This window comes from Heyndrickxia ginsengihumi, from assembly GCF_011008565.1.
Taxonomy (GTDB): Bacteria; Bacillota; Bacilli; order Bacillales; family Bacillaceae_C; genus Weizmannia; species Weizmannia ginsengihumi.
The window spans coordinates 115,344-212,848 of sequence record NZ_JAAIWK010000003.1; the positions used below are offsets into that span (position 1 = coordinate 115,344).

Here is a 97,505-nt window from a genome sequence, read left to right on the forward strand (position 1 = left end):
TTAGCCTAGTTCAAAAACTTAAGGGGAAAAATGATCTTTTGAATCTATGGGTCTATACGGGCTATCGCTATGAGGAGATTGAAAATGAACCCGCCTTACTGTACGTTGACACTCTTATCGATGGGAAGTTTGAGATTCATAATCGTCGTATTAAAAAGAAATTCAGGGGCTCAGCTAATCAACGGATGATTCACTTACATAATGGAAGGCCGATATTTATTGAATAAAGAGGAGTGGTAAAAATGATAAAGGAAAAGCATGATGTTAATCTTTCAGAACAACAGACCCTTTATAATCAAATTAAGCAAATTTCAATGAAGACGGATCGTGAAAATGCCAATGTTGGCAATAGTCCTTCTGCAAAAATGCTGCAGATCGCAGAAGCAGCAAGTGTAGCATACGCCAATCAGCATTTGCTTACCCCGGAAGCTGCACAAGCTCATCAAAAGACGATCTATATCCATGATTGGTCATGGGGAACAACTGGAACGCTAACTTGTTGCTTTATTCCATTTGGAAAATTATTAAAAGAGGGATTTGAAACGGAAAAGGGGTTTATTAGATCACCAAAAAGAATTGGAACCGCAGCTGATTTAGTAGCTATTATCTTCCAGTCGAATCAAAACAATCAACATGGCGGACAAGCGGCAGGATGGCTTGACCGGGATCTTGCTCCTTATGTGGAGTTAGAATATCAATGGCAGTGGATTGATATATTAGAAGACACATTATTAAATGAAAAAAATAAATGGCCGGCATATGTTCATCAATTATTTTTACAAATCGTAAGTAAACGCAAGCACCCATTGGAATGCCCCGACGGATTATCAGAGCAGGATCTTTACGAGCAAGTTCAAGGATGTGTTCAAGCTTTTCCACTATCGGTTCAGTTTTCCATTCAAAGTAATTTGCAGGGAATAAGTCAACGTGCATGGCAAAAAACAGAAAGAGCAACTTATCAAGCAATGGAGGGGCTTGTGTTTAATTTAAATACGATGCATTCTCGCGGCGGCGGTCAAGTACCTTTTACGTCTGTAAATATTGGAACTGACCCATCGAAAGAAGCACGGTTAATTGTTCATTGTTTACTGGAAGTTTATAAAAGAGGGCTTGGAAAAGGAGAACAACCTTTTTTCCCTAATATCATTTTCAAAGTGAAGAAAGGCATTAATTATGATGAGGAAGATTTAAAGGTAGCTATTCAACAGTATAATCGGGCACGTAATGGGGAGATTCCATTTCATGCTCCAAACTTTGATTTATTGTTAGAAGCAATAGAATGTGCAGCTTTACGCCTATTTCCTACTTTCAATTTCCAAGATTGCGAGTTGAATCGGACATTTACCGAACATTATGGAGATGTCCCGAGCATGGGCTGCAGAACAAGAGTATCGTGGGACCGCCATCTTTCTGAAAAAGAGCAAACTTGTGAAGGGCGGGGAAACTGTTCTTTTACAACTATTAATCTTCCTGGTTTGGCTCTTAAAGCAAAGCATAGTAAAGAAGATGTAGATACTATGTTCTCTACAATAGAGTCTTATTATCAAATTACTTTGCCGTTAAATGTAAAAAATGATCAAGTTATTAAAACGTTTTTCGTATTGCTGAATGAAACGGAGGATATCGCAATCCGGCAATTGCACGATCGCTTGAAATATCAAGGAAAATTTACAGTTGCGGACTTTCCTTTTTTAATGAATGGTGTGTGGAAGGATTCAGAATTACTGCAAGAAGAGGATTCTATTTTTAAGGTAATTCAGCATGGAACGTTAGCAGTAGGGTTTATCGGACTAGCTGAAGCACTTACTTGTCTTATAGGGAAACATCATGGTGAGAGTGAAGAAGCGCTAGCGTTAGGATTAACGATTATCAAATTCATGAGGCAAAAAACGGATGAGGCGAGCGAAATCTTCAACTTAAATTATAGTTTAATTGCTACCCCAGCTGAAGGATTATCAGGAAAGTTTACGAGTCATGATCGGCATATATATGGTGCCGTTCCTGGTGTGACTGATAAGGAGTGGTATACGAATTCTTGTCACGTTCCTGTTGAATATGAAATTTCCGCCTTTAAAAAAATTGAAATTGAGGGGAAATTTGTTCAGTATTGTAATGGTGGGAATATTACGTACATTGAATGCCGCGAAGCCTTAAAAGAAAATCCGCAAGCCATGCTGCAATTACTTGCATACATGGAACAGCACCAAGTAGCTTTAGGAGCATTTAATTTTCCGTGCGATCGTTGTAACGATTGCGGTGAAGCAGGATATTTTCAGGATGATCATTGCTATGTATGTGGAAGCTCAAATATTTCTAAAACACGGAGAATTACTGGATATTTAGCAAGTTTAAACCAATTTAACATTGCGAAGCATGCTGAAGAACAAGCGAGGAAGAAGCATTTTTAAATATGATGTATCACTTTACTGCAACTTTCATTGGCATATATTGATTAATTTTTAAAAAAATATAAACATTATGTTTATTTATGCTAATTAATCATATAAAATAAATAGTGTACTACTCAATATGATTAACTAGGGGTGTCCATTAGCTGGGCTGAGAGAGAAACGCGCTTGAAGTTTCTTAACCCTTTGGACCTGATCTGGTTCATACCAGCGTGGGGAAAGTTAGTTCAGTTAAGATTGAACACTGCCTTCTTAAAAGCCGGGTCCTATTTAGACTCGGCTTTTTTATGTGAAAACTTCATTTATTTCCGCGCGACATGTTCTAGATCTCGTCCTTTACAAACAAAAAGGAGAGATTGAAATGTCAAAACAAACTGCAACAGAACAAAGTATTTCTATTAAATCAATGTTACCTGGAAGTCGAAAAGTCTATGTGCAAGGGTCTGATCCTAGTATTCAAGTTCCGATGCGTAAAATCGAACTAAGCCCAACGGTGAGTACATCGGGTGAAGAACAGAATGACCCAATATGTGTATATGATACTAGCGGTCCGTATACAGATCCTAATATGCAAATTGATCTTCACAAAGGTCTTTCTCCTCTTCGAAGAAAATGGATTTTAGATCGTGAAGACGTAGAAGAATATGAAGGGAGGCAGATAAAGCCTGAAGACAATGGTTTTAAATTAGAACATGATCCGAGAATGAATAAACATATTTTCCCTAATCTTAATCGAAAGCCTTTACGAGCGAAAAAAGGAAAAAATGTGACGCAATTACATTATGCTAAAAAAGGGATTATTACACCTGAGATGGAATTTATCGCAATAAGAGAACATATGACGCCCGAGTTTGTCAGAGATGAAGTTGCAAGAGGACGAGCAATTATTCCGGCGAACATTAATCATCCGGAAACGGAACCGATGATCATCGGCCGCCATTTCCATGTGAAAATTAATGCCAATATTGGGAATTCTGCGGTGAGCTCTTCTATTGAGGAAGAAGTAGAAAAGATGACGTGGGCGACGCGCTGGGGTGCAGATACAATTATGGACCTGTCAACGGGTAAAGATATTCATACGACAAGAGAATGGATTATCCGAAACGCCGCTGTTCCGGTTGGTACTGTCCCTATTTATCAAGCATTGGAAAAGGTAAACGGAGTTGTTGAACGGTTAACATGGGAGGTTTATCGAGATACGTTAATCGAACAGGCTGAACAAGGAGTCGATTATTTTACAATTCATGCCGGCGTTCTATTGCGGTATATTCCTTTAACAGCAAAACGGGTAACAGGTATTGTTTCACGCGGTGGTTCTATTATGGCGCAATGGTGTTTGTATCATCATCAAGAAAACTTTTTGTATACCCATTTTGAAGAAATCTGTGAAATTATGAAAACATATGATATTACCTTCTCGCTCGGCGATGGACTGCGGCCGGGTTCTATAGCAGATGCTAATGATGATGCTCAATTTGCGGAACTTGAAACATTGGGAGAACTTACAAAAATCGCTTGGCAACATGATGTTCAGGTAATGGTAGAGGGACCAGGACATATTCCGATGCATTTAATTAAGGAAAATATGGATAAGCAGTTAGAGCTTTGTGATGAGGCGCCATTTTATACGCTCGGTCCATTAACTACAGATATTGCCCCTGGATATGATCATATAACGTCTGCTATTGGCGCAGCAATGATTGGCTGGTATGGAACGGCGATGCTTTGTTATGTAACACCAAAGGAGCATTTAGGGCTACCAAATAGGGATGATGTCCGTGAAGGAGTCATCACATACAAAATTGCCGCACATGCAGCCGATTTAGCAAAGGGGCATCCAGGAGCACAAATGCGTGATGATGCTCTTTCGAAAGCAAGATTTGAATTTCGCTGGAAAGATCAATTCCATTTATCATTGGATCCTGAGCGTGCTATGGAATATCACGATGAAACATTGCCAAACGAAGCAGCGAAAACAGCACATTTCTGCTCAATGTGCGGTCCGAAGTTTTGCAGTATGAGAATTTCCCATGATATACGTCAATATGCAAAAGAAAAAGGGATAGATGCACAGGCTGCGATTCAAAAAGGAATGCGAGAGAAGGCTGAGCAGTTTAGAAAAACTGGCAATAACATTTTTCAATAACATCTACTCTAGAAAGAAGCATTGTTTAATAGCATTGACACTACATTTCTGTTTTGAACAGGAATGTAGTGTTTTAATCAAGTTATATTAAATAGAAATATAGCATATTCTCTTCTATAGGCTTGTTGTAAATATGATGATTTAGAAAAATAATACTTGTCTTTTTCACACTAAACTATTATAATCTAAATCGTAATGTTTACGATTTGAATTCGGTTTATTGAGGTAAATAGGTAAAATCAAGCAGGAACTAAAGGAAAAGAACGATGATGAATGATACATAAACTGTTTCGTCATTTTTCACAAGTGTAGCATCGTTCTCATAGGTTCATACGGACATTGAGCCTGCCCTGTATGACTTCCAGAAGTTAAAAAAACAAAAGAAAGGAAGATTTTTATGCGAGTAAAAATCACATTAGCATGTACAGAGACAGGGGATCGTAATTATATCACAACGAAGAACAAGCGGACTCATCCTGAGCGGCTAGAATTAATGAAATACTGCCCAAGATTGAAACGTCGTACTTTACATCGTGAAACAAGATAATGATATTTTTTTAGAATATAAATCGTAATATTTACGATTTAATGCGAAAAGGGAGGATATTGGAAGATGAAAAAATATAAGGGAAAACGGATCATTGCGGCTTTAGGAATTTCTGCATTATTAGGCGGTGCATTGGCAGGTTGTGGCAATCATACGAATAAAACAGCATCGCCTTCTAATAAAAGCATCCAGATCGTTGCTGCGGAAGATTTTTATGGGGAAGTCGCTAAAGCAGTTCTTGGAAACCACGGAACAGTGACATCAATTATTAATAAGCCAAGTATGGACCCGCATGATTTTGAGGCGACAACTGGAACAGCTAAGACAGTTAATAAGGCAGATATTGTCATTTATAATGGCATTGGCTATGATGGCTGGATGAAAAAACTGACTCAATCTAGCAAAAATGATGATCAAAAAGTGATTGCAGTTGGAGAAGATGTAATGAACAAACAAGAGGGAGATAATGAACATCTTTGGTACAATCCAACAACTGTTCCAAAACTAGCAGATAAAATTGCTGATGAATTAAGTGCATTAGATTCTAAACATAAGAAAGATTACGAGGCAAATGCGGCAGCCTATAAGAAAGATATTCAAGCCATTCAAGATGAAATCAATAAACTTAAAAAGAATTCAAATGGTGCAAAGGTAAATGTATCTGAACCAGTTTTTGACTATGCATTGCAGGCAATGGGATATAAAGAAGGCAATGAACATTTCTCTAAGGCAGTTGAAGACGGAAATGACCCTTCACCATCAGATATTGCCCAAATGCAAGAAGACGTAAAAAAACATAGAATTGCTTTTTTTGTTGATAACATTCAAGCAACAGATTCGACTGTAAAAAATATTGTAAATCTTTGTAAAAAATATAATGTACCGGTTGTGAAAGTCACAGAGACATTGCCAACTGGAAAAGACTATAAGACATGGATGCTTGACCAATATAAACAAGTTGAAAATATCCAATCATCACAAAAGTAATGGGAAAGGGAATTTCTTATGATTAAAACATTCGAGGTTTCTCATTTACAAGTTCATTTCAATGGTGAAAAGATATTAAATGATTTATCCTTTAAAGTTACACCTGGTACATCTCTGGGGATCATCGGCCCAAATGGTGCAGGTAAATCTACTTTATTAAAGGTGATTCTTGGCCTGATAAAACCGAATAATGGAACAGTAATGATAGAACATGAACATCAACAAAAAGTAAAAATCGGTTATGTTCCCCAATCACGTACACTTGATGAAGAAACTCCGGTTCAAACGAAAGATTTTGTTGCGTTAGGATTGCATGATACATTTAGACCGTGGCTTTCTGTCCATGAGCGCCAACTTGTGAGACGTGTGATGGAATGGACGGATACATGGAGATTTGCTAAAAAATCGATTGGTAAACTATCGGGTGGAGAAAACAGCGGGCTTTTTTAGCGCAAGCTTTAGTGAAAAATCCGGATGTTTTGTTGTTAGATGAATCGACTGCAAATTTAGATCCTGGTGCACAACAGCAAGTGATGGAACTTGTAGAAAGCATTGCGCGGTCAGCAAAAATTACTGTTATCTGTGTTAGTCACGATTTAGCGATGGTTAAACAATTTACAGAACAAGTTCTTTATATGACACGCAATCATTATGAATTTGGAAACACAAAAGAGATGCTGACAGACCAAAAAATAGCTGAATATTATACTTGTCAACATGTGCCGGAGGTGGAAATGTGTGCTACAGTATAGCTTTATGCAGCATGCCTTTTTAGCCGGTACGATTGTTGCAATTATGTGTGGAGTGATTGGTGTTTTCGTAATGGCCCGCGGGCTTTCATTCATCTCCCATACATTTTCACATATTGGTTTTGCAGGTGCGGCTTTTTCCATTTTTATGGGATGGGATCCGCTAATTGGTTTGCTATTGTTTACAATTTTAAGCGGTGTAACTATTGGACAAATGGGTGTGCAAGTTTTTCGTCGCGATGCTTCTGTAAGTGTCATGCTAAGTGTATTTCTCGGATTAGGGATATTGTTCTTATCGTTATCTCTAAAGCAAGCTAATTTTGCCACATCTATATTATTTGGCAGTGTTGTCGGTATCAGCATGAATGAGGTATGGCGAATTATCATTATGACGATAATTGTTTTATTCTTTATTACGCTTGGCTACCGTTGGCTGAAATTTGATTCATTCGATCCAATTGGTTCAAAGGCCGCTGGCTTGCCAGTGCATTTTATATCCGTTTTCTTTTTAGTATTATTAGCTATTAGTGTAAGTGTCACGGTGCAAATTATTGGTGCTTTGCTTGTATTTGCATTGCTAACAGTGCCGGCATCAGCTGCCCGTTACTATACACAATCTATTTTTGGCATGATTTTATTATCCGTTTTATTTGCTATTGTTGGTGTATGGGGCGGACTTATACTAAGCTATTATACTAATTGGCCAGTAAGCTTTTTCATTACAGTCATTGAGGCGCTCCTTTATTTTATAGGACTAACAAAAAGGTGCCTGACCCTTTCTGTGCATTAAAGCACGAAAGGGGTCAGGCACCTTTTTTTAGACGAAGTTTCTTGCGTTGTTATTTCTGCTAAAACGATAGATCGCTATAAGCAGGAAGGCGGCAGCGAAGCTAAATAAGATGATAAGATTCATATATAGGCTGCTGAACGTATGACCTTCTTGAAGCTTTGTTAATGTTTCTAATACCCAGCGCTGCGGTAGAAAGTCAGCTATTTTTTGCAGTGGTTTTGGCATAATTTCTGCTGGCCAGTAGCAGCCCGCAATCATACATGTTGGAACATAAATTAAAGTTTGTAAGGAACTCGCTGATGCTCTGCTTGATGAGAAAGCAACAACCATTAAAGAAATTGCAATTGCGATTAAGGCGAATAAAAATAGGATTATTAGCGCCTCCCAAGCAGGGATATTCATTGTAATATGGAATATTTTCGTCATCATCAGCAATGTTAATAAAACTTGTATAATCATGATGATTAAGTTCACGATCGTATTAGATAGAATATACATTCTTGCATTGATTGGAGCAGAAAGCAATCTAAGGTAAGTTCGATTTTCTTTCTCGGATAGAATCATCTCAGACATGTTACCGGCAGAAATTAACATGATTAATAATAAAAATCCGATCGATTGGTAACTCATATTATTATTTTTAGAAGTGTCTGCCAATGAATGTGTATTTAACTTAAAGTTAGCATCTGTAAAGTGTTGATACATAATAGAAAATTTGTGCTGATCACCGTTTGCAACTTTGCTAAGTGATACGATATTATCAATAAATTGGTACAAGTTAGCTTTAACAAATGTGGTAACATCGGCTCCCCGGATCGAAATGATTTTGATATTGCCTGGATTCCCATTGAGCACGCTGCTTGAGAAGCCTTTATCTAATTTCACAACACAATCTAATGATCCGGAAGTAATTTTTCCATGTACTTGGGAATCGTGAATTTCAGTTACTTTGACATTTTTTGTTTGTTGCAAAAACTGAACTGTATCAGCCGCAATCTTCCCATGATCATCATTAACAATGCCGATATGAAGCACACTCTTTTGGTCTCCTCCATAGGCGAGGAATGCAATAAAAATTCCAACTAGCGGCATGATTAAAAAGAAAATAATATTTTTCTTTTTTTTAAAGAAAATGCGTAAAGTATTCTGTACTAGCCAGAGGACTTCTCTCATTATAATCCCTCCCGTCGTTGTAAAGAGATGACCGAAATCAGCAAGAATAAAATAGAAATACCGATATTAAGAGACATTGCAGAAATTGCTGATGTGTAATGATGCTCATAAATAATGTCCGTGATTGCATGATTTACCCATGTTAAAGGAGAAAGATCTGTTATGAACTTTAAAATTCCTCCAGGGTTATCAATTTTGAAGTATGCTCCGCCAAAGAATGATGATAGTTGAATAAATAGCATTGTGATCGTAGCTGGAGCAGTATTAGATTTGGACAAAAAGCTAATACCGATTCCGACGCTGACAGCGAGTAACACTTCAGTCAGTATGATAAGAAATATGAGCCCAAGGTGATCTCCCCAATTTGACTTGAAAAACAGCTTACTAAATGCAATCACAAGGGAGACGCATAATGTATTAATAATAATATTTCCAAGCACCTTGCCGATGAAAATTTCACTTTTTCTTACAGGGGAAGCGACTAATCGATCTCCTGTTTTCCGTGCTCTCTCACCTTGAACGGATTGAATGGCCGTTCTTGCCCCATATAAGGCAATCATCGTTGTCATAACAATTGCATAATAATCCATTGAACTAGGTTGTTTATGTGGAAGGAGGGATGTTTCTTGAATATAATGATCGCCTTGATTTGCGAAAACCGTCCCAATTTGCGCAGGGGCTACTTTTATAACTTCTGAAGCTAGATTGTATTTGTCTACAAATGATTTAAACATTCCTTGTAAAATACTGCCTTCAATACTATTGCTATCGTTCAGATACAGCTGAACTCCATTTTTGTTAAGCTCTACGTAGCCATCATAGTTGTTTTGCTTAACTTCTTTTTTGCCGTCCGTTGCATCTGTAGCTTTTTTAAAATCAATGCCTGATTTTTTTGCTGCCTTTATAAACTGATTAAATGGTTGGCTAAGACTACTATCAGCAGTTTGTTTGTATAATACCTTTACATTATCGATAGAATTTGTCGTTTTAAATGCATTTGTTAATGCTGAGCCAAGCACTAGCATTAGCACAAGCGGGAAAGCTAACAAAAAGATAAAGGTTTTCACATCTCGCAAGTCTTTGATGATTTCCTTTTTGGCAATATGAATAATGTTCATAAAGAAGGACCTCCTTTCTCGTTAATCTCGTAATGTTCTACCAGTTAATGTTAAGAAGACAGTTTCTAAATTTGGTGCTTTTTCTTCTAAAGATCTAATTTCTATATGCTGGTTGATAAAATGCTCAATGATCGTATTTAAATTATTGACACTTGTATCAGAATTGATTTTTACAATGTTTTCGTCTATTTGCACAGATTCTACGCCTTTAATCTCTTTAATGGCGTCAACACGAATGGGCTCCAATGATTTCACTTCAATCCAAACGTCCTTCGTATTCGTAATAATGGATTTAAGCTGCTCTTTCGTACCATCTGCTATCACCTTTCCATGATCAATAATGGCAATTCGCGAACAAATTTCTTCAACCTCTTCCATGTAATGGCTCGTATAGATAATGGTACATCCCATTTCATTTAGTTTTCGTACAGATGTAAGAATATAATTTCGAGATTGCGGATCAATCCCGACAGTTGGTTCATCCATAATAATTAGTTTTGGCTGATGAGCAATGGCACAAGCAATATTAAGCCGTCTCTTCATACCGCCTGAGAAGTTTTTTGGATAGCTTTTATGTTGATCCTGTAATCCTACGAATTCCAATGCTTCTTCAACTTTTTCTTTCAATTCAGCTCCCCGTAGCCCGTAAAGCCCAGCAAAAAAATTCACATTTTCATATGCAGTTAGATCTTCATATATTGCTAAATCTTGAGGAACCATCCCTAAATTCATCTTGGAAAAACGTTTATGCTTTGAAACGTCCTTTCCAAGAATATGAATGGATCCTTGATCAATACGCAGTAATCCTGCGATCATGTTGATTGTTGTACTTTTCCCAGCACCATTAGAACCGAGAAAACCAAAAATTTCTCCTTCTTTTACTTGCAGGGACATATTGTCTACAGCGATAAAATCTCCAAACCTTTTTGTTAAGTTATTTATTTCTAACACGTTCATCATTTTTTCACCTCTATGCCGTTTGTATGATGTAAGTATAAAAAAAAGAATGAACGAATTTAAGTGCAATCGTTCATTCATTTCATATGAAAATCTTCATGTTTTTTATATGAATTATTTCATGATTGTATTGGAAGCAATGTTGTAACGGAAAATCCATGTGTGCCATCGACAATGATTTTTCCGTGAATAGACGCTGTCCGTTCCTCCATGCCTAAAATGCCTAGACCTTTTTTTATTTTTGCAGCACCTTTGCCATTATCTTTTACTTCAACCTTAATCACTTTATTTAAAACGGTAATATCGACGTATACACGATTTGCATCTGAATACTTTCGGGCATTCGTTAACGCTTCAGTTACGTTCTCGTGGATGATTTTCCATTGTATAGGGGAGATGATGTCTATATTGTTACCATGTGTTAATGTTGTTTCTAAATCATTCTTTGTCGAGAATTCATCGATAAACAGTTTAAGTCTATGAATGCCCACTTGTTCTGTAGGAGGCTTCATGTTTTTTAATGTTAGCCGAATACTTTCTATTCCATCTTTGGAAATTTGAATGGCGTTTTCAAGTAGTTCTGTTGCTTTATTTTGATCGATATTCATAAGTCGTTTAGCCGCTTCCATTTGAATTAATGCCCCAGTCATTGAGTGACCAATTCGATCATGTATTTCTTGTGAGATACGATTCCGTTCCTCTAACTTGAAAGTGTACTCTGATTGCTTTATGTACTCATCATTTTCATTTAAACTTTTTGTTAACGTTTGTATCGACTTCCTCATCTGATCGATCTTGTTTTCGCTTTTTATCATACGTTGATTGAAAAATGTTACGATTGTAAACATGATCATACAAAGACAAGCAACAAGGCTATAGATGGGCTGAACTTCCGGTTGAATGTATATAATCGGAAGAAATGAAATGATCAGTATTGTCCATTTGTTTTCTGTTACAGTCGAAAGAATCTCAATAAGCGCCAGTGGCATAAGAACAATAAAGATTGTTTGTATGTATAGATAGGAAACGATTGATATCGCGATGGAAATGAGGAGAAGTCCTCTTTTTATCATGCTATTATGAAAAAGATATATAGAAATATTAATACAGAAGTACAACAGGATTGCAAAAACAATGAAAGAAATATGTTTGGCATCTGCTCGTATACAACTAAAAGCGATAAAAAAGATGAGTGCTAATTTGCACAAAATAACCCTGAATTCCATTTAGTTTACTTTCCCCGTTAAATAGTATATTGCGATTTGGGTACGATGCTCGAGCCCTGTTTTACCTAATATAGAAGAAATATAATTCGCTACTGTCCCGTCAGAAATAAATAGTTGCTTTGATATTTCTTTATTTGAGTATCCTTTGGCAATTAAGGCCATAATATCCCGTTCTCTTTCAGTAAACTTACTTGTATCGATTTTTGTTTTCACTTCTTCTTTTTCCTGAAGATTGCCCTTAATTTTTTCAAGAATGATATCTTGAAGAATACTATTCCCATTATAGACACTTTTAATCGCATCTCGAATACGTTCAGGATCGTTATTTTTTAATAAATAACCTTTTGCCCCATTTTTGACAGCGTCAACGATATATTCATCATCATCAAATGTCGTTAAAATAATCGGTTTCGTGTTTGTCTGTTCAGTAATGAGTTTTGTTGCCTCAACCCCATTTAAATTTGGCATACGTACATCAAGTAATGCAATATCGACATCATGATCCGTGCAATATTCAACAGCTTCTTGACCGTCATTGACAGTATCCAGAACTTCAAATTCATCATAAGAAGTTAAAATAATCTTTAGTCCCTCACGAATAAATGAATTATCATCTGCAATAATTAACTTAATACTCAAAAGTCCCACCCCGTTTTTGAGGTGCCTGACCCCTTCATTGCACTAGTGCAATGAAGGGGTCAGGCACCTTTTATAATTATTATGCATGAGTTTTATGCAAATTTACAATTAGAAGTTATATGAAATGTGGCGTATGATAAGAATAGAATAACACAATAAAGCATCCGAGGTATGAAGATGGAATGGCATCAAATTCAATATTTTCAAATGGTAGCAAAGACACAGCATATAACAAGAGCAGCAGAACAGCTATCAATTTCTCAGCCGGCCCTTAGCCGGTCAATTGCAAAGCTTGAAGAAGAATTAGGTGTTCAGCTTTTTGATCGGAAGGGGAGGAATATTTATTTAAATCGTTATGGAGAAATGTTTTTAAATAGAGTCGAACAATCAATTAAGCAAATTGAAATTGGAAAACAAGAAATACGTGATGAAATCCACCCTGATCATGGAACGATTTCATTAGCATTTCTGCCATCACTTGGCATGAGTATCGTTCCTGAAATTGTTAGCTCCTATCAAAATCAGTATTTCAATGTAAAGTTTCATTTAACCCAAGACTCTACTAAGCAAGTAATGGAACAACTAAAATCTGGAAATGTTGACCTTGCTTTAATTGCACTTCTTCACGATGATAAAGATATCGTATGGGAACCGCTTTTAACAGAGGAACTATTTTTGATTGTTTCAGTGGACCATTGGTTAGCAAGCTATGATGAAGTTGACCTGAAAATGATTGCAAAAGAGCCGTTTATATCTTTTAAAGATGGATATGGTTTACGGACCATTATTCACCATTTATGCAATGAAGCGGGTTTCTCTCCGAATATTGTATTTGAAGGGGAAGAAATAGGTACAGTTTCCGGATTCGTTGGCGCCAAATTAGGAGTATCATTAGTTCCTGATCTACAAGTGCTGGATAAAAATAAGGTGAAACTCATACATTTGAAGCATCCAAGATGTAAAAGGGATGTAGGAGTTGCATGGCTAAAGGATAGCTATTTATCACCTGTTACAAAAAGATTTATTCAGTATGTTAAACATTTATTCTAAGTAGCAAACAAAGGAGTAATAATGAGGAATGAGTTATATACAGCGCGGAACACGCACTTTTCGCATGGCAAATTTAGCTTTATTTGCAGGTGGTTTTAATACATTTGCAATTCTTTGGGGGACGCAGCCGCTACTGCCGGATATTGCAAAAGAATTTCATATATCTCCGGCTGTCTCAAGTTTAAGTTTATCATCTACTACGATCGCTTTAGCAATTAGTATGCTGATTGCTGGTTCTTTATCGGAAGTATTTGGACGTAAGCCAGTCATGACAATTTCATTAGTGGCTTCTTCGATTTTAGCCATTTTGACAGCGTACAGTCCTACTTTTCATCTATTAATTTTCTTTAGAATTTTACAAGGGGTTGTATTAGCAGGGCTTCCAGCGGTGGCGATGGCTTATTTAGGCGAGGAAATTGAACCACCAAGTTTAGGAATGGCAATGGGATTATACATTAGTGGAAATTCCATTGGAGGAATGGGCGGCAGAATCATAAGTGGTATTTTAACGGATTATTTTAACTGGCATGTTGCTCTCATAGGTATTGGAATCATTAGTTTGCTTGCAAGTTTAGTATTTTGGGCTATTTTACCGAAATCAAATCATTTCACAGCACGGAAATTTGAACTGCACTCGCTAGTAAAATCTTTGTTCAGCCAGTTTAAAGAGCCGGGTCTTATTTATTTATTTGCAATTGGCTTTTTACTAATGGGAAGTTTCGTATCATTATATAACTATATTGGTTTTCAGCTTATTGCACCACCGTATTCATTAAGCCAAACATTAGTTGGATTTATTTTTATCGTGTATATCGTTGGTACATTCAGCTCTACATGGATGGGGATGCTAGCTGATCAACATGGACGAAGAAAAATTTTGCAGGTTTCATTGTTTATTTTATTAATAGGTGCTTGTATTACTTTAAATACAAATCTATGGATTAAAATTATTGGCATTGCTATTTTCACGTATGGTTTTTTTGCTGGTCATTCAATTGCGAGCGGATGGATAGGACAATTGGCTACACATGATAAAGCGCAGGCCTCATCACTATATTTATTTTTTTATTATGTCGGTTCAAGCATCGGAGGGACGACAGGTGGAGCTTTCTACAGCGGTTATGGATGGTTCGGCGTCGTCGCAATGATTGTAGTACTTACGATCATTGGCATTTTGTTATCTATTCGTTTAGGCTTCGTTGCAAAAAAAAGAATGAAGCTCTCATCCCATAGTATTTAACGGATTAGGAGGCTGGGACAAAAAGCATGTAACGAAAGAAACCACGAATATTGCTCTAACCCAGCTCCGGAAGTATACTTCCGGAGCTGGGTTATCCAATGTTCGTCTTTAGCTAACTACTTTTGAGTTTTGTCCCAGCCTTAATTTTTTTGAAATAACTGTTGAAAGGAATTATAAAATAGCTGAAATAGCCCGTTGTCACGGGCTGCTTCCGAATGATTTTCAGTTAATAAGCATATGATAATGTCGAATAACCTCCTTTTATATATTCATTGTAACCTCTGTACATCTCCATATATTTACGTTTAGTCCAAAAGTTTGTAAGAAAATCGTATTGACAGTGAGATAGGAATGAAATAAAATTGTAAATGAAAATAATAATCATTTACAATTAGTTTCCGGCATTTTATCTGAAATTTTTAAATATATAGGAGGGGTATGTATGTCTAGGCTTTCAGCAAAAAATTTGAAAATTGCCTATGGAGAGACTGAAATTATTCGCGATTTAAGCGTAGAGATTCCAGATGGGAAAATTACGAGCATTATCGGTCCTAACGGTTGCGGAAAATCTACATTATTAAAAACATTGTCGCGCATTCTTTTTCCACATAATGGTGCGGTTTACTTAGATGGTAAAGAAATAGCAAAAGAGGCTACGAAAAAAATTGCCCAAAAGATGGCGATTTTACCACAGTCACCTGATGCCCCAGAGGGATTAACCGTTGCAGAACTTGTTTCGTATGGGAGATATCCTTATCAAAAAGGATTCGGGAAATTAAAAGCGGATGATTGGAAAGCAATTGATTGGGCATTACAAGTAACTGGTGTAGATGCATTCAGAAATAGACCAATTGATGCACTTTCAGGAGGACAAAGGCAGCGTGTATGGATTGCCATGGCATTGGCTCAAGAAACCGATATCATTTTGCTTGATGAACCAACGACTTATTTGGATTTATCCCATCAACTTGAAGTATTAGAGCTACTACAATATTTGAATCGTGTAGAGCATCGTACGATTGTTATGGTTATTCATGATTTGAATCAGGCAGCTCGTTTTGCTCATCATATTGTAGCAATGAAAGATGGGGAAATTCAGAAACAAGGCAGTGCTGACGATGTTATGACTTGTGAAGTTTTACGAAATGTATTTAATATCGATGCAGAAATTGTAACAGATCCTAGAACAAGAAAGCCGGTTTGTCTCTGTTATGACTTAGTAACCTCCTATAATAATGCAGCAGATAAAATTGCTCAGTAAATGATTTTTTACGATACTAATTGATAATGATTTTCAACAAGAGATTAAAGTGGGGGTAAAAGAATGAAAAGACAGAAATCATTCATTATAACAGTTTTATCGATATGTTGCCTGCTAGTATTGGCTGCTTGCGGAAATGATAAAGCATCTACGAAAAAGGATGCAGAGCCAAAAACAAAAGTTTATCATGCTGATAATGGAAATGTAAAAGTTCCGACTCATCCATTAAGAGTTGTTGATGTAACGTCTACCTATACAGGATGTTTGTTAAAGTTAGGAATTACACCTGTAGGGGTTACCCAATATTCGAAAAATAATTCATTTTTTGGTCATAAATTAGATAAGGCAAAAGTTGTAACATCTGATTCTCTTGATAAGATTATGGCCTTGAAACCGGATTTAATTATTGATTATACCAATGACAAAAACATTAAAAAGCTATCAAAGATTGCCCCAACAGTTGTATATACATATGAAAAGAGAGATTATCTCCAACAATTTATTGAAATTGGTAAATTGGTGGGGAAAGAAAAACAAGCAAAAAATTGGGTTGATCAATGGAATGCAAAAACAAAAGCTGAAAGTGCAAAAGTGAAAAAGGTCATCGGTAAAGATGCAACGGCTACTGTTTTGGAAAGTTATGGTAAACAAATGTATATTTTCGGCGATAACTGGGGACGCGGCTCAGAAGTTATCTATCAAGCACTTGGAATCAAGATGCCGGAAAAGGTTAAAAAAGATACAAAACCTGGATATAAAGCAATATCTACAGAGGTGATTCCAAAATATGCAGGTGATTATATGTTTGTTTCAAGCTGGGGAGACACATCAAACAATTCATTTATGAAAACAGATGTGTGGAAATCATTACCTGCATATAAAAATCATCATGTTATTACAGTGAATGCCAATGATTTCTATTTCAATGACCCGATTTCATTAGAAAATGAATTGAAAATTATTGTGAATGATTTAGTAGCAGCTAATAAATAATGAGGTCAAGGGAAGATATAGATGGCACGCATGAATACGGATGAAAAAGGATATTCGATTAAGTCACGTCCAGCAGTTGGCACAATTGTGTTAACTGCTGGAATTATAATACTTGTTGGTAGCCTAGTCTTAGCGATTTCAGTAGGTGCTGCAAATATTAAATTTTTAACAGTATGGCAAGCAGTCTTTCAATATGATCCAAGTAAAGAGACTAATAAAATTATTATGAGCTTGCGGATGCCTAGGGAGATTGGAGCTGCTGTTGTCGGAGCTGCCCTTGCTGTCAGTGGTGCTATTATGCAAGGAATGACACGGAATCCGTTAGCTGATCCTGGTTTACTTGGGCTCAATGCAGGTGCAAGTTTTGCACTAGCTTGTATTTTTGCGTTTAATCCGCACGTTTCTTTTATGATGATGATGTGTTTTTCATTTTTAGGAGCTGCACTTGGTGCGAGTATGGTGTTTGGGCTCAGTTCAATGCGAAAAGGAGGACTTTCTCCTTTACGACTTACTTTGGCAGGAGCAGCAGTCTCAGCATTGCTCACATCTTTAGGTGAGGGGATTGCCCTTTATTTTAAACTGTCCCAAGACTTAGCTTTTTGGACAGCAGGTGGAGTATCTGGAACGACATGGCTGCAGTTGGAAATTGTTATCCCAATTGTTGTTATTGGTATTTTAATTGCGATTATGATGTCAAAAGGATTAACGATTCTAAGTTTTGGTGAAGAAATAGCAAAAGGGTTAGGGCAAAGAACGTTTCTAATGAAATTAATTTTAATGCTCATTGTCCTTATTTTAGCGGGTGTTGCCGTATCGCTTGTTGGATCGATCGCATTTGTAGGGTTAATGGTGCCGCAAATAGTACGCTTTGTGGTAGGAACAGATTATCGTTGGATTATTCCTTGTTCAGCTGTTTTTGGCAGTATTTTAATGGTGTTGGCTGATACGGTTGCACGTACGATTAATGCTCCTTATGAAACACCGATTGGAGCAGTTGTTTCCTTGATTGGCGTTCCTTTCTTCCTTTATCTTGCGCGAAAAGGAGGAAAGATTAAATGAGGAATACGAATCAACAAAAAAGGTTTCGGATAACATTACTCATTTCGCTCATTGTATTAATTACTGTATTAGTTATTAGTCTCGCTACAGGATACATCTCTTTAACTCCTACCCAGTTATTGCAGATCATAATTGGACAAGGAACAAGTAATGAGAATTTAATTTTTTTCCAGTTTCGACTGCCGCGATTATTAGTTGGGATTTTTGCCGGAATGGGATTAGCAGTTTCGGGTGCTATTTTGCAAAGCATAACGCGCAATCCTCTTTCAGATCCAGGAATTTTAGGGATTAATTACGGAGCAGGACTCATGGTTGTGATTTATATTTCTTATTTTACAGCCGATTCATCTAAGTTCTTATATATATTGCCTTTATTTGCATTAATAGGGGGAATAGCAACAGCCTTTTTGATCTATCTGTTTTCTTATAAAAAGGGAGAGAGAATGGAGACAACAAGGATTGTTCTCGTTGGTGTTGGTTTGTCAGCGGCCTTTTCTGGAGCAATCATTACACTAACGTCCCATTTTAACCGTGATCAATATACTTTTATTGCGAGCTGGCTGGCCGGCACAGTTTGGGGAGATGACTGGAACTTTGTAGTGGCATTACTCCCTTGGATTGTCTTCTTAATCCCAATTGTATTATTGAAGTCAAATGTCTTAAATACTTTATATTTGCATGAAAATGTTTCTGTTGGACTAGGCGTCCATGTAGAGCGAGAAAGAATCCTTCTTATTTTGATTGCCGTTGCATTAGCTTCTGCATCTGTTTCTGTAAGTGGAGGAATTGCCTTTATTGGTTTAATGGCTCCGCATATTGCACGTTCATTAGTCGGTTCGAGCCATCAATTGTTTGTCCCAATTGCGGCGATGATTGGAGCAATATTATTGATTACTGCTGATACTATCGGGCGTGTGATTTTAGATCCGAGCGGTATCCCAGCAGGAATTATTGTGACGTTGATTGGAGCGCCATATTTTATGTACTTAATGGCAAAAAAATGATGTATAGGGAGAGAGTATAAATGGTTAAAGATTTATATGACGTAACGGTTATTGGTGGAGGTCCGATTGGCTTATTTACTACTTTTTATAGCGGCATGCGTAATTTAAAAACAAAGTTGATTGAATGTACATCTGAATTAGGCGGGAAAATTACGATGTTCTATCCAGAAAAAACATTAAGAGACATTGGTGGAATTACTGGCATTAAAGGCGGAAATTTAGTTGAACAACTCATTCAACAAGCAAAAACCTTCAATCCAACAATTTGCTTTAATCAACGTATATCTGACCTTGAGAGACTTTCAAATGGTACTTTTTTGTTAAGAAGTGAAGCAGGAGAAATTCATTATACTCGTACAGTTATTTTAACGGTCGGAGCGGGAATTTTTAAACCAATTAAATTAGATTTGCCTTATTCAGAACGTTATGAACAATATAATCTCCACTATTCAGTTGATGAACTTGAGCGTTTCCGAAATCAGCGCGTCCTTATTTCAGGCGGTGGAAATTCAGCGGTAGACTGGGCAAATGAGCTAGTATCAATTGCGAAAAGTGTGATGGTTGTTCACAGAAACAATGATTTTCGTGGCCATGAACGTCACGTCAGCGAAATGAGAGAAAAAACAGAAATACTAACTCCCTATACATTAAAACAGTTGCATGGTGATGGCGATTTTATTCAGTCTGTCACAATCGAGCATACTGAAACTGGGTTGACAAAGCATATCGAAATAGATGCTCTTGTCGTAAATCATGGTATTCAAGGCGATTATGGAAAAATGGCTCATTGGGGTCTCGAGATGCGTGAAGAGCGTTTTGTTGTCAACCATGCAATGGAAACGAATATCCCAGGTGTTTTTGCTGCTGGAGATGCGGTCACATATCCTCATAAGTTGAAATTAATAGCAGGAGGGTTTACAGAAGGGCCGATTGCATTAAATAGCGCTGTACGCTATATGAATCCAAATGCTGAGTCGATGGCCATGTACTCGACCCATCATGAAGCATTATTAGAAATGAACCATGAAACATTATATTAAAAAAAAGTCTAATTCCGATTGATGGCAGGAATTAGACTTTTTTCTTTATAGCTAAGAGTTATGCATTGTATGGAAGTGTCCTTTTAATTCAATACAATTGTTTTGCTTGCAATCTTTGTATTGTATCCAGATTTTGAAACGGTTGTTGTAATCAAATATTGTCCTTTATAAAAGTGAGAATTGGTTGTTAACTTATAAGTGATGGTACCCTTTGAATTTGTTTTGGTTGTTGTATTCTTAACAACACCTTTAATTGTCGTAATAACGATTTTAACATTCGCATCGCTTACGGGTTTTTTAGAATTAGCGTTTAACACATTTTCAGTAATCTGTACAGTATTTCCTCGTTTATAGGTTGATTGGTTTGTTTTGAGTGAAGTGGAAAAGGAACTTTTTATATACGGAGCTTGAACGAAACCATATCCGTAATAATGATCTTTTCCCTTTGCTCCAAGATCAATGGTCGACGTATATAATTTTGCAATCAATGCTTGATTACTTAAATGCGGATATTCTTGTTTTAATAAGGCTAATGCACCTGTAACAAACGGCGTGGCCATTGAAGTACCATCCATCCAAGCATATTGATTCCCGATATAAGTACTTAAAATATCAACGGCAGGGGCAGTAAATTCAATTTCTTTCCCGATGGATGAAAAAGATGCTTTCTTTAAATTTTTGCCAACACCACCGACGGCGACTGTTGAAGAAAGCCGTGCAGGATAGTCGATATTATCCGTCTTAGATGATGTTTTTGAATTGCTGTGGTTGCCGGCAGCTGCGACGACAAGAATTCCATTACGACTTGCTTTATCTACTTCCTTTTTTAGTGCCTCTGAATAGTCTAAAGTACCGAAACTCATATTGATAATATTCATGTGATGCTTAATGGACCATTCGATACCTGAAATGACATCAGATATATAACCATCTCCGTCCGACTTTAGTACTTTGACGGCATATATTTGTGCGTCTGGTGCAACTCCTACAACACCGATCTTGTTATTCTTTGCTGCAATAATACCAGCCACATGTGTGCCGTGGCCATCAGTATCATTGTAAGATTTTGATACCATAGAAACGCCGCCGGCAATGGATAAATCCGGATGCTTTGCAATGCCAGTATCTAAAACGGCAATTTTAACTCCTTTTCCTGTAAAATGGGAGCTCCAAGCTCTAGGGGCCTGAACCTTGCTGACGCCCCAATCACGAATTTGTCCGCTTACTCGCACTTTTTGATCAGGTTCTATTTTAGCAATTTGATCATTTGCTTGTAACTTTGAAATTGCAGATTGCGGTACTTCACCAGCAATGGCTGAAATGGAATGGAATGAATGTTTTACCTTTCCATCTAATTGTGTAATGGTGTTTTTCTCTATGTTGTTTTTAAAAATAATGATGACATGTTTTTTTGAAGCGCTGTTCTTTCCATAGGTGATATTCTGTGTGCATGGAACGATGAGGATGGAACAAAGAAAGATAAAAAATACTCTATACACATGTTTTCCATATTTCATCAAGTATGTCCCCCCTTCATGATTTAAACAGTTACTAGAATTATATCAGAATCACTCATAACAGAAAGGATAAATTTTATCTGATATTAAAATTTTTAAAAAATAATAAAAGGTTGGATACAGACAAGATTAACATTCCCAAAACATAAGAAAGCATGCTCTAGAGAAGAAGCTTCACTAGAGCATGCTTTTTTGAATTCTCACTGCATTTGCGCTTGATGAATGTAATCTGCATGATCGTTAATGGCAGGATTTTCAGTTTGAATGGTGGAGTGAATAATGCCATATTTACTTTTTAGCATCTGGTTAATTGTTTTAATAATGGTTAACGGTTCATCGTTCTTCTTTATAAAAACATGGGCAGTGAGCGAATATTGATCAGTAGCGATATTCCATAGATGCATTTCGTGTACATCTTCTATGCCCTCTAAATGGCGGATATCTGAACGAATCTTTTCCAGATCTAATTCCTTTGGTACTGCATCCATTAAAATTAAATAAGATTCATGAACGATTTTAGCTCCGCCAGTAAAAATAACAAAGCCGATGATCATACTAATAAGTGGGTCAAAAAAGTATAGGCCTGTAAAATAAATAATGATTGCCGATACGATGACTCCAACGGAATTTAACAGATCCCCGAAGAAATGCCATAACGCACTTTTTACATTTAAATTATGCTCTTCTTTAGTGCTTCTATAAAGTATGATTGTCAAGATAATGTTCACGATTAAACCGATTGACGCAATGATCATCATCCACTGAAAATCAATTTTTTCGGGATGAATAAATCTTTTAATTCCTTCAATAAAAATTCCAATGGAAATGATGATAAGTGTTAGTCCATTTAAAAATGATGCAATAATTTCAAATCGCAAATAACCGAATGTATAGTGTTTGTTAGGTGGTCTTGATGCTAAATAAAGAGCAATCATACTAAAGCATAGCGCAATGACATCAGAGGCCATATGGGCAGAGTCGGAAAGTAAAGCAAGTGAGTGCGAAATAAGGCCTCCAATAATTTCTACGATTGTAAAAAACAAAGTTAGGATGAGTGTCGTCCAAAGTGTTTTTTTAGATTTTTTTTGTATTTTCATATGAGGGAGATGATGGTAATCATAATTTTCCATAACATATCACACCTTCTTATTAATTTAAAATAAATTTAATTTAATACTTAATATAATACATGTATTCTAACATATTATTTGCGTTATTAATAGTATTATTCTCAATTAGATGTGAAAATTTAATTCTAATTGAGAATGCTAATCAATATCAACTTAGATAAATTCCTCTCAAATAATATGAAGTAAGTGAAGAATGTGTGTTGAAGGGGAAAAGAATAATGTGATGTTGGTGTTTTTTGTGAGATGGATAGGGGATGCAAGCTTCGCTTTGGGGTTCAGCAAGTATCCTAAAACTGCAATCAATTTGAGTAGGCGTTAGAAAGATCACTAAAAAAACATTCTAGAGCAATCCAGAATGTTTTTTAGTGTTATTCTACTGTTAAACTTTTTGCTAAGTTTCGAGGACGGTCAACATTATATCCGCGGACACAGCCAGCATAATAGGCTAATAGCTGTAAAGGAATAGCTGCCAAGATTGGCATAAGAAGAGGGTGTGCTTCAGGAATGTACATAACCTCATCAACGACACTGCTTATTGAGTCATCACCAATCGTTGTAATCCCTACAACATAGGCATCACGGGCTTTCATTTCTTTAATATTGTTAACAGTTTTCTCACGTAAATGGTGCTGTGTAGCAAGAGCAATTACTGGTATTCCTGGAGTAATCAATGCCATCGTTCCGTGCTTCATTTCACCAGCAGCATATGCATCGGCATGAATGTACGCTACTTCTTGAAGCTTAAGAGCACCTTCTAATGCAAGGACATAGTCACTTCCACGGCCAACAATAAATATTTTTTCCTGATCATTTGTAATTTGTGCAAATTGGTCAATGGCGTCTTGCGTCATAATGAGACACTTCTCCACATCCTCAGAAAGTGAATGTAGAGCATCTAAAAGAACAGGGATTTGCTCAACTCCACGCCCATTCATTTGCTTTGCTAATACAATTGCCAGTAGGACAAGGCCAGTAATTTGAGATGTATAGGCTTTTGTTGCTGCAACAGCTAATTCTTGCCCTTCATAAGTATAAATTGTGCAATCGGCTTGGCGTGAAAGTGTGCTTTTCCAATGATTTGTAATTGCAATGGTTGGGGTTCCATATTTTTTTGCCTCTTTTAGAGCAGATAATGTATCTGCTGTTTCACCAGATTGACTCACGACGATGACAAGATGCTTGTCAGTCAACGTACTATGTTCACAACTAAATTCGGAAGCAATCGCCACTTCAACTGGAATTTCAATTAATGAATCAAGTATCTTTTTCCCGATTATTCCCGAATGATAAGAGGTACCACTACCAACGATCATAATCTTTTCGAATGATTGCAAATTTCGTGAATGCAAAAAACCTTCAAGCTCGGGTATAGCAACACCATCTTCTGTTAAACGTCCTTTTAGTGTACGTTTAATTGCCTCTGGTTGTTCCATAATTTCTTTTAACATATAATGCTCGTATTGTTGTAATTCAAGCTCCTCGTGGTTCCATTGAATATGAACCCGTTTAGGAGTCACTTTGTCACCGCTCAATGTCTTCACTTCTACAGCGGTCTGTGTTAATACCGCTAATTCACCATTTTTAATTGGATATATATCCTTCGTGTATGGGAGTAGAGCTGGGATATCAGAAGATAAATATGCTTCATCTTGCCCAAAACCAATGATTAGCGGATTGTTTTGCGAAAGAGCAATCATTTGATTAGGATCATTTTTTGACAGGATTGCTAATGCAAATGTTCCTTTCAAAAGAGGGATTACTTCTCGCACAGTTTCTTCAAAATGGCCGGTATCATAGTGAGCTAAAAGATGTGGAATGACTTCAGTATCCGTATCGGTATGAAAATGATATCCCTCTTCCAGGAGGAACTTTTTTAATTGCTGATAATTTTCGATGATTCCATTATGCACGACAAAAAAGCGCTCTTCCTCATCGCATAAAGGATGTGAGTTGGAGATAGTTGGAGTACCGTGAGAGGCCCATCTTGTATGTCCAATACCAAGATTGCCATTGATAATAGGCTCTAATTGAAGAGATGCTTCTAAATCTTCAACGCGTCCTTTTTCCTTTCGAAGTTGAATTTCATGAAAATTTGAAATGGCAATTCCGGCTGAGTCATAACCCCGGTAATCCAATCTCCGCAAACAGTCAATTAGGATGGATTGTGCTGAATGCTTGCCAATATAGCCTACGATTCCACTCATTATGTTCACCTCACAAATGAAAAGCTTTCTATAAAATATATGCTATCATGAAACGAAAGGATGTTGTAGAAATAAATAAAAAACTTATAGAGATCATTCTCTACAAGTTTTTATTTTAGATAGGTAAGCTTAAAAAATGGCAAACTGGATATGGAAGAAATCGTATCCAGTTTGAACATGAGATAAAAACAGCCCCTCATTGATTTAATGGGGGCTGCACTCTGATTGTACAGAGTGAATCTATCAAAAAAGATTTTTAGAAATTGAAATTATCTGGATCCGCACCAGTTCTTTCATTTTTATTTAGACTATTAATAGTTTGAATATCTTCAGGGGACAATTCGAAATCAAAGATATTTGCATTTTCGATAATACGATGTTCTTTCGTTGATTTTGGAATGGTAATGATGTCATTTTGTACATCCCAGCGTAAAATGACTTGGGCAACAGTTTTGTTATATTTTTCGCCAATTTCTTTTAATACCGGGTTGTCTAATAGTTTACCATTGCCTAATGGAGACCAAGCTTCTACTTTAATATTTTTTGATTGGCAATATTCTCTTAAAGGCTCTTGGGAAAGAAGCGGATGTAATTCTATTTGGTTCACCATCGGAGTAATTTCAGCATCTACTAATAAATTTTCTAAATGATGTTGATGGAAATTGCTGACGCCAATCGCACGTACTTTGCCGTCTTTATAAAGCTTTTCGAATGCTCTCCATGTGTCTTTATATTTGCCAGCAACAGGCCAATGGATCAAATACAAATCTACATAATCAAGTCCTAGTTTTTCAAGACTCGTTTCAAAGGCAGCTAAGGCAGATTCATATCCTTGATCTGCATTCCAGCATTTTGTTGTAATAAACAAATCTTCGCGGGGCACACCTGCTTCTTTAATTGCTTGGCCTACACCTTCTTCATTCTTATATACTGCTGCTGTATCGATTGCTTTGTAACCAGCCTTTAAGGCATATTTTACAGAATTGACAACTTCATCACCATCTTGAACTTGCCATACGCCAAGACCAAAGCCGGGCATTTTTACTCCATTATGTAGAGTGACTATATCTTGTAAATTTTTGATCATTCATTATTCCCCCAATCCTTAGTATGGAAAAATTTTCGCAAAATTAAATGAGTTTGTAAAGTAATTTGATTTTATATGTAGTACATAAAGGATACGAAACATTAAACATAGTATGTTATTTTTGAAAAGCTTATTCACGATTAGCTTACTAGATGTTCATTTTATTTGCTTTAAAACGGTTCATTTGGAATGATAATAGGTAACAGGTAGGAAAGGGGAGAAAGTCATGAAAGTACTTGTGATTGGGGCAAACGGGCAGATTGGAAAGAAAATTGTAGGTCTGTTACGGGCAAGCAACCAGCATCAAGCGCGTGCAATGGTAAGAACAAAAGAACAGGTGGAACTGTTTCGTCATTTAGGTGTAGAAACAGTTTACGCTAATCTAGAGGGAACAGTTAATGAAATTGCTGAAGCGGCAAACGGCTGTGATGCCCTTGTGTTTACAGCAGGTTCTGGAGGAAAGACAGGCGCTGATAAAACATTGCTAGTTGACCTAGATGGAGCAGTTAAAGCAATAGAGGCTGCTGAAAAAGTCGGTATTCAACGTTTTATACTTGTAAGTGCATTACAAGCACATCATCGTGAAAATTGGAATGAGGCAATCAAGCCGTATTATGTAGCAAAGCATTATGCGGATCGTATACTTGAAGCAAGTGCTTTAAACTATACCATAATTCGCCCAGGAGGACTTACAAATGAACAAGGTACAGGGAGGGTGTCTGCAGCAGAAAACTTGAAACGCGGCACGATTCCTCGCGAGGATGTTGCCGAAGTAATAATTGCTTCGTTGACTGAAGAAAAAACATATAAACGGGCATTTGATATCATTTCAGGCGATACACCTATTAAGGAAGCATTAAGCTTATTATAAACATGCATAAGAGCGTCTTTGATTGTCTATAAAATTTGTTTAGCTTTCCTCGCAATAAGAAACTAGAATATAAAGCAACCCCGATGGAAGATAAATCTTCCTGTGAAGTGCCCCCTTGAGTTGGACTATAATCCAACTCAAGGGGGTTTTTATTCTAAAGGTGCATTTGCTTATATCAACGCTTGTTTCAGTCGATTTAGTCCATCTTTTAAAATATCTCTCGGACAAGCTATGTTCATGCGAACGAACCCTTCTCCACCAGGACCATATTTATTTCCGCTTTCAAGCCCCAGTTTTCCTCTATTAATAAGTAGCTTTCTTATCTCTGAGTCGCCTAAATGGAGTTTTCGTAAATTTAGCCACAGTAAATAGGTACCTTCCGGCTGCATGACTTCTATTGAAGGAAGGTTGTCATGGATAAAAGCTGTTGCTTCATCGACATTTCTTTGTAAATAAGCAAGCAACGCATCTAGCCAGCTACTTCCATAACGATAAGCAGCTTCCATGCCAACAATTCCAAAAGTGTTAATCGCTGAAGTGCCATTTAATGCTTGAACATCTTGGAAAGATTGCCGTAGTTTCCGATTCGAAATAATAACTGCTGAGGCTTTCAAACCAGCAAGATTAAATGTTTTTGTCGGCGCGATACATGTAATGATCATATCCTGATATTTACTTCCAAGTTTGGCAACAGGGATATGAACATGAGGAGCATAAATAAGGTCAGAGTGTATTTCATCTGATAAAAACAAACAGTTATATTGATAACAAAGATCCGCCATCTTCGTTAACTCTTCTTTTGTCCATACTCTGCCTCCCGGATTATGGGGGCTGCAGTTAATAAAAAGTTTCACGCCTTCTTTTAGTTTGGCCTCAAATTGTTCAAAATTGATTTCATAATGATTATTTACTAGTAATAACGGCGAATTGACAACAGTACGATGATTTTTCTCGATCATTTTAAAAAATGGATCGTAAACAGGAGATTGGACTAGCACTTTATCACCTGGTTCTGTAAATGCTTGGATAGCTGTACTGATTGCTGGAACAATACCAGTTGCATAAGAAATCCATGAAGTATCGATGTCCCAGTCATGCCGTTTTTTTAGCCAATGCTGAATTGATTCACCGGTGGAAGGCGGTACGAAAGTATAGCCGATAATTTCATGTTCCAATCTTTTCCGAATCGCAGCTGCTACTTCATGAGGAGGTTCGAAATCCATATCTGCAACCCACATCGGCAGCACATCTTCTGTTCCAAATACTTTTTTCAATTGTTCCCATTTAATTGAGGCTGTATTTGTACGATTGATCACTTTATCAAAATTGTATGTACTCACAGGCGTTCCTCCTAACAATCCTTTTTCAACATATTATCATAAACAGAAAAATAAATTATAAATTTAAGTTTGCAGCATATTTGTAGGGCTGTTTTTATATGCAGGCTCAAATCTATTATTTATAATGATCATGATTAAGAGTTATACGAGGATGAAGTTATTTTTTTAATATGAATTTGTATGTTAAAAAATGGGATAGATGTAAAAATGTTGTTTACAAAATAAAGAGCAATTAGCAAAATGATGATAGACATTCAAGTGAAAATTTGTGATAGTGTAAATAGGAAATTTTAATCAACGAGGAGTGAACGATCAATATGAAAGCTATTTTAACTGTTATTGGTAAGGATCGCGTGGGAATTATTGCAGGTGTTAGTAACCAGCTAGCCGAATTAGAGATTAATATTTTAGATGTAAGTCAGACGATTATGAATGGATACTTTACGATGATGATGATGCTTGACCTTTCACAAGCAACAGAAACATTTGAAAATATAAAAACAGCATTGGCTACAAAAGGTAAATCGTTGAATGTCCAAATTAAAATTCAACGTGAAGAAATTTTTAACTCAATGCACACACTTTAATAGATTAGAGGAGGGGAATCCAACGTCAACTTTTGGCGATTGCCAATTTTGACGAGGACAAGCAATGGAAACGACACAAATATTAGAAACAATTCGTATGATAGAGGAAGAAAAATTAGATATTCGTACTATTACAATGGGAATCTCTTTACTAGACTGTATTGATTCAGATGGTTCAAAAGCCCGGCAAAAAATATATGATAAAATCACCTCTTTAGCTGAAAATCTTGTTAAAGTTGGCGAAGATATTGAATCAGAGTATGGGATTCCAATTATCCATAAACGAATTTCAGTAACGCCAATTTCCTTAATTGCTGGCGCAACAGACGAAAAAAATTATGTGGAATTTGCGAAAACATTAGATGCGGCGGCTAAACAAGTCGGTGTGAATTTTATCGGTGGATTTTCAGCTCTTGTACAAAAAGGCTATCATAAAGGTGACAAAATTTTAATTGAATCCATTCCTGAAGCACTTGCGGTTACAGAAAGAGTCTGTGCATCTGTTAATATTGGTTCTACACGTTCTGGGATTAATATGGATGCTGCGAAGGATATGGGGGAAATTGTTAAGAAAACAGCAGAGTTAACAGCAGATACGAAAGGTTTAGGATGTGCTAAATTAGTTGTGTTTGCAAATGCAGTTGAGGATAATCCGTTTATGGCGGGTGCATTTCATGGTGTCGGTGAAAATGATGTTGTTATTAACGTTGGTGTAAGTGGCCCTGGTGTCGTAAAACGTGCTTTAGAAAAGGTTAAAGGCCAAAGCTTTGACGTCGTAGCAGAGACAGTTAAGAAAACTGCATTCAAAATTACAAGAATGGGGCAGTTAGTTGGACTTGAAGCGTCCAAACGCTTAAATGTTCCTTTCGGTATTGTTGATTTATCCCTTGCTCCAACACCTGCTGTCGGGGATTCAGTTGCACACATATTAGAAGAAATGGGCTTAGAAACAGTCGGTACACATGGTACAACAGCAGCACTTGCGTTATTAAACGATGCAGTAAAAAAAGGCGGAGTAATGGCTTGTGGACATGTTGGCGGTTTAAGCGGTGCTTTCATTCCTGTCTCTGAAGATGCTGGCATGATAGACGCTGTAAATAAAGGAACATTGAATTTAGAAAAGCTAGAAGCAATGACAGCTATTTGTTCGGTTGGTCTCGATATGATTGCTGTTCCGGGAGAAACTTCAGCTGAAACAATTGCGGCAATGATTGCTGATGAAGCAGCTATCGGAGTTATTAACAATAAAACAACCGCTGTGCGTATTATTCCAGCACCTAACACAAAAGTAGGAGACATGGTTGAATTTGGCGGATTACTAGGACAGGCTCCTGTAATGGCCGTTCATGATGAATCCTCAGCAGAATTTATAGCTCGAGGAGGCAGAATTCCAGCCCCTATTCACTCATTCAAAAATTAATAGTTGTATAAAGTTCGTTATTGATCTTGTTTTATTTATGTGAAGTTTAGTTTTCATATACCTTTCTGCAAATCCAAAAGTAATTTTATAATAAAAGGAGCTGGTGAAAATCAGGATAACTGATTTTTGCCAGCTCTTTTAGTAATGATCAAAAACTGTACGTTATTTTCATTTAGTTGCGGAGGCTCTTGCAGGAAAGGTGGGACAAAAATTCTGAAGAAGTCTTTATTTTTTAGATTATAAAAAGGAATTTTTCAAAATATCTCGAATGCAATTAACAAGGAAATCGTAAAGGTCGGTGATCCAGTTGATTAACAAATTTGTCATGCCTGAAGTCATATTTGGCAGAGGATCACTCAAACATGTAGGTGAAAGCTGTTTACGGCTAGGAGCGCAAAAAGTTTTAATTGTGACAGATAACGGGGTAATTGAGGCTGGATGGCTAGAACATGTAGTGGAGAGCTGCCGTGATGCTGGCTTGAATTATGCTTGTTTTTATGATGTGACGGTGAATCCTAAAGACATTGAAACAGAAAAGGGTGCGACTTTTTATAAAGAACATGAATGTGATGCAATAATCGGGGTCGGTGGCGGCAGTGTCATTGATACTGCGAAAGCGATTGCGATTTTAGTGACAAATGGCGGAAAAATCTCTGACTACGAAGGGGTTGATCGTATTGAAATCCCATTGCCTCCGCTTGTAATGGCAGCAACAACAGCGGGTTCGGGATCGGAAGTATCGCAATTTTCAGTAATTGTGGATACAACAAAAAAGAAAAAAATGACGATCATCTCTAAATCACTTGTACCAGATATTGCGATTATTGATCCGCAGACGCTTTCAACGAAAAGCGCCAGATTAACTGCCTCAACAGGACTGGATGTATTGACACATGCAATTGAATCTTATCTAAGTATTGCTGCAACACCGATGACAGATGTTTATGCTAAAAACGCGCTGAAGCTTGTGTCACAGAATTTACGACCATCTGTTGCTTCAAAATTTAATAAAGACGCGAAAGAGCAAATGGCAATGGCTAGCCTTCAGGCAGGCCTCGCTTTTTCTAATGCAATATTAGGTGCAGTTCATGCCTTATCACATGCAATTGGCGGCAGATATCCGATGCTTCATGGTGATGTAAATGCTGTCTTGCTGCCGTATGTGATGGAGTTTAATTTGTTGGCAGCACCGCAAAAATTTAAGGAAGTTGCTGAACTGCTTGGCGAGAAAGTCTCAGGACTGACGATGATTGAAGCAGGAGAAAAGGCGATTCATCATGTGAAAAAACTATCGGAGGATATTGGTGCACCCCAACGGCTGTCTGAAATGGGATTTGAAGAGGAAATGATTCATGAGATAAGTAAGCTTTCTTTGGATGATGCTTGCATGATCACTAACCCTAGAGATGTTACTTTTCTTGATGTAGAACAATTATTAAAGAAAGCATTTTAGGAGGGAGTATGGATGGAAAATAGGGGGGAAATGATCGAACTATTAACAGGGGTACAATCGTCACGGAGAACTTATTATGCCGAGTTAAAAAAGACAGTCAATGAATTACAAAAGAAAAACATTCAATTAGAGATTATCAATGATGTGATGAAGGGTTTTAACATCGAAATGACAATGGACGATATGTTGAAAAATGTAATGGAAAAATTAAAAACAATATTTCCGCTTGAAAGGATTAGTATCGCTCTCGGAAATGACAAAGAACTAACACTTTCAAATGTTTACCCTCAACATTTATTCCATATGATGCTTGGATTGCCTCTCCCTAAAGAAGAATCATTATACTGGCACGTATTTCATTCAGGAAAGCCATATGTTTTCATAACAAATTCTACACAAAATGAGCGAGTCTGGGTTGAGGAAGAATCATTTAGAAAGCTAGGACTAGTAAGTATTTTTCTATTTCCACTCACGATTAAAGGAACTGTAACAGGCATACTGACATTAGGAAGCAAAGAAATGATGGGAGATTGCGCTGCTGATCTTGCCTTTTTTCAGCAACTATCTGACCAGCTTGCAGTTTGTATAGAGAATACTCGTCTTTATAATGAAGTGCTGAAAACAAAAAAACAATGGGAGGAGACTTTTCTATCTGTATCAGACGCAATTTTTATTGCTGATTTGCACGGAAGTATTCTCCAAGCGAACGAGGCTGCAAAAAAGTATTTTCCCAAAGAAGAGAAACAAAAGCATCTTAATGTAGAACACTTGCTGTTTAAGCAGGCAATTGCCTCTTTTAAGAAAGCGTTATCAATGAGTGAAACTTCTGGAGGTGAATTGCATTTTGCGGAAAAGACATGTGAGTGGTATAGCTTTCCGATTTTAGATACTTCAAATGAACTGCATGCGACTATTTTTTATATAAAAGATGTTACGGCTAAAAGAAAAATGGAAGCGCAGCTCGTCCATTCTGGAAAATTGGCTGCAATTGGGGAAATGGCTGCTGGTGTTGCTCATGAATTAAATAATCCACTTACTGCTATTATGGGAAATGCCCAACTGTTACTGCGCAAGCAGCATTTTGACGATAAATTATTAGAAGGCATCTATGAGTGTGGAAAGCGCAGTAAAAATATCATTCGTAATCTTTTAACTTTTTCACGCCAAGAGGAATTCTTTTTTGAAAAATTTTCTGTTAACGAAGCAATTTTGCTGGCTTTAAGTCTTGTCGGAAATCAAATACAGAAGCAAGCAATTGATATTGAAACAAAGCTTGATGAATCTTTGCCGTTAATTGAAGGCAGCTGTCAGCAAATCGGACAAATTATTTTAAATTTGCTTTTAAATGCGAAAGATGCACTTGAAGATTGTGGGCGTTCTAATAAAAAAATTGTTATTCAAACGTCCATAGAGAAAATAAATGGGGCAGATGCTATTGCCGTCATGGTTCAAGATAATGGAAGTGGGATAAAGGAGGCTGTATTAACGGAAATTTTCCACCCGTTTTTTACAACGAAAAATGCTGCAACAGGAACGGGATTAGGCCTATCTGTAAGTCTTGGCATCGCAGAGGCACATGGTGGAACTTTGAAGGCGGACAGTGTATTTGGCAAAGGGAGCACCTTCAAACTCATTTTACCGGTTTAATGGATTTCCTTTATGTAGTGTCTAAACTTTATCGTTTTTTCATCAAAGATAACAGATATCATCTTGCTAAAGTTTCATAATGAAGTTGATTAGTGTGGAAGGTGCGAGACTTATGCGGAAAGCGAGCATCTTGAAACGGAAATCAACTCCTTATAAACAACAATCTACTAGAAAAGAGTCTCTAAAATGCAGGACTTTTCTCCGGTGAATTCGTTATACAAAAGGAGTGATATGATGTCTAATATTTTAATAGTTGATGATGAAATTGAGCTTTGCCATTTCCTTAACTATCTGTTATGCGATTTAGGGCATGCAGTTACAGTTTGTACAAGTGGAGAGGATTTTGATAGGGCAATTATGGAAAAAGAGTTTGAACTGGCGTTTCTCGATATTAGGCTTCCAGACAGAAATGGATTAGATATTTTACAACATTTGAAGCAGCGGCAGCCACTGTGCAAAGTCGTTGTGATGACAGGATATGGGACTATTAAAACAGCAGTTTCAGCTATTAAATTTGGGGCGGATGATTTTATTGAAAAACCATTCGATAATATTGAGGATATTGAACTTTTAACAGAACAATTATTGGTGAAGGGCAGTGCACCTGCAGATCATGAGGCGCTTGAACTTGCTAGCCGTCTGAATTGTTTTATTGGAAAAAATGAAGAGATGAATCAGCTTTATAAATTAGCATATAAGTTTGCGAAAAAGAATGTAACGGTTCTCATAGAAGGAGAAACAGGGACGGGGAAGGAAGTGCTTGCCCATTTCATTCATCATGCAAGCAAACGTGCAGGATCTCCATTTATTGGAGTAAACTGTGGAGCGATCCAAGAAAATCTCCTTGAGAGTGAATTGTTCGGGCATACAAAAGGGGCTTTTACAGGAGCTGCAAAGGAAAAAAAGGGGTATTTTGAACAAGCAGGGAAAGGGACGTTATTTCTTGACGAAATTGGTGAAGCATCACTTGCCACACAAGTAAAGCTCCTAAGAGTTCTTGAAACAGGTGAATTTATAAAAGTTGGCGGGGAGACGATCAAAAAAAATCAAGCAAGGCTGATTGCTGCGTCACATGTTAATTTAGAGGAAGCGGTAGAAAACGGGACTTTTCGAGAAGATCTATTGTACCGTATTGATGTGGTGAAACTGACAATCCCTCCTTTACGGAAACGAGTTGAGGATATTCCGCAACTTGTTGATTACTATCTTAAACAGCATGAGTTGGGACTTTCCTTTACACCAGATACGATTGAATGTCTGTGCAAGTATAATTGGCCAGGAAATATGCGAGAATTCGTTAATATGATTAAGAGAGTAGCAGCACTGGCAGAAGGAGAAACGGCAATCATTACACCTCATTATCTTCCTAGTAAGTTAATGAGCAATTCTAAGTATCTAGCAAGTGCAAATGTTCCAACAGCAGTTCATCAATCTATTCCGGCTATTGAAATGAACTTTGCGGATTATTTAAGAGAATGGTGTCAACAAATGATAGATACATGGGAAGATGACGATGTTGTTGATTTACACCATGTTCTACAAATGATTAAGTCAATGGAAGTCGAAACGTTACAAGCTATTATAAAAAAGGCTTTAAAAAGAACCGTTGGGGATCGCAAACAAGCAGCAGAACAATTGGGGATATCATTGAGAACATTAAGATATTACTTGAATGAGAAAAAATAACCAATGTTGCAAGGTACGGAAAAGGGATATTTTCTATTATAAAAAAGGTTAGTAGGGCATGCTGATTTCTTTTTATCTGTGAATCAGTCACCCAAAAAATTGAAAATTAACCTGAGCTTTTTTATACAAAAACAGGGAGCATATTGCATCATGCTCCTTGTTTTTGTATGAAAGATTAGATTAATTGTAAAGCGTTTTCAAAATAACTTATTTGTCCATTGTTAATACAATACGTCCATTGATTTTGCCGGATTCCATTTTTTCAAATACATCGTTAATAGCCTCGAGAGGAGCTGTTTCGATTTGGGCACGGACTTTTCCACGTGCAGCAAAATCGAGCGCTTCTTGCATATCCTTTCTTGTACCGACAATGGATCCTTTTATAGCGACCCCATTTAGAACAGTATCAAAAATTGGAATTGGTAATTCTTCATGTGGAAGACCGACAACAACCAATGTTCCACCACGTTTTACAGATTGATAGGCCTGTTCAAATGCCTTGCTTGTAACAGCAACACTGACCGCCGCTTGAACTCCGTCGACTTTCTCTTGAATCGCAGCGACTGGATCGACTTTCATGCTATTAATTGTAATGTCTGCTCCAAGCTGTTTTGCTAAGTCTAATTTTTCGTCATGAATATCAACACCAATGACGTTAAGCCCCATTGCTTTTGCATATTGAAGGGCGATGTGTCCAAGACCGCCGATTCCATAAATTGCCACCCATTCTCCAGGTTTTGCTTCAGATACTTTCAATGCCTTATATGTTGTAACGCCAGCACAAAGTATAGGAGCGATTTCAACAGGATCTAATCCAGCTGGTATTTTTGCTACGTAATCTGCAGGCGCTTTACAGTACTCTGCGTAGCCTCCATCTACTGAGTAGCCACCATTCAACTGGTTAGGACAAAGCGTTTCCCGACCGCTCAGACAATATTCACATTCGCCACAAGCTGAATATAGCCATGGAATTCCTACACGATCGCCAACTTTGAGAGATTTAACCCCATCGCCGATTTCTTCAATAATCCCTACCCCTTCATGTCCGGGAATTAAGGGGAGCTTTGGTTTTACTGGCCAGTCTCCATGTGCGGCATGAAGATCTGTGTGGCATACACCACAAGCCTCAATTTTAACGAGTACTTCCCCATATTCCAAAACAGGTTTTTCCACTTCTTTAATTTCCAACTGCTTTTTAAATTCATTCACAACTGCTGCCTTCATTGTTCCCATTCCCCCTTGTTCTCTTCATTCAATATTATTTAATGCAATTACTATGCCAACTTTAAAATTCTATAAAAATATGAGAATCATACAAAATGAACATGCTAACGGCCAAAATTTCGGCAATGAAGGTCAAATGTTCGGCTAAATCTGCCGAAAAACTTGCCAGCCTCCATTTGAAAGCAGCTAATACATTCTTTCCCGCCATAGCTATACACATCAAAATGAAGCGGACTTGTCCCATATGCTAGATTATTCAAAGAATGAAAAGAATGTTGGAGAATCAATCATGACAATCAATTATGCCAGCGAGTCTGAAAATAAAGAGAGAATCTCATCAAGGAATTAAATCTTTGACGAAATTCTCTCATTAAGTATTCCTTTAAAATTGAAAAGGTACATTAATATTTCATTTTTAAAGCTTTATTCGCATTTTTTACATCATTACTGAGAAGCTGGCTTAGATTATAAGCAGGATATTGACCATTTTGATACATATAATTGAACACGCGTGTATGCCAATCAATTGCCCCGTTTAGATGGCGGGTAAGTAAGGTTTTTAATGCTGGTGTAGCTGTTTCGGTAATAGCGGCTGCATAGTTTTTAATTGCTGATTTTGAAGAGCTTAGTAGTTCGCCAGCAAAATAGCCAGTGTCTACTTCTCTAATTTCCTCTACCTCATCTTCTTCAAGACGGGGAGCGGATTTATAAAAAGGCAGCAGTTCGCGAATATTATTCTCAAGAGTCTGAATAGAGAAAGTGTAAAGCTCTTTTAATTGCGCATCTTTTAAGTTCTTGAAAGATGCTTTACATTTTGTTAGACAATTCGTTTGCGATGCAACGAGTTCGTGAATTTCTAATGTTTCATGCCAGCCTAATGTTTTGGGCATACGAGTTTCCTCCTTTTATTCTTTACACTAACCCATTATTATTCTTTATTCTCTTCACGGTGCATGTTTGTTGCTTTTAAAAACTTAATGAATAAGCCTAAATATTTTCACAAATGAATCATATTTGCTATGATATGGTTGAATCTTATACGGAGGAGTGGATATAGATGTCGGAACAAAAGAGACTTGGAAAAACAGATCTTTATGTAAATCCAATTGGACTTGGTACCAATGCGGTAGGGGGACATAACATTTATCCAAACTTAAATGAAGAAACGGGAAAAGATGTTGTTCGCACTGCCTTAGATCATGGTATGAACTTTTTAGATACTGCCTTTATATATGGGCCAGAAAGATCGGAAGAATTAATTGGCGAAGTGTTAAAAGAAAAAGGCAACCGTGATAAAGTGGTACTTGCAACAAAAGGTGCTCATAAATTTGAAGGAAATAATATTGTATTCGATAACTCCCCGGCTTTTTTGAAAGATGCCGTTGAAGGCAGCTTAAGACGTTTGCAAACTGATTATATTGACTTATTTTATATTCACTTTCCCGATGAACAAACACCAAAGGATGAAGCTGTCGGTGCCTTACAACGTTTGAAGGATGAAGGGAAGATTCGCGCAATTGGTGTTTCAAATTTTTCAATTGATCAGTTAAAAGAAGCTAATAAAGATGGCTATGTGGATGTATTACAGTCTGAATATAATTTGTTTAAACGTGAAGCAGAAAAAGAATTACTACCGTATACTGCAGAACACCAAATTTCTTTTATTCCGTACTTCCCACTTGCAGCAGGTTTATTAGCAGGAAAGTATACGAAAGATACAACATTTGAAGGTGGACGGGCAAATAATCCTTTATACAAAGGAGAAACTTTCATCCGTAATCTAGAGAAGGTTGAACAACTGCGTACCATTGCAAATGCCAAAAACGCAGAGGTTGCTCATGTTGTCCTTGCCTGGTATCTTACTCGTGAATCAATTGATGCAGTTATCCCAGGTGCAAAAAAACCAGAGCAAGTTGTAAATAATCTCGAAACATTAAAAGTTCAATTAACACCAGATGAAGTCCAAAAAATCAGCGATATTTTTCAGTAAAACTCATATTATTGCATTCATAAAGTAGAAACTGTGCTTTGCCATTGAAGTACGATTTTTCATAGCATATACTTGTCTTATATGACAGATGTTAAGGAGTGGAAAAAATGGGTGTTTTAGATTTAATTAAATCTCGCAGATCTATTGGTGTTGTCGATGAAAGAGATGTGCCGGATGAAGTCATTCATACATTATTAGAGGCAGCTACTTGGGCGCCAAACCATAAAAAAACTGAGCCATGGAAGTTTCGTGTGATCAAGGGAGAAGGCCGCGCAAAGCTTGGTGAAGAAATGGGACGGATCATGAAATTAAAGACAGCGGATTTAAGTGAAGAAGAAGCTGCAAAAAAAGTCGAAAAGGCAGCAAAAGGCCCGCTAAGAGCACCGGTTATTATTGCGGTTTGTGTGAGTCCATCTGGAAAAGTGCCAGAAGTAGAGGAAGTTGTTGCAGCGGGTTGTGCTCTGCAAAATCTACTATTAACAGCTACTGAAAAAGGTTTAGCGACTATTTGTAGAACAGGGGATATCGTCTATCAGCCTGAGTTGAAGCAATACTTGCAATTAGAAGAAAATGACCAAATTATAGGGCTCGTTTATGTAGGTTATCCGAAGAAAGAATTAGACATTAAAGCACAACGTACACCAATTGAAGAAAAAACGATCTGGTATCAATAATGAGTTTGAGCCGATTCCTTTATAAGGGCGGCTTTCTTTTTTTAATGCAGAAAAAATACTAATAAATTGAAAGAATAAATACATAGAAAATTATGATATAATTTTATTGTAAGCCTTTTCTATAATATTTACATCATTTCGAATAAGGAGAGAATTTATGGTGGAACTACCGAAACAAAAAACATTGGAACGTGGACTTAAAAATCGTCATATCCAATTGATTGCGATAGGTGGAGCAATTGGAACAGGGCTTTTTCTTGGAGCTGGTAAATCCATTCATTTTGCAGGTCCTTCTATTATGCTCGTATACTTAATTATTGGACTTGCACTGTTTTTTATGATGAGGGCTCTAGGAGAATTGTTACTTTACAAACCGACAACTGGTTCTTTTACGGAGTTTGCTGATGCGTTCATTGGCCCTTGGGCTGGCTTTATTACAGGCTGGACTTATTGGTTCTGTTGGATCGCAACAGGGATTGCTGAAATTACAGCAGTAGGAATGTATGTCAAGTTTTGGATTCCGGATTGTCCTCAATGGATTCCAGCACTTATTTGTGTCGTCGTGCTATTTTTTATTAATGTTGCAACAGTTAAAGCTTTTGGTGAAATTGAATTTTGGTTTGCAATTATTAAAGTTATTACAATTATTGCCCTAATTGTTGTGGGGCTTGCTCTAGTATTTATTGGCTTTAAAAGCCATGGTGGAGGAACACATGCATCATTTGCCAATCTTTGGGACTATGGTGGCTTTTTCCCAAATGGCACTTCAGGATTCCTTCTTGCGTTTGAGATGGCTGTATTCTCTTTCGTAGGAATAGAGCTTGTTGGTGTCACTGCTGGGGAGGCAGAAAATCCAAATGAAACTTTGCCAAAGGCAATTAATAATATTCCAATTCGTATTTTAATTTTCTACATTGGTGCATTGTTTGTGATCATGTCCATTTATCCTTGGAGTCATATTGATCCTGCGGCAAGCCCGTTTGTTAAAGTATTTTCCGATATTGGAATTCCAGCTGCGGCAGGAATTATCAATTTTGTTGTATTAACATCTGCTGCCTCCTCTTGTAATAGTGGAATTTTTAGTACAAGCAGGATGTTGTATACCCTAGCAGAGGAAGGGAAGGCGCCGAAAGTATTTAGGACGTTAAATAACCGTAAAGTCCCTGCCCCTGCTTTACTTGGCTCTACGGCAGTTCTCCTCCTTGGAGTTGTATTAAACTATTTTCTTAAAGAAGAAGTGTTCACGCTTGTGACAAGTATTGCAACGATATGCTTTATTTGGATATGGGCGATTATATTGATTGCTCATTTACGTTTTCGTAAAACAATGCCGGAGGAAGCAGCAAAAAATCCATTTAAAATGCCGTTAGCACCATATATTAATTGGATTGTTCTTATTTTCTTTGCATTTATACTCGTTGTACTTGGTTTTGCAGAAGATACAAGAGTCGCTTTATTTGTAACACCAATATGGTTCATCATCTTAATCATTGCATATTTAATATTGAAAAGAAAACAATCTACGAAAAACATATGAGAGTCTAGATGAATTTATTTATATACGATGAAGAAGGCTGAGAAGAAGCTTTCAAATTGCAGACATGCCCATTGAATCTACTATTTGATGGATGTGTCTGTTTTTTGTTAAGCGGGATATCGTTTCTAGTTTGGCAAGTTCTTTAAGTTCACGGCAACAAAAGCAAGCTCAGAGAGTCACCACACCATTTACTTAGATATAAAAACAGCTGTCCCAATTAGGAACAGCTGTTTTTTTAAAATTAATGAACACCGCGCATTAATTTTTTAATCATTGGTGAAAGAGCAATTAATAGAATACCTAAAATAACAGATACGATTCCGACACCGCCAAAATAGGCAACTTCATGATGATCAAATAGTTTGATAATTTGTGCGTTAATCGTTTGTGCAGAAGCATCTGATAAATTCCATAAGCTAATCATTTGTGCAGAGAATGCAGCTGGTGCTAATTTAGTTGATACAGAAAGACCAACAGGAGATAAACATAATTCCCCGATTACCACTAAGAAATAGCTTAATACAAGCCATAACGGACTCACAAGAGTATTTGTGTCATTAATATAGGCAGGTATCATCATCACAATAAATGATAAACCAGCAAAAATAAGTCCGAATGAAAATTTAATTGGTGTTGACGGTTGTTTCTTGCCTAATTTCACCCATAACCATGCTAAGATTGGAGCAATGATGACAATAAATAATGGGTTTAACGTTTGGAACCAAGAAGGAAGTATTTTTATACCTGCATAGTGTAATTGTGTGCGTTTGTCAGCGTAAATCGCAAGCAATGTAGCTCCTTGTTCTTCAATCGCCCAGAAAACAACTGCACCAATAAATAGTGGGATATAAGCAAGTATACGTGCACGCTCTTCTGCTGATGTCTTTTTACTGAAATACATCATAATGAAATACCATAACGGAATTACGATACCTAAAACCGTAATAATCATGATAAAACGATTAAGTGTTAAAATATGCGTTGGAATTGTAATAGCTAATAGAATAATTAAAATAGCAGTGGAAATTCCAATTCTTGTGAAAACTTTTACTTTTTCATCCCCACTTAATGGATTTGGTGCGTATACGCCTGCTAAGCCGAGAGCTTTCTTTTTAGTAGCTACAAACATAACTAGTCCAAAGAACATTCCAACTGCTGCGATACTAAAACCAAGATGATAGTTATACGTTTGTCCAACTGTTCCGACAACTAATGGTGCAACAAGTGCTCCGAAGTTAACAGCCATATAATAAATACTGAAACCTGAATCACGGCGTTCATCGTTAGCGCTATATAATTCCCCAACCGTTGTTGCTGCGCTAGGTTTTAATAATGCTGTACCTGCTACGATAAGTATCATAGAGATGATTAAAGTTGTCATTCCTCCTGGAATTGCAAGTGCAATATGTCCAAGCATGATCAGGACTCCACCGTAAAATACAGTTCTAGCGGAACCAAGTATACGGTCTGAGATCCATCCGCCAATAATTCCGGACATATAAACGAGGGCTCCGTAAATCGATGCGATAGAGGCAGCGGTATCAGTATCTAATCCAAGCCCGCCATTTTTTAACTGGTCATACATGTAGTAAATTAGTAGACCTTTCATTCCGTAATATGAGAATCTCTCCCAAAATTCTGTGAAGAAAAGTGTGAATAACCCTCTAGGGTGACCAAAGAATCCCTTTTGCGGCACACTTTCTAGAATTTTCTGTCTATCAAGTGACATCTTGTTTCCTCCTCTTAATTTTTTACAAAATCATAGGTGAATCTTTTTTAAAAAAAGTATATTAGTATAATTTGGCGAATTAACAAAAAATTCACTCTAGAATATAAATAGAAACACCAATAGGTCACAGTAAAAACTATAATATCGTAAAATCGTTAAAAAATAAAGCTAAAAATTTACCAATTCTTATATTTTACGTGTATTTTCTACAAAAAACGACAAAATTTTAATTTTTTTATTTTACAGAATGTATTAAATTAAAACAAAAAAACACTTTATTTGTATAATATCTAAAAATAACGAACAATTTGAAAAAACAAAAAGCCAGACATTACACATTTGAATACGTAATGTCTGACAGTTATAAGGGATTTACTCTTTATTAAAATGACAATCTTCCAAACGGACAACTTTAGTCTTTTTAACAATTTTGTATCCTAACCAAAAGATAATAAAAATTGGTAAACCAATATAAGAAACTAAGGCACCTTTCCAGTCAATTGAATCCCCGGTAAAAGCAGAGTAGTTTTGTCCAAGTATGACAATGGCACAAAGGATAAAGGCGAAAATTGGACCGAATGGGAACCATTTTGCCCGATAAGGGAGATCTTTTAAATCCTTTCCTTGAGCAACATAAGCTTTTCTAAAGCGGTAGTGGCTAATGGCGATTCCTAGCCAAGCGATAAAACCGGACATTCCTGATGCATTTAATAGCCAATTATATACAGCACCATCACCGAACAGAGAAGCAAGAAAGGCAACCGTTCCAATGAGTGCAGTTACAATTAGGGCATTAACGGGAACACCGCGTTTATCTAATTTTCCTAAAAATTTCGGTGCTTTTCCATCACGGGCTAAATCCCAGAGCATCCTTGTTGATGCATACATTCCTGAATTTCCTGCAGATAGTACGGCTGTCAAAATAATAGCATTCATTACTGAAGCAGCAAATGCAATACCTGCGCGCTGAAATACGATTGTAAATGGACTAACCGTAATATCATCCGCTGTTAATTTGGCATCTGTAAAAGGAATCAACAAACCAATTACAAAAATTGCAAGAATATAGAATAATAGAATCCGCCAAAATACCGATTTAATTGCACGCGGAATTGTTTTTTCAGGACTTTCACTTTCCCCAGCTGCAACGCCGAGAAGTTCAGTACCTTGGAAAGAGAAACCGGCAGCCATAAAAATACCAAGTACAGCTAAAAATCCTCCATGAATAGGACCATCACTGATCATGAAATTACTGAAACCTATTGCTTTTCCACCCATAATACCAAAAATCATTAATCCACCAATAATGATAAAGGCAATCACTGTTACTACTTTAATAATGGAAAACCAATATTCACCTTCTCCAAAGCCTTTAACCGATAGATAGTTTAATAGGAACATGATAACGAGAGCAATCGCACTCCAAATAATAGAAGGTGTATGTGGGAACCAAAACTTCATAATAATGGTTGCTGCAGAAAGTTCAGCAGCAATCGTAATTGCCCAGTTGTACCAATAATTCCATCCAAGTGCAAAACCAAGGGAAGGATCAACGAATTTAGTTGCGTACGTACTGAATGTTCCTGCTACAGGCATGTATGCAGCCATTTCTGCTAAACTAGTCATCAAAAAATAAACCATGATACCAATAAGGGCATATGCGATAAGGGCTCCGCCAGGTCCAGCAGTGTGAATAGCTCCACCGCTTGCTAAGAACAAACCAGTTCCAATGGATCCTCCTAGTGAGATCATCGTTAAATGACGAGATTTTAGTTTTCTTTTGAGCTGACCGCCTTCGTTTGAAACTGAAAATGGTTGGTCATGAGTCTGATACGTGTCTTTCATATTTGTACACTCCTTTTTTATTAGGAAGGAGTAGGGAATAAACAAAAATGCCGTGGTCAAGGAGACAACGGCATAAACGTATATACCCTTCATCATACCTTCCGAAGATAGCTCAACACATTTACTTGGCGTAGTAAATGTGACAGTTCTGTCCCTATTCGGAAACAGCCCCAGCCCATTCATACGAGAATATGGAATGAACTTCGGCAACTTTTCCTTTCAAACGGAGTCAACAATATTCTCTGTATCTCGTCCGAATTACTTATAAAAGTTGCGACCTCTACCTCATCGGTTTTTGATGAGGATTTTCTTATTAAATTTTTAATAACACAAATAATTATATTAATAATATTAGTAGAATTCAATAGATAAATTATGAATGAATGGAAAAAATATCAATTTTTGTCGAATTGGAAAAATGATTACAGAAATGTCGTGTTCGTGTATAATAATTTGGATAAATAGTAAACTTATAGTTTTGTATTAGTAAACTTTCTTGCTCTTTCGTTTACTAATTCTTAACTTGTTGGAAGGTTATTCAATATGCAGATAGGGAAAAAAATTAAAAATTTACGATTAAAAAAAGGATTGACGCAAGAAGAGTTAGGTGAACGAACTAATTTAAGTAAGGGCTATATTTCACAGTTAGAAAGAGACTTAAGTTCACCGGCAATTGATACTCTTTTTGCCATTTTAGAAGTGTTAGGCTGTTCTCCAAAAGAATTTTTTGATGAGGATACACATTTGCAGAAAGTCGTTTATGGTGAAGACGATCGAACAGGTTTCTATGATGAAGAACGAGGATATAACATTCAATGGCTAGTACCTGAATCAAATGAAAAAGAGATGGAGCCGATCCTGCTGACATTCAAACAAAGAGGTGAATTTAAAACGTTTGAACCATCTTTGTCAGAGACATTTGCTTATGTATTGAAAGGTAGTGTAGCAATAAGATTAGGAAGGCATATGTATTATGCAAAAGCTGGACAATCGATTTATTATACTGCTTCAGATGAACATCAAATCGTCAATGATTTTCCAGGGGAATCAACTATTTTACTTGTTGCGACTAGGTCATATTTATAAAAAATTTTAACAAAGGAGGAAGCTATGAAAGCTAATACGATTATTCGATTTGAATATGTTACCCAAAAGTATGATGATGATCCAGCAGTTTTAGATGAAGTCAGCTTTGAAATTGAAAGAGGTAAATTTTATACGTTATTAGGACCTTCAGGCTGCGGAAAAACGACAATTTTGCGATTAATTGCAGGTTTTATTGAGCCGACTAAAGGAAATATTTACATGAATGAAAAGAAAATCAATAAAGTTCCTGCTAATCAACGGCAAGTAAATACGGTATTTCAAGACTACGCACTTTTTCCGCACCTAAATGTATATGAAAATGTAGCGTTTGGATTACGAATAAAAAAATTAAAGCAAGCCGTCATCGATAAAAAAGTGAAAGATGCTCTTCGTTTTGTTAATTTGAGCGGCTATGAAAATCGTGAAATTCGAGAAATGTCCGGCGGCCAAAGGCAGCGTGTTGCGATTGCACGGGCAATTGTTAATGAGCCAGAAATTATTTTGCTTGATGAGCCTTTATCTGCATTAGATTTAAAATTGCGTACAGAAATGCAGTATGAGCTTCGTGAATTACAACAACGGTTAGGGATCACCTTTGTTTTTGTTACACATGACCAAGAGGAAGCTCTTGCTATGAGCGATGAAATTTTTGTAATTAATAAGGGGAAAATCCAACAAAGTGGAACACCGACAGATATATATGATGAACCGATTAATCGTTTTGTCGCAGATTTTATTGGAGAGTCCAATATTATTCCAGGGACAATGATTAAGGACTTCCTTGTGGAATTTAATGGCAAGCAATTTGAGTGTGTCGATCAAGGTTTTAACAATAACGAACCAGTTGAAATTGTCATTCGACCTGAGGATTTGGAGATTACAGAACCTGAAAAAGGAAACCTCCGAGTACGTGTCGATTCACAATTATTTCGCGGCGTACATTATGAAATATGCTGCTACGATGAAGAGGGGCATGAATGGCTTGTCCATTCTACTAGAAAGGCGAATGTAGGCGATCAAATTGGGCTTTACTTTGATCCAGAGGCTATCCATGTAATGAGATTCGGGGAAACAGAAGAAGAATATGATAAGCGATTAGAATCTTATAGTGAGGATCACTATGCAAAATAAAGGACGAAATATTTACCTTATTCCTTATATTCTTTGGCTAGCCCTTTTTGTTATTGCCCCGATCATTTTAATTTTTTACTATTCCCTTTTTGATATTGAAGGGAATGTTTCCTTTGTAAACTATGAGAAGTTCTTTTCTCCTGTTTATTTAAGAATGACGGTTAGTTCTTTTTGGTATGCCTTCTTAATCACTGTTTTAACATTATTGATTTCTTATCCAACTGCGTATTTGTTAACAAAAACAAAGCATAAGCAGCTATGGTTATTGCTAATTATTTTACCAACTTGGATTAATTTATTATTAAAAGCATATGCCTTTTTAGGGATTTTTGGAACGTATGGTCCTACAAATGCTTTTCTAGATTTTATAGGTATTGGTACGAAACAAATTTTATTTACGGATTTTAGTTTTCTCTTTGTGTCCATTTATATTTTTATTCCATTTATGATTTTACCTATTTATAACGCTATTGAAGAATTAAATCCGTCTTTAATGGATGCTTCTCGAGATCTTGGGGCTTCTTCATGGACAACATTTCGCCGCGTTGTCTTTCCATTGACGTTAGATGGGGTCAAATCAGGGTGTCAAGCAGTATTTATACCAGCTCTATCCTTATTTATGATTACCCGCTTAATTGCCGGAAATCGAGTAATTACACTTGGAACAGCTATAGAAGAGCATTTTCTTGTTACTCAAGATTGGGGGATGGGCTCGACAATTGCAGTGTTCTTAATTATTGCAATGGTTCTGATTATGATTTTAACAGGAAGTCGGAAGTGAGGGATGTACAATGAAAAGAAAATGGAAATTATCTCATCTATATTTAATGATCGTGTTTGTCATCCTTTATGCACCGATTTTTTATTTGATTTACTATTCCTTTAATAAAGCTGACAATATGCATCATTTTACAGGGGTTACATGGAAATGGTACAAAGAAGTATTTCAAGATACGCGCTTAATGATCATTGTGTTAAATACACTTGTCATTGCCTTATTAGCATCAGTTATTTCAACAATTATCGGTGTGATGGGGGCACTTGCCATTCGCTATGTGAAAAGCAGATATGTCAAAAATACATTGCTGTCTTTAAACAATGTGTTAATTGTTAGTCCTGATGTTATTATTGGTGCCTCTTTTTTAATTTTATTTACAATTGTCGGCATAAAGCTCGGATTTTCATCGGTATTGATTTCTCATATTGCCTTTTGTGTCCCGATTGTGGTGATTATGGTGTTGCCAAAGTTGCAGGAAATGAGTCCAACATTATTAGACGCTGCACGAGATCTAGGAGCGAGCCAATGGGATGTATTAAGTAAAGTCATTTTACCGTACATCACGCCGGGGATTTTCGCAGGATTTTTTATGGCGTTCACGTATTCTCTTGATGATTTTGCCGTAACCTTTTTTGTAACAGGAAATGGCTTTTCAACTTTATCAGTCGAGATATACTCCCGTGCCCGTCAAGGGATCTCGCTAACTATTAACGCTTTGTCAAGTTTACTATTCTTATTCTCCATCGTCCTTGTCATTGGTTATTATGTAATCAATCTTCGGCAAAATCGGGTGAACGGAATGGGGGATAAATGATGAAACAGCTTATTCGTGTATTTATGGTTATCATCATGATCGCGCTCGCACTACAATATACAGCACACCGACTTAATTCAACAAAAGGGAGTGCATCTGGAAATACGTTAACCATTTACAACTGGGGTGATTATATTGACCCGGCACTAATCAAGAAGTTTGAAAAAGAAACCGGTATTCATGTTATTTATCAAACATTTGATTCTAATGAAGCAATGATGACAAAAATCTTTCAAGGAGGCACAACGTTTGATGTAGCAGTTCCTTCCGAATATGCAGTAGATAAAATGAAGAAAGAGCATTTACTCATCCCAATTGATCATAAAAAGCTTTCTAACTTAAAATATATTGATTCGCGTTTCATGAATTTATCTTTTGACCCTCATAACAAGTATTCTGTTCCTTACTTTTGGGGGACAGTTGGAATTGTTTATAATTCCAGTATGCTTCATGGAAAAAAGATTACTGGCTGGAATGATTTATGGGATAAAGATTTAAAAAATGAGATTTTACTTGTAGATGGTGCTCGAGAAGAGATCGGAATGAGTTTAAATAGCCTGCATTATTCATTAAATGATACAAATGAGAAGCATCTTGAACAGGCAAAGGTTAAACTTGACCGTTTAACCCCAAATGTAAAAGCAATTGTAGGCGATGAAATTAAGATGCTTCTAGCGAATGAAGAAGCGGCGATCGGGGTTGTATGGTCTGGAGATGCTGCAGAAATTATGTCTGAAAATGATAAACTCAATTATGTCGTGCCAAAGGAAGGATCAAATCTTTGGTTTGATAATATCGTTATTCCTAAGACAGCGAAAAATGTGGAGGGTGCTCATAAGTTTATTAATTTTATGCTGGATCCAAAGAATGCTGCGCAAAACGCCGAATATGTGGGATACTCGACCCCTAATAAAAAAGCATTAACTTATTTGCCAACATCGATTTCTGGAGATAAACGTTTTTATCCTGATTCATCAATGACAAAAAAATTAGAAGTCTATAAAAATTTAGGGAAGAAAAATCTTGCCCGTTATAATGAGCTATTTTTAGAGTTTAAAATGCATAAACAATAGGGTCTTACCCCACTTCAAAATGAGTGGGGGTAAGACCCTATTGTTATACCGAGAAAAGCAGCTGAAATACCTAGTATGTAGCTGACTGCTAAATACAAAATAGAGGTGCGAATTTGCTTCCTTTCTATTAATTGGACATTTTCTAGCTTATATGTCGAGAATGTTGTATAAGCCCCCATAAAACCTGTTCCAAATAAGAGCATCCATGTTTGCTGAAAATGCCCGCCGTATAAGAAACCTAATAGAAATGAACCAGTAACATTAATCAATAAAGTTGCGACTGGAAAAAGAATAGAAAACTTCCTTTTTCCAATACTTGTCATGACAAAACGTACAATTGCCCCAGCAAAGCCGCCAATTCCAACAAGCATGAAGGAAAACAAACTCATTTAGATATCCCCCTTTGTTTATCTTTTTTTCCGAGCGTATAGCCAATAGAAGCAAACGCTAGACCTAAAATACAACTAAGTGCTAGATACAGCATAGCTAACAGCCATTGAGAGGATTGAAAGAGTTGTACCGTTTCAACGCTAAATGTTGAAAATGTAGTAAAGGACCCAATGATTCCAGTCGTTATCCCTGTCATGACATAAGGGGGGAGTATGTTCCTTCTCCCAGCATATGACGTCAACCAACCAAGAATAAAACAGCCAATTAGATTAATCGTCAATGTCGGCAGTGGAAAGGCCCCATTCCATATATGCTGAAAAAGGAGACCAACTGTGTAGCGGAGGATAGCACCGATTACGCCACCAATACCAACGAACAAATAAGTTAAAGCCATCGTATCACCTCAAAGTTTTATTTATCTAGAAAAGTGTAAAAAAATAGACTCCTACCATTAAAGGTAGGAGTCATCAGCTTAAAGCAGTTAAAGGCGAACTCCATCGCCGCAATTATGAATTCAACAGACTCAGTATAACATATTGTTTCAGTTGCTGTTAAGCTCTTTTTTGCATATCGATATATAAATTTTGATATGCTTTATACTCGGCTTTTAATCCCATTTCACTGTAAATTTTTGATAACCACTTAACTGGTGTTGGATCATTTCCCTTTAGCTCCATTTCCCAGCTAAAACAATCAATAGCTTTGTCGAACTGTTTGAATTGGTAATACAATTCTCCTAACTGCGATTGTTTATCAGGGTCGTCAACCATTTGCTGCATGTTCTCTAATCTTTTGATCATTGGCGTTGTACCAAGTTCTTTTTTAAAGGGAAGTAGCCATTCTTGAATATAATGTACATCATGCTGATTCAAAAGCAGTGATATACATCTTTGTAGAAATTTTTCTGCCTGTTGCGGGTGTTCTGCAAAAAATGGAGCTAATTTATTAACTGCCTCCAGATTTAAATGATCAGATTCGATATCAATTTCATTTAGTAAGCCCTCAATTGCTTCAATTTGAGCAGATGTTAGCTGAACATGGTTATTTATAATGATCGACATTAATTTTTCCGTTTGTTTTAGTTCGATATAATATTGTACTAAGTCGTTTTGAATTTGTGGAATTTGCGTTTTTTGTTTATACATTTCCTCTAGAATACCGAGGATTTCCTTGTGAGAAAAATGAACCTTTAATAAGTGTAGAAGGGATGAATAATCTTCATTTGTCGCGGTATGTAACGCTCTTTGGATCCATAGTGCAATTTCATCGAGCCAACGAGCTTGTTGTTGAAGGAGAGAAAGTAAACATTGAAACTGTTCTTCATTGCTGCGTTCAGTATATAAACGCTTCTCAGTATAGAGGATATCTTTTTTTATCAATTCTGGAGAGATTGTTTTGTATATACGTTCATATTTAATGAAATTTAAATCATGTGACAGTTCTCTAACCCATCTTTGTTTTGGAGCAAAATCCATTAAAATGCGGAGAATTCGATAGCATGATAATAATTGGCCATTACGGCGGAATTCATAAAAAATTGTTTGAATAAATTCGAATATTTTCCTTTTCGGTACAAATGATTCAAAATATGTAGCGACAAGGGCTGTTTCTTGAGGTGTTAATGATTTTTCTGCTTTTTTGATGAATTGATCGAACGTAAGCTTTTTAAATGGTTGGTGATAGTTTTTAAGAAATATTTGAATGAGTGGATGAGGAGTATTGAGCACAATTCCGTCTCGAAAGGCGTGTGCAATATATGAGTTTTTTCTCAACTTCATTGCAGTGACTGTTGTAAGGTACTGATCTTTATAGAAAAATAGATAAAATATTTGACCCTGCGCATCAGAAGCCTCAATGATTTTACTTTGTAGATAAACGGCCATTCTTTCTACATTCATATGAATTGTTTGCTTATGGTCTAAAATGGTTAAATCGGTTATCATAAAATCCCTCCTCGGTTAGTTTTATTATATCATAAAGAAGAGACTTTACTAAAATTCAATTCATAAAAGTAAAAATTTACAAAAAGAATCCGTGAGAAAGGGGGCTAAATCACGGATTCAACAATTAGATAATTGTGTCACATAAGCGTGTATGATAATGATAATCATTTTCATTATCTATGGTTTCATTATAGTAAGTTCATATATTATAGTCAAGAAAAATTTGAAAACTTTTCACTCTTTATATGATCAGCATCACGAACATACAATAGCACAATTGTGCCGATGATCGTTAAAATGACAAGCGAGCCAAGTGCAAGACGGCTGGCTACATTTCCAAATGAAGCAAATCCCCATGTAATGCTTCCGTATAAGAGGGGGCCGAAAACAGCAGATACTTTCCCAGAGAATGCAAATAATCCAAAAAATTGACCTCGTTTTTGTTCAGGGGATAGGTCAATAATAAGACTGCGTGAAGCGACCCACATAGCCCCTAAGCTAACGCCAAAAAGACTTCCTGCTATCCACATTAAGGTTTGTGAAGTAGCAATACAGGCGCAAACTAATGCACATACCATAATCATTGCAACAAAGAGAACACTTCTTTTTCCACCTTTAGCCTTTGTAATATATCCAAAAAGGAATGAGCCAACAATACTTGAAATGGTAGAAATAAAATAAAGCAATATAAAGGTACTATTCGAAAAATGTACAATCGTTTTTGCATAAACAGCCATCATGGCAATGGCGGTTGCGATGGCATCATTTAGGAAAAAGTAAGAGATCATAAAAATAAAGATAGATTTAAACTTTTGCATTTCTTTAAATGTCAGCCAAATATCAAAATAGCCGGAAAAGAACCTTGTTTTTGTTTGATTTAAATGCGGTTTTCCATCTTTCGTGAATAAGCAAATTGGTAATGAGAAGAGAAAGAATAATACAGCGGTTGCAATAAAGGCAATACCATATTGATGATGTACGAATGGATAAATTGAAAGCCCTAGTAATGTTCCCATATATCCAGTTGCAACACCGAAACCCGATACTAATGGAACTTGTGTTTTTTCTACAATATCTGCGAGCATTGCATCGTAAAATATTAAACTAGATTGATAGAAAAACTTTGCAACGACAAAAGCTAAAATGACGAAAATAAGAGAAGTGGGCAAATGCAATAAATTACCTGGGAGTGTAAATGCTGTAAAAACCCCCATTAAAAAGGTGGCCACCACACAGATAAAGGTAAAGATGATGATCCAAATCTTTTTCTTACCTGTACGATCAATGCTAGCTCCAAAAAGTGGCGAAAAAAATACTAAGAAAATACTTGCGGCTCCATTGGCATATGAGATGAAGGTACTGGAGATTTGGTTCATTTCTTGATTTCCGCCAATTTTATCTGCCAAGAATAGCGGGAAGAAAATTGTATTGACGTTTGAAGAAAAAATCGTATTAGCGAAATCATAAAGGGCCCAAGATAACACGGGTAATGAAAGGAACAGTTTCCAATTTGACTTCATGTCTAATCTCCTTTGCAAAAAGATCTTTGAAAAAGAAAATGTTTAACAGAAGATTTAAATGCCGTTCTTAATAATGATTTTAACAATCGGTCGTTTAAGAAATGGTTGAATATTGTATAGAAAGCAATCAATCTTGAAAAATATTCTTACTTGCAGAAAGGTTCATTATTAATATTAATGCAGATAATTTGCTGAAATTGATGGTAGGAGTAAAAAAATAAGCTCTCAAAGTCTAGGAAATAGTTGTTTCCAAAACTTTGAGAGCTAGTGATTTATCGATCGTTAACAATGACATATGCCGCTTTAACAGGTCCGTGAACGCCTACAATTAGATTCATTTCAATATCTGCAGAGTTGCTAGGTCCAGTTATAAAATTGATACAAGAAGGGAGCACTTCGCCATTTTGAATTTTTTTCCGAATTTGCAGAGCTGCCTGCGTCATTCTTGGTACAATTGTACTTTTAGGGATAATGGCAATATAATGCTTTGGCAGAAAACTAACAGATCGTCCTTTGTCTTTACTGCTAAATAAAACAACAGTTCCTGACTCAGCTAAAGTAATATCGCTAAAGGTAATACCGATATTTGCCTGATTACAGCGCTCAATGTTTTCTTTTCCGAGTTCGGGATTCCAAACGTGTACATCTATTTGTTTGTTTGTCCAATCTTGTTCAAGTAAGGGGGTCAGTCCATATTCGCTAAATCTTTCATCATTCCAAAGAGAGATCGGACCGCCGCCATATTGATTTACGACTTCATTTAATTTATCTGATAATCCTTCATTTGTTGTTTCAAAAAAATCAACGTGAATCTTTTTCGATTGTGTTTTCAGCACGTCCAACAGTTCAGTTTGACTGGCGTTTTTTAGCACCTCATATTGAGGTTGGTATCTATAGATTGGTCGTGTAACGCCCGCTGTACGACGTGACCTTCCTAAGCTTGCTGCAATATTATCCAAAAATGTCTCGCGATTTTGAATCAACTCACTCATGTTTTTGAATCCTCCTATCAATTGAAAGAGGGAAGCAGTCATACATCATGACCAATTCCTTTATTATTAACATCTTTACCCGTACTTGAATATTTCTCTTCAGCATGATGGTCGAACCAATCACGAAATCTTTCCTTGCTTGGGGCTGGAAAATCACGAACGTCTGTCCACGCTTTTAAAGGACCAGGCCCACTGTGAATACGGTCTCCTTTTGTGAAAGGCTTCATTGCCTTTGAAGCAATTTTTGATCCGACACCATATAAGGCGTTAGAAGAGGCACCAACTCCAAATGCTTTCATCATCAATTTCTCTACAAACGGAGATTGTCCTTTTTGTTCTGCAATTACTTGGCGATGCTTACGTAACAAGTCATGAAGTGGAATTTTTACTGGACAAACTTCAGTACATGCTCCGCATAATGATGAAGCATATGGAAGTTCTTTATATTCCTCATACCCGCCTAAAAGCGGTGTTAACACGGCACCGATTGGGCCGGGATAGATGGAGCCGTAAGAGTGACCGCCGATATGTCTATATACAGGGCAAACATTTATACAGGCAGCGCAGCGAATACATTGCAAAACAGGCTGAAATTCTGTTCCAAGTATTTTTGAACGGCCGTTATCGACAATGACAAGATGAAATTCCTCTGGACCATCAACTGAGCCTACATCTTTTGGACCGGTCAATGTAGTAATATAACTTGTTAAACTTTGACCTACTGCACTGCGTGTAAGAAGTCCGACGAGTACTTCAAATTCTTCAAATGTCGGTACAATTCTTTCCATTCCCATAACAGTAATTTGGGTTTTTGGGAGAATTGTTACCATATCAGCATTCCCTTCATTTGTAACAAGCCCTATTGAACCGCTCTCAGCTATTGCAAAGTTGCATCCTGTTATCCCAACATCTGCTGATAAAAACTCTTTACGCAACACTTCACGAGCAAATTGGGCAAGTTCTTCAGGTTTTTCTGATTGTTCATAGCCTAATGTTTCGTGAAACACGTCCCGTATCTGGTTTTTATTTTTATGCAAAGCAGGTGCTACAATATGTGAAGGATGGTCATGATCAACTTGTAAAATAAATTCTCCTAAGTCAGATTCCACAACATTACATCCGGCTTTTTCAAGATACTCGTTTAAACCAATTTCCTCTGTCACCATTGATTTTGATTTAACAACTTTCTTTGCGTTTTTTTTAATGACAACATCACGTATGTAGCTACTTGCTTCCTCTGCTGTTTGCGCAAAAAAGACATGTCCACCTCGTTTTGCTACATTATTACTTAATTGATTGAGATAATAATCGAGGTTTTCTAATACGTGCTGGCGAATTTCCTCTCCGTGTGATCTCCAATCTTCCCAATTGCCGAGCTGATCTGCAGCATTTTGCCGATTTGTTTGTAATCGTTCTTGAGCATCACGAACAGCTCCGCGCATAAATTCATCATGAATTCCTTCGTCAACTCTTCCTTTAAATTTTTGTTCACCAATGCCTATGCCCACAATCTTACCCCTTTTCGTTAAACTAATCTCTACTATTTAATACTTCAGCAATGTGCATTACTTTAACTGATTTTCCCTGTCTTTCGATGCGACCGCCAATATTCATTAAGCAGCCACAATCACCGCCAATTAAATACTCTGCTTCTGTTTCCTCTACATGTTGAACTTTTTCATCAACCATTTGCTCTGAAATAGGTCCCATTTTTACAGCGAAAGTTCCGCCAAAGCCACAGCAAGCAGCGGCATTTGGAAGAGGAACAAATTCAAGCCCTTTAACATGTTGTAAAAGTTTCATCGGTGCATCTTTAACACCAAGCAACCGTGTCATATGACAAGATGGATGATAGGTTGCTTTTCCTCTTAGGGAAGCGCCAACATCTTCTACTTTTAGTACATCTACAAGAAATTGTGTGAATTCATACGTTTTATCCGCAAGCGCTTTCGCTTTAGGTCCCCATTCTGGATCATCTGCAAAAACAGATGGATATTCTTTAAACATAAATGCACAAGAGCCGGAAGGGGAAACTACATAGTCCGACTGTTCAAAAGCTGTAATCATTGTTTTCATAGCAGGTTTTGAGCTTTCTACATATCCGCTATTATAGCTAGGTTGACCGCAGCAGATTTGCCCTCTTGGAAAATCAACTTCACAGCCGAGTCTTTCTAAAACATCTACCATAGCTTTTCCAACGTCAGTTTTAAACATGTCCACGAGACAAGTTATAAATAAACTAACTTTCAACATCTTCACCTTCTTAATAGTTTGAAAGAGTCATCAGATGACCTGATAAAATAATTATACTCCTTCCGTCACAAAATTTTCAATAATTGATTGATATTATTATAGCTATTCCAATCTATTTACCTTATAAACAACTGTATCATGATACGGAATGGATAAAGATTTTTATTTTCACTGTTCATGCACATGTACGAAGGGATTTTGTAAAACTATTATTAAATATGGGAAAAAGATATAACGTACTAGCTTTAGAAAACATATACCTCTTTTATATTATGAAACAAGCCGAGCTTTCAGTATGGGAAAGCGTGAGTTTAGTTTTCTAATATTTCCGATGTCTTTAAAGTGCTGTCATTGGAAGGGGAGGTCTTGCATTTAATCTGAAACAAACAGATGCAGGTGTAAAAAATGAATGATAATCTAAAGCATCTTATAGCGATTAGTTTTCGTTAAATATGATGAATAATCTAGTATTGGCCACCGAAAATTGAAAGGAGGTTTATCATTCTTTACAGAAAGAGTCCGAAAAAATTGGATAACATAAAAATGGCAACTATATAATTGGATGTCACCTTTTCTAACTTATAATATCTGAATATTAAAATAATTTGTTAAGTATCTTGACAAAACTCTTTCATTAACTGAATGAGAATGTTAAATAAATTATAACAGATTATAACCAGCTTACATTGAGTCGACCTCAAAAGCGCTATTTTCATCACACAAATTACATTTAACCGAGTCAATAACAAAAATGGAGGGGAAATCAAATGCAACAGCAAAAAGTTTTAATCAACTCTGATAGATTAAAAAGGACGTTGGAAAAGTTCGCGGAATTTGGACGTACAGAAAATAATGGTGTTACACGGCTATCCCTATCGAAAGAAGATGTAGCAGCTAGAGACTATTTTGTTTCGTGCTGTGAAGAAATTGGTATGACAGTAAAAATTGATGATATGGCCAATATTTATGCAACAATGCCTGGTATTGAAGACAAACCTCCACTTGTTATCGGTTCACATTTAGATTCGGTAAAGAAAGGCGGCCGCTTTGACGGAGTCTTGGGTGTCATTGCTGGTTTAGAAGTTGCCCGTACACTTTATGATCACCATATTCAGCCGAAAATTCCACTTATGATTGTCAATTTTACAAATGAGGAAGGCGCTAGATTTGATCCTGCGATGATGTGTTCAGGGGTCATTTCTGGAAAATTTGAAAAAGCGAAAATGCTGGAAAGTAGGGACGTTGAAGGAATCACATTTGGCGAAGCGCTAACCGCCAGTGGATATGAAGGCGAAATTGAAAATCGTTTAACAGAAGCAACGGCATTTTTAGAAATGCATATTGAACAAGGACCTGTTTTAGAGAGTGAATCATTAAAGATTGGTATCGTTGAAGGAGTAGTAGGGATGGTCAATTATGAAATTGCAGTACATGGTGAATCAGATCATGCCGGTACAACTCCGATGTGGATGAGAAAGGACGCGCTTTTTACTGCAACGGATATTATGACTCAATTGCGTACTAAACTAAATGCGTTAGACCACGATTTAGTGTATACGATGGGAAGAATGAATGTCCATCCAAATATACACACTGTCATCCCGAATCAGGTTGTTTTTACATTAGAGGCAAGGCATAAGGACCCCGCAGTTATCAACCAAGTCGTACAAATTATTCACGAGGTACCAGAAACATTGGGAGGATGCTCAGTTTCAATGGAAAAACTATGGGGCAGAGATACGGTTATTTTTGATAAGAAATTATGTGATCAACTAGAAAAATCTGCTCGTTCACTCGGGTATTCCAATAAAAGAATGTACAGCGGTGCGGGACATGATGCACAGTTCATTTCTAGCTATCTCCCTACAGCGATGTTATTTGTTCCAAGTGTAAATGGAAAAAGTCATTGTGAGGAAGAACTGACTTCTTATGAAGAATGTGCTAATGGTGTAAATGTCATTTTAGATACAGTTCTTGCAATTTCGGAATATTGATACACCTTTAAAGCATTTATATGACTTTTTTCTTAACAGCATAAGGCTATGCAGACATCTTTAATAACTATAGAAAAGAATGTAATTAAAGAAATGAAACGAAGGATAATCAATTGTTGCTTTCAATGTCGCTCAACAAACGTACATCGAAAAAGATTATCGTTTTTCTAAAGAACTATGGGGGTGCTTCAATGAAGTCTTCGGTAACATTGGAAGAATTACATGTCAATTTTCATGAAGTTACAAATGACTTAAGTAATAAAGAGGCGATTGATGAAGCGAACCGTTGTCTGTATTGCTATGATGCTCCATGTACAAAGGCATGTCCTACAGGAATCGATATCCCTTCATTTATTAAAAAGATTGTTACTGGTAATTTAAAAGGATCTGCTCATGTAATCTTCGATGCAAATCCAATGGGTGCAACGTGTGCGAGAGTATGTCCGACAGAGGAGCTATGTGAAGGTGCTTGTGTATTAAATGATGTATCAATACCCGTTAAGATTGGCGACTTGCAAAGACATGCAACAAACTGGGCAATGAATCATGACCAACTGCTTTTTACTAAAGGAGCCTCTAATGGCAGAAAAATCGCCGTTATAGGAGGTGGCCCCGCAGGATTATCAGGAGCTAGAGAGCTTGCTAGATTAGGATATGAAGTGACTGTTTTTGAGGCAAAGGAAAAAGCTGGAGGGTTAGATACATATGGTATCGTTCCTTTTCGTTTGCCGCAGGAAATTTCATTATGGGAAGTCGAACAAGTGAAGCAACTAGGAGTAAATATTGTAACGAATACAATTGTTGGAAAAGATATTGCAGTTCATACTCTTTATGAAAACTATGATGCCATATTGCTTGCAATTGGTATGGGAAACGTTCCGATGCTTGGTATTCCAGGTGAGGAGCTCCAAGGTGTCTATGATGCTATTAAGCTAATAGAGGAAATAAAAGACGGTGGCATTACTAGCCGCTTTGTTGGTAAGCGTGCTGCTGTAATTGGGGCGGGTAATACAGCGATTGATGCGGCGACATGCTTAAAGCGAATGGGCGCATCTGATGTAAAAATCGTATATCGCAGAAGTGAATCAGAGATGAGTGCATATGCAAGTGAATATGAGTTTGCCAAACAGGAAGGTATTGAATTTCGCTGGTTAACTCAGCCGCAAGCGCTTATAGATGATGGTAGAGGAAACGTAGTAAAAATGATATGTAAAAAAATGAAGTTAGGAAAAGCTGATGATACGGGGAGATACAGCTCGGAGGAGATAGAAGACTCAGACTTTTTAATGGATGTTGATATCGTAGTTAAGGCAATTGGTCAAACCCGTTATATAGATTTAATTGAAGCATTTGATGTGGAACACTATCAAGGGATCGTCAGAATTGACAAAGAAACATATCAAACATCAAAGCAACATCTGTTTGCAGCAGGTGATGTTATTTTCGGGAAGGGGCAAGGTGATGCAATGGTTGTCAGTGCTGTTGAACAAGGGAAGAGAGCAGCCTATGCTATTCACCAGCAATTATAAAGGGGGCGAAACGAATGGCTGATTTGCGCATTAATTTTGCTGGAATCCAATCTATTAATCCTTTTTGGCTAGCATCTGCACCACCGACAAATTCAGGTTATCAAGTGCAAAGAGCATTTGAAGCAGGTTGGGGAGGAGCTGTCTGGAAAACACTTGGTGATCCGATATTGAATGTATCGTCTCGATTTGCCTCCTTACAGCACAATGGGCAAAAAATGGCGGGCTTTAATAATATTGAATTAATTACAGATAGGCCATTAGAAATAAATCTAGAGGAAATCTATGAGACTAAAAAGAAATACCCTGAACACGTGATCATTGCTTCTTTAATGGTAGAACCAAATCAAGAAAAATGGCATGAAATCGTTAAAAAGGTTGAAGATGTTGGAGTTGATGGCTTGGAATTAAACTTTGGTTGTCCGCATGGAATGGCCGAACGCGGGATGGGGGCAGCCTCAGGGCAAGTGCCAGAACTAGTCAAAAAACAAACATATTGGGTGAAAGAAGTAGCACAAACCCCTGTCATCGTAAAGTTAACGCCGAATATAACAGATATTACGGCAACTGCTTATGCAGCTGTGCAAGGCGGAGCTGATGCTGTCAGTATGATTAATACGATTAATAGTTTAATGGGGGTTGACCTGGATACATGGAATACAATCCCGAATGTAGCAGGAAAAGGAACGCATGGAGGCTATTGCGGGCCTGCAGTTAAACCGATTGCCTTAAATATGGTTGCTGAATGTGCACGCCAATCCGATGTGACTGTACCAATTTCGGGAATAGGAGGTATATCCGATTGGAAAGATGTAGCCGAATTTATGCTAGTAGGAGCAACAAGTGTTCAAGTATGTACAGCAGCAATGCACCATGGATTCAGAATTGTGGAAGACATGATTGATGGGCTGAACAGCTATCTAGATGATAAAAGAATACATTCAGTCATGGATCTTATTGGTCGATCAGTTCCAAAGTATACAGATTGGGGAGATTTAGATCTCAACTATAAGGTTGTGGCCCATATAAATGATGATTCATGCATTCACTGTAATAAATGCTATATTGCGTGCGAAGATACATCACATCAATGCATTGATATGATAACAGCCGAAAATGGTAAGAGTGTCTTAAAAGTACGAGAAGAGGATTGTGTCGGCTGTAATCTTTGTTCGATTGTTTGTCCGGTAGACGGTGCGATTGACATGATTGAAACCCACAGTGAAGCGCCTTTAACGTGGAATAATCGCCAAAAATTAATTAATAGTGTTTCAGCAAGTCAAATTATGATTGGCTAATCGATATGGGAGGGGAAAATATGAAAAAGGTTATTAAAAATGGGACTATTGTGACGGCGGTTGATACGTATCAAGCAGATATTTTAATTGATGGAGAAAAAATTGTGCAAATTGGCGCTGAATTATTAACAAATGGTGCAGAGATTATTGATGCTGAAGGAAAATATGTTTTTCCAGGAGGAGTTGATCCCCATACGCATTTAGACATGCCATTTAATAGTACTGTTACTGATGATGATTGGGAATCTGGAACGATGGCAGCAGCTTTTGGTGGTACTACTACAATTCTTGATTTTTGCCTTACAACTGGAGACGATACATTGAAAAAAGCAGTACAAAGATGGCATGGAAAGGCTGAGGGAAAGGCTGTCATTGACTATGGATTTCATTTAATGTTAGCAAATGTCGATGAACAAGTCATGAGCGAGCTCCCTACAGTGTTAAATGAAGAGGGAATCACTTCTATAAAAATCTTTATGGCATATGCGAGGGAATTCCAAGCAGACGATCGGACATTATTCCGGACATTTAAACTGGCAAAAGATGAAGGAGCATTAGTAATGGTCCACTGTGAAAATGGCTCGGTTATTGATGAACTTGTAACCCAAGCTTTGGCTAAAGGTCAAACAGAACCGATTTACCATGCTTTAACGAGACCGCCTGAAGTAGAAGGGGAAGCTACTCATCGAGCAATTGAATTAGCTAATGTTGCTGGCTCGCAATTGTATGTAGTACATGTCACCTGCGCAGAAGCTGTCCAAGAAATTACGGAGGCACGTGCAAAAGGATACAAAGTATGGGGAGAAACATGTCCACAATATTTAGTTCTTGACCAATCCTATTTAGAAAAACCGGATTTTGAGGGGGCAAAATATGTTTGGTCACCGCCACTTCGGGAAAAATCGCACCAAGATGTTCTCTGGAATGCTTTAAAATCAGGAGCATTGCAAACTTTAGGCTCTGATCAATGTTCTTTTAATTTTAATGGAAAGAAGCAACTTGGCCGTGATGATTTTTCTAAAATACCGAATGGCGGTCCATTTATTGAAGATAGATTTAGTATTTTGTTTTCAGAAGGTGTTGCAAAAGGCAAGTTAACAGTAAATCAATTTGTAGATATTGTCTCGACGCAGCCTGCTAAATTGTTTGGCATGTTCCCATATAAAGGAACAATTGCAGTTGGAAGTGACGCAGATATTGTTATTTTTGATCCAAATGTAACACGTACATTGTCAGCACAAACTCACCATATGAATGTTGATTACAGTGCGTTTGAAGGAATGGAAATATCAGGAGAACCAGTTTCTGTACTTTGCCGAGGAAATTTCGTCATTAAAGATAAGCAATTTGTCGGCGTGCCTGGAAGTGGAAAGTATTTAAAACGGCAAAAATTTAATCATGATGTCATCCAGACAGCATCTGTTGCAAAGATATAAATGTTTATCTTGTATGTAATGTTCACCCAATATTTAAATGGGGGGCTGAAAAATGCTTGAATCAAAATTATTTATGAATGAAAAAAGAGAGATTGATACATTGCTGGCACAAGGTTATACAATTAGTGCTGTAACAGAAAATTTGAGCGGGGCATTTGTTGATTTCTGCATGGAAAACACTAATCAACAAGATCAGATAGTTAAAACATTGCATATTGTGACGCCTAACGGTAGAAAATATTATACTACTAGAATGCTGATGAATAAAAATTAACAGTAGAAACGCGCAGTCCTTGATTCCCTTAAGTAGATAATGGATTTATTAAAATCCGTTATTACTAGGGAATTTTTTAGTTATTATTACTTTAAAAGAATTTATTTGGTTATGACTTGGCTTAAAATGAAGTGAAATTGCTCTATCCCCTAAAATGTTTTATCTATTTAGAAATAGAGCATAGACATCTGATGCTGATATCTTATATGTGGGCTTTCAATGAAAATCAGTTTCGTTCAAATAATTCATGAGTTCATTTTCAATATGCTCTAAATGTTTGAGCATCTTTTCTCTCGCCATTTCCGGATTTTGTTGTACAATTGCTTCTAATATATTTGCATGCTGGTCATAGAGTGTTTCGAGTGTAGAATGGTTTGAAAATAACAAAATTCTTCGCGTCTCTTTCATTGCCTCAATCATTAAGTCTGAAACATGATTCATAAGACGTATTAAAAGTGGATTAAAGGAAGCATCAGCGATTGCAAGATGAAAATCTAAATCAGCTTTTTCACCTAATTCCTCATTTCCTGTTGCTTTTTTCATTTCCTCTAATGCTTTCTCCATTTTTTGTATATTTTCTTCTGTACGTTTTGCTGCTGCAACAGTTACAACGCCCGTTTCTAATATTTTGCGTACTTCTAATAAATGAATGATGTCTTCTTTATTCATAAGCATTGCTTGAGAGAGAGGATAAGAAATATCTGACGGTTCAAATTCACGGACAAAAGTTCCTTCGCCTTGTTTTAATTCAATTAGCCCCATTGCTCTTAATGATGTAAGTGCTTCGCGGATTGCAGATCTACCGACAGAGAAATTCTCTGCAAGTTGCTGAACAGAATCAAGACGGTCTCCGGGTTTTAATGTTCCATTCCGAATCATATCAATTAACTCGCTGGCCACTTGCTCATATATTTTTTTTGATTGTATTTTCTTATATTCCATATCGTTCGCTCCTAAAGGATAGTCATTACTATTTCTAATTTAAACTTGGAATAGGAAAATATGCAAATAGTATTTTTTAAAAGAAAAAGCATACTAAGTTGTATTTTTTGTATATAATTGATACGTACAACTTTCTAGATCGTAAATATTCAATTATTTAAAGGATGATTCAACCAACATGAAAAAAGAGCCCAAATATATTATGATTAAGAATCAAATTATGAGCTGGATTTTGGAAGGAAGGATTGTTCCAGGTGAAAAAATAAATTCGGAGAATGAGTTAGTAAAAATCTTTAGTGCCAGTCGCTATACGGTTAGGCAAGCAATAGGGGAACTTGTGCATGAAGGATGGCTTTATCGTGAACAAGGTTCTGGTACTTATTGTGCGCATAGGAAAAATAACGAAAGTGCTCCTAAAAATAAAAAAACAATTGGAGTGATTACTACTTATTTATCCGATTATATTTTTCCATCTATTATCCGCGGAATCGAATCTTACTTAACAGAAAAGGGTTATGCACTCGTTTTAGCAAGTACAAACAACGATACAAATTTAGAAGAAAAATGTTTGCAAAATATGATTGATAGAAAAGTTGATGGCTTGATCGTTGAACCAACGAAAAGCAGCAATTCCAATCCGAACATTCATTACTATTTAAATTTAGAGAAAATCGGGATTCCATATTTAATGATCAACCAATTTTACTCGGAAATAACCCCGCCAAGAATGTTATTAGATGATGAATTAGGGGAGTTTTTAGCAACTGAGCATCTAATTAAATTGCATCATAAAAAGATCATGGGGATTTTCAAAAATGATGATTATCAAGGGATTAATCGAATGAAAGGGTTTTTAAAAGCATTTAGAACTTATGAACTTCCTTTTCTTCCTGAATTTCTCCTTACCTATACGACAGAGACTGCTGACGCCATGATGAAAGACAAAGTTATACAGATTTTACGGAGTCCGAATAGACCGACAGCGATTGTATGTTATAACGATGAAATAGCAATGAAAATATTGGACATTACTCGCCAACTCAATTTGCATGTTCCAAATGATTTATCCATTGTTGGATTCGATGATTCTCATTTAGCTGAGACATCTGACGTAAAACTTACTTCCATCAAACATCCAAAAATGCAAATGGGTATTGACGCTGCCAAATGGATTATAGCTCGTGTTGAGCATAAGAAAGGAAGGGAAACAGAAGATATTAAAGTCTACAAGCCGGAACTTATTGTTAGAACTTCGACAAAGTCGCTAAATAAAGAAGATTAAAAGGGTAGTCATCACTCTTCATAGGATTATGGATGAGTTGGTGACCTCTTTTTTTGTGGCAATTTTTAATAAAAAATAATTCGTACTTTTGTCATAGTATTAAAATTTATACGTATAACTGATAAAGAAAAAAACTGAAGGACAGAGAATAAATCGACAACTTTATCTCCATATTTCTAGCAGGATTATTCGTTCTACTTCTGTTCCGCCCTTATAAAAACTAGATTGCATAGGTGAGAGCAGCCTCATTCCTATGCATAGCAAGCTTATTTCTGCTGTTTATAGGAATGAGGCTTAAACAAAGCCTTTAAAAGAGTAAGGAGGGGGAAAGGGGATTGTAAGTTGTAAAAACAATATTGTAAGCGTTTTAGAAACTTATCGAGACAGAGGGGGAAATTTTGTGAAAAAAAAGTGGATGATTGTTTTAAGTGTATGTATTTTAGTGTTGTCCTTAGCTGCTTGTGGAAAGGGAGGAACTAAAAATAAAGGTTATGTTGGAATTGCAATGCCAACAAAATCCTCCGAAAGATGGATAGCAGATGGAAATAATATGAAGAAACAATTTGAAAAGCTTGGCTATAAAGTTGATCTTCAATATGGGGAAGATGATGTTCAAAATCAAGTATCACAAATTGAGAATATGATTACAAAAGGTGTCAATATATTAGTCATTGCTTCTATTGATGGAGAAGCATTGACAGATGTATTAAAAAAGGCACATGAGCAAAATATTAAAGTCATTGCTTATGACCGCTTAATTCGCAATTCAAAATACGTAGATTATTATGCTACCTTTGATAACTATAAAGTTGGTGTATTACAAGGGCAATATATTGTTGACAAACTTGGACTGAAAGAGGGGAAAGGTCCATTCAATATTGAGCTATTTGGTGGTTCTCCAGATGATAATAACTCTCAGTTTTTCTTTAAAGGGGCAATGTCGGTTTTAAATCCTTATATAGATACTGGCAAACTTAAAGTGTTAAGCGGACAGACAAAATTCAGTCAAATTGCAACGCTTCGTTGGGATGGGGCAACTGCACAATCACGTATGGATAACATTTTAAGCGCACATTATACAAAGGATAAAGTAGACGCAGTTCTTTCTCCTTATGATGGAATTAGCATCGGGGTCATTTCTTCATTAAAAAGTGTTGGATATGGCTCGGCTAAAAAGCCTATGCCGATCATTACTGGCCAGGATGCCGAACTTGCTTCTGTAAAATCGATTCTTGCTGGTGAACAAACGCAGACGGTTTTTAAGGATACGAGAAAGTTAGCAAAACAAGCAGTACAAATGGCAGATGATGTGCTACACAAGAAAAAAGTAACAGTGAACGATACAAAATCTTATGATAACGGTGTTAAAGTTGTTCCTTCCTATTTGCTGAATCCAGTTTCAGTCGATAAGTCGAACTATAAAAAAGTTTTAGTGGATAGTGGCTACTACAAAGAAAGTCAATTAAAATAGCATTTTTCATTGAATGAAGCTGTCTTATATATGTTCTATGGTATAGGGCAGCTTCTCCTTCACTTTTGTAAGGGGGGAGCAAAATGTCCAAGTATATTTTAGAGATGGATAGTATTACAAAAGAATTCCCAGGGGTTAAGGCGCTCGAACAAGTTCAATTACGAGTAAAAAAAGGGGAAATACATGCTCTATGTGGTGAAAATGGTGCTGGTAAATCAACTTTAATGAAAATATTGAGTGGAGTTTATCCGTACAGTTCTTACTCTGGAGAGATTTACTTTGATGGGGAGCTTTGTAAATTTAAGGATATTAAACAAAGTGAGAAAATGGGGATCGTTATTATTCATCAGGAGTTAGCACTCATCCCTGATTTATCAATTGCAGAAAATATATTTTTAGGAAATGAACGTTCAAAGAAAGGGGTTATTAATTGGATTGAAACTTTCATTCAAACAAACGAACTATTACAAAAGGTTGGGCTAAATGAATCTCCCGAAACATTAATTAGAAGTATCGGGGTGGGCAAACAGCAACTTGTGGAAATTGCTAAAGCACTTTCAAAGGAAGTGAAACTACTAATCTTAGATGAACCGACCTCTGCTTTAAATGAAACTGAAAGTGATAATTTATTATCTTTAATTCTAGAATTTAAAAAGCAAGGGATTACCTCTATTATTATTTCTCATAAATTGAACGAAATCGCAAAAATCGCAGATTCCCTCACGATTTTACGGGATGGAAAAACGATTGAAACGATGAATATGAAAGAGGATCAGGTTACTGAGGAGCGAATTATCCGCGGAATGGTTGGACGAGATTTAACGAATCGTTTTCCAGATCGAATAGCCAACATAGGGGATACGATACTTGAAATAAAGGATTGGACTGTTTATCATCCTGCCAATACTGATCAAAAAATTGTGGATAGCGTTAATCTTTCTGTCAAAAAGGGTGAGATTGTTGGAATCGCAGGTCTTATGGGAGCAGGGAGAACTGAAATGGCAATGAGCTTATTTGGCAGATCGTATGGTAAGAAAATTACAGGACAAATCCTTAAAGATGCACAACCAATTCAGATTAAGTCTGTCGCAGATGCGATCCGATATGGTTTCGCATATGTAACAGAGGACCGTAAAAATCTTGGACTGAATTTAATTCAATCGATAAAAGAAAATATGACATTAGCAAACTTAAAAAGAATTTCTAAAAAAACAGTCATTAATGAACGCAAGGAAATAAAAGAAGTAGAACGATTAAGGGAAAAGCTAAAAATTAAATCGTCAAGCATTTTACAAATGTCCGGAAATTTAAGCGGAGGAAATCAACAAAAAGTCTTATTAAGCAAATGGATGTTTGCTGAGCCTGATATTTTAATATTAGATGAGCCGACAAGAGGAATAGATGTTGGAGCGAAGTATGAGATTTATACAATTATTCATCAACTGGCAAATCAAGGGAAAGGGATTATCTTTATTTCTTCTGAGCTTCCAGAGATTTTAGGGATGGCTGATCGAATTTACGTAATGAATAAAGGGAAAATCACCGGCGAAGTAATGAAAGAAGATGCGACACAAGAATTGATGATGAAATATATGACGAAGGAGGGTGTATAATATGGGCGCGATTGTTCAAATCATGAAAAATAATATGAGGCAATACGGAATGTTCATTGCGCTAGTTTTAATTGCAATTTTGTTTCAAATTTTAACCGATGGTATTTTATTACGTCCTTTAAATATTACAAATATTATTTTACAAAATAGTTATGTACTCATTTTGGCTATTGGGATGGTTTTGATTATTATTACAGGACATATTGATTTATCGGTAGGGTCTGTTGCAGCGTTTGTCGGAGCGGTTTCTGCGATTATGACAATTAATATGCACCTTCCAACATACCTTGTCCTGATCTTTTCGTTAATCATCGGTGCTTTCATTGGGGCTTGGCAAGGTTTCTGGGTTGCGTATGTTAAAATTCCTGCCTTTATCGTCACGTTAGCAGGTATGCTTATTTTTCGCGGCTTAACTATGCTCGTATTGCAAGGGGAATCTTTGGCCCCTTTTCCTAACAGCTATCAAGAAATAAGCTCTGGTTTTATTCCCGATATTGTTCATGGAAAAGATATAAATATATTGGCGATTGTACTCGGTATTATTGTCACTGTCATTTATATTGTGAATGAGTTGAGAAATCGAAATCAGCAGAAAAAATATCAATTGCCGATTTTGTCTAGTAAGTTATTTTTCGCGAAAATTATTATTATAGCGATCATTGTAAATCTCTTTACCTATATTCTTGCAACATACGAGGGAATACCAAATATACTTGTAATCCTCTTTGTATTAATTTTAGTCTATTCGTTTATGATGAAAAGAACTGTTGTTGGAAGACAAGTGTATGCGATTGGCGGGAATGAGAAAGCAGCAAGTTTATCTGGGGTAAAAACAAAAAGGGTTACATTTTGGGTATTTGTTAATATGGGAATATTAGCTGCATTATCAGGATTAGCTTTTGCGGCGCGTCTAAATGCAGCTACGCCAAAAGCTGGTACCAACTTTGAACTGGACGCAATTGCAGCATGTTTTATTGGCGGGGCATCAGCGTATGGAGGAATTGGAACGGTTGGAGGAGCAATTGTTGGCGGTTTGGTTATGGGGGTAATGAACAATGGGATGTCTATTTTAGGACTGGGAATTGATTGGCAGCAGACGATTAAAGGATTAGTGTTACTACTGGCAGTTGCGTTCGATGTTTATAATAAAAATAAAGCATTATAAAGCGAAAAGGCCCTCTAAATACATTATTGGAGGGTCTTTTCTATTGTACACTGCCCATTATGATGCCCGAGTTTTACTAATGTAGAAGGATGATGCAAATGATCGTTTTGTTGTGAATATAACGATTTCCCCTATGCCCTTAATATTAGAAAATAGGGAAAGGACGTAAAAATTACCAATTAAAATTTTAGTATATTAGCTATTTACTACTTTACTAAACTAAAGGGTTATTATACAATATGTCCATCCGATAATTTAATGAGAATACAGCTAGAAGGGTGAAAATATAATGGAAGCAAAAAAATGGGGTTTATGGACATTAACAACTTTTGTTGTTGGAAATATGGTTGGGGGCGGTATTTTTATGTTGCCTGCCAATCTTGCAAATGTATCTGGTCCACTTGGATCTACATTGGCGTGGATTTTAACAGGATTGGGTGTATTCATGATCGCTTTAGTTTTTGGTAGTTTAGCTATTCGTAAACCAGAACTAAAAGCAGGTCCGCAAAGTTATGCGCAAGCCCTTTTCAAATCAAAAAGGGCAGGTAAAGTTGCTGGATACAGTATGGCATGGGGATATTGGGCAGCAAACTGGGCAGCTACAGCATCGGTTATTATTTCTTTTGCTGGCTATTTGACAACATTTTTTCCGATTATGCAAAGTACAAAAGTCATTGCATCAATCGGCTCTTTTCAATTAGAAATAGGGAAGTTTTTAACTTTTGCTGTTTGTACCGTTATGTTGTGGGGAATTCAATGGATTCTTGCGCGCAATATCAATAGCGGTGGTAAAGTAAACTTAGTTGCGACAATTACAAAAGTACTCGGGTTCATGATGTTTATTTTATTAACAGTGTTTGCATTTGATGCTGCAAATTTCGGGAATGCTAAAGAGTTCATTGATGCTAAAGGTAATTCAATCTCATTAGGTGGACAAATTAATGGAGCAGCCATTTCAACATTATGGGCATTTGTTGGAATTGAGTCAGCAGTTATGCTTTCAAACCGGGCGGAATCTCAACGAGACGTCAAAAAGGCAACACTTTTAGGTTTGCTTATTTCCGTTTTAATTTATGTAGGTATTACACTGCTAACAATGGGAGCTTTATCACAAGCAGAATTAAAGACATCACAAAAACCACTTGTTGATGCACTTGGGGAAGTTCTTGGAAGCAACGGACAATATATTTTAGCTGTGTTAGCTTTAATATCACTTCTTGGCTCAACGGTTGGATGGATTATTGTTAGCTCGGAAGTTCCGTATCAAGCGGCAAAAGTTGGACTATTTCCTAATGTGTTTAGTAAAATCAATAAAAATGGAAGCCCGATATTTTCATTGACGTTAACAAATATTATGACACAGTTTTTCCTATTTGCGACGATTTCAGGTACAATTTCTAAAGCCTATAATTTTACGATTGTAGTAGCAACACTTGCTTATTTAATACCTTATCTCGTTTCAACTATTTATCAATTAAAATTGGTGATAACAGGAGAAACGTATGTAAAAACAACATCACGCTACGCTGACGGTATTATTACATTTATCGCATTAGTATACTCGGTGTGGGTAATTGTAACAGGAACGGCGGATTTAAAAACATTCGCATTAGGAATTGGCTTATTTATAGTTGGTCTAATCTTATATCCATTTATTATGAAACGTAAGACAGTCGTAACGAAAGTCGTTGAAGAGTCTTAAAGAATACTTCTTGTTGGCTTAGCGTGTAGACACCCCCCATTGAATTTATTATTCGCTGGGGGGTGTACTTTTTTTATTTTAAGTCTATGGGCTCGGTCCGCGGAAAGCTTCGGGAACTATCCTCTTCCGTAATAAAAAAAACAGCCGACAAGAAAACTTCTTGTCGGCCTAGAGTTTTGATTTGGCTTAAATATTATAAACTCATTTTTAAAATTTCATACACGTCTTCTTCGGAAAGCTTTTTGAAGTTTCCGATTGGCCCGAATGGCAGAGCTTTTTTAGCCATTACTTTTAATTGATCGTCACCAATATTATAATCAGCTAAGCGGCTAGGAGCACCGATTTCGTTAAAGAAATTCCTTACTGCTTCAATACCAGCTAAAGCAATTTCTTCATCAGATTTACCTTCTGGCGAAACATCCCACACTTCTATTGCAAATCGTTTGAAACGGGAAACATCCTCTTTGTATACGTATTTCATCCAGTTAGGGAATATAATGGCAAGACCGCCGCCATGCGGAATATCATAAACAGCACTCACAGCGTGTTCTATAGAATGGGTCGCCCAGTCTGTTTCAACACCCATTGCAAGTAACCCGTTTAATGCAAGGGTAGAACTTAACATTAAATTTGCCCTCGCATCATAATCTTCAGGATTATCAAGAGCCTTCTTGGCATTTCCAATTACTGTTTTCATAATTGTTTCTGCTAATCCTGTCTGTAATGGAATTTCAGGTGTATGTGAAAAGTATTGCTCGAACGTATGGGAGAGAGTATCAGAAATCCCATAAACAGTTTGGTTTTTTGGAACTGTGAAGGTATTCTCTGGATCTAATATAGAGAAGGTTGGGAAAGTTGTACCAGCGCCATGTTTTTGCTTTGTTTCCCAATTTGTAACGACAGAACCACGGTTCATTTCAGAGCCTGTCGCAGATAATGTTAAGATTGTTCCTAGAGGCAATGCATCCTTAGCAACAGCTTTTCTTTCATAAAAATCCCAAACATCTCCATCATAAAGCGCTCCGACAGCCATAGCTTTAGAGGCATCGATGACGCTCCCGCCGCCTACTGCTAATATCCAATTAAGTTTATGTTCACGAATGAATTCAATCCCTTTATGGACAGTAGAAAGGCGTGGATTAGGTTCTACTCCTGCTAGTTCCACAATTTCGCAGTTTTTTTTCTGGAAAATTGTTTGTAATTTATCGTATAAACCAGATTTTTTAATGCTCCCGCCACCATATACGAGAAGTATCTTGCTTCCTAATTGATCAATTTTGTTTTCCAATTGGCTGAGTTGGCCTTTTCCAAAAATCAACTCAGTCGGGTTATGAAAAGTGAATGAATTCATGCCAGACCCTTCTTTCCATTCTTATTTGTTACGTTGAGATTGTATCATATTTTAGAATGCACTAAGAAATGATTAAGCTTGCACATTTTTTTATTACATTTTTTTAATTTCTCTCCTTTCTTTAATGTTTTTTTAATTGACTAGGATTAAGATAGGCTTATCTAAAAAGTTGTTCTTGCTATGTCTCTGGTTGCAGATTCAACAAGCTGTTTGGGTTTGTGGCTATGATCATCGGCATGAACAACGACCAAAAGATTAATAGACTTTTTGTTTACATATATGAACTTCCATAAGTCGTTTAGATTTATGGGAGTTTTTTTATGATAAATTCATTTGAAAGCGATGACAAATTAGTTGTGTAAGAAAACCTAACAGCATTTTTTAGAAATTTCTAAAAAAATGGTCCTATAGTATTGAAATCTTTGTTAGATTTTCGTATGATAAGTTTAATAACAAATAAATGTTAAAAAAACTAACATTATTAAAAGGGGAGAGACAAATGCAACCTGCAGATTCAGTATTTATGTTTGTGGCGACAGCATTGGTATGGATCATGACACCGGCTATTGCGCTTTTTTACGGAGGTATGGTAAAAAGTAAAAATGTTTTAAGTACAGCGATGTATAGTTTTGGTTCTTTAGCAGTTGTTTCGGTTTTATGGGTTTTAGTTGGCTATTCACTTGCTTTTTCTCCTAGTGGGAACGCTATTATTGGGGGATTAAACTGGTCTGGATTACATGGCGTAACATTTAAACCTAATGCAGACTATAGTGCGACAATTCCTCATAATTTATTCATGTTATTTCAAATGACTTTTGCAATTATAACAGTTGCTATTATATCTGGTGGTTTTGTTGGCCGAATGAAATTTTCAGCATACCTTATCTTCATTACTGCTTGGTGTCTGCTTGTCTATTCACCTGTTGCTCACTGGGTTTGGGGTGTTGGTGGATGGTTACGTAATTTAGGTACTTTAGATTTTGCCGGCGGTAACGTTGTTCATATTTCCTCTGGGGTAGCTGGCTTAGTTCTTGCTATTGTACTTGGGAAAAGAAAACACTCTGAAGCAGAGGCAAAACACAATCTAATGCTTGTGCTTATTGGTGGAAGTTTCTTATGGCTCGGATGGTTTGGATTTAATGTAGGTAGTGCGCTGACACTCAATAATGTTGCAATGACTGCCTTTGTTAATACAAATACCGCTGCTGCATGTGGAATGATTGGGTGGACTGCGGTGGAATGGATTACAAATAAAAAGCCTTCTTTATCTGGTGCAATTTCCGGCGGAGTTGCAGGACTTGTAGCAATTACACCTGCTTGTGGATTTGTTGAAACTTATGCATCAATTATTATCGGTATAGTTGGTGGAATTGTTTGTTTCTGGGCTGTCACTTATTTGAAAACTAAACTTGGTTACGATGACACTTTAGATGCTTTTGGAATTCACGGTATTGGTGGAACATGGGGCGGTATCGCAACAGGTTTATTTGCAACAAAAGCAGTAAATGATGCTGGTGCAAATGGAGTATTTTATGGGGATCCAAGTTTAATCCTTAAACAGCTTACAGCTATTGTTGCAACATATATCTTTGTTGCGGTTGTATCTTATGTGATTATAAAAGTGATCCAATTATTTATGCCAATTCGTGTTGACGAAGAAGCGGAAATTAAAGGTCTTGATATTACAATGCATGGTGAGCAGGCATATATTGACTAAGGAAAATATTCATTAATCTTTAAAAAGGGGATCTAATCTTTAGATCCCCTCTTTTTGGTGTTTTACCTGAAAAACCCAAAGTCGGCTTCCGATAAAGTTAACTGCAATTCCAGCAACGGTAGCACCTAGTTTAGCGATCATTAGCGGCATGTGCATTTGTTGGTGGAATATAAACAGCAGTAATGACGTTATACCATAAACGATTACGTTGATTACAATAAAACGGATCATTTCTTGAAAGCTTGCTTTTTTTCTAACTTGAAAGGTCCATGATCTGTTTAGTATGTAACTATTTACCATTCCCGCTGAGTAAGAACATGCTTGGGCGACGAGATATTCTATATGGAAGGTTGTAAGTATGAAAAAAACAATACAATCTATAAGAGTATTTGCTATTCCGACTATACCAAACTTACATAATTGGCGAAGCTTATCAAACATAATCGAATGGTCTCCCTCCTAATTTAAAGCATACGTATAATAACGAAAATGCCGTTACATATCGTTTAGTAATTCGTATATTCTACAATAGTATTCTTAATATTTCATAAAGAAAAGTAGGAGCTGAAGAAATCTTCTTTAGCCCCTACCATGATTGCCGGAATGGATAAGCCTTTTTTTCTTATCCCTTTTTGAATATAAATTTGTTTCAATTGAAAATCGTGGTCGTCTTTTAACTTCTTTGAAAATCTTTCCTATATATTCACCGACAAGTCCGATTGCAATTAATTCTATCCCTCCAAGAAACCAAATAGACAAAATGAGTGATGTCCACCCTGTGCTTGTATGGCCCATTTGTTTTTGGATGAACGCATAAATGCCGACGAGAATACTTAATAAGACTGAAATAAATCCTAAAGAGGTAACAAAGCGAATAGGCGCAATACTAAAAGAAGTAATGCCATCAAATGCAAAGGCAAGCATTTTCTTTAATGGATACTTTGATTCTCCGGCTAATCGCTTTTTACGGTCATACATTACTTTTGTGGAAGGGAAACCGAGTAATGGGATAATACCGCGTAAAAATAAGTTTGTTTCTTTATATTTAAGAAGTTCATCTAGAGCCCTTTTGCTCATTAGTCGAAAATCAGCATGGTTTGGGATAAGTTGGATGCCCAGCTTTCGCATTACCCAGTAAAACCCTTCAGCAGTTGTCCGTTTGAAAAAAGTATCTGTTTCACGGCTGTCCCGTACACCGTACACGATGTCGTAGCCTTCGTGATATTTTTCAACAAAGGTACGAATAGCATTAATATCGTCCTGTAAATCTGCATCAATAGAAATGACACATGATGAATGCTCGCTTGCAACAGTTAAACCGGCTAGTAAAGCATTTTGGTGGCCAGCATTATGAGCCAGTTTTAAACCTTTTACAAATGGATTGACCAATGATTCCGACTCTATTAGGTCCCAAGTGCGATCATGACTGCCATCGTCTACAAATAGAAGACTGCTGTCATAGGAAATTAAGTTATCATCCATCAGTACATGGAGCATATCAGTTAATTGTTTTGCTGTATCTTGGAATACTTCCTCTTCGTTATAACAAGGAATTACAATGGTCAAAACAGGTTTATTGTTCATGATTCATACACCTCAATCATTATTTTGCTTCGTATAAATAAATAGTCCATGCAGATTCTTTATTATGGAAAACCTTTAACAAGTGTAAATGATCTTGTTCAGCATTTAAGATTGGAACTGCGGAAAAAATATAACGGCCGCCCATTTTTTTAAACTGTTTAATATTTAAATCTAAATGATGTATTTTTTTCTTGCTTGTTTTTTGAAAGGCATAATGTTTTCCTAACTCAGCCACAAAAATATAGCATCTGTTTCCCCAATGATCATAGTAATCCCTTAACTCTGGACTCTTATCTAACTCTTTAGCAATGATTTTACGAAATTGATGTTTGTATGATAATGGATAGTAGTTATTATACGTATCTAAAGTGTAAAAACCGTTGTATTGAGCAATAGCTGGATGAATCCCGATGCTTGCAACACGATAGGATGATTTCGGTTTTCCAATATAGTGATCTATTTGCTTAAATTGCTGCACCGCATAAAATTGATTAAAAGATGGTGTATGACACACGCGATAATAAATTTCTGGATTTGCCGCAAATAAAACAAGAATTTGTAATATTAAACAAACCTTCACGAATACTTTCCATTTATTATTTATTTTCCAGAGAATTAAACATCCTACTGCAAACATGACGTAAATAATGAGCGGACGCAAAAAATGGAAACGGGCAAAGTTAAAAGTGTTTAGTAGGCTAATCTTTTCTTTCAAAGGTTGCCACATTTCATTGAACCAAAAGGCATACCAAACAGAGAGAACGAAATTTAAAATAAAGAGCTGCATATAGCGCTTATCTTCATGCCAAGTTTTCCTTTTCAAAATAATCCATAAAACAATAAATGACAAAGGAACGATGACAAATGTATGGAGCGTCATGACATGAGTATGTCCTAAAAAATAGTTTTTGAATACAAGTCTAATGGTGTGCCAGAAATGTAATTTCGAACTTACAAATTCATTTCTACTTGTAGGTTCTTTCGGGAATACTAAAGAATAGACAAGACGATACTCAATCGCTAAATAGAGACTTGTCATAAAAGCGATACTTGCTAAAAACTTAATATTCCAATCTTTTTTAACGATTACGTCACGTAACCATAATAATACCATGGCCGTTAAGAAAAAGAAGAATCCTAAAATAAAGCTTGAGTAGAAAGGCAGCAATGTAAGTGTCAGCCATTCTCTCCAAGTTCCTTTTCTGGCACGAATGTTTAAAAATGCCCAAAGTGCAAGAGGCTGTCCTAATGTACTAAGCATTCCAGAAGGCCAAAAAGGTGTAATGGCAAATGCTAAAGAAACCCATACTCTAATAGGATATGCATCGTCGTTTTTTATGAAGTGTTTCTTTAATAGTAAGTACATCCCTAAAAAAGCAAAAATTCTTGTGATCGTTTGACTCCAAGTATATGCAACGACAGGGGAAAACAATTGATATAACCATTGAATACCACTAAACTCTGTTCCGTAAGCATCTCGCGGTAAGCCATTAATAATTTGCGGGATGGTCGAATTTAAAGGACTGAATAGTTCTCCGCTATCATGTAAGACTTTGTACCAGGCAATATTAGAATCCAAATTATCATGTACTCGAATGTGCATATTGCCGCCGAGTATGAACATTGGTGCAAGATAAATGGCAAGAAGAAATATTGCAACCAATAGTGATTTTTTTTCTCCATTTAAGTTTTTGGCTAAATGGAATTTCATATATATGTACACCGCCCTACTAATCTAGTTGTGATTGTTTCGGCAAGAGAGTGAGTTCAATCACATAAAGGTTTTGCCTTATTCACATACAAAAAGACGAAGTGTATTTAAGAAAAGTTCATCTAAAATCATATTATAAGAAAAACTATATTAATTATAACCAACTTACGGAAAATTAATCTTTTTTTCATATATGCTTAAAGGAGCTATTCTTTATTCCTTTTCATTATGGAAGAAAAAACAGTTCTTTTTTGCTTTATTAATAAAGTGCATGTTGCCGACAAATCGTACATCATTTGTTACACATGATGTTGGAATTGTTTTCTAACGAAGTGAATTCATGTAAAATAAAAAGTAAATGAATCGTTGGTGGGAGGATGTAAACGATGAGTGTTCAAAAAGCGTTAATCAATATTGATTATACTTATGACTTTGTTGCGGATGAAGGTCGGCTGACATGCGGAAAACCTGGTCAAGTAATTGAGAAGAATATTGTGAATTTGACCCGTACATTTATTGAAAGAAATGATTATGTCGTTTTTGCAGTAGATTGTCATGAAGAACAAGATTCATATCATCCTGAAACAATATTATTCCCACCTCATAATATTGTTGACACACAAGGGCGAAATTTATATGGTTCCTTGCAGAAACTGTACGAACAACATAAAAATAGGAAAAATGTATATTATATGGATAAAACACGTTACAGTGCATTTGCGGGAACAAACTTGGAATTAAAATTAAGAGAAAGATCTATTAAGGAAGTTTATTTATGTGGTGTATGCACGGATATATGTGTGCTGCATACAGCAATTGATGCTTATAATAAAGGCTTTAAACTGTTCATCTATCAAGATGCAGTAGCAAGTTTTAATCCAAAGGGACACGAATGGGCATTGGACCATTTTCGGCACTCTCTTGGTGCGGAACTTCTTTAATAGATCATTAGGAGTGAAAAATCATGCGTTACAAAGATGATAGTTTAGCGCTTCATACCGATTTGTACCAAATCAATATGGTGAAAGCGTATTGGGAAGACGGCATCCATAATCGAAAAGTTGTGTTTGAGGCGTTTTTTAGAAAAATTCCATTTGATAATGGTTTTGCCATTTTTGCTGGATTAGAAAGAATTATTGAGTATCTAAAAAATTTCAGCTTTTCCGATGATGACATTGCATACTTGCGTGAAGAAGTGGGGTACGAAGAGGCATTTTTGCAGTATTTAAAGAGTATGCGGTTTACAGGTACATTCCGTTCTGTTCGTGAAGGAGAATTGGTATTCGATAAAGAACCGCTTATTCAGGTAGAAACGACACTGGCAGAAGCGCAAATCATTGAAACGGCAATCCTAAATATTATTAATTACCAGACTTTAATTGCAACTAAGGCAGCTAGAATTAAGCTCGTTGCGAAAGATGAATTAGTTTTAGAATTTGGTACGAGACGTGCCCATGAATTAGACGCGGCAATATGGGGTACGCGTGCAGCTTATATTGGCGGTTTTGATGCAACTAGCAATGTCAGGGCTGGAAAAATGTTTGGCATCCCAGTTAGCGGGACACATGCCCATGCGATGGTACAAGCTTATCGGGATGACTATACTGCATTTAAGAAGTACGCTGAGACATTTAAAGATTGTGTTTTTCTTGTTGATACATATGATACTTTAGGCTCAGGAGTCCCGAATGCAATAAAAGTAGCCAAAGAATTTGGTGACCGTATTAATTTTATTGGCATCCGTTTAGATAGCGGCGATATGGCCTTTTTATCAAAAAAAGCACGAGAGATGTTGGATCAAGCTGGATTTCCTAATGCAAAAATTGTTGCCTCTGGAGATTTAGATGAATATACAATGCTGCATTTAAAAGCTCAAGGGGCGAAGATTGATACATGGGGGGTCGGCACAAAATTAATTACGGCATACGATCAGCCGGCTTTGGGCGCCGTCTATAAAATGGTCTCCATTGAAGATGAAAATGGAGTTATGCAAGATACGATTAAAATTTCAAGTAATGCTGAAAAGGTAACTACACCAGGGCTGAAAAAGGTATACCGGATTTTAAATAAACGAACTAACAAACTAGAAGGGGATTATATAACACTTAAAGATGAAAACCCGCAAGCAGAAAAAAGACTAAAGATGTTCCACCCTGTTCATACTTTTATTAGTAAATATGTTACTAATTTCGAAGCGATTAATATTCATCAAAATATTTTTGTGGATGGAAAATTAATTTATGAACTTCCAGAGTTAAAGGAAATTCAACAATACGCACTCGAAAATCTTAACTATTTATGGGATGAATACAAGCGTTCTTTAAATCCAGAAGAATATCCGGTTGATTTGAGCCAAAAATGTTGGGATAACAAGATGCGTAATATTGCGGAAGTAAGAGAAAAGGTTGCGCGGTTTAAAGAAGATGAATGATTTAAGTGAATTGATGTAAAATGATAGAAGATAGACTTAGTGCTAAATAGTGTATACTATTTTAATGTTGTAGAAGGAGGGAAATATAATGGATGCCTTACAAAAGAGAATTGTAGAAGAAATGAAGGTTCAGCCAGTTATTGATCCAAAAGAGGAAATTCGTAAAAGCGTTAATTTTCTAAAAAGTTATCTTAAAAAATATACGTTTATGAAAGGATTTGTCCTTGGGATTTCAGGAGGGCAAGATTCGTGCTTAACAGGGAAACTAGCGCAAATTGCTATTAATGAAATGAAAGAAGAGACAGGGGACGAAGACTATAAATTTATCGCAGTACGTCTTCCTTACGGTGTACAAAAGGACGCAGACGACGTAGAATTATCCATCCAATTTATTCAGCCGGATAAAGATATAACCGTAAATATTAAACCTGCTGTTGATGCAAGTGAAGCCTCTCTAAAAGAAGCGGGCATTATTTTATCTGATTTTGCAAAAGGTAATGAAAAAGCAAGAGAACGTATGAAAGTTCAGTACAGTATCGCAGCAATGGAAAATTGTGCTGTTTTAGGAACGGATCACTCGGCAGAAAATGTTACTGGTTTTTATACAAAATATGGTGATGGTGGTGCGGATCTTGTTCCTATTTTCCGTTTAAATAAACGTCAAGGAAAAATGCTTCTTAAGGAACTCGGGGCACCAGAACGTTTATATTTAAAAACACCTACAGCGGATTTAGAAGATGACCGTCCACAATTAGCGGATGAAGTTGCGCTTGGTGTTACATATAATGAAATTGATGATTATTTAGAAGGAAAAGAAGTTTCACCTGAAGCAAAAGAAAAAATTGAATCATGGTATTTAAAGGCTCAGCATAAACGCCATATGCCGATTACGATATTTGATGATTTTTGGAAATAATTGGTCACCCATTTAACTGAAAGGGCCTTATACCAAGCCTTGAATGTGCAGGTGTAAGACCCTTTTTGATATTATTTATTAATCGTTAATAGCGGATCTTCTCCTGCTTTAACTTCGTTTGCTGCCTGTAATATAATCGATTCCATTTCGTTGGAATTTGTAATAACAATAGGAGTTACAGAACTGTTCGCATTTGCTTTGATAAAGTTTAAGTTAAACGTGACAAGAAGATCGCCTTGTTTTACTTTTTCACCTTCAGATACATATATGTTAAATCCTTCTCCGTTAAGTGAAACTGTTTCTAATCCAATATGAATTAATAATTCTACTCCATTTTTTGCTTGAATTCCTATTGCGTGCTTTGTTGGAAAAATTTGTACGATTCTTCCTTCGACAGGGGATAGAATCTTTCCTTCAACAGGATCAATTGCAATGCCATCACCCATCATTTTTTCTGAGAAGACTGGATCAGGAACATCCTCTAATTTAGTCACCTTACCAGAGATTGGTGCAATAACTGTCAATGTATCTTTTGAATCGTTGTTCCTACCAAACCATTTTCTAAACAAACAGTTGACCTCCTTTGAAATTGGTAAAGCCTAGTTTGGAAAGCGAATACAATATTATTATACTATTTCATTATATAAGAAAGTAAAGAAATCCTGTATTTGAAAAAAGTGTTCATAAAATGGAAACGAATTTGCTAGAAAATTAAATTAACTATGTAGGTGGTTGACCAACTTATGATTCAAGAGGTAAAATGAGGACAAATTCAATCCCAATAAACTCTTACTTCATATAATTTCGATAATAAGGTTCGAAAGTCTCTACCTAATCACCGTAAATGATTGGACTATGAAGGCAGTTAGTATTATACATACTAGAATTCTGCCTTCATGTCTTTTTTAGGTGGAAATTCTAGTTTTTTTATTTTTGGCTTTTTTGCTTGAAGCTGATTTTCTGCATTATGGAAATTAAATAAAAACAGGATCTTTCATAATAGAGAGTATAAGCCAAATAAACAGAATGATGCAATATAGCCTATTGCTTGCTATGTTACGTGAGTAGAGATTTTTAGTATGATTGTGTTAAAACTGGGATAATGCTACATTTATGATAACGAAAATAAAAATATGTTAAAAATTTTTACTATTGGAGGATTTTTAGTATGTCAAAAGCGATGGATCTAGCCCATCAAGAAAAAATTATTGTATTGGATTTCGGCAGTCAATATAATCAGCTTATTACCCGCAGAATTCGTGAATTCGGGGTTTATAGCGAATTACATCCACATACGATCACTGCAGAAGAAATTAAGGCGATGAATCCAAAGGGAATTATTTTTTCAGGTGGACCAAACAGTGTGTATGACGAGAATGCATTCCATTGTGATGAAGAAATATTTGAACTTGATGTACCAATTTTAGGTATTTGCTACGGTATGCAGCTAATGACAAAATTCTTTGGCGGAAAAGTAGAAAAGGCGAATCATCGCGAGTATGGAAAAGCTGAAATCCATATTGAGCATGCAACGAAATTATTTGGCGACTTACCGTCAGATCAAGTTGTATGGATGAGCCACGGAGATCTTGTTACAGAGACACCAGAAGGATTTACAATCGTTGCAAGCAATCCAACTTGCCCAATTGCAGCAATGAGTGATGAATCTCGTCGTCTATACGCTGTACAATTCCATCCTGAAGTTAGACATTCTGTGCATGGAAATGAGTTGTTGAGAAATTTTGCTTTTGACATTTGCGATTGTCAAGGTACTTGGTCAATGGAGAATTTTATTGAAATGGAAATGGAAAAAATTCGCCAGACTGTCGGAGATAAGAAAGTGCTTTGTGCTTTAAGCGGAGGGGTAGATTCTTCTGTTGTTGCTGTTCTTATTCATAAAGCAATTGGAGATCAATTAACATGTATTTTTGTTGATCATGGTTTGCTTAGAAAAGGAGAAGCGGAAAGCGTCATGAAAACATTCACAGAAGGTTTCAACATGAATGTCATTAAAGTTGATGCAAAAGATCGCTTCTTGAATAAGTTAGAAGGGGTATCTGACCCAGAGAAAAAACGTAAAATCATTGGTAACGAATTTATTTACGTATTTGACGATGAGGCTTCAAAATTAAAAGGAATTGATTTTCTAGCGCAAGGAACACTTTATACAGATATTATTGAAAGCGGAACTGCTACGGCACAAACGATTAAATCCCACCATAATGTTGGCGGATTACCGGAAGATATGAAATTTAAACTAATAGAGCCATTAAATACTTTATTTAAAGATGAAGTACGCGCAGTTGGGACAGAATTAGGGATTCCTGATGAAATCGTATGGAGACAACCTTTCCCAGGTCCGGGTTTAGGTATTCGTGTACTTGGTGAAATTACAGAAGAAAAACTTGAAATGGTTCGTGAATCTGATTATATTTTACGCGAGGAAATTAAAAATGCCGGATTAGAACGCGATATTTGGCAGTATTTTACTGTATTGCCGAATATTCGTAGTGTTGGTGTAATGGGTGATGCTAGGACATATGATTATACAATTGGAATTCGAGCTGTAACTTCCATTGATGGTATGACATCAGACTGGGCCCGCATCCCTTGGGAAGTTCTTGAAGTAATTTCTCGTAGAATTGTCAATGAAGTCCCACATGTAAACCGAGTCGTTTACGATATTACAAGTAAACCACCTGCAACGATTGAGTGGGAATAATAAGATTTCCCCTAGGAAAGCTGCTATAGAGTTTTCCTAGGGCTTTTTTGTTTATTTTTGGAACTTTCGCTGCTTTATTTTTCTCCTGAATAAATTGGCATCAGCACTTCATCCACTAATTTTATTAAATACTCTTCGGATACATTTCCGCCGCGTATTAAGTTTTCGAAACGTAATAAATCAAAAGGCAAACTCATTTGCATCGGTGTAAATTCGTGGTTTATTTCGCCGTTTTGTTTGGCAAAATGTTGTATCTTCTTCATCATTATAAAATTACTCTCACGCGCTCTCTCTCCAAATTGTTGGAATAGTTCTTTTTTCTGGCTCAATTCGAATACCATTGCACTCAATATTTCAGGGCCGACCGCCTCGAAGAACTGTTGATAAAGTTGTACAACCGTTAATAGATTCCCCCGCAAACTTCCCTTATCTTGTAATAAATCAATCATATTTCCACCGAGCGCTCGTTTTGATTTATATCGTATCAACGCATGTAATAAATTGACTTTCGTTTCGTAACGGCGGTAGAGTACAGTTCGACTTGTTTGTGCTCGTTTTGCAACGTTTTGAAATGTCATGTTTTCGTATCCAGATGTTTGAAGAATTTCAAATGCAGCTTCTAAAATTGCAACTTCCAATTCACTTCCGCGTTTGCGTTCATTTGCCATGTCTGTACCCCCTGGTTCAATTTAACATTATTTTATCATAATTTTAAAGTACATATTGTACTTTAAATGTTTTAGGTGTATACTGAATTCGTATTTAAGGTACAAAATGTTTCTAATATAAGAAAGAGAGTGATAAACATGACGGGGAAGAGTGAGGGAAAATTACCAAAAGAACTGGTAAGTGTCGCACTTGTATTAGTGCTTGGGGCAATTGCGCCGATGCTGGATTCAACGATGGTGAACATTGCTATAAATAATTTTAGTAAGGATTTCCATACTTCCATTGATACGATTCAATGGGTAATAACAGGTTATGTTTTAGCAACAGGAATTGCGGTTCCTTTTTCAGGGTGGTTCATCAATCGCTTTGACGGAAAAAATATTTATTTAGTAGCACAAGCACTGTTTTTGATTAGTTCCATCCTTTCGGGGACTGCTTGGAACATTGATAGCTTAATTGTTTTCCGTCTTGTTCAAGGTTTTAGCGCAGGACTTATCATTCCGTTGTTAACGACATTATTAGTGCAGGCCGCGGGACAAGAAAATATGGGGAAATTAATGTCTATTGTTGGGATGCCGATCATTCTAGGACCGATCATTGGTCCGATCATCGGAGGAGTTATTGTGCAGTATCTATCATGGCGCTGGATCTTCTTTGTAAATATTCCAATTGGGTTGATTGCGTTATACTTCATTTACAAAAAGCTCCCAAGCTTCGCTGCCACCAATAAACAGGCAACATTTGATTGGTTCGGTATATTATTGTTAGGCGGGCTTTCAGCAAGCTTTATTTATGGGATTACAAAAGCATCGACAGGCTCCGGTTTCAATAATTCTAAGACAATTGAATTTGTCGGACTAGGCATTGTATTAACGATTATATATATTATTTATGCGTTCAAACGAACTGAAAAAGCGGTACTCCCATTAAACTTATTTAAATTCAAAAGTTTTAGCGCGTCCATTTTCGCCTTGTTTTTAGCGGGAATCGGCACTAATGGACCAATGCTGCTTTTACCGCTATATTTTCAAAATATTAGAGAGGATACTGTTATTTTTGCAGCTTTATCGCTCATACCACAAGGATTAGGTATGTTTCTTGCGAGACCGTTAATTGGAAAAATGATTGACAAAGTAGGAGCAAAATTTGTTGTTATATTTGCTATTGTCATAACCTTTATTGGAACATTACCTTTTTTATGGTTCTCCCAAAACACAAACTATTGGGTCATCGCCATTGTATTGTTTATTCGCGGTATTGGTGTAGGAGGTATTACGATTCCGGTCATGACGGATGCATATACAGGTCTATCTAAAAAACAAATACCACAGGCTAGTATTGCAACGCGTATTATTCAAAATATCGGTGGTGCATTTGGGTCGGCAGTGCTAGCGACAGTTGTTGCTAATCAGATGAGTCATGTTGTTCCAAGCATATCTCATTTAACATCTGCTTACCATGCAGGCTTTTTTATCGCAACTGTATTAACTGTTGTAATGTTCATTCCAGCTTTATTCTTAACAAATAAAGTAAAAACCAAAATGCAGTAAGGAATCCATTGTAAGGTTATTAAATTTGTCATTTAGTAGATATCGTTTTTTGCCATAATCTCAGAAAAGGGGATTATGGCTTTTTTAATGGTTATTAATTATTCTCTTTTTTTAATCTCTCTTTTTTATAAAGCTTGCCTCTATACTAGAGACTTATATTTTGTGGAAAATACTCGAAAAATGTAGCCCTTTTTCTTCTTTTTTTAAATTTTTAGACATATGAACTTCAAATATTCGAGGATTTTGAATAAACCGTTAATGTATACGATTTTAAAATCGTTGAGTCAGTACTGTCTCAATTAATAAAAATTACAAGAATAGGAGAGTGCTTAAATTGCCTGAAATGAAGCTTATTCCTTATAAGGTAGAAGAAGTAGCTGCCCAATCTCAACAGCAAACACCAGAAGGAATAAACATTATTCAAGCGCCAAAAGTTTGGGATGATAGTAATCGAGGAAAAGGAGTAGTTGTCGCAGTTATTGATACAGGTGTTCAGACTAAACATCCAGATTTAGCTGGCCGAATTATTGGCGGACGGAATTTTACTAGTGACTATAATGGCGATGTTAATAACTATGAAGATAATAACGGACACGGAACACATGTGGCGGGCACAATTGCAGCGGCAGCAAACAATATCGGTGTTGTTGGTGTAGCACCAGAAGCGAGTATTCTTGCACTAAAAGTTTTAGATAAAAATGGTAGTGGACAATATGATTGGATTATTAAAGGAATTCAATATGCCATTAATTGGAGAGGGCCAAATAACGAGAAAGTACGAGTAATTTCAATGTCACTTGGTGGCCCAGAGGATGTCCCAGAATTACACAACGTTATCAAACAAGCAGTAGCAGCAGATATAGCTGTTGTAGTCGCAGCAGGGAATAGCGGGGATGGAAGAGCGGATACGATTGAAAAAGACTATCCGGGTAACTACAACGAAGTGATAACAGTTGGTGCCGTCGATAATCAGTTGAAAATTGCTGATTTTAGTGATTCAAATTTTGAGATTGACCTTGTAGCACCAGGTGTTCAAGTGCTTTCAACTTATTTAAACAGTCAATATGCGGTCCTATCAGGTACTTCTATGGCAACTCCGCATGTTTCAGGGGCAATTGCTTTGCTTATAAATTTAACGGAAAAACAATTTGGCAGACATTTAATTGAACCAGAAATTTATTCGCAATTAATAAAACGGACAGTCACACTTGGCAATAGTAAAAAAGAAGAAGGAAACGGTCTTGTTATGCTCGATTTAGCTGAGAAAGTTCGTGACATTATTAGTATGACCAATTTTGAATATCATGCAAAACAATAAACATAACAGGTGTGCCTTTGCAGGTGCACCTGTTCATATCATGATATTGTATTTTTTTTAAAAAGAATAACTGTACATATTCAATTTACTAGACTTAGTGTGCGCTTATAGGTTTTCTAGTTTTATATCGGTATCGTGTAGTAATTTGAACTAAAATATGGGATCCATCGCTTTCAAGGATGAATGTCCTAGGCTCGGTTACGGCCCTGCATTTCCATTTATGATGATGAGTAGCTTTGTTTTTTATGTGTATAGGTGAGAGTCAATGAAAAAAGCAGTATGAAATACGAAGATCAAAATAGCTGTGAAATCATTTTCCAAACTAAATACGAAAGTTTGTAAAAAAATAACAAAAATTGTTCGTGTTTTTGTATTGACTTCAAGATAAATTAAAGATACAATCTATCTGTACTTAATTAAATACTTTGTACTTTCGTATAAATTCAGGAATATGGCCTGAACGTTTCTACCGAGCTACCGTAAATGGCTTGACTACGAGGTGAGTGCATAATAAAAAGAATCGCGAATTCTTTTATTACATACACGTGCCTTTTGTCAACGCTCCGGTAGATATCGGAGTGTTTTTTCGTTTTAGATAAAATATTTAGGGGGAAATAAAAAATGCAAAAATATTTTCAGTTCAAGGAACTGGGAACAAGTTACCGTCAAGAATTCATGGGTGGATTAACTACCTTTTTAGCAATGGCTTATATTTTGGTTGTGAATCCACTTACGTTATCGCTTGCGAGCATTAAAGGTCTTCCAGATGCGATGAGAATGGATCATGGTGCTGTATTTGTAGCAACAGCCATTGCTTCTGCAATAGGATCTATTGTAATGGGGCTTTTAGGAAAATATCCACTTGCCTTGGCACCAGGAATGGGTTTAAATGCATTCTTTGCTTATACAGTCGTTTTAGGGGATAAAATTCCATGGCAGCATGCCCTTGGTGCAGTTTTAATCTCAGGTGTGTTCTTCTTTCTTTTAACACTTACAGGGTTACGGGAAAAAATTATTAACGCCATTCCTGTTCAATTAAAACACGCAGTTGGCGCTGGTATTGGTTTATTCATTACTTTTATCGGTTTTCAAGATGCGGGAATTATTGTGAAGGATGATGCGACACTTGTTGCATTAGGTGACTTGTCCAAAGGTCCTACACTTCTTGCTATTTTTGGTCTTGTTATAACAGTTATCTTAATGACAAGAGGCTTTAAAGGCGCTGTATTTTATGGAATGATCATTACTGCGATTGTCGGAATGATTTTTGGGTTAATTTCTGTTCCACATAAAGTAGTTGATGCAGTTCCAAGTATAAAACCAACATTTGGCGAAGTTTTTAGTTCATTTGGTGATCATTCATTCTGGTCTACACAGATGATTGGCATTGTCTTAACGTTCTTGTTTGTTGATTTCTTTGATAATGCAGGTACACTTGTAGCGGTTGCCAATCAAGCAGGTTTAATGAAAGATAATAAGCTTCCTAATGCAGGAAGAGCACTCGTTTCAGATTCAATTGCAACGATGGTTGGAGCTGTTTTAGGAACTTCAACTACAACTTCTTATGTTGAGTCATCTTCGGGAGTTGCAGCAGGTGCAAAAACGGGCTTTGCTTCATTAGTAACAGCTGGATTTTTTATTCTATCATTATTTTTCTTCCCGTTACTATCTGTTATTACATCACCTGTAACGGCACCAGCACTTATCATTGTTGGGGTATTAATGGTTTCTTCATTAAGACATATTGAATGGAATAAGTTTGAAATTGCTGTTCCGGCTTTCTTAACAATGATTACAATGCCTTTAACTTATAGTATTGCAACAGGTATTGCGATTGGATTCATCTTTTACCCAATTACAATGATTGTAAAAGGTAGAATAAAAGATATTCACCCAATCATGTACTTCTTCTTTGTTATCTTTTTACTCTATTTTATTTTCTTAAAATAGTACTTTGAAGAATCATATATATATTCAGCTTGTAGGTAAATCTAACTTTATCTACAGGCTTTTTTTATAATGATCGATAATGCTGATTGGACGGAAAGAAACTCTGTGGAATAAGCGGGCCAGAGACTTTGCAGGTGCATGTCGAGGAGGCTTCCAGATTGCCCGCTGAAGCCAAAAGCAATAACTTTTTATGTTTTTATTTAAATATAAAAACTAATCTACAAAATGAATATCGTGATATAATAATTTGTACAATTTAAAAGCACATACGATTTTCGATAGACTATAGTTAGTGTGTTCGTTTCATTCAGGGGGAATGTTATGGAAGCGTTTAGAGTAAAAAAGGTGTTAAATAACAATGTATTGATTGCCTCTCATCCCCAATATGAGGAGTCTGTGTTAATTGGGAAAGGAATAGGATTCAATAGAAAAAAAGATGAAATAATTTCTGAAGAATCAGCTGAAAAAATGTTTGTACTCAAGAATGAAAAAGAGCAAGAGCAGTATAAGAAAATTTTGCCGTTTATCGATAACGACACACTTGAAGTCATTATTTCAGCAACTGAAATGATTCGGAGTAAAATGGAGTCACACTTAAATGAACATATCCATGTTGCCTTGACAGACCATATCGTCTTTGCGATTAATCGTATACGAAAAGGTCTTGCTGTAAAAAATCCTTTTGTATCAGAAACGAAAATATTATATCCGCGTGAGTACGAAATTGCTCGTGAGGTTGTTGATTATATTAATGAAAGTACAGATGTATATTTGCCAGAAGGAGAAGTAGGGTTTATTGCTCTGCATATCCACAGTGCTGTAACAGATAAACAGCTATCTGAAATTAATCAGCATTCGCAACTAATCGCTAAATTAATTGAAACTGTTGAACGTGAATTTGATATTCATTTAAACAAAGATAGCACTAATTATATGCGGCTTGTTAGACATCTTCGCTATACAATTGACCGGGTGTTAACTGGTGAAAAAGTAAATGAACCAGAAAAATTAGCTTTTTTCTTAAAACAGGAATTTCCATTATGCTATAACCTAGCTTGGAAGTTAATTAAAATTATGCAGCAATCGTTGCGAAAACCTGTATATGACGCTGAAGTTGTTTATTTAACAATGCACTTACAGCGTATTCAAAATAAAATATTGTAACCACTTGCATTTTGTCTGTTTTGTGTTATTATAAGGGTAATTAATTGAATAGTTGACGTGTTACTGATTCGATCAGGCATGAGTAAAACGATGATGAATTTATGTTATATGGGAACACTACTCACATAACAATTTTCACCAGTTTGCTCATGCCTTTTTTTGTGTCGAATTTTGTAAGCGTATAAGCTATCGCTTTCATTCTAATGATTATGTTCTTATATTATAAGGAGGTACAACTATGTTTAAACAGATTTTTGGGGTTCTACAAAAAGTTGGTAAAGCCCTTATGCTGCCAGTGGCTATTTTGCCAGCAGCTGGAATTTTATTAGCAGTTGGTACAGCATTAACTAACCCAACTTTGACTGAACATGCTCCATTTTTAGAAGCCCATTGGGTTGTTCATGTTTCTAATATCATGTCACAAGCAGGTAACATTATTTTCAGTAATCTAGCTTTACTGTTTGCAGTAGGGGTAGCCATCGGTCTTGCTGGTGGTGATGGTGTTGCAGGTCTTGCAGCAATTGTTGGATTTTTAATTATGAATGTTACAATGGGCGTTGCTCTTGGAATTGACGCGAAAGATGTGGCAAAAGATCCAGCCTATGCATCTGTATTAGGTATTAATACATTACAAACAGGTGTATTTGGCGGTATTATTGTTGGGATTATCGCTGCAACTATGTACAATAAGTTTTTTAAAATTGAATTACCATCTTATTTAGGATTCTTTGCTGGTAAACGTTTCGTACCGATTGTTACAGCTGGTTCTGCAGTTGTCCTTGGTTTAATTATGATTTTGATTTGGCCGCCAATTCAAACAGGCTTAAATGAATTTTCAAACTTTATGTTGAACAAGCAGCCAACATTAGCAGCGTTTATTTTTGGGCTTGTTGAACGCTCATTAATTCCGTTTGGATTACATCATATTTGGTATGCCCCTTTCTGGTATGAGTTTGGTTCATATACACCACATGGTTCTACTACACCTGTTCATGGTGACCAAGCGATCTTTATGGCACAAATTAAAGATGGTGTCCAACATTTAACAGCTGGTACATTTATGGCTGGTAAATATCCATTCATGATGTTTGGATTACCGGCGGCTGCGCTGGCGATTTATCATGAAGCTCGTCCAGAAAAGAAAAAATTTGTAGCTGGTATTATGGGTTCAGCAGCATTAACATCGTTTTTAACTGGTATTACAGAACCACTTGAATTCTCATTCTTATTCGTAGCACCAGTACTATTTGCAATTCATGCAGTGTTTGCGGGCTTGTCCTTCATGGTTATGCAGCTATTAAATGTTAAAATCGGGATGACATTCTCCGGTGGATTAATTGATTTCTTACTCTTTGGGGTATTAAATAAACAAACGCACTGGTGGTGGGTAATTCCAGTCGGTTTAGTATTTGCAGTTATTTATTACTTCGGCTTCCGTTTCGCCATCCGTACTTTCAATTTGAAAACTCCGGGTCGTGAAGATGAAGCAGAGGATACAAGTGCAGCAAACAAAGGTTCAGTAACTGAATTACCATATAATATTTTAGAAGCTATGGGTGGACAAACGAATATCACAAATCTTGATGCTTGTATTACCCGTTTACGTGTGCAAGTTGCAGATCCGAAAAATGTTGATAAAGAGCGCTTAAAACAACTTGGTGCTGCAGGTGTACTTGAAGTTGGTAATAATATCCAAGCAATTTTTGGTCCAAGATCTGATACGTTAAAATCACAAATGCAAGATATTATTTCTGGTAGAGCACCTAAAACGGCATCTGTAAATCCAGAGCGTGAAGTTCAGGAACAAATCGAAGATGTTCAACCAGATGCACTTCAGTCAGCAATTCAAGAAAATGAAACTTTTGTAGCCCCGTTAAAAGGTGAAATCAAACCGATTACAGAAGTACCTGACCAAGTATTTTCAGGTAAAATGATGGGAGATGGTTTTGCAATTCTTCCAAGTGAAGGTACAATTGTTTCACCAGTAAATGGTAAAATCGTAAATGTATTTCCAACTAAGCATGCGTTAGGCATTCAATCTGATGGTGGACGCGAGATTTTGATCCATGTTGGTATTGATACGGTTAACCTAAAAGGTGAAGGATTTGAGACATTAGTAAATGAAGGAGATCTAGTTGAAGCAGGACAACCATTATTAAAAGTTGATCTTGATTTTTTGAAAGAAAAAGTTCCTTCCACAATGACACCTGTTGTATTTACAAACTTACAACCTGGACAAGAAGTTGTGCTTGAAAAACAAGGTCCAGTTGACTTAAAAGAAGAAAACATTATTACGATCAAATAATATAGAAGAAATGATCCATGTTGGGTCTATCTTAAGAGAATGGGACAAAACTCAAAAGTGGTTAGCCAAAGATGAACATTGCACAGCGCCAGAAATATACGTAGATTCCTGCGGGAGGATAGTCATCGGTGGACCCCGCAGTGCACTAGTGCGAGGAGACTCAGCATCCGCCCGCGGAAAGCGATGTATATTTCCGAAGCGAGGTTGGAACGCAATATTCGGGTTTTCTTTAGTCCATACTTTACTTCTGTCCCGTTCTCTTTTTCTATATGTAGGGCCTGTTGGAATTAAAAAAAATCATTAAATATAATAATTTAATTTCATTGTCATATACTTTTACAAACGATCTTGAAGCTAGAGTACGGATTCAAGTCCAGAATTTGTTAAACTATGCTAAAGATCTTGTTTTTTGACCTAATCAGACTGTTCATTCTGTTTGCTTTTTTCTTTCCTGAAAAAGCTCCAACAGAAAGAAGCCAGTAATTTTTATCCCGTATTTATGGGTGGAAATTGCTGGCTTTATTTTTTGAAAGGGGGGGAGATGTTTGTCAAAGGCGCTAAAAGGCATTAAGGTTCTTGATTTAACAAGGGTATTAGCGGGGCCGTATTGTACGATGATTCTTGGTGATCTAGGGGCTGAAGTAATTAAAGTAGAGGCTCCGGGCGGTAGTGATGAAACTCGTGGTTGGGGTCCGCCTTTCCAAAATGGAGTAAGCGCTTATTATATATGTGCAAACAGAAATAAAAAGAGTATTACTGTTGATTTGAAAAGCAATGAAGGAATTGAGATTATTCACCGCTTAGTGAGAGAGAGTGATGTCATTATCAATAATTTCAAAACGGGAACAATGGATCGCCTAGGTATCGGTTATAAAACACTTGCTAAGATTAACCCTGAGTTGGTCTTCTGCTCTATAACTGGATTTGGCGAAACAGGTCCCTATAAAAATATTCCGGGATACGATTTTATTATTCAGGCGATGAGTGGATTGATGAGTATAACAGGTGAGGAACATGGTTCTCCGCAAAAAGTGGGCGTTGCAATTACAGATGTTTTAACTGGTTTGTATGCTTGTATTGGCATTCATGCTGCGCTAATTGAAAGAGGGCATTCAGGAGAAGGACAGAAAATTGATATTTCTTTATATGATTCAGCAGTCAGTGCGCTTGTTAATATTGCCAGCAATTATTTAATGTCTGGAAAGGTTCCGCAACTGATGGGAAACCTTCATCCGAATATTGTTCCTTATCAAACTTTCAAGACCCAAGATGGAGAAATAGCTATTGCGGTTGGAAACGATCAACAATTTACCCGCTTTTGTAAAATTCTTGGCGTTCAGAATTTAGCAATAGACAAACGATTCACAACCAATTCGAAGCGGGTGGAAAATCGGGACGTACTTATTCCTCTTCTACAACACGCTTTGCAACAGAAGTCGACAAAATTTTGGCAAGAGGCCTGTAGGGAAAATAAAATTCCATGCGGTCCAATTCAGACGTTGCAATCTATCGTAACAGATCCACAACTTGCTGCAAGAGAAATGTTCATCTCAATTCCTCATCCTATAGCAGGAAACGTTAAGCTTGTTGGGAGTCCGTTGAAATTATCAAAAACACCTATTAGTATTGAACAATATCCACCAATGCCCGGAGAACATACTGTAGAAATACTGAAACAACTGGGGTATTCTCAGGAACATATAGAAGAGTATAGAAAAAAGCAAATTATATAGGAGTGAAGAAAAATGAATTTTGATTTAACTGAAGAACAGGATTTGTTAAGAAGAACAGTTAGAAGCTTTGTAGATAAGGAAATTATGCCATATATCGGGGAGTGGGATGCTAATCATCATTTTGAAACAAGTATTTTAAAAAGTTTAGCGAATCTTGGACTTATGGGAGTCTGTATTCCAGAAAAGTATAGAGGAAGTGGAATGGATTATAATTCATTAGCCATTGTATGTGAAGAGCTGGAACGGGGTGATACAGCATTTAGAACTGCTGTAAGTGTTCATACCGGTTTAAATAGTCTAACTCTTTTGCAGTGGGGGACAGAAAATCAAAAAAGAAAATATCTTGTTCCTCAGGCGAAAGGTGAAAAAATAGGGGCGTTTGGTTTAACAGAGCCTGGGGCTGGTTCAGATGTTGCATCCCTTGGTACGACAGCTATAAAAGAAGGAGATCATTATATTTTAAGTGGTCAAAAAACATGGATATCCCTCTGTGATGTTGCTGATCACTTTATTGTATTCGCTTACACGGATAAAACTAAGAAACATCATGGAATATCTGCTTTTATTGTGGAAAGAACAATGGATGGCTTTTCATCTAAGGCGATAAAAGGAAAACTTGGCATTCGTGCAGGAAATACAGGTGAATTATTTTTTGACAATGTTAAAGTTCCGGAAGAAAACCTACTTGGTAAAGAGGGGGAAGGATTCAAGATTGCTATGTCAGCTCTAGATAATGGCAGGTTCACTGTTGCCGCAGGGGCATGTGGTCAAATTATGGCTTGTTTAGAAGCAAGTGTTAAATATTGTCATGAACGAAAAACGTTTGGAAAGGAAATTGGAAAGCACCAGCTAGTGCAACAGATGATTGCTAAAATGGAGGCTGGCTATCAAATGAGCCGTCTGCTTGTATTTCGGGCAGGAGAATTAAAAAATCAAGGAAAACGTAATACACGTGAAACGTCATTAGCAAAATGGCAAGCATGTGATTTTGCTAATGATGCTGCAAATGATGCTGTACAAATTCATGGAGCGTATGGGTATTCAAATGAATATCCAGTCGAACGATACTTGAGAAATTCAAAAGCTCCCGTTATTTATGAGGGAACAAGAGAAATCCATACGATTATGCAAGCCGAATATGTTCTTGGTTATCGTAAAGATAAGCCGCTAGATCATATGCTGCCTCCATGGGCGAATTCAAAATGATAGACGAAATTGGTGTGCAGCGGCAGTTAATGTCTATTCCTTTGGAGCTAGGGTGAGGCATAAAATAAGGGGGCGTGACTATGAAGACATCTGGGCAACCATCGAGTGAAACAGGAAAGAAAATGAATAGTCAGCAGCGGAATATTTTAGCAATTGTTACATTGGCTTGGATCTTTGATGCTTTCGATTATTTAATGTTAACTTATATTGCTGTTGATATTATGAAGGAATTTGATGTAACTGCAGCTATATTAGGGACTGTAACTTCGATTACTGTACTTGCAAGGCTGATCGGTGGAGCCTTAGTCGGGATTATTGCTGACAAATGGGGGAGAAGAATTCCTCTGATCACTTCTATGATTTGGTATGGTGTTTTCCAATTTATTACTGGTTTTTCTCCCACGTTTTCATTTTTATATATCGTCCGGTTTTTATTCGGCCTAGGGATGGGTTCGATGTACTCTGTAGGTGTGCCACTATTAATGGAAATGGTTCCTAGAAACAAGAGAGGACTTGCCTCAGGTCTATTGGAAATTGGTTTTCCAGCCGGAGGGATACTAGCCAGTTTGCTATATGTAAGTATATATTCTAGCGGCGGTTGGCGTGATATGTTTTTTATTGCGGCTATTCCTCCTATTATATTAGGAGTCTATACAATGATTACTTTAAAAAATTCAAAAAAATGGATTAAGCAACAGAGGGTTGAACGAGGGATAAAAACAGTCCCGCTTATCAATCTATTTGCAGGAAAACAACTATGGGATACCATTCATTCTGTTTTAGTGAATGCTGGTTTTTTAGTCTTGTTTTATTCTATATGTTCTTGGTATCCTACCTTTTTAAAAATAGAACATCATTTCACAGTAACAATGGTTAGTATAGTGACAATATTATTAAATTTGTCTGCTGTAATCGGAAGTATCATATTTGGGCGGTTATCTGACCGGATTGGAAGAAGATGGACGATTACAATTTCTGCAATTGGAACAATGTTAGGATCACCTCTTTTCGTTATGCTTCATAATAATCTTCTGCTTTATATCGGTGCCGTTATTGTTGGCTTTTTCGGACCTGGGGGAGTATGGAGTATTAATGCTACCTATACAGCAGAGCATTTTCCGTTGCGAATGCGATCAGCTGGCCACGGTCTCACATACAATGCAGGGAACTTTTTCGGGGGAATGATCACTCCTGTTATTATTGGGTTGCTGTCGGATCGGTATGGATTTGGGGCTGTAATGACAGTAGGTGTCCTGTCATCTGCCGCGTTTCTAATTATTATGGCTTGGTCTTGGAAAGAAACAAAAGACATGGATATGGCGATTTAGTTTATTTAATGAAATGATTGAAAGGCTCTTATTAAAAAGATGTTTGAAGGGCTGGAGATGACCAGCTCTTCATCTAAAGTTTATTATGTTTTAACTTGTATTGTTTATGTAAATCTTTTAATGCTGATGTCAATGCGTTATATGCTTTCCCTAAATAATATTTTTGTAATTCATCCAAAGGTGCATCAATTCCATCTTTTAGACTATATCCTCTTAAAAGATTTGTAATGAATCTCTTGCTGTGATCTGTTGCAAGTGTACAAGATACTTCGAGAATAACCCCATATTTCAAATCAATTTCAGCAGTAATCGTTAAGGTCTCATAAATACTTTTAGCTGCCATGCCTGCGGGAAGTCTTGCGTGACCAGCAATAAATTCCGTATGCAATTTATCTTTCCTCCATTCAAGTTTTATAGTTCTCTATTACTAATCTAATATTCTATATATGAGTTTTTCTGGTCATTTATTTACTAATAGAATAGTTGTGTTACAGTTTGCTAAAAAATATTTACAAATGAGAAAGTTAAAGTCTGTTGGTTTAGGGAAAAAGAATATATTTAGGCTTGACCAAGTAATCAATAGATGATATTATATAAAAGTTGAGTTAATCAACACGAGTTATCGCCGTTGATGAACTTAAATAAAATAAAAAAAGATTTGACATTAAATATCTTATATGATAAGATATGAAAGTTGTCGCATGATTGATCTTTGAAAACTGAACGAAACGAAACGTCAATTTTTTATGAGCTTATATCAAACATCTTTTTGGAGAGTTTGATCCTGGCTCAGGACGAACGCTGGCGGCGTGCCTAATACATGCAAGTCGAGCGAACTG

At 36.6% G+C, this 97,505-nt stretch carries 81 protein-coding genes, 1 rRNA gene and 5 riboswitches (1 of these 87 only partly in view); of the genes, 53 read left to right on the forward strand and 29 right to left on the reverse strand.

The window, feature by feature from the left end:
• From nrdG to G4D61_RS03490, 8 genes are all read left to right on the forward strand, one after another.
• A protein-coding gene (nrdG, locus tag G4D61_RS03455; RefSeq protein ID WP_035348646.1) for an anaerobic ribonucleoside-triphosphate reductase activating protein crosses the window boundary here: on the forward strand, positions 1-227 show its end. Its footprint begins 277 nt before the window's first position; the window shows 227 of its 504 coding nt (coding positions 278-504); its start codon lies beyond the left edge, outside the window; its stop codon occupies positions 225-227.
• 15 nt (positions 228-242) lie between these two features.
• Positions 243-2,408 carry an anaerobic ribonucleoside-triphosphate reductase gene (gene nrdD / locus G4D61_RS03460; RefSeq protein WP_025728934.1) on the forward strand — a complete coding sequence of 722 codons (2,166 nt, stop codon included), beginning with the start codon at positions 243-245 and terminating at the stop codon, positions 2,406-2,408.
• 121 nt (positions 2,409-2,529) lie between these two features.
• Positions 2,530-2,645, forward strand: a riboswitch (TPP riboswitch).
• 124 nt (positions 2,646-2,769) lie between these two features.
• Positions 2,770-4,554 carry a phosphomethylpyrimidine synthase ThiC gene (gene thiC / locus G4D61_RS03465; protein WP_025728932.1) on the forward strand — a complete coding sequence of 595 codons (1,785 nt, stop codon included), beginning with the start codon at positions 2,770-2,772 and terminating at the stop codon, positions 4,552-4,554.
• A gap of 397 nt (positions 4,555-4,951) precedes the next feature.
• Positions 4,952-5,101 (forward strand): 50S ribosomal protein L33, encoded by a 150-nt coding sequence (gene rpmG, locus G4D61_RS03470; RefSeq protein WP_035352792.1) that lies wholly within the window; start codon positions 4,952-4,954, stop codon positions 5,099-5,101.
• A 66-nt stretch (positions 5,102-5,167) separates the two neighbouring features.
• On the forward strand, positions 5,168-6,088 hold the full coding sequence (locus G4D61_RS03475; RefSeq protein WP_163173229.1) for a metal ABC transporter solute-binding protein: 921 nt from the start codon (positions 5,168-5,170) through the stop codon (positions 6,086-6,088).
• An 18-nt stretch (positions 6,089-6,106) separates the two neighbouring features.
• On the forward strand, positions 6,107-6,538 hold the full coding sequence (locus G4D61_RS03480) for an ATP-binding cassette domain-containing protein (RefSeq protein WP_163173231.1): 432 nt from the start codon (positions 6,107-6,109) through the stop codon (positions 6,536-6,538).
• 32 nt (positions 6,539-6,570) lie between these two features.
• Positions 6,571-6,840 (forward strand): ATP-binding cassette domain-containing protein, encoded by a 270-nt coding sequence (locus G4D61_RS03485; RefSeq protein ID WP_163173233.1) that lies wholly within the window; start codon positions 6,571-6,573, stop codon positions 6,838-6,840.
• Positions 6,827-7,627 carry a metal ABC transporter permease gene (locus tag G4D61_RS03490; RefSeq protein ID WP_163173235.1) on the forward strand — a complete coding sequence of 267 codons (801 nt, stop codon included), beginning with the start codon at positions 6,827-6,829 and terminating at the stop codon, positions 7,625-7,627. Before G4D61_RS03485 ends, G4D61_RS03490 begins: the two co-directional genes overlap by 14 nt.
• A gap of 27 nt (positions 7,628-7,654) precedes the next feature.
• Here G4D61_RS03490 and G4D61_RS03495 read toward each other — a convergent pair whose 3' ends face one another.
• The 5 genes from G4D61_RS03495 to G4D61_RS03515 form a co-directional block, all read right to left on the reverse strand.
• A complete protein-coding gene (locus G4D61_RS03495) occupies positions 7,655-8,800 on the reverse strand; it encodes an ABC transporter permease (protein WP_163173237.1) in 1,146 nt (381 codons plus the stop codon).
• Positions 8,800-9,918 carry an ABC transporter permease gene (locus G4D61_RS03500; RefSeq protein WP_025728921.1) on the reverse strand — a complete coding sequence of 373 codons (1,119 nt, stop codon included), beginning with the start codon at positions 9,916-9,918 and terminating at the stop codon, positions 8,800-8,802. Before G4D61_RS03500 ends, G4D61_RS03495 begins: the two co-directional genes overlap by 1 nt.
• Before the next feature lie 21 nt (positions 9,919-9,939).
• Complete coding sequence (locus tag G4D61_RS03505; RefSeq protein ID WP_025728919.1) at positions 9,940-10,875, reverse strand: ABC transporter ATP-binding protein; 936 nt, start codon at positions 10,873-10,875, stop codon at positions 9,940-9,942.
• A gap of 119 nt (positions 10,876-10,994) precedes the next feature.
• Entirely contained in the window at positions 10,995-12,101 is a 1,107-nt protein-coding gene (locus tag G4D61_RS03510) for a sensor histidine kinase (protein WP_025728917.1), read from the reverse strand.
• Complete coding sequence (locus G4D61_RS03515) at positions 12,102-12,740, reverse strand: response regulator (protein WP_035352787.1); 639 nt, start codon at positions 12,738-12,740, stop codon at positions 12,102-12,104.
• 177 nt (positions 12,741-12,917) lie between these two features.
• Here G4D61_RS03515 and G4D61_RS03520 point away from each other — a divergent pair, with 177 nt between their 5' ends.
• The 7 genes from G4D61_RS03520 to G4D61_RS03550 all read left to right on the forward strand — a co-directional run bounded on the left by G4D61_RS03520 (position 12,918) and on the right by G4D61_RS03550 (position 20,387).
• Complete coding sequence (locus tag G4D61_RS03520) at positions 12,918-13,790, forward strand: LysR family transcriptional regulator (RefSeq protein WP_025728913.1); 873 nt, start codon at positions 12,918-12,920, stop codon at positions 13,788-13,790.
• A 28-nt stretch (positions 13,791-13,818) separates the two neighbouring features.
• Complete coding sequence (locus tag G4D61_RS03525) at positions 13,819-15,030, forward strand: MFS transporter (protein ID WP_035352784.1); 1,212 nt, start codon at positions 13,819-13,821, stop codon at positions 15,028-15,030.
• Positions 15,031-15,472: 442 nt separating this feature from the next.
• A complete protein-coding gene (locus tag G4D61_RS03530; RefSeq protein ID WP_163173239.1) occupies positions 15,473-16,291 on the forward strand; it encodes an ABC transporter ATP-binding protein in 819 nt (272 codons plus the stop codon).
• A gap of 63 nt (positions 16,292-16,354) precedes the next feature.
• Entirely contained in the window at positions 16,355-17,284 is a 930-nt protein-coding gene (locus G4D61_RS03535; protein WP_025728907.1) for an iron-hydroxamate ABC transporter substrate-binding protein, read from the forward strand.
• A 21-nt stretch (positions 17,285-17,305) separates the two neighbouring features.
• Positions 17,306-18,343 (forward strand): FecCD family ABC transporter permease, encoded by a 1,038-nt coding sequence (locus G4D61_RS03540; RefSeq protein WP_025728904.1) that lies wholly within the window; start codon positions 17,306-17,308, stop codon positions 18,341-18,343.
• Entirely contained in the window at positions 18,340-19,347 is a 1,008-nt protein-coding gene (locus G4D61_RS03545; protein ID WP_025728902.1) for a FecCD family ABC transporter permease, read from the forward strand. The genes G4D61_RS03540 and G4D61_RS03545 overlap by 4 nt, the downstream gene beginning before the upstream one ends.
• Positions 19,348-19,367: 20 nt before the next feature.
• Entirely contained in the window at positions 19,368-20,387 is a 1,020-nt protein-coding gene (locus G4D61_RS03550; protein ID WP_035352781.1) for an NAD(P)/FAD-dependent oxidoreductase, read from the forward strand.
• An 83-nt stretch (positions 20,388-20,470) separates the two neighbouring features.
• On the opposite strand, the gene G4D61_RS03555 is transcribed toward G4D61_RS03550, so the two are convergent.
• From G4D61_RS03555 to G4D61_RS03570, 4 genes are all read right to left on the reverse strand, one after another.
• Positions 20,471-21,904 (reverse strand): S8 family peptidase, encoded by a 1,434-nt coding sequence (locus G4D61_RS03555; RefSeq protein WP_025728898.1) that lies wholly within the window; start codon positions 21,902-21,904, stop codon positions 20,471-20,473.
• Between the two features lie 200 nt (positions 21,905-22,104).
• Complete coding sequence (locus G4D61_RS03560) at positions 22,105-23,034, reverse strand: cation diffusion facilitator family transporter (protein ID WP_035352778.1); 930 nt, start codon at positions 23,032-23,034, stop codon at positions 22,105-22,107.
• 368 nt (positions 23,035-23,402) lie between these two features.
• Positions 23,403-25,238, reverse strand: coding sequence for a glutamine--fructose-6-phosphate transaminase (isomerizing) (gene glmS, locus G4D61_RS03565; RefSeq protein WP_025728897.1), 1,836 nt, complete (start codon positions 25,236-25,238; stop codon positions 23,403-23,405).
• Between the two features lie 256 nt (positions 25,239-25,494).
• The gene (locus G4D61_RS03570; protein WP_163173241.1) at positions 25,495-26,325 is read right to left on the reverse strand and encodes an aldo/keto reductase; all 831 of its coding nucleotides are present in this window, start codon (positions 26,323-26,325) and stop codon (positions 25,495-25,497) included.
• A gap of 226 nt (positions 26,326-26,551) precedes the next feature.
• Here G4D61_RS03570 and G4D61_RS03575 point away from each other — a divergent pair, with 226 nt between their 5' ends.
• Positions 26,552-27,196 (forward strand): SDR family oxidoreductase, encoded by a 645-nt coding sequence (locus G4D61_RS03575; RefSeq protein WP_025728895.1) that lies wholly within the window; start codon positions 26,552-26,554, stop codon positions 27,194-27,196.
• 170 nt (positions 27,197-27,366) lie between these two features.
• On the opposite strand, the gene G4D61_RS03580 is transcribed toward G4D61_RS03575, so the two are convergent.
• Positions 27,367-28,536: a MalY/PatB family protein gene (locus G4D61_RS03580; protein ID WP_163173243.1), complete on the reverse strand. Its 1,170-nt coding sequence runs from the start codon at positions 28,534-28,536 to the stop codon at positions 27,367-27,369.
• A 317-nt stretch (positions 28,537-28,853) separates the two neighbouring features.
• On the opposite strand from G4D61_RS03580, the gene G4D61_RS03585 reads away from it, so the two are divergent.
• From G4D61_RS03585 to G4D61_RS03605, 5 genes are all read left to right on the forward strand, one after another.
• Positions 28,854-29,123, forward strand: coding sequence for an ACT domain-containing protein (locus G4D61_RS03585; protein ID WP_025728892.1), 270 nt, complete (start codon positions 28,854-28,856; stop codon positions 29,121-29,123).
• 64 nt (positions 29,124-29,187) lie between these two features.
• Positions 29,188-30,543: a PFL family protein gene (locus G4D61_RS03590; RefSeq protein ID WP_025728890.1), complete on the forward strand. Its 1,356-nt coding sequence runs from the start codon at positions 29,188-29,190 to the stop codon at positions 30,541-30,543.
• Between the two features lie 325 nt (positions 30,544-30,868).
• On the forward strand, positions 30,869-31,996 hold the full coding sequence (locus tag G4D61_RS03595; RefSeq protein WP_035348657.1) for an iron-containing alcohol dehydrogenase: 1,128 nt from the start codon (positions 30,869-30,871) through the stop codon (positions 31,994-31,996).
• 12 nt (positions 31,997-32,008) lie between these two features.
• Positions 32,009-33,643 (forward strand): GAF domain-containing sensor histidine kinase, encoded by a 1,635-nt coding sequence (locus G4D61_RS03600; protein WP_163173245.1) that lies wholly within the window; start codon positions 32,009-32,011, stop codon positions 33,641-33,643.
• A gap of 234 nt (positions 33,644-33,877) precedes the next feature.
• Complete coding sequence (locus G4D61_RS03605) at positions 33,878-35,329, forward strand: sigma-54-dependent transcriptional regulator (RefSeq protein WP_025728884.1); 1,452 nt, start codon at positions 33,878-33,880, stop codon at positions 35,327-35,329.
• Between the two features lie 207 nt (positions 35,330-35,536).
• Here G4D61_RS03605 and adhP read toward each other — a convergent pair whose 3' ends face one another.
• Together adhP and G4D61_RS03615 are read right to left on the reverse strand one after the other, a co-directional pair.
• On the reverse strand, positions 35,537-36,553 hold the full coding sequence (adhP, locus tag G4D61_RS03610) for an alcohol dehydrogenase AdhP (protein WP_163173271.1): 1,017 nt from the start codon (positions 36,551-36,553) through the stop codon (positions 35,537-35,539).
• A gap of 401 nt (positions 36,554-36,954) precedes the next feature.
• Positions 36,955-37,443: a spore coat protein gene (locus G4D61_RS03615; protein ID WP_163173246.1), complete on the reverse strand. Its 489-nt coding sequence runs from the start codon at positions 37,441-37,443 to the stop codon at positions 36,955-36,957.
• A gap of 167 nt (positions 37,444-37,610) precedes the next feature.
• Here G4D61_RS03615 and G4D61_RS03620 point away from each other — a divergent pair, with 167 nt between their 5' ends.
• The 3 genes from G4D61_RS03620 (at position 37,611) to G4D61_RS03630 (ending at position 40,754) form a co-directional block, all read left to right on the forward strand.
• Positions 37,611-38,543 (forward strand): aldo/keto reductase, encoded by a 933-nt coding sequence (locus G4D61_RS03620; protein WP_025728878.1) that lies wholly within the window; start codon positions 37,611-37,613, stop codon positions 38,541-38,543.
• Positions 38,544-38,650: 107 nt separating this feature from the next.
• Positions 38,651-39,217: a nitroreductase family protein gene (locus G4D61_RS03625; RefSeq protein WP_025728876.1), complete on the forward strand. Its 567-nt coding sequence runs from the start codon at positions 38,651-38,653 to the stop codon at positions 39,215-39,217.
• 160 nt (positions 39,218-39,377) lie between these two features.
• Positions 39,378-40,754: an amino acid permease gene (locus tag G4D61_RS03630; RefSeq protein WP_371316462.1), complete on the forward strand. Its 1,377-nt coding sequence runs from the start codon at positions 39,378-39,380 to the stop codon at positions 40,752-40,754.
• Between the two features lie 241 nt (positions 40,755-40,995).
• Here the strand turns inward: G4D61_RS03630 and G4D61_RS03635 are convergent, their stop codons facing one another.
• Positions 40,996-42,483 carry a peptide MFS transporter gene (locus G4D61_RS03635; RefSeq protein ID WP_025728873.1) on the reverse strand — a complete coding sequence of 496 codons (1,488 nt, stop codon included), beginning with the start codon at positions 42,481-42,483 and terminating at the stop codon, positions 40,996-40,998.
• 372 nt (positions 42,484-42,855) lie between these two features.
• Positions 42,856-44,328 carry an amino acid permease gene (locus tag G4D61_RS03640; RefSeq protein ID WP_163173247.1) on the reverse strand — a complete coding sequence of 491 codons (1,473 nt, stop codon included), beginning with the start codon at positions 44,326-44,328 and terminating at the stop codon, positions 42,856-42,858.
• 100 nt (positions 44,329-44,428) lie between these two features.
• Positions 44,429-44,619, reverse strand: a riboswitch (Lysine riboswitch).
• Between the two features lie 252 nt (positions 44,620-44,871).
• Here G4D61_RS03640 and G4D61_RS03645 point away from each other — a divergent pair.
• From G4D61_RS03645 to G4D61_RS03665, 5 genes are read left to right on the forward strand one after another with little or no spacing between them, the layout of a single operon-like run.
• On the forward strand, positions 44,872-45,414 hold the full coding sequence (locus G4D61_RS03645; RefSeq protein ID WP_025728869.1) for a type II toxin-antitoxin system RelB family anti-toxin: 543 nt from the start codon (positions 44,872-44,874) through the stop codon (positions 45,412-45,414).
• A gap of 24 nt (positions 45,415-45,438) precedes the next feature.
• Entirely contained in the window at positions 45,439-46,545 is a 1,107-nt protein-coding gene (locus tag G4D61_RS03650; protein WP_025728867.1) for an ABC transporter ATP-binding protein, read from the forward strand.
• On the forward strand, positions 46,535-47,326 hold the full coding sequence (locus tag G4D61_RS03655) for an ABC transporter permease (RefSeq protein WP_025728864.1): 792 nt from the start codon (positions 46,535-46,537) through the stop codon (positions 47,324-47,326). Before G4D61_RS03650 ends, G4D61_RS03655 begins: the two co-directional genes overlap by 11 nt.
• A gap of 10 nt (positions 47,327-47,336) precedes the next feature.
• On the forward strand, positions 47,337-48,137 hold the full coding sequence (locus G4D61_RS03660) for an ABC transporter permease (RefSeq protein WP_025728862.1): 801 nt from the start codon (positions 47,337-47,339) through the stop codon (positions 48,135-48,137).
• The gene (locus G4D61_RS03665; RefSeq protein WP_163173248.1) at positions 48,137-49,210 is read left to right on the forward strand and encodes an ABC transporter substrate-binding protein; all 1,074 of its coding nucleotides are present in this window, start codon (positions 48,137-48,139) and stop codon (positions 49,208-49,210) included. Before G4D61_RS03660 ends, G4D61_RS03665 begins: the two co-directional genes overlap by 1 nt.
• 14 nt (positions 49,211-49,224) lie before the next feature.
• Here the strand turns inward: G4D61_RS03665 and crcB (G4D61_RS03670) are convergent, their stop codons facing one another.
• From crcB (G4D61_RS03670) to G4D61_RS03700, 7 genes are all read right to left on the reverse strand, one after another.
• A complete protein-coding gene (gene crcB / locus G4D61_RS03670) occupies positions 49,225-49,599 on the reverse strand; it encodes a fluoride efflux transporter CrcB (protein WP_231473058.1) in 375 nt (124 codons plus the stop codon).
• Positions 49,596-49,994: a fluoride efflux transporter CrcB gene (gene crcB, locus G4D61_RS03675; protein WP_025728856.1), complete on the reverse strand. Its 399-nt coding sequence runs from the start codon at positions 49,992-49,994 to the stop codon at positions 49,596-49,598. The genes crcB (G4D61_RS03670) and crcB (G4D61_RS03675) overlap by 4 nt, the downstream gene beginning before the upstream one ends.
• Positions 49,995-50,051: 57 nt before the next feature.
• Positions 50,052-50,111: riboswitch (Fluoride riboswitch) on the reverse strand.
• 40 nt (positions 50,112-50,151) lie between these two features.
• Entirely contained in the window at positions 50,152-51,543 is a 1,392-nt protein-coding gene (locus tag G4D61_RS03680) for a hypothetical protein (protein WP_025728854.1), read from the reverse strand.
• A gap of 212 nt (positions 51,544-51,755) precedes the next feature.
• Positions 51,756-53,063 (reverse strand): MFS transporter, encoded by a 1,308-nt coding sequence (locus tag G4D61_RS03685; RefSeq protein WP_163173250.1) that lies wholly within the window; start codon positions 53,061-53,063, stop codon positions 51,756-51,758.
• 272 nt (positions 53,064-53,335) lie between these two features.
• Positions 53,336-54,055: a LutC/YkgG family protein gene (locus G4D61_RS03690; protein ID WP_025728850.1), complete on the reverse strand. Its 720-nt coding sequence runs from the start codon at positions 54,053-54,055 to the stop codon at positions 53,336-53,338.
• 38 nt (positions 54,056-54,093) lie between these two features.
• Positions 54,094-55,563: a LutB/LldF family L-lactate oxidation iron-sulfur protein gene (locus tag G4D61_RS03695; protein WP_025728848.1), complete on the reverse strand. Its 1,470-nt coding sequence runs from the start codon at positions 55,561-55,563 to the stop codon at positions 54,094-54,096.
• A 22-nt stretch (positions 55,564-55,585) separates the two neighbouring features.
• Complete coding sequence (locus tag G4D61_RS03700) at positions 55,586-56,305, reverse strand: lactate utilization iron-sulfur protein LutA (protein ID WP_163173273.1); 720 nt, start codon at positions 56,303-56,305, stop codon at positions 55,586-55,588.
• Between the two features lie 770 nt (positions 56,306-57,075).
• On the opposite strand from G4D61_RS03700, the gene G4D61_RS03705 reads away from it, so the two are divergent.
• The 5 genes from G4D61_RS03705 to G4D61_RS03725 all read left to right on the forward strand — a co-directional run bounded on the left by G4D61_RS03705 (position 57,076) and on the right by G4D61_RS03725 (position 62,836).
• Entirely contained in the window at positions 57,076-58,302 is a 1,227-nt protein-coding gene (locus G4D61_RS03705) for a Zn-dependent hydrolase (RefSeq protein WP_025728843.1), read from the forward strand.
• A gap of 191 nt (positions 58,303-58,493) precedes the next feature.
• On the forward strand, positions 58,494-59,831 hold the full coding sequence (locus tag G4D61_RS03710) for an NAD(P)-dependent oxidoreductase (protein ID WP_081750100.1): 1,338 nt from the start codon (positions 58,494-58,496) through the stop codon (positions 59,829-59,831).
• A 14-nt stretch (positions 59,832-59,845) separates the two neighbouring features.
• The gene (preA, locus tag G4D61_RS03715) at positions 59,846-61,126 is read left to right on the forward strand and encodes an NAD-dependent dihydropyrimidine dehydrogenase subunit PreA (RefSeq protein ID WP_163173252.1); all 1,281 of its coding nucleotides are present in this window, start codon (positions 59,846-59,848) and stop codon (positions 61,124-61,126) included.
• Positions 61,127-61,146: 20 nt separating this feature from the next.
• The gene (gene hydA, locus G4D61_RS03720; RefSeq protein ID WP_025731498.1) at positions 61,147-62,562 is read left to right on the forward strand and encodes a dihydropyrimidinase; all 1,416 of its coding nucleotides are present in this window, start codon (positions 61,147-61,149) and stop codon (positions 62,560-62,562) included.
• Positions 62,563-62,614: 52 nt separating this feature from the next.
• Positions 62,615-62,836, forward strand: a complete 222-nt coding sequence (locus G4D61_RS03725) for a hypothetical protein (protein ID WP_025731497.1) — start codon at positions 62,615-62,617, stop codon at positions 62,834-62,836.
• A 216-nt stretch (positions 62,837-63,052) separates the two neighbouring features.
• Here the strand turns inward: G4D61_RS03725 and G4D61_RS03730 are convergent, their stop codons facing one another.
• Positions 63,053-63,778: a FadR/GntR family transcriptional regulator gene (locus G4D61_RS03730; protein WP_025731496.1), complete on the reverse strand. Its 726-nt coding sequence runs from the start codon at positions 63,776-63,778 to the stop codon at positions 63,053-63,055.
• 178 nt (positions 63,779-63,956) lie between these two features.
• Between G4D61_RS03730 and G4D61_RS03735 the strand changes: the two genes are divergently transcribed.
• The 5 genes from G4D61_RS03735 (at position 63,957) to G4D61_RS03755 (ending at position 71,011) form a co-directional block, all read left to right on the forward strand.
• Complete coding sequence (locus G4D61_RS03735) at positions 63,957-65,060, forward strand: GntR family transcriptional regulator (protein WP_163173254.1); 1,104 nt, start codon at positions 63,957-63,959, stop codon at positions 65,058-65,060.
• Positions 65,061-65,475: 415 nt separating this feature from the next.
• Positions 65,476-66,531 carry a multiple monosaccharide ABC transporter substrate-binding protein gene (gene chvE / locus G4D61_RS03740; RefSeq protein ID WP_035354596.1) on the forward strand — a complete coding sequence of 352 codons (1,056 nt, stop codon included), beginning with the start codon at positions 65,476-65,478 and terminating at the stop codon, positions 66,529-66,531.
• A gap of 83 nt (positions 66,532-66,614) precedes the next feature.
• Positions 66,615-68,144, forward strand: coding sequence for a multiple monosaccharide ABC transporter ATP-binding protein (gene mmsA, locus G4D61_RS03745; RefSeq protein WP_163173256.1), 1,530 nt, complete (start codon positions 66,615-66,617; stop codon positions 68,142-68,144).
• A 1-nt stretch (position 68,145) separates the two neighbouring features.
• Positions 68,146-69,309, forward strand: coding sequence for a multiple monosaccharide ABC transporter permease (gene mmsB, locus G4D61_RS03750; RefSeq protein WP_035354598.1), 1,164 nt, complete (start codon positions 68,146-68,148; stop codon positions 69,307-69,309).
• A 289-nt stretch (positions 69,310-69,598) separates the two neighbouring features.
• On the forward strand, positions 69,599-71,011 hold the full coding sequence (locus G4D61_RS03755) for an amino acid permease (protein WP_163173258.1): 1,413 nt from the start codon (positions 69,599-69,601) through the stop codon (positions 71,009-71,011).
• A 193-nt stretch (positions 71,012-71,204) separates the two neighbouring features.
• Here the strand turns inward: G4D61_RS03755 and G4D61_RS03760 are convergent, their stop codons facing one another.
• Positions 71,205-72,362 (reverse strand): iron-containing alcohol dehydrogenase, encoded by a 1,158-nt coding sequence (locus G4D61_RS03760; protein ID WP_025731490.1) that lies wholly within the window; start codon positions 72,360-72,362, stop codon positions 71,205-71,207.
• Positions 72,363-72,861: 499 nt separating this feature from the next.
• Between G4D61_RS03760 and G4D61_RS03765 the strand changes: the two genes are divergently transcribed.
• On the forward strand, positions 72,862-74,079 hold the full coding sequence (locus G4D61_RS03765; RefSeq protein WP_025731261.1) for an ammonium transporter: 1,218 nt from the start codon (positions 72,862-72,864) through the stop codon (positions 74,077-74,079).
• A gap of 39 nt (positions 74,080-74,118) precedes the next feature.
• Here the strand turns inward: G4D61_RS03765 and G4D61_RS03770 are convergent, their stop codons facing one another.
• The 3 genes from G4D61_RS03770 to G4D61_RS03780 form a co-directional block, all read right to left on the reverse strand.
• Positions 74,119-74,520: a GtrA family protein gene (locus tag G4D61_RS03770; protein ID WP_025731262.1), complete on the reverse strand. Its 402-nt coding sequence runs from the start codon at positions 74,518-74,520 to the stop codon at positions 74,119-74,121.
• 138 nt (positions 74,521-74,658) lie between these two features.
• Entirely contained in the window at positions 74,659-75,663 is a 1,005-nt protein-coding gene (locus tag G4D61_RS03775) for a glycosyltransferase family 2 protein (RefSeq protein WP_025731263.1), read from the reverse strand.
• Positions 75,664-75,682: 19 nt separating this feature from the next.
• Positions 75,683-77,374, reverse strand: a complete 1,692-nt coding sequence (locus G4D61_RS03780; protein ID WP_025731264.1) for a DUF6044 family protein — start codon at positions 77,372-77,374, stop codon at positions 75,683-75,685.
• 386 nt (positions 77,375-77,760) lie between these two features.
• Here G4D61_RS03780 and G4D61_RS03785 point away from each other — a divergent pair, with 386 nt between their 5' ends.
• From G4D61_RS03785 to nadE, 3 genes are all read left to right on the forward strand, one after another.
• Positions 77,761-78,315: a cysteine hydrolase family protein gene (locus G4D61_RS03785; RefSeq protein WP_025731265.1), complete on the forward strand. Its 555-nt coding sequence runs from the start codon at positions 77,761-77,763 to the stop codon at positions 78,313-78,315.
• 23 nt (positions 78,316-78,338) lie between these two features.
• Positions 78,339-79,805: a nicotinate phosphoribosyltransferase gene (locus G4D61_RS03790; RefSeq protein WP_025731266.1), complete on the forward strand. Its 1,467-nt coding sequence runs from the start codon at positions 78,339-78,341 to the stop codon at positions 79,803-79,805.
• A gap of 88 nt (positions 79,806-79,893) precedes the next feature.
• Entirely contained in the window at positions 79,894-80,721 is an 828-nt protein-coding gene (nadE, locus tag G4D61_RS03795; protein WP_025731267.1) for an NAD(+) synthase, read from the forward strand.
• Positions 80,722-80,792: 71 nt separating this feature from the next.
• On the opposite strand, the gene G4D61_RS03800 is transcribed toward nadE, so the two are convergent.
• On the reverse strand, positions 80,793-81,290 hold the full coding sequence (locus tag G4D61_RS03800; RefSeq protein WP_025731268.1) for a PTS sugar transporter subunit IIA: 498 nt from the start codon (positions 81,288-81,290) through the stop codon (positions 80,793-80,795).
• Positions 81,291-81,495: 205 nt separating this feature from the next.
• Positions 81,496-81,597: riboswitch (purine riboswitch) on the forward strand.
• Between the two features lie 304 nt (positions 81,598-81,901).
• Here G4D61_RS03800 and guaA point away from each other — a divergent pair.
• Positions 81,902-83,443 (forward strand): glutamine-hydrolyzing GMP synthase, encoded by a 1,542-nt coding sequence (gene guaA / locus G4D61_RS03805; RefSeq protein ID WP_025731269.1) that lies wholly within the window; start codon positions 81,902-81,904, stop codon positions 83,441-83,443.
• A 74-nt stretch (positions 83,444-83,517) separates the two neighbouring features.
• Here guaA and G4D61_RS03810 read toward each other — a convergent pair whose 3' ends face one another.
• A complete protein-coding gene (locus G4D61_RS03810; protein WP_163173259.1) occupies positions 83,518-84,111 on the reverse strand; it encodes a TetR/AcrR family transcriptional regulator in 594 nt (197 codons plus the stop codon).
• A 138-nt stretch (positions 84,112-84,249) separates the two neighbouring features.
• Here G4D61_RS03810 and G4D61_RS03815 point away from each other — a divergent pair, with 138 nt between their 5' ends.
• From G4D61_RS03815 to G4D61_RS03850, 8 genes are all read left to right on the forward strand, one after another.
• Positions 84,250-85,662 (forward strand): MDR family MFS transporter, encoded by a 1,413-nt coding sequence (locus tag G4D61_RS03815; protein ID WP_163173261.1) that lies wholly within the window; start codon positions 84,250-84,252, stop codon positions 85,660-85,662.
• A 343-nt stretch (positions 85,663-86,005) separates the two neighbouring features.
• Entirely contained in the window at positions 86,006-86,980 is a 975-nt protein-coding gene (locus tag G4D61_RS03820) for a S8 family peptidase (RefSeq protein WP_163173274.1), read from the forward strand.
• Positions 86,981-87,393: 413 nt separating this feature from the next.
• Positions 87,394-87,495, forward strand: a riboswitch (purine riboswitch).
• Between the two features lie 106 nt (positions 87,496-87,601).
• Complete coding sequence (locus G4D61_RS03825) at positions 87,602-88,930, forward strand: NCS2 family permease (RefSeq protein WP_025731273.1); 1,329 nt, start codon at positions 87,602-87,604, stop codon at positions 88,928-88,930.
• 321 nt (positions 88,931-89,251) lie between these two features.
• Positions 89,252-90,094 carry a glucose PTS transporter transcription antiterminator GlcT gene (glcT, locus tag G4D61_RS03830; protein WP_025731274.1) on the forward strand — a complete coding sequence of 281 codons (843 nt, stop codon included), beginning with the start codon at positions 89,252-89,254 and terminating at the stop codon, positions 90,092-90,094.
• A 238-nt stretch (positions 90,095-90,332) separates the two neighbouring features.
• The gene (gene ptsG / locus G4D61_RS03835; RefSeq protein WP_035354604.1) at positions 90,333-92,399 is read left to right on the forward strand and encodes a glucose-specific PTS transporter subunit IIBC; all 2,067 of its coding nucleotides are present in this window, start codon (positions 90,333-90,335) and stop codon (positions 92,397-92,399) included.
• Positions 92,400-92,944: 545 nt separating this feature from the next.
• Positions 92,945-94,132 (forward strand): CaiB/BaiF CoA transferase family protein, encoded by a 1,188-nt coding sequence (locus tag G4D61_RS03840; protein ID WP_025731277.1) that lies wholly within the window; start codon positions 92,945-92,947, stop codon positions 94,130-94,132.
• Between the two features lie 12 nt (positions 94,133-94,144).
• Positions 94,145-95,338: an acyl-CoA dehydrogenase family protein gene (locus G4D61_RS03845; protein WP_025731278.1), complete on the forward strand. Its 1,194-nt coding sequence runs from the start codon at positions 94,145-94,147 to the stop codon at positions 95,336-95,338.
• A gap of 80 nt (positions 95,339-95,418) precedes the next feature.
• The gene (locus tag G4D61_RS03850) at positions 95,419-96,666 is read left to right on the forward strand and encodes an MFS transporter (protein ID WP_025731279.1); all 1,248 of its coding nucleotides are present in this window, start codon (positions 95,419-95,421) and stop codon (positions 96,664-96,666) included.
• A 73-nt stretch (positions 96,667-96,739) separates the two neighbouring features.
• Here the strand turns inward: G4D61_RS03850 and G4D61_RS03855 are convergent, their stop codons facing one another.
• Positions 96,740-97,054 carry a DUF3870 domain-containing protein gene (locus tag G4D61_RS03855; protein ID WP_025731280.1) on the reverse strand — a complete coding sequence of 105 codons (315 nt, stop codon included), beginning with the start codon at positions 97,052-97,054 and terminating at the stop codon, positions 96,740-96,742.
• 378 nt (positions 97,055-97,432) lie between these two features.
• On the opposite strand from G4D61_RS03855, the gene G4D61_RS03860 reads away from it, so the two are divergent.
• Positions 97,433-97,505, forward strand: a 16S ribosomal RNA gene (locus tag G4D61_RS03860); the annotation flags it as partial.

What these genes read in the sequence shown, in the direction of transcription:
- G4D61_RS03785 (WP_025731265.1), top strand. Translation starts at nt 77,761, where the DNA reads ATGAGTGTTCAAAAAGCGTTAATCAATATTGATTATACTTATGACTTT.
- G4D61_RS03650 (WP_025728867.1), top strand. Translation starts at nt 45,439, where the DNA reads ATGAAAGCTAATACGATTATTCGATTTGAATATGTTACCCAAAAGTAT.
- G4D61_RS03500 (WP_025728921.1), bottom strand. Translation starts at nt 9,918, where the DNA reads ATGAACATTATTCATATTGCCAAAAAGGAAATCATCAAAGACTTGCGA.
- G4D61_RS03660 (WP_025728862.1), top strand. Translation starts at nt 47,337, where the DNA reads ATGAAAAGAAAATGGAAATTATCTCATCTATATTTAATGATCGTGTTT.
- thiC (WP_025728932.1), top strand. Translation starts at nt 2,770, where the DNA reads ATGTCAAAACAAACTGCAACAGAACAAAGTATTTCTATTAAATCAATG.
- G4D61_RS03590 (WP_025728890.1), top strand. Translation starts at nt 29,188, where the DNA reads ATGGAAACGACACAAATATTAGAAACAATTCGTATGATAGAGGAAGAA.
- G4D61_RS03530 (WP_163173239.1), top strand. Translation starts at nt 15,473, where the DNA reads ATGTCTAGGCTTTCAGCAAAAAATTTGAAAATTGCCTATGGAGAGACT.
- G4D61_RS03765 (WP_025731261.1), top strand. Translation starts at nt 72,862, where the DNA reads ATGCAACCTGCAGATTCAGTATTTATGTTTGTGGCGACAGCATTGGTA.
- G4D61_RS03735 (WP_163173254.1), top strand. Translation starts at nt 63,957, where the DNA reads ATGAAAAAAGAGCCCAAATATATTATGATTAAGAATCAAATTATGAGC.
- G4D61_RS03665 (WP_163173248.1), top strand. Translation starts at nt 48,137, where the DNA reads ATGAAACAGCTTATTCGTGTATTTATGGTTATCATCATGATCGCGCTC.
- G4D61_RS03620 (WP_025728878.1), top strand. Translation starts at nt 37,611, where the DNA reads ATGTCGGAACAAAAGAGACTTGGAAAAACAGATCTTTATGTAAATCCA.
- G4D61_RS03525 (WP_035352784.1), top strand. Translation starts at nt 13,819, where the DNA reads ATGAGTTATATACAGCGCGGAACACGCACTTTTCGCATGGCAAATTTA.
- G4D61_RS03845 (WP_025731278.1), top strand. Translation starts at nt 94,145, where the DNA reads ATGAATTTTGATTTAACTGAAGAACAGGATTTGTTAAGAAGAACAGTT.
- glmS (WP_025728897.1), bottom strand. Translation starts at nt 25,238, where the DNA reads ATGAGTGGAATCGTAGGCTATATTGGCAAGCATTCAGCACAATCCATC.
- rpmG (WP_035352792.1), top strand. Translation starts at nt 4,952, where the DNA reads ATGCGAGTAAAAATCACATTAGCATGTACAGAGACAGGGGATCGTAAT.
- G4D61_RS03645 (WP_025728869.1), top strand. Translation starts at nt 44,872, where the DNA reads ATGCAGATAGGGAAAAAAATTAAAAATTTACGATTAAAAAAAGGATTG.
- crcB (WP_025728856.1), bottom strand. Translation starts at nt 49,994, where the DNA reads ATGGCTTTAACTTATTTGTTCGTTGGTATTGGTGGCGTAATCGGTGCT.
- G4D61_RS03690 (WP_025728850.1), bottom strand. Translation starts at nt 54,055, where the DNA reads ATGAGTGAGTTGATTCAAAATCGCGAGACATTTTTGGATAATATTGCA.
- G4D61_RS03680 (WP_025728854.1), bottom strand. Translation starts at nt 51,543, where the DNA reads ATGATAACCGATTTAACCATTTTAGACCATAAGCAAACAATTCATATG.
- G4D61_RS03505 (WP_025728919.1), bottom strand. Translation starts at nt 10,875, where the DNA reads ATGAACGTGTTAGAAATAAATAACTTAACAAAAAGGTTTGGAGATTTT.
- G4D61_RS03815 (WP_163173261.1), top strand. Translation starts at nt 84,250, where the DNA reads ATGACGGGGAAGAGTGAGGGAAAATTACCAAAAGAACTGGTAAGTGTC.
- preA (WP_163173252.1), top strand. Translation starts at nt 59,846, where the DNA reads ATGGCTGATTTGCGCATTAATTTTGCTGGAATCCAATCTATTAATCCT.
- G4D61_RS03820 (WP_163173274.1), top strand. Translation starts at nt 86,006, where the DNA reads ATGAAGCTTATTCCTTATAAGGTAGAAGAAGTAGCTGCCCAATCTCAA.
- G4D61_RS03615 (WP_163173246.1), bottom strand. Translation starts at nt 37,443, where the DNA reads ATGCCCAAAACATTAGGCTGGCATGAAACATTAGAAATTCACGAACTC.
- G4D61_RS03575 (WP_025728895.1), top strand. Translation starts at nt 26,552, where the DNA reads ATGAAAGTACTTGTGATTGGGGCAAACGGGCAGATTGGAAAGAAAATT.
- G4D61_RS03790 (WP_025731266.1), top strand. Translation starts at nt 78,339, where the DNA reads ATGCGTTACAAAGATGATAGTTTAGCGCTTCATACCGATTTGTACCAA.
- G4D61_RS03730 (WP_025731496.1), bottom strand. Translation starts at nt 63,778, where the DNA reads ATGGAATATAAGAAAATACAATCAAAAAAAATATATGAGCAAGTGGCC.
- G4D61_RS03600 (WP_163173245.1), top strand. Translation starts at nt 32,009, where the DNA reads ATGGAAAATAGGGGGGAAATGATCGAACTATTAACAGGGGTACAATCG.
- glcT (WP_025731274.1), top strand. Translation starts at nt 89,252, where the DNA reads ATGGAAGCGTTTAGAGTAAAAAAGGTGTTAAATAACAATGTATTGATT.
- G4D61_RS03640 (WP_163173247.1), bottom strand. Translation starts at nt 44,328, where the DNA reads ATGAAAGACACGTATCAGACTCATGACCAACCATTTTCAGTTTCAAAC.
- G4D61_RS03760 (WP_025731490.1), bottom strand. Translation starts at nt 72,362, where the DNA reads ATGAATTCATTCACTTTTCATAACCCGACTGAGTTGATTTTTGGAAAA.
- G4D61_RS03850 (WP_025731279.1), top strand. Translation starts at nt 95,419, where the DNA reads ATGAAGACATCTGGGCAACCATCGAGTGAAACAGGAAAGAAAATGAAT.
- crcB (WP_231473058.1), bottom strand. Translation starts at nt 49,599, where the DNA reads ATGAGTTTGTTTTCCTTCATGCTTGTTGGAATTGGCGGCTTTGCTGGG.
- G4D61_RS03540 (WP_025728904.1), top strand. Translation starts at nt 17,306, where the DNA reads ATGGCACGCATGAATACGGATGAAAAAGGATATTCGATTAAGTCACGT.
- G4D61_RS03560 (WP_035352778.1), bottom strand. Translation starts at nt 23,034, where the DNA reads ATGGAAAATTATGATTACCATCATCTCCCTCATATGAAAATACAAAAA.
- mmsB (WP_035354598.1), top strand. Translation starts at nt 68,146, where the DNA reads ATGGGCGCGATTGTTCAAATCATGAAAAATAATATGAGGCAATACGGA.
- G4D61_RS03705 (WP_025728843.1), top strand. Translation starts at nt 57,076, where the DNA reads ATGCAACAGCAAAAAGTTTTAATCAACTCTGATAGATTAAAAAGGACG.
- G4D61_RS03810 (WP_163173259.1), bottom strand. Translation starts at nt 84,111, where the DNA reads ATGGCAAATGAACGCAAACGCGGAAGTGAATTGGAAGTTGCAATTTTA.
- guaA (WP_025731269.1), top strand. Translation starts at nt 81,902, where the DNA reads ATGGATCTAGCCCATCAAGAAAAAATTATTGTATTGGATTTCGGCAGT.
- G4D61_RS03780 (WP_025731264.1), bottom strand. Translation starts at nt 77,374, where the DNA reads ATGAAATTCCATTTAGCCAAAAACTTAAATGGAGAAAAAAAATCACTA.
- mmsA (WP_163173256.1), top strand. Translation starts at nt 66,615, where the DNA reads ATGTCCAAGTATATTTTAGAGATGGATAGTATTACAAAAGAATTCCCA.
- hydA (WP_025731498.1), top strand. Translation starts at nt 61,147, where the DNA reads ATGAAAAAGGTTATTAAAAATGGGACTATTGTGACGGCGGTTGATACG.
- G4D61_RS03655 (WP_025728864.1), top strand. Translation starts at nt 46,535, where the DNA reads ATGCAAAATAAAGGACGAAATATTTACCTTATTCCTTATATTCTTTGG.
- nadE (WP_025731267.1), top strand. Translation starts at nt 79,894, where the DNA reads ATGGATGCCTTACAAAAGAGAATTGTAGAAGAAATGAAGGTTCAGCCA.
- G4D61_RS03755 (WP_163173258.1), top strand. Translation starts at nt 69,599, where the DNA reads ATGGAAGCAAAAAAATGGGGTTTATGGACATTAACAACTTTTGTTGTT.
- G4D61_RS03775 (WP_025731263.1), bottom strand. Translation starts at nt 75,663, where the DNA reads ATGAACAATAAACCTGTTTTGACCATTGTAATTCCTTGTTATAACGAA.
- G4D61_RS03495 (WP_163173237.1), bottom strand. Translation starts at nt 8,800, where the DNA reads ATGAGAGAAGTCCTCTGGCTAGTACAGAATACTTTACGCATTTTCTTT.
- G4D61_RS03635 (WP_025728873.1), bottom strand. Translation starts at nt 42,483, where the DNA reads ATGTCACTTGATAGACAGAAAATTCTAGAAAGTGTGCCGCAAAAGGGA.
- G4D61_RS03545 (WP_025728902.1), top strand. Translation starts at nt 18,340, where the DNA reads ATGAGGAATACGAATCAACAAAAAAGGTTTCGGATAACATTACTCATT.
- G4D61_RS03770 (WP_025731262.1), bottom strand. Translation starts at nt 74,520, where the DNA reads ATGTTTGATAAGCTTCGCCAATTATGTAAGTTTGGTATAGTCGGAATA.
- G4D61_RS03825 (WP_025731273.1), top strand. Translation starts at nt 87,602, where the DNA reads ATGCAAAAATATTTTCAGTTCAAGGAACTGGGAACAAGTTACCGTCAA.
- G4D61_RS03710 (WP_081750100.1), top strand. Translation starts at nt 58,494, where the DNA reads ATGAAGTCTTCGGTAACATTGGAAGAATTACATGTCAATTTTCATGAA.
- G4D61_RS03585 (WP_025728892.1), top strand. Translation starts at nt 28,854, where the DNA reads ATGAAAGCTATTTTAACTGTTATTGGTAAGGATCGCGTGGGAATTATT.
- G4D61_RS03595 (WP_035348657.1), top strand. Translation starts at nt 30,869, where the DNA reads ATGCCTGAAGTCATATTTGGCAGAGGATCACTCAAACATGTAGGTGAA.
- nrdD (WP_025728934.1), top strand. Translation starts at nt 243, where the DNA reads ATGATAAAGGAAAAGCATGATGTTAATCTTTCAGAACAACAGACCCTT.
- G4D61_RS03555 (WP_025728898.1), bottom strand. Translation starts at nt 21,904, where the DNA reads ATGAAATATGGAAAACATGTGTATAGAGTATTTTTTATCTTTCTTTGT.
- G4D61_RS03475 (WP_163173229.1), top strand. Translation starts at nt 5,168, where the DNA reads ATGAAAAAATATAAGGGAAAACGGATCATTGCGGCTTTAGGAATTTCT.
- G4D61_RS03685 (WP_163173250.1), bottom strand. Translation starts at nt 53,063, where the DNA reads ATGAAGTCAAATTGGAAACTGTTCCTTTCATTACCCGTGTTATCTTGG.
- G4D61_RS03520 (WP_025728913.1), top strand. Translation starts at nt 12,918, where the DNA reads ATGGAATGGCATCAAATTCAATATTTTCAAATGGTAGCAAAGACACAG.
- G4D61_RS03510 (WP_025728917.1), bottom strand. Translation starts at nt 12,101, where the DNA reads ATGGAATTCAGGGTTATTTTGTGCAAATTAGCACTCATCTTTTTTATC.
- G4D61_RS03570 (WP_163173241.1), bottom strand. Translation starts at nt 26,325, where the DNA reads ATGATCAAAAATTTACAAGATATAGTCACTCTACATAATGGAGTAAAA.
- G4D61_RS03550 (WP_035352781.1), top strand. Translation starts at nt 19,368, where the DNA reads ATGGTTAAAGATTTATATGACGTAACGGTTATTGGTGGAGGTCCGATT.
- ptsG (WP_035354604.1), top strand. Translation starts at nt 90,333, where the DNA reads ATGTTTAAACAGATTTTTGGGGTTCTACAAAAAGTTGGTAAAGCCCTT.
- G4D61_RS03535 (WP_025728907.1), top strand. Translation starts at nt 16,355, where the DNA reads ATGAAAAGACAGAAATCATTCATTATAACAGTTTTATCGATATGTTGC.
- G4D61_RS03625 (WP_025728876.1), top strand. Translation starts at nt 38,651, where the DNA reads ATGGGTGTTTTAGATTTAATTAAATCTCGCAGATCTATTGGTGTTGTC.
- adhP (WP_163173271.1), bottom strand. Translation starts at nt 36,553, where the DNA reads ATGAAGGCAGCAGTTGTGAATGAATTTAAAAAGCAGTTGGAAATTAAA.
- G4D61_RS03480 (WP_163173231.1), top strand. Translation starts at nt 6,107, where the DNA reads ATGATTAAAACATTCGAGGTTTCTCATTTACAAGTTCATTTCAATGGT.
- G4D61_RS03605 (WP_025728884.1), top strand. Translation starts at nt 33,878, where the DNA reads ATGTCTAATATTTTAATAGTTGATGATGAAATTGAGCTTTGCCATTTC.
- G4D61_RS03725 (WP_025731497.1), top strand. Translation starts at nt 62,615, where the DNA reads ATGCTTGAATCAAAATTATTTATGAATGAAAAAAGAGAGATTGATACA.
- chvE (WP_035354596.1), top strand. Translation starts at nt 65,476, where the DNA reads ATGATTGTTTTAAGTGTATGTATTTTAGTGTTGTCCTTAGCTGCTTGT.